The organism is Bacillus sp. NPDC094064 (genome assembly GCF_050279585.1).
GTDB lineage: Bacteria > Bacillota > Bacilli > Bacillales > Bacillaceae_G > Bacillus_A.
The window spans coordinates 57,672-173,014 of the sequence record NZ_JBNNUI010000010.1; the positions used below are offsets into that span (position 1 = coordinate 57,672).

Genomic DNA, 115,343 nt, shown 5'->3' on the forward strand with positions numbered 1-115,343 from the left:
TAACTTGTCCGATTTCATCACAATTACGTTTAAAAAATCGGATTGAAGAAAACAGTATGAAAGATATTTAAATTTTCTTGTTTGAACAGGCAGAATTATAAATTTTGAAAAGAGGTTAAAATTATGCACTTAAAAGAAAAAATCGCAACTATTATTCAAGGTCAACGCACTGGTGTATTATCTACAGTACGAAATGATAAACCTCATAGCGCATTTATGATGTTTTTCCATGAAGATTTTGTACTGTATGTTGCAACAGATCGACAATCAAAAAAGATAACAGATATTGAAAACAATCCAAATGTACATGTACTACTTGGGCGTGAAGGAAAAAAATTAGATGAAGATTATATTGAAGTTGAAGGCTTAGCCTCCATCGAGGAAGACTCCACATTAAAAAACAAGTTTTGGAATAATAGCTTAAAGCGTTGGTTACTCGGTCCTGAAGACCCTAATTATGTACTAATTAAAATCAATCCCGACACAATTTATTACATCGATGGTGCTGGTACGACGGAGCCCGAGTTTTTACGACTATAAAATAAAAACAAGCCCCCTTAGGTGGGCTTGTTTTGTCGAAAAGTTCTTCTGAAAAAAAACAATAAAATAGGTGGAACTTTCTAAAGATTCTGTTATATAATAGCAGTAACTTAAATAAACTGTATTAAAACAGATTGAGAGGGGAAATAAAATTGATGAAAAGAGAAGAACGAAAAAACATGATTGAGTTTATCGAAAAGAAAAAAGGGATTGAACGTGACAAATTGTTATTTATGACGGATGATGAAGTAGAACATATTTATAATGTAACGTACTTTTTATATGAGGAAATTGCAGAGTAGTATAATAATCCCCACCTTATTAAAAAAATAAGGTGGGGATTATTTCGTTACTAATACATAAGAATGGTTTTCATGTATGATAATGTAAGATTGGAGGAAATTTACTATGAATTCTTGGCTCTTATTCGCACTATTATCAGCAATTACTGCTGCCCTTGTATCTATTTTTGGAAAGATTGGTTTAGATGGAATCGATGCCAATGTCGCGACGACGGTTCGTTCTATTATTATGGCCTTATTTATGGTCGGCGTTATTATTATACAAGGTAAATTTCAAAATATCGGCGATGTTCTCTTAAATAAAAAAGCACTGCTATTTATCACATTAAGTGGGGTTGCAGGTGCTTCGTCATGGTTATTTTATTTTCTCGCCTTAAAAACAGGAAAGGTTTCTCAAGTAGCTCCTGTCGATAAATTAAGTGTAGTGTTTTCTATTGTTCTCGCGATGGTTATACTCGGTGAAAAGTTAAACTTTATGACCGGTATTGGTGTAATCTTCATTACAGCCGGTGTACTATTTATTGCTTTCAGCTAAAAAACCGCTATTAGCGGTTTTTCTTTTTCTTTATGTAAAACCATACAATACATGTAACAACTGCTGAAATGATTAAAATCCATATTCCATAATGATGTAAACTATACTCAACGAAACGCCACTTCTCTCCAAGCTTCCAACCAAGTCCGATAAAAACACTTATCCAAATGAGTGCACCACCGTAAGCATACAAACAAAAACGCCAAAGTGTTAAATTCGAAACCCCAGCAAAATATGCTGTTAAATGACGGACTCCTGGTATAAAATAACCAATCATTAAAAGAAATGGGCCGTATTTTTCAAATAAAACATGTGTTTTTTCAATGTGATGTTCTTTAATTCTAATTTTTGGGCCGTATTTTTTTAAAACAGGAAGGCCCAGTTTTAAACCTAGTATGTAGCTTAATGTAATCCCTAACATTGCACCAGCCATCCCACTTAAAAAAGCAGCGGTTCCTGACATAACTCCTTTTGAAACATTATAACCAACAAAGGTCAATAAAAATTCGTCTGGTATCGGTAATCCGACAATCCCACCAGCCAAAGCTATAATAATTCCAAAATACCCATAATGTGCGATTAGCTCGCCAATATGTTGTTCCATTCGGAAGACACATCCTATGCACGATCGTTATTCCACATTGTGCCCTTTCTATCTTTAAGACAAACATGGTATACATATTCACTATACATTGTTTTTATAATCAACTCTACTTCTATTCACCCCTTTAGGTAAGGTAAAGTAAAACTTTAAACAGTGGGAGTTTTCTTCATCCCAAACGGATTATTCTCCCGCACCAATCAAGCTTTTACGGACAGCCCAATTCCCACTTTACTTCCTTGTATTCATCCAATTTTGAGATGAGATTCTTAAGACCCGCAAACAGCAGGATTAAAAAATAAAAATTCATATGCTTGTTTTTTTGTTACAATAAAGGAAAGTTACTTTTCGCAACGGTTTAACTCTCAGGAAAAATGATATACCTAGCAAAAACATAGTTTGGTCTATATAATGCAACTTCTACCTATAAAAAACATGCGCCCTTTAACATACAACATCATTTTTCTAAATTATACAGGGGGAACGAACATGACCATTGAAAATCAATTTATCCAAAAGGTTTACTATAAAACATTTTTAACTGAAGAAACTTCTACTCCAGTATCGGAAGTACTCGGTGAAGCATATATAAATGAATCCCAAAATGAATTCTCAAACATTTCTAATGTCCGCTTTGCTCAAGGTGAACTTTATTACCAAAATAAAGACTTTGAAGCAGCTATATTTAAATGGGACAAAGTAAATAACGACCTGGCACTTTGGGCAACCAAAAATATTGCAGACGCTTATTTTGAACTAGGCTTCTTACCAAAAGCAGAAGAAATTTATCAAGCTATTCAAACAGAAGATACAACTCTTACGATGGAAGTTTCCCTACAACTCCTTTCTCTTTACATCGAACAAGATCGTTTAGGACTAGCATTTAAAACCATTAGTGAAGCTGTTGCATTTCAACCTGACTATCCAAATATTACTGCCATCGCTCGCTCTTTCTATGAAAAACAAGAAGATTGGAATAATGCTATAGAACTTGCTGTTCAAGAAGGAATTCGAACAAACTCATTACACTGGTTCGATACTTTAATCAATTATGTGAATCAAGGATTTACGAAACAAATTAAACCAGAATATTTCTATGAGTCTTTAAAAGCTTTATATGCCATTGATCAAGTACAATTTAAAGAACTTGTTATTGCTCTTTGGAATAGCTATCAAGATGACACGTTGTATTTACCATGGATTCAAACGATAAATCACTTATTCTTACATATTGAAACAGATAATAATGATGATTGGTCTGAAATCTCTTCTCGCTACCAAGAGACTTACTTTGCATTAATTACTGGTGAGCATTTTATGCATGAATTGCAAGGACTTGTACCAGATCTATTAACAAATTGGTTTAGTTTAATGAAAGCAAAAGATTCTCTAATTGTTTCTGCTGCAGTGTTAGCATGGAATGAGGTTTCACCTACAACTTTAGAATCACTACTCGTAAAAAGTGCTGGCGCTTTACTTTCTAATTCATCAACTGAAGCAAATGTAAACGTGGAAACTGTTTCTCATTTATTCGAAACAATTGCTGTGTGGGCCGAGAAAAATGATGTGGATTTAAGCCATCAATTTACACTACTCGTCCATGAGCTATGCGATTTAAATGTTACACAATTACTAATAGCAGGCACTAGTGATTATGATAAAGCGTCATTCGTCAATTCCATATTAGGAGAGAATATCTTAACTGAGACTTTAACAACTCCTGTTTTATTTAAAGACGATAGCCAAACTGAAATAACAGAATTCAATGAGTTAGATGTACGAAATATACCGAACTTTGATGAATTCCATCAAATAATGGCTACATCTTCCCAGTTAGAACTTGAGAAAAAATGTATAGAAGTTAAGCTACCAAGTAGATTTTTAAGAAAAAATAAGTTTGCATTTCTTGTTACACCATCTATTCAGGGACAATTGGATAAAAATAGCCCCTATTTTGAATACTTACAAGCAGCAGACAGCCTCCTTTACGTATTAAATTCCGCTTCCCCATTACATGGTGAAGAACTTGATACATTACTTTATTTACGTGAACAGGTGCCAAACTTAAAAATTCATTTCGTATTACACACAAATAATGCGACTACTAATGAAAAACTAATTAGTAAACTTAAAGTTCATTTCCCAAATGCACAATTTTTCCCATACTCTCCTTCACAAGAGAGTAGCCAGCAACTTGGGGATGTAACAGAGTCCGTTCTCTCTAATCTCGCAGAACGCAACATGGAGCAAGAACGTATAGAAAAACTAATATGGTTTACTCAAAAAACAATCGCATACCTTGTGAATGAGCGTGTGGAATTAGAAAATACATTAGTAAAATCAGTGCGCTGGAATAAACATATCTCAGTAAAACTTAATGGATTTATTAACAATCTTACTGCTCTTGAAAAAGACAAAATTCGTTCGATTACAGACTCTTATCTATTAACGAAAGAAGAAATTACACGAGATATACATTCTCAAATCCCTGAATTATTACAGAGTTGCTCTGACCTTGTTCAAGAAGATAGTGATTTTAAGTTAGTTCATGAAGAATTAAATACTGCAATGAACGAACGAATTCAAAAACATGTGCAACAAGTGCTTCTTCCTAAATTTACTGGGTCTATTCAAGAGTGGATTGAAACAGCTCATAATGAATTTATTCAAGCACAAGCTTATTTAGATGAAATGAGCGAAACTTTCAATAAACTCTATAAAGAAGAACGTATGAAACTTCCTTGTGATTTCAAATTGTTAGATGATTGGAATCGAGATGTTGTACGAATGACGAATCGAATTACAGTAACAAACATCAATATTTTATTACGCTTTACACCGACACAATTTTTCTTAAAGAGTGCCGGAAAACTATTTGGTAATATGCAGAAAAACCAATCTATGCTCGCAAACAAATATAAACAATATATTGAAACAGAAGACTATACAGAAATTGCTCAAGCAATCTCAAAACAATTCTTCCTTCAATTTGAAGTATTTGAAGGGGCATTAGAACGCGATATCATGATGTTCTTTAAAGATCCACTTAGTATATTGAAACAAAATGTAGAAACAGCTCAACTTGAGATTCAGGAAGACGAACAAACATTGGCAACGCTGAGAAGTAATCCAGAAACGTATCATGATCCTTTAGCGTTATTCAAACTACAATTGCTACAACATAAATTCATTTTAAGTACTACGAAGAAACAGGAAGACATCTTTGTATCTAATGAATCTCCTACTGTTTAACAAAAAAACCAAGCAAACTACAATTTGCTTGGTTTTTTTTAATTCATCATTTTCATATGTTCAAATGGATAATAAATCGCGGCTAACTTCCCTAATACATCTTCTCTATTAATAAGCCCTAAACCATTTCTGCTATCTTTACTTATTAAACGATTATCTCCCATAACAAAAATCTTATTTTTAGGAACTGTAATCGGTCCAAAGTCCTCTGTTAAATTCATAAGTTTTTTTTCAGCTTGTTTTTTATTACTATACAAATACTCTTCATCTTTCACTTCATAATTCACATATAATTGATCATTTCTCATCTCAATTACATCTCCCGGCAATCCAATTACTCTTTTTACATAAAAATTATCTGTCTTCACAACAATAATGTCTTCTCTTTCATAGCTTTCAAAGTGTTTAGCCAACTTATTAACAATCACCTTATCACCATTTTGTAACGTTGGCCTCATAGATGCTCCTTTTACAGTTGTAGGAAAAAACACGAAAATTTTCGCCAAAAACACCAATAAACATGCAATCACAATTGTTCCAAAGAATTCACGCAAACGTTTTTTCTTTTGCATTATTCCACCATCTCATCATCTTTTTACTTTTATTATAAATAATTCAACCGATAAATTTCTATAAAATTCCGAATTATATAATCACAATATTACAAACTTAAAATAATAATATTCAAAAATGTATTATTCTGATATACTATAGCTTGCATTTATTCTATTTTTATGTACCTAGGAGGACTTTTTCTATGAAAGTTATGCTTAAAAATGAAAATACCGGCCAAATTAAACAAGCAAAAATTGGTTTTAGTTGGACTGTATTTTTCTTTGGTTTTTTCCCTGCTATATTCCGCGGAGACTGGAAATGGTTTCTAATTATTTTAGTCGCTGGCATGTTTACATTCGGATTCTCTAACCTAGTGTTCTGCTTCATTTACAACAAACTATATATAAATGATTTATTAGCTAAAGGTTATAAAGCAGCTGATGAGTATAGCCTTTCTGCTCTACAACAAAAAAATATAGTAGCATAGTAATAAAAAAGATACTCTCAAAATAGTTAATCTACTATTTTTGAGAGTATCTTTTTTTATAATCCTACATATACAATACACATTTGAGCCGCGACATATGTAAACCAAATCCAAAGTGGTTCATATTTCAGTTTGCGTCCACCAATATCTGTCACACCAATAATGAAATCTGAAATCACAAACAATAAACCACCAAACGCTGGTGCCCACCATATGCCTGAATTCTCGTAATATAAGGCGAATGCAAAGCAAGCCATTCCTCCAACCCATAATCCGTAAACGAGAGCTCCTATCGTAAACAGCTTATCCTGCTTTTCATTTCGGATAAAAAAGAACCAGCCTATAATTAGAAAGAGTCCGTATACGAGTAAACCAATCCAAAAGCCATCCCACGAAATTCCTGTTTGTAAAAATGCTTTTACATAAAAACAATGAGCAAGAGCAAAAGTAACCATTCCTCCAATTAATCTATGACCAATTGGAATCAATCCTGCCATAAACAAATCTCCTACAGTCGATAAAGTCATACCAAGCGCAACCCACGTACTATATTCTGCCGAAGGGTCTTGTAACCATATAAAAATCGCACTGCCTGTTAAAGAAAAACTAAGAATAAGACGAATTGCTAAAGGCAACGGCATATTTTCCTTCGTTCTTTTTGTCTGCCGTATTGCGTAAATCGCCCCCATGAAAAAAAGAATGATCTGTCCGATTAACACCATGTAAAGTACGTTCATAACATTTTCTCCTCAATAAATTCTTTTTGTATCTTTTTTCGTTATACCCAGCCTATTATCCTTTTTCTACAAAAAAAAGAAGAACAATACTGTTCTTCCATTTTAATCGCTTTTCTATTCTCTACGCTACTTGTTTTTCTTCCTGCTTAGCTGGAGTACGGTTTACTACAATAATTCCCGCCGCAACACATGCTAAACCGAATAATACAAATGAGTGAATTGTTTCTCCTAAAATCATGCTCGATAATAATACACCAAATACAGGTATAAAGAACATATACATTGATACTTGTCCAACCTTATTGTACTTCATAATTGTATTCCAGATACAAAAACCAGCTGCAGATAAGAAAGATAAATAGATTAGCATAAGGGTTGCATGTAAACTAAATGTAAATGGTATTGCGCCTACTTGAAATCCGCCTATACATAACAATCCTATTGAACCAAAAATCATTTGATATGCTGTCATATATCCAACATCTAACGTTTTGCTACCTTCTTTCGCCAATATGTTCCCATATGAATACAGCATTGCTGCACTAAGAAGTAACAAGCTACCGATTCCGAAATGGAATGATAAACTACCATCACTTGGTACATTTACTAAAATAACACCGCAAAAACCGATAGAAACCCCGATTATTTTTCTCATATTGAGAGCATCATCTTTATATAAAAAGTGCGCAAGTAAAATTTGAAAGAACGATGATGTGCCCGAAATAATAGCTCCTTCAATTCCTGAACTATAACTCAGTCCAATATAAAAACATATATATTGAAGAAATGTTTGAAATAAACCAATTTGTATTAACTGTTTCCCCGTTCCTTTTTTGAAGTTCATATCTTTTCCTAACACTTTAAAAAAGCATAAGAGCATGACTCCAGATAAGAAGAAACGATAACCAGCAAATAATATTTGCTCCCCAACTTCTTGTGGCTGAATTCCAAGTTCAGCATAACTTAGCTTAATAAAAGGGAATGCACTCCCCCATAAAAAGGTTGCTACTATTGCAGCAATAAACACGCCAAGCGGATGGGTAAAAATTTTCTCTGTCTTCACTTGTTGTCTTCCTTTCCGATCTTTTTACGAACAATATTCATATATACCAAAGGAACTGTGAAAACACAAGTTTTCAGTTTATACTTAAAACAAAAACATACCATCTCTCAAAAACATATGTTATACTATAGAATAATTACAACATAATAATTACTAAAATTATTTTTAACAGAAATGCTGCTGTCCATTAATGGATGGCAGCTTTCGTCGTTTTATAGGGGTTTCGATTTTGATTCTTCTTCTCAATAAGAATTTGAAAGGGGCGAGTAATAATGAACTCGGAAGTAAAAACATTACCATCAAAACAAAACGTACCTACTCCATCTTGGATTCAAACATTAAAAAAGCACTATGAACTTATATTTGCAATCGCATCTGGTATTTTTATTTTAGTTGGCTGGTTATTCACAAAGAACGATGCAATACATGTGGGTATTACTTGCTATATCCTTGCTTATATAGTTGGTGGGTATGCAAAAGCGAAAGAAGGTATTGAAGATACCATTGAAGAAAAAGAGCTAAATGTCGAAATGCTCATGCTCTTTGCTGCCATTGGGGCTGCAGTAATTGGCTACTGGGCAGAAGGTGCTATTTTAATCTTCATCTTTGCACTAAGCGGTGCAATGGAATCTTATACGTTAAGTAAAAGTCAAAAAGAAATTTCAGCGCTTCTTGATTTACAACCTGAAGAAGCATTACGTATATCAAATGGAATTGAGAAACGCGTTCCTGTTGGACAATTACAAATTAACGATATTATTTTAATTAAGCCCGGTGAGCGTGTTCCTGCTGATGGCACAATTCATAATGGTGAAACAAATATCGATGAAGCAGCTATCACTGGGGAGCCTATTCCAAATGAAAAAAAACATGGTGATGAAGTATTTGCCGGAACTGTAAATTTACGTGGTGCTATCGAAGTTATAATTACGAAGCCGAGCGATCAAACACTATTTCAAAAGATTATTCGTCTCGTTCAAAGTGCACAAAGCGAAAAATCACCATCACAACTATTCATCGAAAAGTTTGAAGGAACATATGTAAAAGGAGTACTAATCGTTGTCGCGCTTATGATGTTCGTTCCACATTTCTTACTGGATTGGAGTTGGAATGAAACGTTTTATCGCGCTATGATTTTACTTGTAGTCGCTTCTCCTTGTGCATTAGTTGCAGCGATTACGCCAGCAACTTTATCAGCAATTTCAAACGGAGCGAGAAACGGTATTCTCTTTAAAGGCGGTATTCATTTAGAACGACTAGCTTCAGTAAAGGCGATTGCCTTTGATAAAACAGGAACATTAACACAAGGAAAACCTACCGTAACAGATATATATGTTCGAGAAAATATAACAGAAAAAGAAGTGCTTTCTATTACAGCATCAATTGAAAGTCACTCTACACATCCTTTAGCTACAGCCATTGTGAACTATGCACAGCATACGTATGACATTACATTAATAAAACCAGAAAATGTTGAAGATGTAACTGGTTTTGGGCTAAAAGGAATATTCGAAAACAAAGCTTATAAAATAGGGAAAGCTAATTTTATCGGTGAAGAAGCAAAGACATTTCATGATGGTATTGCTGCCTCGCTTGAAAAAGAAGGTAAAACTGTCGTTTATATTAGTGATGAAGAGGGCATTCTTGGACTTATCGCTTTAAAAGATACGCTTCGCCAAGAAACAATAGCTGCCATTCATGATTTACAAAGTATTGGTGTTGAAGCTATTATGATTACCGGTGATAATGAGGAAACAGCAAAAGCAATTGCCTCTGAAAGTAATATAAAGGAATATTACGCATCATGCTTGCCTGAAACAAAAGTTGAAACGATTAAAAAGTTAAAAGAGAAATACGGTACAGTAGCAATGGTAGGAGACGGTATAAATGATGCTCCTGCACTCGCTACCGCTAGCATTGGTGTGGCAATGGGTGAAGGAACAGACGTAGCATTAGAGACTGCAGACGTTGTTCTTATGAAGAACGAATTATCTCGACTCTCCCAAGCAATCCGTTTATCAAAACGGATGAACCGTATCGTGAAACAAAATGTAATTTTTTCGCTAGCTGTAATTGCAATGCTTATTTGTTCCAATTTCTTGCAATTTTTAGCTCTTCCATTCGGTGTTATTGGGCATGAAGGAAGTACGATTCTTGTCATTTTAAATGGCTTACGATTATTAAAAGGAAACAAATAAAAACGGGTCCTCATAGAGGACCCGTTTTTTCTAATGGTAGCTATTATGCCCGTTCGCACTACTACTCGTTTTATGCTTTGGATGCGAACTGCTCTTTTGTTTATTGTTATTTTTATTGTTGTGGTTCTTTTTATTATTACTCATGAAATATCCCCCCTGTTCCCTTTTATTATGGAACAAGAGATCATTTTTAATTACGGGAATTATTGTCACCCGTTCTATAATGATAGAGTAAACCATTAATTTCACCGCCAAGTAAAATTACCCATCCAGTTAAGTAAAACCATAACATTAAAATAATAATACCACCGAGCCCACCATATGTATTGGCGTAATTCGCAAACTTATCTACATAATAAGCAAATGAGTACGATACCACAATCCATCCTACAGTAGCAAATGTTGCTCCTGAAATGACTTCTCTTCTTTTTAACTTTCGATCTGGTACAAATGTATATAAAAAACTAAACAACGCAAATAGTACGAAGAAACTCGCTACTAATCGTGTAATACTCCACACATAAGAAAAACTATCCGATAAACCAATTGCTTTAAATACCGCTGCCCCAATCACTTGTCCGAAAACTGGAACAATGAGTGCAAACACAATCATAAAAATAATCGCTAATGTAAACACAATTGATAACACTCTCGTTTTAATAAAAGAACGTGTTTCTGTTACATCATACGCATGGTTGAAAGCATTCATAATAGCATTCACTCCGTTTGAAGCAAACCATAGCATCGATAGTAAACCAAATGATAATAAACCACCATTTTGCTCATTTACAACTTTATCTACGTTTACTTCAATTAAGTACATTGCTTCTTCCGGTACGTACGGTTCTAATAAATTGAGCACACTTTCTGTTTGAAGGTCAATGAATCCAAGAAGCGTAATTAAGAAAACAAGCCCAGGAAAAATCGCAAGCAAGAAGAAATAAGCGAGCTGTGCTGCCAAGCCCGCTACATCATCGCGCATCGTCCGGTCATACAAATCTTTACCAAACGAATAAGTACGATGTCTTCTCACCTTTTCTAAGATGTTTTTCATATATGTTTAAACGCTTTTCTTCTCTTCTTTATCTTGCTTTAACTCAATGTACGCTTCTGTTTTTTTTCCCTCTACATTTGAGTCTTTCATAAATAATTCACGCGCTTCTTTCATACCACCATCTTCAGCTACTACTGGCTCTTCTTCTGCTTTTAGCTCATCTACCTTCGAAGATACAGCTTGAATTTCAATTGTTTCTGGCTTCTCTGCTGGCTCAACCTTTTTCTTACTAAAAATTTCTTTCGTTTCTTTTAACGTTTCTACAACAGACGGCGTCAATTTTTTGATTTCTGCTACTTTCGCTTTCACTACATTGAAATCAGCAAGTTCGCGTCCTTTATCTGTAACAGTTTGCACTTTTTCTTTGATCTTTGCATTTTCGCCAATTTCAATCATCTTTGTTTTTGCTTTTTCTGCTGTATTTTTTACTTTTTCACGGTTTTCTTTCTTTAACATAGATACAGCTACACCTGCAGCTACACCAATCGCAATGTTTCGAGCAATATTATTTTTCTTTGCCATATTCCTTCACCCTTTCATTTCTTATGTTAGAAAGTATTTCTTTCTAAGCTTCCTCATATTCCTTGTTCATTTCGAATGAAAGCTAATAGCTTTGCACACCCTTCTGTTACAAGGTCATATACTTCTTGGAAATTCCCTGTATAGTAAGGGTCAGGAACGTCTGTCCAGCCACCGTCTGGAACAAAATCGGACAGCCTACCAATATAGCCTCCAGTTTTACCTAAACTTTTTAAATCTGCTATATTCTTGTTGTCCATGGCAATAATATAATCAAACTTTGTTAAGTCTTCTTTTTCTACTTGCCTTGCTTTAATTCCTTCAAAAGTGACTGCATTTTCTTTTAAAATTTTTTGTGTTCCTTTATGTGGCGGATGACCAATATGCCAATCTCCAGTTCCTGCAGAATCAATGACAATTTTCTCTTCGAGTCCCTCTTTTACGACAAGATTTCGAAAAATCGCTTCTGCCATCGGAGAACGGCAAATGTTCCCAAGACAAACAAACAATACTTGAACCATCTTTTTGTTTCTTCCCTTCTTGGTGCATTTCTATATATATTTATAGTATAAACAACCAATTATTAATTATAAAGGAAATCCCTACTAATTTAATAGGATTGAAAAGATTCATTAACGAAAATGATAAAAAATGTTAAGATAACCTTATGTTATTTTAAAGGGGGACACTTCGGTGGATTTATCCGTAAAATCAGAAGAAAATGTTGAATATATGGTCGAAGCTATTAAAGAAAAATTACGTATGGTTAATGCTGGTGCGATGAGAGCTGCTAGCTTTAATGAAGAAATGTACGAAGACTTACGTGACATTTATGAGCATGTTATGAAACGTGAAACATTCAGCATTAGTGAAATGCAAGCTATTACAGAAGAATTGGGTACATTAATTAAAAAGTAAAAGAAGCCTCTCTTATATGAGGCTTCTTTTTATTTCCAACAAATTCATGACAACTCTTCTCTTTCCCTCAACTAACTCTAAAATACTGTACAATGGAAGTAGAACCTCACCTTAGATTTTTTCTCCATACATACTACTCACAAATAATAGCAACACTACCATTGCTAACTGTTTTTACTGGAGGTGCTTACTTATGAGCAATTGGTACAGTAAGACGAAAGATCAAATATTGACAGATTTTAAAACAAATGAACAAAGCGGTTTAACAGCTGACGGCGTAAATGAGCGTTTAAAGCAGTTTGGCCCAAATGAATTAACAGCAAAACAAAAGCGAACTTTATGGCAGCGGATTTTTGCTCAAATTAATGATGTGCTTGTGTATGTCCTTCTTATCGCTGCCCTTATTTCTGCCTTTGTAGGAGAATGGGCCGATGCAAGCATTATCGCGCTCGTTGTCATATTAAATGCAGTTATCGGTGTTATCCAAGAGTCCAAGGCTGAGCACGCTTTAGAAGCACTAAAGAAAATGGCAACGCCTAAAGCTATCGTAAGACGTGGTGGTGAACTACAAGAAATTCCATCTGAACAAGTCGTTCCAGGTGATATTGTTATGCTCGATGCAGGACGTTATATCCCATGTGATTTACGACTAATCGAAACGGCAAACTTAAAAGTTGAAGAATCTGCTCTCACTGGTGAATCTGTCCCTGTTGATAAGGATGCACTTTATCATCCTTCTATGCAAACCGATGAACAAGTACCACTCGGCGATCAAAAAAACATGGCCTTTATGTCAACACTAGTAACATATGGAAGAGGCGTTGGTGTTGCTGTTGAAACTGGAATGAACTCACAAATTGGTAAGATTGCTACCCTTTTACATGAAGCGGACGATGATATGACACCACTTCAAAAAAGTTTAGCGCAAGTAGGAAAATATTTAGGGTTTGTCGCTGTAGCTATTTGTATCATTATGTTTCTCATCGGTTTTTTACAAGGACGAGATACGTTAGAAATGTTTATGACTGCTATTAGTTTAGCTGTTGCAGCTATTCCAGAAGGCTTGCCAGCTATCGTTTCCATCGTTCTTGCAATTGGTGTGCAGCGTATGATTAAACAAAACGTTATCGTTCGGAAACTACCAGCTGTAGAAGCTCTCGGTTCTGTCACAATTATTTGTTCAGATAAAACAGGTACGTTAACGCAAAATAAAATGACCGTTACTCACTTTTATAGTGATAACACATACGACAACTTAGAACATTTAAATGTGAATAATGATGCACAACGTCTGTTGTTAGAAAATATGGTGCTATGTAACGATGCGTCTTATAGTAGCGAATCCCAAACGGGGGACCCTACTGAAATTGCCCTTCTCGTTGCTGGAAGCACTTTTAACATGCAAAAAGAGGATTTAGAAAAGAAACACGAACGTATTAATGAGGTACCTTTCGATTCCGATCGTAAAATGATGTCAACAGTTCATACATACAATGAAAGCTACTATAGCATGACGAAAGGCGCTATTGATAAACTTTTACCTCATTGTACCCATATTTTTAAAAACGGCAAAATTGAGGTTTTAACTGATTCTGATACAAATCAAATATTAGACGCTGCCGGGTCAATGTCTCAAGAAGCTTTGAGAGTACTTTCATTCGCATTTAAACAATACACTTCAAACGATATCGATATAAATCATCTTGAAGAAAACCTCATCTTTATCGGTCTTGTCGGTATGATTGATCCACCGCGTACAGAAGTAAAAGATTCTATTACAGAATGTAAAAAAGCTGGCATTCGTACAGTCATGATTACAGGTGATCATAAAGACACCGCATTTGCAATCGCAAAAGAACTTGGGATTGCTGAAGAAAAATCTGAAATTATGATTGGAACTGAATTAGATACCATTTCGGATACAGAACTAGCAAGTAAAATTAATCATTTAAATGTCTTTGCGAGGGTCTCTCCCGAACATAAAGTGAAGATTGTAAAAGCATTACGCGACAAAGGTAACATCGTTTCCATGACTGGTGACGGCGTAAATGATGCTCCATCTTTAAAGCAAGCAGATGTTGGAGTAGCTATGGGCATTACAGGAACAGATGTAGCAAAAGGCGCCGCAGATGTGGTTTTAACAGATGATAACTTCTCATCTATCGTTAAAGCGGTTGAAGAAGGAAGAAACATTTATCTTAATATTAAAAAGTCGATTCTCTTCCTACTTTCTTGTAACTTCGGAGAGATTATAGCTCTCTTTTTAGCCATTTTACTTGGCTGGGCAACACCGTTACGCCCAATCCACATTTTGTGGGTCAATTTAATTACTGACACACTTCCTGCACTATCACTCGGTGTTGATCCTGAAGATTCAGATGTGATGAAAGAAAAGCCACGACGTGCGAAAGAAAGCCTATTTAGCGGTAGCATTCCTTTTCTCATTTTCAATGGGGTTCTCATTGGACTCTTAACGCTAGCAGCCTTTATCGTCGGGGCAAAACTCTATACTGGAGATACAAACTTATTTCCTCTTTTCCCAGAGAAAATCGATGAAGACGCTCTATTACATGCTCAAACGATGGCATTTGTCGTTCTTAGTTTTTCTCAGCTCGTTCATTCATTTAACTTGCGTTCAAGAACAAAATCCATCTTTTCAATTGGGATATTTACAAATAAATATTTAGTCTTCTCACTTCTTATCGGGGTTCTTATGCAAGTTTGTATCATCTCTATCCCACCTCTTGCAAATATATTTGGTGTACACGCATTAACAATGCGAGATTGGGGATTTGTTCTCTTATTAAGTATCGTTCCGCTCGTTGTGAATGAAATCATTAAATTAGTTAAGAGAAACTAAAAGGCAATGAGGACTCGTCCTCATTGCCTTTTCATTTATCCCACTATTTGCCGGGCAGTAAAACTCCCACCTCAAAATTCAGCTTGAGCAAAGAAGTTAGGTGGTAGATTAACTGCCCATAAATGTCCGATTGGTGTGGGCTAATAATCAGTGGGGATGAACAAAACCCCACTGATTAAAGTTTCACTTTATCCTTGTAATTCTTTTTTGATGTTCTCTGTTAATGTAGCCATACGCTTGCGACTTTCTTCACGCTCACGTTTGTTTTGCTCTTCAATTTGTTGTGTTTCTTGCATACCTCTTGAAATAATATTCCAAGTTTCCTCAAGTGTTTCCATCTTAATACTAGAAGAACCTGATAATCTCGCTACTTCCACACTTTGCGTTGCAATATTTTGTGCATTTTTCTTAAGTAACTCATTTGTACGGCGATCCAGTTCAGCCATAGAATCTGCAACAAGCTTTTGACGCTTCGCATTCACCGCTTGAATGATACCATTTTTAAAGATAGGAATCGTTGTAATAAATGCTGTATTGATCTTACCAATTAATTTATTATTACCACGTTGAACCATACGAATTTGTGGTGCTGTAAGCAGCGCAACCATACGTGCTTTTTCTAAATCATCAATACGTTGTTCTAAAATTTCAACAGAGTTTTTAAGCGATTCTAATTCAATACCAGCTAATTGGTCATTATTACGTACGCGCTCTTCATACATCGGCACTAACTCTGTATTTAAACGCTCTAATAACATTTCCCCTGCTACTACGTATTTTTCTAAATCTAAATAATACTTTAAGTTTTGCTCATACAGGCCATCTAACGTACCAATTGATTTTTTCATTTCATCTTGATACTTCGTAATTTCCACGTATACTTTATCCATTTCACGGCCCATCGTTTGATATTTACTAAAGATTTGTTCAATCATTTTATCTGCTTTTTTGAACATACGTGAGAAGAAACCACTTTTCTCTTCCGCAAAGTCTTTGCTATCAAATCTGTCCATAATTTTACCAAGCTGTTTTAATAATTCACCAGAGTCTTCTATTTTTGATAAAGACATTGTATGTAAAATTTGATCAGCGAAACGTGAAATTTCCATAGATGGTTCTTTTCCAAGTTCGATTAATTCTAATTGATCTTTAATATCTACCGCATTATAAATACGTTGCACTTCCGCATCTTGTCTAAGTTGTAAACGCACATCTTGTGCCGTTTGCTCATTTAATTCTGTTTTCGGATCTAGTATGACTGGGTTATTCATATGGTATTCTCCCTTTCCTTATAAAAATGGACGAAATAGTCCTTTTATTGTTTGTGATAAATTTTTATAGGCTGATGAACCATGAAACTCAAGATCGAAATTAACTTCTTCAAGCCAATGTGAATCAAATGCTCCTGCTTCAATATACGGTTCAATATCGTTTCTTCCCGTTGGATTAAATTGGAATACATCTACTCCAATTTGATTTAAAAATAATAATAAAACAGCATCCGAACGAGTTAATTCTCCGCTCTTCTCATTATTAAATATAACAATTTTTGGTACCTCTTGTGAATAATCAAATTTCTCAAGTTGTTCTAAAATATTAGGTGGTATTTGAGAGAGCTGTGCGAAAACATATAGTGCTACCTCTTGTTTCGTCTCTTTCCCAATTGGTTTACATATTTCACTTTCACACGTATGAATGATTGCCTCTGCAATACCATGCTGCAATCCTTCAGGCAATCGCTTATGTGGCCACCAATGACTATTCATAATTAAATCAGGGTGTAATTTCCCAGCTCGATCTAACGCATCTCGATAATGGTATTGAAAATTCGCTTTTTGTTCTTTCGTAAACGGAAATGTATTAATTAATAAACTATTATCAAATGATGTAACAGCTTTTAATCGCTGAAAATATTCTTTATCATTTTTTGACACACCTGATATTTTTGCAAATAAAGACGGGATATAAATATGTTTATTTTCAACATAAAACGTTGGACGTACAAATGCCTTTTCTTTCGTAATTAAAAAGAGTTCATCATATGTCGTTTTTAGCGTACGCGCTACAGGTGTATACGAACGGAATTGCCACGGTTTATATAATAGTGAATTATCATGGTGGAGTACTTGCTCAATTTCCTTTGAAGCTTGATACGCTACCGTTGCGACGCGTTCACGACGACGATCGGGGAATGGTTCCAATGAAATACTGCTTTGGTGAGATACAACAAAAGTCCTGCCGTCCTCATCCACATTCTCAAATCCATCTTTTCCTTCTGGATGATAATAAAGCACGTCACAACCGAGCATAATAAGAAAATATAAAAAGTATATACGACTTTCCTGTGCATCACCATACCAAACGATACGTGGCATTTGTTTCTTATAATTAATCGTAGAGAACCACTTTGCTACGTAGTTTTCGCTTAATTTAATCATGTCGATTAAGAAACGACGGAAGCCCTCTGTCTTTAAAGATTGATTATGTTGTTTCTCATATAATTTCAATACAGAAATAAACGTTGTATGTATATGATGCTGTAAATCAGGGTTATCTACTTTCGGTAAAAGTTGTTTCCCAGATAAGTGTGCCACTAGCCTATTTACTGTCAGACCATTTGGTGCTTCTTGATGTAATCCAAACACTTCTTGAATATGACGAAGCTTTTCCGAATCAATCACTTTATTTAAATTTTGTTCGTGTAAAACTTCGATTCCTTTCGCTTCACTATAATCAAACAGTTCATTAAAATATTCATCTACATCATTAGGAACACCAAGGATTCGACTTGCTATATAACTAAATTTCATCTCATTCTCTGTCAGCTCATATTGTGGGCGTTTTTCTAAAAGTGTTTCAAATTGCTTTAAATCTGATTCATCTTTTAATGCATATGGTTGAAGTGTAAAACGTGAAAACACAACAGTTCACCTCCAAAAACATTTACGTTTTTTCTAAGTCCTTCTTCTATTATAAACTATTTTTGGTTATAAAAAATGGGCGCTCGTAAAACGAGCAAACCCATTTCAATTATTTATGATTATTTTTAGTAGCTGCAACTTCTTCCTTAGCTTGTCCAGAATTCTTCATGTAGTGAAGTATAAATGTTGCTCCAAATGCTACAACTAAAATAATAAAGAACATTGTATGACTCATTTCAATATGAATAACAGACAGTAGCATTTTTGCTGCAATAATTAAGATTAAAATATATGCTGTCGTTTCAAGTTCTGGAATACGTTCTAACAATTTTAAGAATACGCCCGCAATACCACGCATCATTAAAATACCAAGCATTCCACCTAATAGTAAAATCCAAACTTCATTTGATACACCAAATGCAGCAAGTACGCTATCTACAGAGAATGCGATATCCATTAATTCAACCATCGCAACTGTTCCCCAGAAGACACCGAACATTCTAAAGAGAATACTATTTTGGTTCATACCATGAGCTTCCTCGTCTTCTGCATTACCTTTTCTTTTATCAATGAAGTATTTAATTGAAAGCCAAGCTAAGTAAAGTGCACCTAACACTTTTACCCATGCTAATTTAATTAAGTACATTCCAATTCCAATCGCGATAAATCGGAATACATACGCTCCAATAAGTCCATAGAATAATGCTTTTTTACGTTTCTCTTCTGGAAGATGTTTTACCATTACCGCTAATACAAGTGCGTTATCAGCAGATAATAACCCTTCAAGTACAACAAGTGTACCGATTAAGCCCCAAGATACTGGATCCTGCAACACTTTAATCCACATGTCCAAGTCGAAAAACTGAGCATACGTATCAAGGATTCCTTGCAAAATACTCATCTTACCTTTATCCCCTATTCTTTGCTAGATTTATAGAAAGGTCAAAAAAAGGAAACGAATATCGTTTCCCTTCTATGCATCCAGGCCATACGCTCTTACAAGCGCACCTAATCCACCTTGGAATCCGCTTCCTACTGCATTAAACTTCCACTGTCCATTATGACGGTATAATTCACAAAAGACAACTGCTGTTTCAATGGAGAAATCTTCCCCTAAATCAAAACGAAGAACTTCTTCATTCGTTTCTTCATTTGCTAAACGAACGAATGCATTTCCGACTTGCCCAAAGTTTTGATTACGGCCTTCTCCATCATAAATTGTAACTGTGATTGCAATTTTGTGCACATCTGCTGGAACCTTTTTCAAATCTACAACAAGTTGCTCATCATCTCCGTCACCTGCACCTGTACGGTTATCTCCTGTATGTAAAACTGATTCACAAGGAGATTGTAAATTATTATAGAAAATAAAATCAGTTTCCTTCGTGCATTTACCGTTCGCATCTAATAAAAAGGCAGATGCATCTAAATCAAAATCAGATCCACCATCATAAGATTTAATATCCCAGCCAAGACCAATTACCGCTTTGGATAAACCAGGGCTTGTTTTACCTAAATCAATTTTCTGACCTTTTTGCAATTGAATAACCATATATTTTCACCTCTATAATTTAATTTTAAAAAATATATCCATCAGTAAATATATATTTACTGATGGATATATTAATCTATTACTCTACATCTAATCCAAAGTTATTACATAGAGAACCTAATCCACCTTGGAACCCACTTCCAATTGCATTAAATTTCCATTCACCTGCATGACGGTATAATTCACCTACTACTACCGCTGTTTCAATAGAGAAATCTTCTCCTAAATCGTAACGAATTAATTCCGCATTCTTTTCTTCATCTAGAATACGTACGAAAGAGTTAGAAACTTGTCCAAAGTTTTGGCTACGACCTTCTCCATCATAAATTGTAATTGTGAAGCAAATACGTTCGATATGTGCAGGTACATTTTTTAAATCTACTTTAATCGTTTCGTCATCGCCTTCACCGTCACCAGTTCGGTTATCTCCTAAATGCTCTACAGCGCCATTCGCACCTTTTGGATTATTGTAGAAGACGAAATCCTCCGCACCTGAAACTTTCCCATTCGCACCTACTAAGAAGATACTAACATCTAAATCAAAATCGTTTTGTCCATCATAACGATTCGTATCCCAACCAAGTCCTACAAGAACTTTCGAAAGACCTGGATTTGTTTTTGTTAAGTCTACCTTTTGTCCTTTTTTCAATGAAATTGATGCCATATTCAATTCCTCCTCGGTTTATTTTATTGATAACGTGATACAATCTCACTTAAGTTTTTATCTTGTGTGCCTTCTCCAACTGCTGAAAACTTCCATTCGTTTCCGTCTCGATACATTTCCCCTGCAATTAGAGTCATTTTGCCAGCGTAATTATCTGACAAGTTATAGCGTGCCAATTCTTCACCAGTTTGCGGGTTTTGAATACGAATATATGCATTACGAATCATCCCGAAATCTTGACGACGATTTACACAGTCATAAATATTTACAACGAATACTAAACGATTAATACGGCTCGGAACTTTATGTAATTCTACGAAAATTGTTTCGTCATCACCAGCGCCTTCACCTGTTAAATTATCTCCTGAATGAATAATACTACCACAAGTAGAAAGTTTGTTTCCGAAGTAAACTAAATCATTTTTGTTTAAAAAACGATCCCCTTCTAACATAACAACAGATGCATCACAATCTACATTTGGTTTACTTCCAAATAATGAAGACAGAAATCCACCTGATTGCCCAATTGGATCCCAGCCTAAGCCAACCTGTAGTTTTGCTACTTTTGGTTGTCCTTTCGTTAAATCGATCTTTTGACCTTTTTCTAAAATAATAGGCATGAAGTTTCTCCCTTTCTACAAAGCATTTTCCGAATCGGAAAATATTGTATTCTTCTTTTATATTGTAGCATTATTTACCTAGTGAGAAAAAGGATAAATTCTCAGTTATATGAAAACATTCATATAACTTATTTATGCCAATGTAAGAAGTGGTAAATAGCACCAATCATTCCTGCACAATTACCGTTTTGTGCAAGTTCAATCTCACAATTATTATAAGTCTCTTGATTTAAGTATTTCCTGACCTCTTCTTTTACTTCTTTTAAGAACTGATTTCCTCTACCAGTAATCCCCCCACCTATAACAATCATTTCTGGATTAAAAATATAAGCAAGGTTACTAATTCCAATCGCTAAATGTTTAAAGAAAACCTCAACTGCTTGCGTAACTTCTCTATCTCCTTTATCATACAATTCGAAAATCGTTTTTCCATCCCAATCACTTTCACCTTTATATTTCCGTACAAGACGAATTAACCCCGAAATCGAAGCGACCTCTTCAAACGCCTTCCCTTCTATCAACATATTTCCCCATTCGCCAGCACTAAACGAATGCCCTCTGTATAACTCTCCATCTATAAAAATCGCTCCTCCAATACCAGTTCCAAGGGTGAGCATAATAAAGTTTCTTTTATCTCTTCCAACACCGTTCCACTTTTCTCCGAACGCTGCACAATTCACATCATTGTCAATGGATACAGGAACTTTTAATATTTCTTTCAATCTATCAATAATAGGAATAGTAGCGTAGTTCGGAATATGCTCTGTCCCTCCCGTTACAATCCCTTTATAAATATTAACAATCCCCGCAGTACTAATACCAATTCCCGCAATCGGATGTTCATTCATTAATTTTTTTGATAAAAGAATGAGTTTTTGAATAATTTGTTCCCCGCCCAAATGAATTTCTGTTGGAACTGTTTTATGCTTTAGTACTGTTCCTGTTCCTGAAACAATTCCATATTTAATTTGTGTACCGCCAATATCAAATGCAATATATTCTTTCATCTGCTGTCACTTCCTCTACTGTAATGAGTGTAGAATTCCACCACTCTACTATTTATAAATTGAAACTTTAATCAGTGGGGTTTTGTTCATCCCACTGATTATTAGCCTTCACCAATCGGACTTTTACGGGCAGCCCATTAATACGAGGTAAAGAATTTACACTAACTCTTTTCTCTCTTTAGAAATACACCACCTTTTTCTATATATAGTTTTTTTTGCATAAAACTCTTTTTCCAATGAAATATTACAAAGGGATGTATTTTAGATGGAATATGAATTTTTCAGGAGGAAATCAATGACGAAAATCTTCATTTTAGCATCAACACTTTCTTTATCTTTTTTTAGTGGTTTGAATATCGGTAATGCAGCAACAGAAAACTTCTCTCCAGTAACAAACGCGATTGTACAAAATAACGTTAATTTAGCAGAAGGCAACTCAAAGGATAATAATAAACCTCCAGGAAACAACGGTTCTCAAGATGATAGTGGTTCTGGCGGCAATGATTCCGATGGCAACAGTTCTGGTGGTAGCGGTTCTGGTGGCAATGGCCCTGGCGACAATGGTTCTGGTGGTAGCGGTTCTGGTGGCAATGGCTCTGGCGGCAGTGGCTCTGATGGCAACGGCTCTGGCGGCAGTGGTTCTGGTGGTAGCGGCTCTGGCGGCAACGGTTCTGGTGATAGCGACTCTGGTGGTAGCGGTTCTGGTGGCAACGGCTCTGACGGCAGTGGCTCTGATGGCAACGGTTCTGGTGGTAGCGGCTCTGGTGACAGTGGCTCTGGTGGCAACGGTTCTGGTGGCAACGGCTCTGGTGGTAGCAGCTCTGATGGCAACGGTTCTGGTGGCAACGGTTCTGGTGATAGCGGCTCTGGTGGCAATGGTTCTGGTGGCAATGGTTCTGGTGGCAGTGGCTCTAGTGGCAGTGGCTCTAGTGGCAGTGACTCTAGTGGCAGTGACTCTAGTGGCAGTGGCTCTCAAGGCGGCAACCGTGTTAAAGGCGATAGCAGTTCCCAAGGTAGCAATGACTCTCAGGGCGGCAGCCGTGTTAAAGGCGATAGTAGTTCCCAAGGCGGGAATGTAAAAGATAACACGAAAAAACAAGGAGATACGTTACCTAATACTGCAACACATTATCCTGCCTCTATTTTAATGGGACTTTCAACATTCCTAATTGGTATGTCATTGTTTATTCGCCGTAAAAATGCAAAATAAAAACACATCCTTCCATCTAAAAAATACATAAAACGAATTATAATAATGAAAAGGACTTTGAAATGCATTTTATTATGCACTCAAAGTCCTTTTTATCCTCTATCAAAAAGCATATTAATACGCTTTTCCCCAATACACCATTTGCTTAGCATCTTTACCACAACAAATACATTCATCAGCTAAATAATCTTGTTCAAAAGGCATACAGCGTGAAGATACTCCAACTTCTTCTTTTAATTTTTCTTCACAAGCTAGGTCTCCGCACCACATTGCCTTAATAAAGCCTTGCTTTTCGTCAGCTACTTTTTTCATCTCTTCGAAATTTGTCACACTATATGTGTTCTCATCGCGAAATACTTTTGCTTTATTAAATAAAGAATGATGAATTTCCTCAAGTAGTGCTGGAATACGTTTCTCTAATTGATCCATTGATATAAATTCTTTTTCCTTCGTATCTCTTCTTACAAGTACGACTTGATTCTTTTCTATATCCTTTGGACCAACTTCTAAGCGAATTGGAATTCCCTTCATTTCATACTCATTGAATTTCCAACCAGGTGTTTTATTGCTAGCATCTACTTTCACACGTGCAACGTTTTGAATGCGCCCTTGTAACTCTGTCGCCTTTTCTAACACACCTTCTTTATGCTGCGCAATCGGTACGATAACAACTTGTACTGGAGCAACTTTTGGTGGCATTACAAGCCCATTGTTATCACTATGAACCATAATCAATCCACCTATCATCCTTGTTGATACACCCCAAGAAGTTTGATGTACATATTGCCACTTACCGTTACGATCTAAAAACTTAATATCAAATGCTTCTGAGAAGTTTGTTCCAAAGTTATGAGATGTTCCTGTTTGAAGTGCTTTCCCATCATGCATTAAGCTTTCAATTGTATAAGTTGCCTTCGCTCCGGCAAACTTTTCTTTTTCTGTTTTTTGTCCCTTAATGACTGGAATGGCTAGGTAATCTTCACAAAAAGCAGCATACAGATTTAAAATATTTAATGTTTCATTTTGAGATTCCTCTGCTGTTTCATGAATCGTATGACCCTCTTGCCATAAAAATTCAGTCGTACGAAGGAATGGTCTCGTTGTCTTCTCCCAGCGAACTACTGAACACCACTGATTATATAACTTTGGCAAATCATTATATGATTGCACAATCTTTGAAAAATGCTCACAGAATAAAGTTTCAGATGTAGGGCGTACACAAAGTCGTTCCGCCAACTTTTCATCCCCGCCATGTGTCACCCATGCTACTTCAGGAGCAAATCCTTCTACATGATCCTTCTCTTTTTGCAACAAACTCTCTGGGATAAACATTGGCATATACACATTTTCATGACCAGATGCTTTTAACTTTTCATCCATCACTTTTTGCATATTTTCCCATAAGGCATAGCCATACGGACGTAGAATCATACATCCTTTTACACTCGAATAATCAACAAGTTCTGCTTTTTTCACAATATCTGTGTACCACTGCGCAAAGTCCTCTTCCATCTTCGTAATCGCTTGTACTTGTTCTTTTGCCATTGTCAGTCTTCCTCCTTCTAGAAAATACAAAAAAGCCCGTGCCCCTAAATAGGGACCGAGCTTTGCCGGCGTTACCACCCTGATTCATGCACAAAAATTGCGCATGCTCTCTTTTTGATAACGGGAAATTCCCGCTGCATATGCAGAACGCAAAGGTAGGTTCCATATCGCCTTTTTAAGAATCTTTCAGCCTGACGGATTCTCTCTCTGCTAAAAAGGTTGAACATGTACTAGTCCTTTTTCATCGTTATAACGAAATAAATTTGTTGATTATCATAATATAGATTTCACCCTAAAACAAGAGTGAATTTTCTTATTTTTATATATTCTTTTCATTTTTTACAGTTTTATACGTAGCTTTTCCGCGTAATTTTCACAAGTTGATGTGCAATCATACCGATAAGTGTGCCAAGTAGAACGAAGAAACCAATAAATCCATATCCCATTCCTTCCCATCCACCAATAACCATCATTGTAACGGGAAAGGACGCTAAGCAAAGAAGTATTAAACTAAGTGCAAATATAATGTCGAACTGTTTGTCTGGAAACCGTTTCTTTAGTAAATACGAAATAGCAAATACAAGAATAATTGTGATGCCACCAATGATGTAAAAGATACCAAATCCATCTAGTAAATCCACAGTATTCCCTCCTCTCATTCATTCCCTTATACTTAATTATATGTTTAACTTTTCTGAAAATAAACAGTAAATTTTATTCAAAAACATATTTTTATTACTAGATATTAATAGTAATATATAATAATAGGTTTCATATAATTAGGAGGATTACTTTATGGATAAAGCATTAACTAATCGTGTCATTATTTTATCATTCGACTGTTTATCAGCTTTAGATTTTCCTATACTACAAAAATTACCTCATTTCCAATCTCTAATAAAAAAGGGAGCAATTGTGGAAAAGGTAGAGCCCATCTATCCTTCTGTAACCTATCCAAGTCACTCAACAATCGTAACTGGTAATTACCCTAATAAGCATGGTGTTGTTAGCAATACGTTACTTCAACCTGGACGTGAATCACCAGACTGGCATTGGTACCGAAAATCAATCCAAGGAACAACATTATATGATCAAGCACATAAAGCAAATTTAACGACGGCTGCCCTTCTATGGCCTGTTACTGGAAGAGCAAATATTGATTACAATTTACCAGAAATCTTTCCAAATAGACCGTGGCAAAATCAAGTTTTAGTTTCATTATTTAGCGGTAGCCCACTATATCAATTAGATTTAAATCGTCGTTTCGGTCATATACGAAATGGACTGTCACAACCTGAACTTGATGATTTCGTACTTGCTTCTGCTGTGCATACAATCCAGACGAAAAAGCCTAATGTCATGTTTGTACATTTCACCGATTTAGACACCCAAAGACACTATCACGGCTTTGAATCAAAAGAAACAATAGCCGCAATTCATAGACATGATGAGCGACTAGGGAAAATTATTCAAGCTTTAAAAGATAGTGGACTATACGAAGAGAGCACTATTATCGCTCTTGGTGATCATAGCGCTTTAAGTGAAAACAAATCTATTCAATTAAATGTACTATTTCATCAAAAAGGGCTTATCTCCGTAAATTCAAAAGGAAAATTAGTAGACTGGAATGCTTATTGCCAAAGTTGCGATGGGTCCGCCTATGTATATGTGAAAGACAAAAACGATACAGATACGATTCGAGAAGTACAACTACTCCTTGAAGAACTGCTTCAAAATAAACAAAACGGAATTGAATTTATACTTCATGATGAAGATGCGAAAGAATGCGGTGCAGACGGCAATTGTTTATTCATGTTAGAAGCACAAGAAGGGTATTATTTCACTGAAAACTATACAGGGGATTTTATAAAAGAAATTACTGAAAAAGATGTTACTCCTAGTAAAAAATATACATTTGGAACTCACGGATACTCGCCGACAAAACCTAACTATGAAACAATTTTTATCGTTGCTGGGAAAGGTATTCAAAGCGGCGTTACCATCCCGTATATGAGACTAATTGATGAAGGCCCAACTATTGCTAGACTACTCGGTTTACACTTAGGTGAAACAGACGGATCAATTGTAGAGGATTTACTTCAATTGTAAAGAACTGTTTATATATGTAAAAGTTATGTAAAAATCATCACTGTTTCTCTTTTTACAATTTTTATTTTTGTACACTGTTAGTAGAACAAATTAAAGGGGGAACATTATATGAAAAAAATGTCCAGACAAGAAAAAAGCTGGATATTATACGATTGGGCGAACTCCGTATATTCGCTCGTCATTACAACTGCATTATTCCCAATTTACTTTAAAGCAGCTGCAAAAGAAGCTGGACTGTCCGGTGCCACTTCCACAGCTTATTGGGGATATGCAAACTCGTTCGCTACACTTTTAATTTCTATACTTGCTCCTATTCTCGGCACAGTTGCTGATTATAAAGGGTTTAAAAAACGATTTTTCACATTTTTCTTTGGACTCGGTATTGTCTTTACAAGTATGCTAGCAGTTGTTCCAACCTCTCAGTGGTACTTATTATTAGGATGCTATATGCTCGCATTAGTCGGTTTTGCTGGAGCAAATATTTTTTATGATGCATTCTTAGTAGATGTTACTTCTAAAGATAGAATGGACCGAATTTCTACGAGAGGCTTCGCCTTAGGATATATTGGAAGTACAATTCCTTTTATCGGTTGTATTGCGCTTATCATTCTTGCTCAAAAAGGAACTATCCCTCTATCAATCGGTATTGCTAGCCAAATTTCATTTGCAATAACAGCGCTTTGGTGGGGGTTATTTACAATTCCAATGCTAAAAAATGTTGAGCAAACACACTATATTGAACGTCATCCAAAACCTATTAGAATGAGCTTCAAACGCCTTGCTGATACTTTTAAAAATATTAAAGAATATAAAACGGTCTTTATGTTCCTAATCGCTTACTTTTTCTACATTGATGGAGTCGACACAATTATTACTATGTCTACAGCTTATGGAACTGATCTTGGGATTAGTGCAACTAATCTATTAATCATATTATTTGTCACACAAATTGTAGCTTGTCCATTCGCTTTATTATATGGAAAACTATCAGAAACATTTACCGGTAAGAAAATGCTATATGTCGGTATTATTATTTATATCATTATTTGCACATATGCTTATTTCTTAAAAACGACACTTGATTTTTGGATTTTAGCAATGCTCGTTGCCACATCTCAAGGTGGTATTCAAGCACTTAGTCGTTCCTATTTTGCCAAACTAGTACCAAAAGAATCTGCTAATGAATTCTTCGGATTCTATAATATTTTTGGCAAATTCGCAGCCATTATGGGGCCAGTATTAGTTGGTGTTACGACTCAATTAACTGGCAAAACAAACGCTGGCGTACTTAGTATTATTGTACTGTTCGTTATCGGTGGATTCTTATTAACTAGAGTGCCTGAAAATGATACATCTATTACACCACCTAATCCAAAAGCTAAAACACTATAAGAAAAAATCCCCTTCACATAAGAAGGGGATTTTTTTCTTTATTTTTATCGATAACGTCTTGCAATTAAAGACCCTACAGCTTATAAGAAAATAGTTTATCAACAGTTGTTCCTAATACTTCCGCTAAACGAAATGCTAATGCAGTACCAATTAGCATACCTCCCATAAACAGCGTTAAAATTATTCCGTTTACTCTTCCAACTATACTTTCTGGTACAAGTTGAATCCTAAGCGTACCGACAATGAGATTTAATCAAACGTTTGTTTAACTGATTGTATGCATCTGTAAGCCAACTAATCAAACGTTTGTTTAAAAAAGAAATACGCCTATATAAGGCGTATTCTTATCAATCACCACCGCCGCAGCTCCCTCCACTATCTCCGCCAGAAGACCCTCCACAATCATGTGAACCACCATCATGTGAGCTATCATCAGATCCAGCGAAGAAAAATAATGGTGATGAGCTGTTAGACGAATTATGCATATTACTCTGTTTCATCAAATTAACTTTCCTTTTGTTTGATCGAACAGCTGTTACAATGATTCCAATTACAACAAATAATAGTATGACAATAATAAATTCCATATAAAAACCTCCCTTAACCTTCTAATAATTGAATGGTTCTTTCTAAATTTTCAAGTGAAATGAAGCGTGATTCACGAAGGATTTCTTTTCCATTATAAAATAATAAAACTGTTGGCCCTGTAAATACGGCATATCGCCCGGCAACCTCTTGCATGTCTTGTAGCAATATCTCTATTTTCTCTACGTAATCATAATTCTCTAATACGTAATTTACTTTCCTTAGCATGACATCACAAACACCACAATTTTCTGTTTTAATGAACAGAAGTACTACTTGTTTCTCATCAATATATGTCGCTAATTCTTCTATCGTTTCAAATGTATTCATATTATCCCTCTTAGCGTAATTTACGAAATACTTTATCTTGATACATACGAAATGCTGAATTCTCTTTAATCTTTCTCTTTTCCATTACTTGCTGAAAACGCAGCTTTTTTGCTGTTAATTCTTCTTGTAACTTTTTTCTCTCTGCTTCATCATAACAGCAAGCGATTAAATCCTCTATTTTTAATATATCTTTTTGTAGTTCCATTTCTGGTGGAATCATTCCCGCGTTTTTTAAAATTTTATAACTCATTCTAAGTTCTGGAGGTACCATGGAAAGGTCTTCTAATTGTAGTGGTTTTCCTTTTCCCGGTATATGATCGAGATCACCGTTCCGTATGGCTTGTCGAATTTTTTCTTCGGCAATATTCAAAAACACATCCACATTACTCCCTCCCTTACATATTTTTACTATTATTTTACATGAAATTTCATTATCTTGCTACACCGTTCAAGATTGACTCCATACTGTTTTTTAAACGCTATATAAAATTACTATTGTATAAAAAAGGGTGATATTCCTTCTGATAAACCCATATAATCAAGGACGAAGTCAGAGGAATCTCAGTAAATATTACAATAACCTATTATAATTATATTCGATTTATAATATGAAGTTTACGTGAAGTTCATCTGAAGTTTACATGAATTTCCTTTAAGCTCTATTGTCTTCCTATACTAATCACATTATCCTTTACATATAGGAATTATTTTCATTCCATTTTAAACTATCTATATATATAAAGAAAGATAGTAGCCTATTAGGGAAGGGCATCTAGTATTATTATAAATATAAACATAACAAAAGAAAAAGCACGCTTATAAGCGCACCATAAGGGTGTTTCTTCATACACTTCTCATGTAAAAGTTCTCGAAAATCATGTTAATCATAAAGAAAAGGCATTAGCTTTTATAAACTAATGCCTTTTCTTTATTCATATCGTTCAGCATTCCATTCTTCTATATTCCATATTTTCGTTATCCACGATTCATAGAAAGAAGGATCATGTGAGACAATTAAGACCGTTCCTTTATATCGTTGTAACGCTTCCTGCAAACCCTTCTTAGTTTCTACGTCCAAATGATTAGTCGGTTCATCTAAAATTAAAACATTACTTTTCGTTACGATAAGTTCACAAAGTCGTACCTTTGTTTGTTCTCCTCCACTTAATAAACAAAGCGGCTTTAATACATGCTCTTCTTTCAATCCACACTTCGCTAATGCTTGACGTACTTCTTTCTTTGTCATATCTGGTCGTTCTTCCCAAACTTTCTCTAATGGCGTTATTTCTGAAGCAAATTCTTCCTGTGCAAAATAAGCAGGATTTACCCGCTCTCCAATAGAAACTAAACCGCTTAATGGCTTTATTTGCCCTAATAGCGTTTTTAACATTGTCGTTTTTCCGATGCCATTATGACCAACAATCGCTATTTTCTCCCCTTTTTTCACTTGAAAATCCAATTCTGGAAATAACGGTTCACTATAACCTATTCTTAGTTTCTCGGCCTGTAATATACGACTCACTGGCTCAGCATAAACATTAAAATCAAAACGGGCACGAGGTACATTGTTAACCTTTTCAACCCTTTGCATTTTCTCCAATACTTTCTCACGACTTTTTGCTTGTTTCGCTTTTCGAATTTTATTTTTTTGAATAAATGTTTCTAACTGTGTAATTTCTTTTTGCTGTTTCGTATATGCTGCTTGTAATTGTTTCTTTTGCAGTTCATAATTACGCACAAAACTATTATAATCACCCACATAGCGTTTGATTGCCCGCTCCTCTAGATGATAAATAACATTTGTAATCTTGTTCAAAAATACTTCGTCATGTGAAATGATAATATAAGCTTTTTCATACATTTGTAAATAGGATTGCAACCATTCTATATGTGCTGTATCTAAATAATTCGTTGGCTCATCTAGCAATAAAACATCAGCTTTTTCTAAAAGGAGTTTCCCAAGTAACAGCTTTGTCCGCTGACCACCACTTAACTTTGAAACATCCTTCTTCATCCCTACTTCAAACAACCCTAAACCCGTTGCTACTTCTTCAATTTCTGTATGAATTTGATAAAAGTTGGAGCCTTCCAATATAGTTTGTAATTCTCCATACCTTACTAACAGTTTTTCTACGTCTTCTGCTTCAGCCATTTCTTCTGTAATTTTTAACATTTCGCATTCAATCGCATACAAATTAGAAAATGCACTTTGCAAGTATTCTTCAATTGTTATCCCTTCTTGTAAATCTGTATGTTGCTGTAAAAATCCTACCTTCACCTGCGGAAACCATTCAATTTTCCCTTCATCATGTATAAGTTCTCCTGTTAACAGACGTAACAGCGTTGATTTTCCAATTCCATTTTTCCCTACTAACCCAACATGTTCTCCCTTTAATAATCGAAAACATGCCTTATATAATATGGTTTTCTCACCATACGAATGACTTACATTTTCTACTGTTAATATACTCATTTTTTTCTCTCCTTTACTTATGATTCATAAGCTAAATAGAGAGAACAACAGTATAAAGCCTTATTTAATTGTGCATATAAAAATGGGTAAGGTGAATACACCTTACCCATTACATATTATCGTAAGAAAGGATTAAGGTTCTTTACCTGCTGTCTTCAATTTAGCTTAATCGTTAAAAATAGGCAGACTTCTCCCGTCTTAAGCTAAAACCATTTGAAGAACAGTTGATAAAGTCATTTTATCCTTTCACCCCTTTAACATTTATTATATTAAGAGTATAAACTACTCTGTTATATTCTATTCTCTATTTTTTCTTTTGTTCCTTCTTCAAAATCATCTGGCGTTAATGAATCCACTATTTTCTCTATAGATTTCATCTTTCTCCTCCTATAAAAAAAGCCTCTTAACAGCAATTGTACCAAGAACTGTTAAAAGACTTTTTTCTATTTTTTCATATAAGGAGCTAATACTCTTAAAATCTCTTCCTTATCCTTCTTTAACTCAAGTGATGTTAACATATCCATCGTTCGCGGCCTAGGTAATTTGACTTGTACTTCGCCAACTATTGATGCGGGTCTTTGAGATAAAATAAATACGCGATCAGAAAGCAAGATTGCTTCATCTAAGTCATGGGTAACCATAACAATTGTTTGTTTTTCCTGGTGCCAAGAATTCAAAAGCCAACTGTGTACTTCCATTTTTGTAAATGCATCCAATTTTCCAAAAGGCTCATCAAGGAGCATAATCGGTTTTTCACATAAATATGTGCGAAGAAAGCTAATTCTTTGGCGCATACCACCAGACAATGCATCTGGATAATGATTTGCATATTCATCTAACTCAAACTGTTTTAACGCTTCCATTCCTTCTGTTAATCTTTGTTTTTTAGGTTTCCCTTCAATCTCCAATGGAAGGACAATATTTTGCAAAGCAGATCGCCACGGCAGCAATAAATCTTGTTGTGGCATATAACTTACAACATCTTGTTTTCTTACATGTTCCTCGTTATAAAATACCTCTCCACTCGTTGGTTCTTCCACACTCGCAATCATATTTAACAATGTGCTTTTCCCACAACCACTTGGACCTACAAAAGAGACAAACTCTCCCTCCTGTATAGAGGCACTAATATCCGCTAATACATTCTTTCCATCGAAAGATTTCACAATATCTTTTATTTGTAATCCGCTCATTTTTCACTTGGAAGGAATTCATTTGTAAAGGCATCTTTTACATCGATTTTCTTTTTAATAACTTTGTTGTCATATAAGAAATTCATGTAATTCGTCCAAACTTCTTCCTTCTGTACTCCCCACGCTTTAGCATCATCTTGATACTTTGTACTTAACCATTTTTGACTTTCTTGTACTAACTCTTTATTTATATCTGGAACAGCTTTAATTAAAATATCCGCCGCTTCTTTCGGTTCTTTAATTGCAAAATTATAACCTTCTGTCGTTGCGGTCATAAACTTTTTCACAAAATCTTTGTCTTGCTTCGTATGTTTTTCACTCGTAATAATAACCGGACTATAGAAATCAAGCGCTGGATCTAAATCTTTTACCATAATCGTATTTAACTCTTTTCCTTGACGCTTCGCTTCAATTCCATCCCATCCGTAATAAATCCATTCGAAATCTGCATCTCGGCCAATTGATCTAAAGAAATCAGTTTGCCCTAAAATGATTTTTTCAACTTTATTAAAATCAGCTTGATGCTTATCCATAATTGTTTTTAACGTCGCTTCTTCCGCTGGTCCTCCCCAGCCTCCGTAACGTTTACCTTCAAAATCCTTCGGTGACGTCATATTATCTTTTTTTAGCGATGCAAAAGCAGACGTGTTATGCTGAATAATCGCTCCTACAGACACAACAGGAATCCCTTCCACACGAGCTAATGTGACATTTTCTTGTGCACTTATTGCGAAATCAGCTTTTCCTGAAGCTATCATTTGCTCCGCTGTCACATTATCACCTGGCTGGATAATTTCTACATCTAACCCTTGTTTTTTGTAATAATCCTTCGCTTTCGCTACATATAAACCGGTATGATTCGTATTTGGAAACCAATCTAATACTACTTTTACTTTTTGATCTTTACTTGCACTTTCTTCTTTCTTCGCCGGATTACATCCAGCCACCCCTACTGCTAATAAAGCAGCTAACATCACTTTTAAACCCTTTTTCATTTCCTACCGTCCTTTCTATATATCCATGGTGCTATTATTCTTGCCATAAACTCCACGATAAAATACAGACATAGTGTCACCATGACGATAATCGCTGCAACACCAAATACTCGGGCAGTTAAAAAGGATTTTGTTGCTCTCGTAAGCATAACCCCTAACCCTTCACTTGCACCGAGCCATTCTCCGATAATTGCCCCCATTACGCTATATGTAACTGCAATTTTTAAGCCTGAAAAAAAGTATGGGAGCACTGCTGGAAACTTTACTTTTTGGTAAACTTGCCATTTCGTTGCTTTCATCGTTTGCAACAATTTCAACATGTTTTTATCTACTGTTTGAAAACCTTCTAAAATGCTAAGCGCAATTGGGAAGAAACAAACGAGTATGACTACCATTACTTTCGGCAACATCCCATATCCAAACCAAATAATAAATAAGGGCGCAAGTACAACGATTGGAATTGTTTGCGAAATAACGAGTAACGGATTTATTAAAATACGAAGTAAAGGGATAACGTCCATAAGAATTGCAATGCTCGTCCCGAGTAAAATCGCAAAAAACAGTCCGATTATAACTTCCTGCAGCGTTTGCATCGTATTTGGTAATAGTAAATCTTTCATCCCAATTAATTCTTGAACAATGGCAGAAGGCTTTGGCAAAATCCACGGTTCAATTTTAAATAATGAAACAGATCCTTCCCATATTGCAATGAGAAGGATAAGCCAAATAGTTGTAATTAGTTTAGATTGCTTCTGGTTTTGCATATTCATCACGGTACTTCCAAACCTTTTCATCTATCGTTACACCAGTGCTTGGACGATAATGGATTTTAATCGAAGTAATCACTTCTTCTGCTCCAGCATCGACGCATGCTTGCTGTGCACGTTTCACGACATCAAGAAGTACATCTAATTCTCCTTCCAGCGTTGTTTCCATTGCTCCTACTTCATAACGAACTCCCGATTGTTGCACAACTTCAATTGCTTTATCAACAACAGAATATACATCTTTGTTCTTCGCTTGCGGTACTACTGAAAATGACATTGTAACTTGTTGTGACATAATAAATTCCTCCTTAAATATAACTTTTCCAAAAAAAGAAAAGGCTTTCCTACCATGTAGGAAAGCCTTGTATACAAGTTATTCTATAATAACTTATGCTACATCACTTTAAAGTAACTCCCTACGCTGGCATTATCCAGATCAGGTTGAGGGTCGATGTATACTTACATCCTCTCAGCCAATTGGCTCCCCGGTTCTTAATTCGTTTTCATTGTAGCATGATTTATTTTATTGAACAAACAAAAGCGTGCATAATCATTTCATTTAACTTTTAAATTCCCCAATTAATTCTTGTAACTCCTGTGAAAGCCAGCTTAAAGAAGTAGCTAATTCGGCAATATCTTGTACAGACATTTCCTGTTCTTTCATACTCTCTTCAATATTACTACTATTCGCATACGTATTTGCGATATGTGATAGTTCATTTACAACACGAACAATATTTTGGCTATTTTGCAGTATATCACTTGAATTGCTAGAAACAGTTCTAACTTGATTTGTAACAGATTGTGCTGATTTTGAAATTTTTTCAAAGAAGGAGCCACTACTTTGAACGAGCGTAATTCCAGACTCTACCTCTTTTGAACCTTTTTGCATTGAAACAACAGCTTCTTCCGTTTCAGCTTGTGTTTCCCCTATTAATTTTGCTATATCTTTTGCTGATGCTTCCGTTTGTTCTGCTAATTTACGCACTTCATCGGCAACAACAGCAAACCCTCTTCCAGCCGCTCCAGCACGTGAAGCTTCAATAGAAGCATTTAAAGCTAATAAATTTGTTTGATTTGAAATGCCAGTAATTACAGTTACAATATCACTAATTTCTTTTGATCTTGTTTCCAACGAATAAATAATTGAAGATAAATCTTGTACTGCATTTTGTATTATGCCCATTTGATTAATCGCCTGTTCAATAACACCATTTCCTTCTACTGAATGATGCTCCATACCTTCAGATGCTATCGCCATTTGTTTTGCAGCATTCGTTATCTCTTCCATCTTATCTTCCATTTCATATACAATACCTAAATACTGTTGTACTGAAGTTTCTTGAGACTGAGCGCCAGCTCTTAACCCAACCATAGAACTTACGATTTCTTGAACTGCCATACTATTCTCTTTCGTACTCGCTGACAATTCTTGTGAAGATGAGGAAACCTGTTCTGCTGTCTGCTTCACTTTATCTACAATTCCTTTAAACTTCTCGATGGTATTATTAAAATACGCATTAATAATACCAATATCATCTGGTCTTTCCTCTAATTTAACACTTAAATCACCTTCACCGACTTTGCGCAATCCTTCACGCAAATCTCGCAATGGAGCAAGTGCATTACGTACAATTAAGAATTGAATAACAGTTGCAATTAAAACAGAAATACAAATAAACATTAAACCTTGTATAATGAATTTTCCCTTTGTACTAGGAACAATAGAGGCATCTACATCCGCTGCAACAATCGCCACAATATTATCGTCTCCATCTTTAATTGGCTCTAATATCGTTACCCATGATCCTAATGCGTCTTCATATACTACTGTCATGTTTGCTTTTTTCGTGCTCATTACCTTATCATATGCTTTCATCCAAAGATCTGGTTGTTTATAATAGTCTCCCGGCTTTACTTCAACAACATTTGCTAAGCCTGTAGACAAGCCAACGATTTGTAACTCGCCTTTTTCATTTTCTTTTGCTCCCACAATATACGTTTGTCCAACACTGTTCAATTCTTCCGTTGATTCATCTAATTTCTCTGTTAACTTCTCTCTCTTTTCTCTTTCTGCCGCTGGGTCTTTTGCAACATCTCTCACTATCTCTTCGTCTAATTTATGTAATACCGTATCTCCTGTTTCAAAAGAATGCCTTTCAAATATAGACATCATACTATTTTGAAACATGTTAAAACTTAACGCTCCCATAGTACCAACAAGCGTCAAAATAACTAACACCGTTAACAATACATTTTTTTGAAGAAAAGATAACTTATGCCAATATTTTTTCATTAACATCACCTTTCTTAATTAACTTAATATCAAGTAAAACTATCAAAATATAAACACTTAATAACTGATAACATTTCTCAATTGTTTACAAATAAAAAAAAGACCAATGAAAAACGCATTGGTCAAGACCAACCCTATCCGTCCGGTAACTGGCTAGCATAGCCTTTCGACCTTAGCCCCTGTAGTTTTGCGTCCTCATGTTTCCATAAGTTTGCCTTTCTCGCTGAACGAGTTGAACGATATGGGAGTTCTATGAGAATTAAATTATTCTCTTTCAAAGATTACAACATACAGATTAAAATGTCTACTTATTTAGAGATATAAATGTAGGGTTCTAATGTATTATTTTTTCGAAATAATTTCAAAAAATGCATGAATGTTACTTTTTTTGTGTTATATAATAAAAAATGTAGAAAAATCGAGAGTTTTTCGGATATTCATTTAATTTTCTTTCAAATTAAACTATTCGAATATATCTTAACTTATGGACTTCGGAGGTAGTTTATCATGTTTTGGCTACAATTTCTTACCTTATTACTCTGTATTTTTATTGGTGCACGTCTAGGCGGAGTTGGTTTAGGAGTAATGGGTGGCGTTGGTATGGCAATACTTGTTTTTGTCTTCCACTTACAACCAACCGCTCCTCCTATCGATGTAATGCTTATGATTTTAGCAGTAATTACCGCTGCCGGTGCTTTGCAAGCTGCTGGAGGAATGGACTATCTTGTTCATCTAGCTGAAAAAGCATTACGAAAAAATCCAAAGCGTATTACTTTTTTTGCTCCAATTGTTACTTATTTATTCACACTATGTGCTGGCACTGGTCATGTTGCCTATTCTGTACTTCCTGTTATCGCAGAAGTCTCTCGTGAATCAGGAATTAGACCCGAGCGACCAATGTCAATTGCCGTAATCGCTTCTCAACAAGCCATTACAGCTAGTCCCATTTCAGCTGCCACAGTTGCTCTTTTAGCAATGTTAGCTGACTATAAAATCACTTTATTAGATATTTTAAAAGTAAGTATCCCTTCTACTTTCATCGCTTGTATGGTAGCTGCATTCGTTGCTAGTAAAATGGGGAAAGAACTAAATGAAGACCCTGAATACTTAAAACGATTAAAAGAAGGCATGATTTCTAAACTAGAGGAGAAAAAAGAATTTGTCGGTGTACAAGGTGCTAAATTATCCGTTATCCTTTTCCTAGTAGGAACTTTCCTTGTTGTACTTCTTGGTTCCTTTGAAGCACTTCGTCCGGGATGGATGGTTGACGGGAAGTTAGTTCGCCTTTCTATGCCAAACACAATTGAAATGGTTATGTTAACTATCGCAGCTCTTATTATTATTTTCTGTAAACCAAATGTAGAAAGCATTGTGTCTGGTAACGTCTTTAAAGCGGGGGCAACAGCAGTTGTTGCTATTTTCGGTATCGCTTGGATGGGAGATACTTTCTTTAACGGAAACTTAAATATGATTCAAGGATCTATTCAGCATTTAGTAACAAGTGCACCATGGCTATTTGCTATCGCATTATTCATTTTATCTATTTTACTGTATAGCCAAGCAGCAACAGTTCGTGCTTTAATGCCACTTGGACTATCTCTTGGTATTCCACCAGCATTACTAATTGCAATGTTCCCTGCAGTAAATGGATACTTCTTCATTCCAAACTACGGAACAATCGTTGCTGCCATTAACTTTGACCGTACTGGTACAACAGGCATCGGGAAATATGTACTAAATCATAGTTTTATGATTCCTGGCCTAATCGCAACCTTTACTTCTATCGGAATTGGAATGCTCTTAATTTCCATTATGTTTTAAATAAAAAGCACAAACCTATATTTAAAAAGGTTTGTGCTTATTTAATCAAACGTTTGTTTAAATAAACGAAACAACTCGCTTTGCAACTCTACAAACTCTTCCTTACTTCCTTTACTAGCTCCTTCGTACTTTCATAAGGAGATTCCGCTAAGCTAATCGCAGAAATAATAGAGACACCATCCGCACCTGCTTCTATAACAGAAGCAGTATTTTCAATCGTAATCCCACCAATACCGACAATCGGTATCATAATTCCTTGTTCTCTAAAATGAGCTAATCCTTTCGTTCCTTGAACAGCTTTCGTGTCTTTTTTTGTACTCGTTGGGAAAATAGGTCCAACGCCTAAATAGTCAGCTCCATTTTCAATTGCCCAGCGTGCTTCTTCAATTGTATGTGTAGATACACCGATAATTTTATCACCCATTTTTTCACGAACAGAAGTAATTCCTTCATCATCCTGTCCAACGTGAACACCATCTGCATCTAGTTCAATGGCTAATTCAACATCGTCATTTACAATAAACGGTACACCATACTCCTTGCAAAGTGCTTGCACCTCTTTGGCAAACTGTAAACGTTTCTCGCCCGTTAAAGCTCCTTCTCCCTTTTCACGAAACTGGAAAAGTGTCACTCCGCCATCTAACGCTTCTTTCAATACAGCTAACGGATCTTTTATGCAGTTATTACTTCCCATAATAAAATACACTTGCAATAGCTTTGACATTTTATCTATTTCAATGCGTGCCATTTCTTTCACTCCCTCTTACTCTAGTTCCTCAATCTTTCCATATTTCTCAATATCATCAGAAGTTGTATTTGCTAACTGATTTAAAAATTCAATTTGGAAACTACCAGGTCCTTTTTCTACTGTTTTAGCAGCTGCTAGTTCCGCTGCTACTCCATAAAATGTTAATGCTGCCGCGGCTGCCTTTACATAATCTTTTTCTACCGCTGTAAAAGCTCCTATTACAGAAGTTAGTAAACACCCTGTTCCCGTAACTTTCGTTAAGATGGGATGGCCATTTCGAATAAGAACAGTTTTCTCTCCATCTGTAACAACATCTTCTTTTCCAGTAATAATCGCCACTGTATTCAATTCGTCTGCTGCCTGCTTTGCAATACTTACAACATTGCCATTTCCAGTACCAGCGTCGACCCCTTTAATTTCCCATCTCTCATTAATAACGTTAGCTATTTCAGCTGCATTTCCGCGGATAACAGCTAAATCGATTTCAGCTGGAATATGTCTCGCAACTTCTGTTCGATACGACGTTGCTCCTGCGCCAACTGGATCAAACAGTACTGGTACATTGTTCACATTTGCTGATTTACCCGCAAGTAACATCGCTTCTACTTCTTCAGGACGAAGTGTTCCCATATTTAAAACAAGAGCTCCAGCAATACTAGCCATTTCTGCTACTTCTTCTTTTGCATACGCCATTACAGGCGATGCCCCTAACGCTAACAAACCGTTCGCCGTAAAATTTGTGACAACAACATTTGTAATATTATGAACGAGCGGATTAGACTCTCTTACTAAATCCACTACTTTACTAATTTCTTGTACATTCATTTTTTTCATCTCCTAACTATAATGGTGGGAGATACACAAAAAGACACTTTGCGTACGCAAAGTGTCTGAATATGTGCTTTTACACTCTCCCTACGCTGGCATTATCCAACAGGTTCAAATGGTCAATGACGGATTAATAGTCATACTCTCAGTTTGCATCCACAAACTCCCATGTGTTTATTATTCATCTATTTCAAAGTCTACTCTTATTCTAATAAAATAACAAGTTCTTTACCTTTCCATATTTGTTAATTTAAATTGTATACAATAAAAAAGAATTGCCCATCAAAACTTTAGAAGGACAATTCTTTTTATTTAATCAAATTTTAATTTCTTTAATGCTTCTGCGAATGGGTTATTTAATGGTTCTTCTTCTTTATTCTGTTGTTTCATATATTTTTGAACGTCACGCTTATCAGCCTTGTTACCTGATTCTTTTTTACGTCGCTCTTGGAATGTTGATAATTTCTCACGATAGCCACATTTACATGCGAAAATTTGGCCTGCACCTTCACCACGTAATTCTAATTTCTTTTTACATTGCGGGCAGCGCGCGTTTGTAGTACGGGATACATTTTTACGGTGACCACATTCACGATCTTGGCATACGAGCATTTTGCCTTTTTTACCGTTTACTTCTAGCATCGGTTTACCGCAGTCTGGACAAGACTTCGTTGAAATGTTGTCATGTTTATATTTTTTATCACTCGATTTAATTTCAGAAACAATTTCTTTCGTATAGTTCTTCATTTCAGAAATGAATACTTCTTTTTTCAATTTACCTTTTGCGATAGCCTCAAGCTTTTGTTCCCATTCACCAGTTAATGTAGGAGATTTTAATTCTTCTGGTACTAAATCAAGTAACTGACGACCTTTTGAAGTAATATGAATATCTTTACCACGTTTTTCAATTAAGAATGAATTGAATAGCTTGTCGATAATATCTGCACGTGTCGCTACAGTACCTAATCCGCCAGTCGATTTTAATGTATCAGCAAGTTGTTTATTGTGCGTATCCATATATTTTGTAGGATTCTCCATCGCTGAAAGTAAAGTCGCTTCGTTAAATCGTGCAGGTGGCTTTGTTTGACCTGATGTTTGCATAAGTAGCTTTACACTTAATGTATCGCCCTTTTCAATGTGAGGTAGAAGCTGCTCTTTTACGTCATCCGTTACATCATCTTCTTCAAAGCGATTTTCATATACTTCTTTCCAACCGGCATGTAGAATTGTTTTTCCTCGTGCAATGAACGTTTCATTACTAACTTTTGTGCGTAACGTTAGTTGCTCATATTCGAATGCTGGGAATAACACTGCTAGGAAACGTTTTACAACTAAATCATAAATTTTACGTTCTTTATCTGTGAAGGCTGAGAAGTTAACATATCCTTCTGTCGGAATAATTGCGTGATGATCGCTTACTTTACTATCATCAACATATGATTTATTAGGCTTGATAGGCTTTTGTAGTACTTTATGTGCTAAAGAACGGTATTCTCCGACGCCACATGCTTTTAAACGTTCTGGAAGTGTTCCGACGATATCGGATGAAATGTAACGTGAATCTGTACGAGGATATGTTAGCACTTTATGTTGTTCATATAACTTCTGCATAATGTTTAACGTTTCTTTAGCAGAGTAACCAAACTTTTTATTTGCATCACGTTGTAATTCAGTTAAATCGTAAAGACCAGGAGAGAATGACTTCTTCGGCTTTTTATCGATTTCCGTAACAATAGCATGTTGTTTATCTAGATTCTTTACAATACCATCAATTTTTTCTTTATTAAAACTACGGCTATTACCGTTTGCATCTTGCCAAGTTAGTTTTAATTGATTCGTTGTTTGCGCTTCGATGCCGTAGTAAGTTTGAGCTTTGAAGTTCTTAATTTCATCTTCACGACTAGCGATCATAGCGACAGTAGGTGTTTGTACACGACCACAATTCAGCTGAGCATTAAAGCGAGTTGTTAAAGCACGAGTCGCGTTAAGACCGATATACCAGTCAGCTTCGGAACGTGCGACAGCTGAAGCGTATAAATTCTCATATGCTTTACCTGGTTTTAAATTGTTAAAACCGTCCTTAATTGCTTTGTCTGTTACAGAAGAAATCCATAAACGCTTAATTGGTTTATTTATTCTTGCTTTTTCAATTATCCAACGTGCTACTAATTCACCCTCTCTTCCTGCATCAGTAGCCACAATCACCTCATTAACATCATTTCGGCTAAGTTGATGTTTTACAGCATTAAACTGTTTTCCCGTTTGTTTTATAACAACTAATTTCATACGTTCTGGAAGCATTGGAAGATCTTCAAGATTCCATGTTTTATACTTATTATCATAAGTCTCAGGATCTGCAAGCGTCACTAAATGCCCAAGAGCCCAAGTCACAATGTATTTGTCACCTTCTAAAAATCCATTACCTTTTTTTGTACACTTTAATACTTTTGCTATATCACGTGCAACTGATGGTTTCTCAGCAATTACTACACTCTTTGCCATTTATTCAAACTCCTTTACTAACTATATACCGTTTAATATACCACAGTTTTCAGGAAGAAAAGTAAAGAAGCCCTTCTATTTGGCATAGCTTGTTTAAGAATCCCTACTTCTTGTTTCAATTTCTCATTCTCTCTATAAACCTCATTAAACTGTTTTGGAGTAACTACCACTTGCTGTTTTGAATAACACTTAATCCATTTATAAATAATATTTTATATTCAATGCTTCAATCCGCGACTGTCTTAAACCGCTTCTTAACCGGAGTCGATACATCAAACATCCAAGCATGATTAGAGAAAACATTAGATGAAATCATCATTCTTTTCTCACAGTCAATCCGTTATTTTCCTTATAGTTTTTCAATCCACTTAAATCCGATTGACGGTAAATATGATACGCTGGATAATGTGTATCCACATATAATTCTAATCCTATGGCCATGGCACGTATGCAAAAATGCCGATCTTCTCCCCAAAATGATACATTAGGAATTTCTTTGAAACACACTCCAGTTTGTATTGCTTTTTGGCTAATTAAAGTGCACGCTCCAAGTCCACCTACTTTATATATTCCTGGCTGTCTTAACATATTCAAAAATTCTTCGTTTTTTGCTATTTCTTCTTCTGGAGTTAATGTTGTTTTCCCCTCGTTTTTATAAAAAGTGTATACATCCGTCATCCACACTTGCGGCATTTCTATACCATTAGCTACCCATTTAGTCCAAAAAATATTTGAAATAATGTCCTTTTTTGATTCAATCAATTGTTGTAAAGTGTTTGGATGAAGAACCAAATCAGAATCGACTAAAAATAAATAATCATACTGATTTTCTTTTGCATAATCAATGATTTTATCCTTCATTTCAGCTACTTTCCAAACTTGATTTACGGGCCAATAATGAGTATTTTCATCCTTATAATAAGATTCTGGGGGGAGATTTTGGTCTCGTAAAATAGTAACGTCTGTATTATTTCTATAAAATTGATCCAATAGGTTTTTGGAAGCTTGGTCCTCGTTGTCATCAAAAAAGATATAATGCACAACAAAATTTTCCGTATTTAATTTTGTTAATGAAAAGAGAAATTCATCCAAAATAAAAGGGGATTGATGAATGGGGCTTCCAATTATTATTCTTTTTTTCATTGTAATCCTCCTTGTTATCACAATAAATCATTGTTTTTTATAATGTATATGGTTCTGATGCAGAAAATAACCTATAAATTAGGTTACAGCTAACAATATCCTTCAAAGAAATGAGTACATTCAAAACAGAGAACAATCATTTATAATCGGATGGATTAGATCACGAATCGTATCACTACCTCACTTAAAATGGGCGTTTCACAATTCAATATTTTTAAAGAAAAAGTATTCTGTCGAAAAATGATACATTCCAGCAAATTCTAGATATGAACAAATATAATGTCATTGCTTTTTAGCAGTTTATATATATTTGTTAAAGACCTGGAAGGCATATTAATATGACCTTTTGAAAAAAAGACTTTAGTTAACATTCCGAACCACATACATATTATAGGTGTAAGTAACCTTGGAATATCTATACTAATCGTAGAAAAACATAGATAAATATGCTACAGCTTATTAAGTCCTTTGAACAGTAACAGAAGAAATATGAACTAAAACGGAAAGAGGAGATTCAAGTGATTACAAAACCTAGACTTCTTCTAAGTATGGTGGTTAAAAATGAAGAAAATCGTTATCTGCAGAGAGCATTAGAACATCACTTGCCATTTGTAGACCATGTGGTGATTATTGACGATGCAAGTACAGATGGAACAGTAGAATTATGTAAAAAACTATTAAAAAATACTCCCTATACACTTATAGAAAATAAAAATTCTCTGTTTACAAATGAGGTACAGCTTCGTCAAAAACAATGGGAAGAAGCTGTAAAATTGAAACCTGAATGGATTTTAAATTTAGATGCAGACGAAATTTTCGAACCTAATTTCGAACAAGAAATAGGAAATATCTTAACTCATAGTCACTATGATGCGGTTTACTTTCGACTATATGATATGTGGTCAGAGACCCACTATAGAGATGACGATTACTGGAAAGCTCATCATTATTATCGTCCATTTTTAATAAGATATCGTGATGAATTAACGTATAGTTGGAACAATATCCCTTTACATTGCGGAAGATTTCCCAATACCATTTCGCATTTTCCTTATATATGTCATTCATCCAGAATAAAACATTATGGATGGGCTCAAGAAAATGACCGCAAAAAGAAATATAATCGCTATAAAAAGCTAGATCCTGATGCCATATATGGATGGAAGGAACAATATGACTCTATATTAGATCCTAATCCCAATCTAGTGAAATGGGAAGACTAATGGTTCTGGTGCCAAAAATATAACACATGTACAATGAACCTTTACATCTTGAACACAATGATACTATCACCCTACAGGAGATGTGCGATCAGTATGAAAAAGGAAATCTTGTTTAGACCGCAGCACTATCAACCTCCTATTACTTTGAGGTGTCACAGTAAATCTGAAGCACAGTATAGAGAGAAATTATTTTATATAAGAGATGTTCACCAATAAAAAGAAGAAGAACCAATAAATAACTTAAAATTTGAGTAAACGAAAAGGATCCTACCACTCTCGGTAGGATCCTTTTATTTTTAATGAATAATTTTACTTCCTTTTGCGTTCTCAACAAACTTTTCACTTGATTTGTTAATTGGCTTTTTCAGTACTAATGCCGCCACAACTATAATAACTACAAAAGCAGTTAGCACGAGTAAATCTCTAGTTACTATATCCCAAAGCATTCCACCTACAGTTTCACGAATTGCGCTAATTGCGTACGTGAATGGCAAGAATGGATAAATCATTTGGAAGAACGGTGGTGTCATTTCAATTGGGAACGTACCACCCGATCCTGCTACTTGCAGTACAAGTAAAATAATTGCCATCGATTTCCCAACGTTTCCGAAAATAGAAACAAGTGAGTACACGATACAAACAAATACTCCTCCAATAAATAAACTAAATAACACAAACCAGAATTTATCGACTACGTACGTACCGAGTAGGAATATATCCCCCATCGATACGATAAATGCCTGTGAAAGACCTATCGTTAAGAATGTTAGTAAACGTCCGAAGTATATTTCATGGCTCTTATAATTTGCACCCTCTTCATGTACTTCTACCGTTAATAATGAAACCATTAACAACGCGCCTACCCATAATGCAAGCACCGTATAGAATGGTGACATCGCTGAACCGTAGTTCGGCATTGCAAATAATTTATTCTCTTTTAAATTTACTGGATTCGCAAAGTAATCACTTTGCTTTTCAACATCATTTTTCAATAAGCGTATGATGTCTTTTATATCCTCTTCTGATTCAAAATCACGAATTTTATCTGCTAATTCTTTAATCTTTTTCTCAGTAGCTGGCATTTCAGCTTTAATATCTGCTAATTTCTTTCTACCGTCTACTAAGCCTTTTGATGAATCTTCTAGTAACTTCTTCACATCTGGAAGCTTTTTGTCTGCATCATTTAAAATTTGAGTTGTATTTTTCGACATCTCTTTTGTACGAGCGATAGCTGTATTGAAGCCTGGTACAATTTCTGAATCATACGTCGATAATACATCTGTTAATTGAGCTGACCCGTCTTTCGCAGCGTTATTAATACTTTCAATTACATCTTTTGTAGGCTTCTGTCCATTGTTAATAAGGGTAATTCCCTTATTCGTTGCGTCTACACCTTTTTGTAAACTACTTTTCGCTTTATTTAACTTTGCAATTCCATTATTAAGGTTTTTGTCACTATTCACATCTGCTAAAACCTTATTTGTACTTTCTAGAACTGGAATCATATCGTTAATTAAGCCGATGCCAGATTGGAATTGACCATTTAAGCTGTTTAAAGCTACTTTTGTTGAATCTAAACCGTTAATACCTTTGTTTTCTATATCTTCTTTTGCCTTTTGTAAATCTGCTTTTGCACCTTCAAGGCCATTTTTCGCTTTATCGTAATCTGCTTTCGCATTATCATATGCTGCATTCGCATCTACTTTAGCTTGATCTACTGTACTAACTGCTTTTTGATAATCTGCTACAAATGTTTCATTGTAATCTTTTTCAGCTTGATCAATTAATGCATTTGCTGCATCTAATTTTTGATTTGCTACATCTATTACATCTTTCTTTACTTCTTGTCCTGTACCGATAGCATTTACAACATCTTTAATTCCGTTATTCGCATTTTCCATACCATCTTTAAGCTTAGTTAAGTGATCCACTCGTCCTTGGAAAAAGTTTTTACCAAAATCAGTCGTCACGGATTTCTGAAGTTCAGTAAAGAAATTAATAAGATACGCAATGCCATCTGTGCGAGCTTGTAATTGATCTGATACAGCATTTAAATCTTTCTTTGCTTGTTCTGGATCAAATTTTCCATTTTGCAATCCATTTACAACACTTTTCCCATACGCTGTTCCTGCACGGGCTGAACTTAAAACATTATTGACTGTTTGATTAATATTTTGCGCTATGCTCTTATAACCATCACTGTTCAACTTAGAGAGATCTGGTCTTGCAGGGAATTCAGGTAATCCATTCATTCCAGACAAATCTGGAATACTTAAGTCTACACCTGGATTCATTAAAAAGTCAGTAAATGCAGCTGCACTATCCATAACGCCTTTTGCTACTACTAAATCATTTCTTATCGTTCCTGGAGCGTTTTTCAACGTTTGATCTTGGTTCGCAAAGAACTTATCTAAATTTGCCAACGCTTCTTGCCCATCATTTATTACACTCTCTACAACAGGTAAATCTTTTTGTGCTATTTTTACAATATCTTCGGCTTGAGTCGCATCATCTAACGCCTTATCCATAAGTGTATTCATTTCTGGGAACTGAGCTTCTAATTTAAATACAAGATCTTTTACTTTCTCGATACTCGGTAAGTTAGTTTCTAAATCGATTCCAAGTTCATTGAAGATTTTAAAAATCTCACCGTTTGCTGTTTTAACAAAGTTTTTACTAATCTCTTCTGTAAGACCCGATGCACCTTTAGCTGTAATCTTCGGTGCAATGGCATTCACCTTTTCATTTACGTAATAATCAATTTCCGGTTTCTCTGGATTTTCATTCAAGACTGTTGCAATCTTTTCCGAAAAATCTTTTGGGATAGTAATACTTGCAGAATAATCTCCATGCTCTACTCCATAAATTGCTTGCTTTTCATCAACAAACTTCCACCCAAAATTTTTGTCTTTCTTAAGTGAATCTACAATTTCTTCCCCAATGTTAATATCTTTTCCTCTTAAATTTGTCCCAGCATCTTGGTTAGAAACTGCAATCTGAATTCCTTTCGTATTTCCGTAAGGATCCCAAGAAGCTTTAATGTTAAACCATGCATATAACGATGGTAGAACCATCAAACCTAATACAATAACAATTGCAGCCCAATGTTTGGCCACATTCCGTAAATCTGTTTTGTAAATACGCCAAATTTGTTTCATATAAGTTATCACCTAATTATATATTTTTCCTTCTTTAGAAAATGATGCACACATTTTGCAATTATATCACTTTCTACATCGTGGATTAAACGAAAATGCACTATTTTCCATATTAAATATTTCACTTACTTTATTATATAACGAAGTAAGTAAAAACATGAATACAAAATGACCGAATCGGTTTTACATTCAGTAACAACAAATATATAGGAAATGTCATAAAAAATACAAGTATTTTCTCTTGGAAATACTTGTATTTCTAAAAAAATCCTCACAGATTTTTATTATCTGTGAGGATTTCTTCTATTATATATCTAATTGAACTTCTACACCGAAATGATCTGAAATTACGTTTCGGTTTGTAGCATTAAAAATAACTTTTGAAGAACGAACAGTTTTATTTTGGTTACACAGTATTAAATCGATTCGCAAATTATGTTTATTTTCATCCCAACCAGCAATTTCGCCTTGGACAGTTGTTCCTTCATCCTTCTCTATTGCTAGTTCATATGTGTCATACAAACCTTTTTGCATCATATACTCATAACCCTCGCCTTCCAAACGAGCATTGTTATTAAAATCACCCATTAAAAAGGAAAGTTCATTGCTATTTACCCGCTCCATCAAACGATCAACTTGACCTTTAAATGACTCTTCTTCATCATTCCACCAACCGAGATGGCAAGAGTAAAACGTTATATTCTTACCATTATAAGCAATTGTTGCACTTACAATTTTGCGTGTTTTCCAATACGTTGTATCTTTGTTTTCTGATACAAAGAACGTATCTTCTTTTATAATAGTATGCTTTGTTATAATCGCTAATCCTTCTTCGTACACATCATAACCAATATGAGAGAAATCCCAAGTAATATTGTAATCTTTTACATATAACGCTTTTAACTCTTCTAATAGTAAAAGTCCAAAATTATCTTCTTTCTTGTTACCGCATACATTTCCAGCCTGTATCGACTGACTTACTTCTTGCAATGCGATGACATCATACTCTTCTTCTTGAATGACTTTAGCAAGATATTTTATCTTTTCCATTTGATTCTCTTCTTGCCAAGAGTGACAATTTAAAGTTAGCAATTTCATATTATTACGCACCTAACATATCTTGAATGTCTGACTTTAATACGTCAGCTTTCGGGCCATATACTGCTTGTACCCCTTTATCTTTTACAATAAGTCCTAAAGCACCATTTTGTTTCCACTGTGCTTCTGGCGCAACAACATCTAAATCTTTTACTGTTACACGTAAACGTGTCATACAAGCATCTACGTCAGCAATATTATCTTTTCCACCTAATAAATCAATAACTTTTGTTGCTAATGAACCATCTTGTACATTTCCTGTTCCTTCTGATGACTCGTCTTCATTATCAATATAGTTACCTGCACGTCCTGGTGTTGGTAAATTGAATTTTTTAATTAAGAAATTGAATAATGTAAAGTTAAGACCGAAGAACACCAATGAAACAATAACAAAGTTGATTAAGTCTCTTGTTAAACCTGCGTTAACCATCATTGGTGTACGAGTAATTAACTCAATAAATCCGAATGCATGAACACGTAAATGAATTACATCTGCTAATGCGAATGCAAGACCTGTTGTAATTGCGTATACAACATATAATACTGGTGCAATAAACATAAACATGAATTCAATCGGTTCTGTAACACCTGTTAAGAATACTGCTAATGCAGCTGATAAGAACATTGGTTTATATTTTGCACGCTTATCTTTATCTACGTTACGGAACATCGCGAATGCGATACCCATTAAAGCTGCTGATGAACCAATAACTTGTCCGGCTTTGAAACGAGCTGGTACAACGTTATTTAATAAGTCGTTATATGCTTTCGTATCTCCACTTGCTAATAAGTTATTTAAGTCTGTAATCCATGCAAGCCATAATGGATCTTGTCCTGCTACAACTTGTCCAACTTTTGAGCCAGTTAACATTGTATATGTTCCACCTAGCTCTGTGTAGTTCATCGGAATCGTTAACATATGATGTAATCCAAATGGTAATAATAAACGCTCTAACGTTCCGTATACAAATGGTGCAACAACTGGCGCACTATCCTTTGAAGCTGCAATCCAGCGACCAAATTCATTTAATCCACTTTGGATGAATGGCCATAAAAGTGATAATACAATTGCAGTGACTGTAGACCAAACAATTACAACGAATGGTACGAATCGTTTTCCGTTAAAGAATGCTAATGCCTGTGGCAGTTTGTTATAGTTATAATATTTGTTATATAAAGTAGCTCCTAAGAAACCTGTGATAATCCCTACAAAAACTCCCATGTTTAATGCTGGTGCACCAAGTACAGAAGTGAAGTAATCTTTTACAAGTAAATCTCCTGCTAATACTGAAGACACTGTCGCTTTTGAATCCGCTAACATTTCAGTATTTACGCCAAATATAGCTCCTGTAATTCTGTTTGTTAAGACGAATGCTAATAGTGCTGCAAATGCACCACCTGCGCGATCTTTCGCCCAAGATCCCCCAATCGCTACTGCGAATAAGATGTGTAGATTCGTAATGATTGCCCAACCGATGTCTTCCATTACGCGAGCAATTGTATGAACTGCGTTAATATCCCCAGCAGACATCCCAATTAACTTACCGATAGAAATCATTAAACCAGCTGCTGGCATTACAGCTACAACAACTAATAATGCTTTCCCGAACTTTTGCCAAAAATCAAAAGACGTAATTTTCATCTGTTCTTCCTCCCCTTTATTTATAACAACATAACGATTTAAATTATAATTTCTGTTTCTTTTGTGAAAACGATTCCTTACAGAACTTTATTTTCATCTCTTTACGCAACCGTTTTCATAAATCTATTTTAATAAAAGCGTTTTCACTTTGCAATAGAAATTTATTTTTTTTCATAAAAAAAGATGCTCCAGGAGCACCCTTTTTTATTATGAAATGCGATAAACCCTTGTTTCATAAGGTTTTAACGTGATTGAAGTTACTTGTTCATGTTCCGCAACTTCATAGTTATTTAAGAGCAAACGTTTGCGTTCTAGTGCGAATGAACTCTCATTATACACAGCTTCCTCTTTTGAGATATTACTAATTACAACGATTTTTTCATCGTTTAATGTACGAGTATATGCATAAATTTGCGTATCATCTTCTAAAAGTAAATCGTACGTACCGTAGTTCAATACATCGTGCTCTTTTTTCAAGGCAATCATTTTTTTATAGAAATTGAAAATAGAGTTTTCTTCATTCTTTTGCTTCTCAACATTAATTTCTTTGTAGTTCGGATTCATACCAAACCAAGGTGCACCTATTGTAAAGCCTGCATTCATCTCATCGTTCCACTGCATAGGTGTACGTGAATTATCACGGCAAGAAGCCCATATAATTTCCATCATATCTTGATGTGATACTCCTTCTGCAATTTTCTCACGATATAAGTTTTTAATTGCCACATCATCATAATCTTCAATATTTGGGAATTGAACATTTGTCATACCAATTTCTTGTCCTTGATAAATAAACGGTGTACCATGCATAAAGAAATACATCGCTCCTAGAGCTGTTGCACTTTCACGCCAAAATTGTTTATCATCTCCCCACGTTGAAACGATACGTGGCTTATCGTGATTCTCGATGTATAAAGCATTCCACCCTTTATTTTCTAACCCTTTTTGCCATTTCGTTAATACCTTTTTCAATCCTACAACATCAAGATCTTTCTTCTTTTCTGCATCCCATAAGCTTAAATGTTCAAACTGGAATACCATATTGAATTTACCTTGCTCTTCTCCAACCCAAAGCTCAGCATCTTCAATCTTAACGCCATTTGCTTCACCAACAGTCATAATGTCGTACTTAGAAAATGTATTTTCTTTTAACTCTTCTAATAAAGGTTGAATACCATCCACATTCATATGCTTATCAAAAGATGGTACATATTTTAATTCTTTTGGATTTGGCATATCCTTGAAGCCATCTTCTTTTTTAATATGGCTGATCGCATCAACACGGAAACCATCAATTCCTTTATCCAGCCACCAATTAACCGTATCATATAATACTTCGCGAACTTCTTTATTCTCCCAGTTCAAATCTGGTTGTTTACGCGAGAATAAATGTAAATAATATTGTCCTGTTACTTCATCATATTCCCATGCCGAACCATTAAAAATACTTTCCCAGTTGTTTGGTTCTACGCCATCTTTACCATCCTGCCAAATATACCAATCACGCTTCGGATTGTCTTTAGATGAACGAGATTCAATAAACCATGGATGTTCATCACTCGTATGATTAATAACTAAATCAATAATAAGCTTCATATCACGCTTATGAACTTCATCTAGTAAAGCATCAAAATCTGCCATTGTACCAAACTCATCCATAATATCTTGATAATCACTAATATCATAACCATTATCATCATTAGGTGACTTATACATTGGGCAAATCCAAATTACATCTATACCTAGATCTTTTAAATAATCCAGTTTTGCGATAATACCTTGTAAATCTCCAATACCATCACCATTTGAATCCATAAAGCTACGTGGATAAATTTGATAAGCAACCGCTTCTTTCCACCATGTCTTATTCATAATAATTCTCTCCTTTTGCATCCCATCGGAAAATTTATGCAAACGTTTTCGTAACACTATCATAACAAAATATGAATAGTTTGCAACTGTTTTCATTGAACTCTATGTAGATTCCTTATTCTTATGCTTTATTTATTTCTCACTAAAGCAAATCTCATTCTGTACCTCCTCTTGTCCACGCACGTTACATACACTTTTCATACATTAATACAAAGCTCTGATTTTTTAGAAAGGAGTGTTAAATTGAAACAAGTAAAATTAACAGGTCGTATCGTTGTGCCCTCAGATCCTAACTATGACGTAGCCCGAATGAATTTAAATTTAAGTATTCCAAAACTCCCTTGTATTATTGTTTTTTGCCAAAATAAAAATGATGTGTGTAACGCCTTAAAATGGGCACGCGAACATCATGTACCATTTCGCTTAAGAAGCGGACGTCATAGCTATGAAAATTTTTCTCTTTTAAATAGAGGACTTATTATTGACGTGAGTGAAATGCATCGTATTACTGTTAATACGGATAAATTAACAGCAACAATTGAAGCTGGTGCAAACCTTGGCACTGTTTATAAAGAGCTCTGGAAGTATGGTGTGACAATACCAGCTGGTACAAGTGCAAGCGTTGGAATTGTTGGATTAACACTTGGCGGTGGCATCGGTATGCTTTCACGCTTATTTGGATTAACATGTGATCAATTAGTAGAAGTTGAAATGGTACAAGCGTGTGGTAAATTTGGAGCAAAAATCATTCGTGCAAACGAACATGAAAACCATAACTTATTTTGGGCGTGCCGCGGTGGTGGTGGTGGAAACTTCGGAATTATTACTTCTTTAACTTTTCGAGTACACCCTATAAAAAATGTATCAATCTTCTCACTTACGTGGGAATGGAAAGATTTTATCGCTGCATTTCAAGCTTGGCAAAACTGGGCGCCTTATATAGACGAACGTCTCACTTCATCAATTGAATTATTCACAAAGCAACAAAACAAAATTGAAGCACAAGGTGAGTTTGTTGGCTCTCCCTCTGAACTCCATTCCTTATTATCTCCTCTTCTTGAAACTGGTACCCCCTCTCCCTTTATAGATGAAGTTCCTTATATAAAGGCTGTTGAATTTTTCAACAGTGGTAACATCCCTGAAAACTTCAAGCGCTCCGGTTCCTACGTATATAAACCTATTCCTCTTAAAGGAATTCAAATCATGCAACATTTTCTTTCTCATGCACCAAATAAAGATGCGAGTATTTGGCACCAATCACTCGTAGGTGCTGTTGAAAATATTCCGCCTACTGAAACAGCTTATTTCCATCGCAAAGCAATTATTGCTCAAGAATACATTACCTCTTGGAAATGTGATGATGAAGAAAATCGAAATATACGCTGGGTTAAAGATTTACGAGAGAGCTTAGATCCTTATACACTAGGTGACTATGTCAATTGGCCCGATATCGATATTAAAAATTGGCAAACTAGTTATTATGGTCCTAACTTTCAAAGGTTGCGTAAAGTGAAAACCATATATGACCCTTGCAATGTTTTTCGTTTTCAACAAAGTATCCCACCCTTTCATACGTAAAAAAGAGATAACATAAAAAATCATCCAATACGCCGTTGCCTCGCAGCATGTTGGATGATTCAAGTTGATTTTCTATACCGTGTCAAATTATTGCTCCTACTCATGAACTTTCAATTATAGATTAATTGTACTGCTCATTATTTTCATGCAATGAATATAATTTAATATTTGGTACTTTATCTTTTTCAATACCACTACTATAAACAGCAGGAATTTGAAATTCGAATTGCTTTGTCTCATGTTTTTGTAAATAGACTGGTTTCGGTACCGGATAACTTTTTGAATTCTCGTTTCCATTATCATATAAAACAACTTTTAATGCTTGTGAATGATTATGATAATTTTTTAAAACAACAGTGCACTTTTGTTCGATATCCTCTCCATTTTTCTCCATTCTACACTGGCTATCTTCTTTTTTATATTCTATTGCTTCTACCCCTGTTTTTCCTGCGTAGTACCATGTTTTATTCAATGTCTGGAGGATGTTATTTAAAATAAACGGCATCATTAAAATCAAAATACTAATGCCTACTACTTTTATCTTATTCATTTTTCTAAATGTACTAGATTCTTTTTTCCCTAGCCATTTTACAAATAATATAAATGCGATTACATGTAGTACGAAAGAAAGAATTAATATATTTGAAACTTTATAATCCATATAAATATATGTATGTACCGGAACCTTATAGACATTAAATAATTTTTCTCCAATTAATTCATTATCATTTGGAAGCTTTAATAATAACAAAACCCCTATGCTGTAACAAATAGCTACTAATCGATCGTACTCGATTCGGACCATTCTTTCTCCCCTTTCCTTTTCTTTTTTATTATCGATTTTAGCTATTATTACCATATAATACAACCTGTTTATAGAGGATGACGTAAAAAAATCCCTTATAAATATATAAAGGACCTTATTAATATACACTGTATATTAGAAAATCAATATTTAGTTTTCACATAGAAATTTCCTCAAAATATGTTGGATTATGTATTGTAATTTTTTTATCCAAAATAGTAACTATACTGTCATTTTTTAATTGTTTTAATACGCCACTCACTGTCTCTCGAGACGTACCAGATATTTTCGATATTTCAATGGTTGTAAGTGGACATGAAATGACAACCGTTTCACCACTCTTTTCTCCTAAATCCTGCATTAAATAATTTAATGTTTGAATAACCCGATCTTGTGCATTAGGAATTGTAATATTTTGCACTCGATTTTCGTTCAGTTTTAATATCGATGATAATTGCTGAACAACGTGCATTAATTGCGTTCTACTAGATTTCACCATATCTTCGAAAATTACTGTCGGAATATAATATACCTCTACATCTGTCATCGCTTCTGCTGTATAATTATATCCTCTGTCTGCAAACATACCGCTATACGGAAAAATAGAATACCGCTTTACATAGTCATCATATAATAAATTCCCACTTTGATTCACCCGCTCTAACTTTACAAAACCATCTAACATGAAGTAAATTCTTTCTCTTGAATCCCCTTCTAAAAATAAAAATTGACCCTTTTTATAAGTTCGCCAATAGACAAACTCCGTCAAACCTTTCAATTTTTTTTCTGTTAAATGAGCAAATAATTCAAACTGCTTTAAATCTTTAACTACGTTCCGTCTATTCATAGGACTCCCTCTCTCTTGCTGTATGTTGGAGCGAAAAACCGAGAAAGCGTATTCAAATTAAATTTTATCATAGTTAACTTGCATATTTGAATTTTATCATGAAAACTTTATGAACAATGCTTACAAAAATATTAATAAATAAAAAGAATGAAGTTAGTACTCCATTCTTTTTTTACTAGATAAGTAGCGTACATAATTATTTAAACATACATGCATACATTCTGTTTAGAAATAATAGTACCAGCCCTTTCTTCTAGTGCTTCATATACTTTTTCTAAAGACGTAATAATTGTTTTTCTTTTTGGATCTGTATTAACAAAATTAATAGCAGCTTCAATTTTTGGAAGCATACTTCCCGCAGCAAATTGTTTTTCTTCAATGTATTCTTCTAATTGATTCACTGTGACATGCTCTAATTTCTTTTGATTCAGTTGATTATAATTTACATACACATGATCAACTGCAGTTAAAATTACGAGCGTATCAGCATCTACTAATTCAGCTAATTTCTGCGCAGCGAAATCTTTATCGATAACGGCTTCAGTTCCTTTTAAGCCTTCTTCGGAATCAATTACTGGAATTCCACCACCGCCAACAGCTATCACTATATTTCCCTCTTCGACCAAAGAATTAATCACTTTATGTTCATGAATACATACAGGCTTCGGTGATGGAACAACACGTCTCCATCCTCTACCAGCATCCTCTTTAAACACTGCTTTTGTTTCTTTCATTAATCTTCTTGCTTCTTCTTCTGTATAAAAAGGACCAATTGGTTTAGTCGGATTTTTAAATGCTTCATCTTTTTCATCTACAACAACACGTGTTATAACCGTTGCTACGTCTTTTTTTATATTCCGTTTTTTCAATGCCTTTTCAATCGCATTTTCCATCCAATACCCAATCATCCCTTGGCTCATTGCACCACAAGTATCTAATGGCATTGCAGGTGTCTTTTCCGTTTCTGCAGCTTTTTGCTGCAATAAAATATTCCCCACTTGTGGGCCGTTTCCATGCGCAATTACTATATCCACATCATTTTCCATTATTTTCACGAGTTGTTCTGCTGTTTTTTCCAGCGCTTCTTGCTGTGCTCCCGCAGTAGCTTTTCCAGACTGTATCGCATTTCCCCCTAGTGCAACTACAATTTTTCTTCGTGTCATATTTCAGCCCTCCAGTTTATTTCGTCTTCACAGCACTTATAAAGCAATACTGCCTGTAATTAAACCATAAATCGCAAAAAATGCTAAAGCACCAATTGCTACCGATGATGCTAATTCCACTCGAGTAAATATTTTCTTCGAACTCTTTTGCTTTTGAACATTGTAAAAAATATAAATACCTGGCGCATATAAAATCATTGTTAATAATAAATAATCTAAACCGGCTGCATAAACTAACCACACACCATAAATACTTGCTATCAAGCCAATTATTATATTTTTATTTCGATCTGCTTCTTCAGATTTTAAACTATGCTTCAATTGATAAAATGCTGAAAAAGCATATGGGATTAAAATAGCTGAAGATGCTAAAGAGAATGCAAAGTTATACGCCTGAGCAGAAACGACGAATGTTAATAAGAACGTTTGAATTAAGCCATTTGTTATCCATAATGAATTTACTGGAGCCTTATTTTTATTTTCTTTTGCGAACCATTTTGGAAATACTCCATCTTTAGCTGCTAAATATGGAATTTCAGAAGCAAGCAACGTCCAACCTAACCAAGCACCTAATACTGAGATAACTAAACCTAGATTAATAAATATAGCACCCCATTTTCCAACAACACTTTCAAATAAATAAGCCATAGACGGATTTTTCAAATTAGCAATATCTGCTTGCTGCATAAGCCCAAGAGACAGTAATGTAATTAATATGTAAATAATGAGTGTACCAATTAAGCCAATAACTGTTGCTTTCCCTACATCACTTCTATTTTTTGCTCGACTAGATAGAACAACAGCTCCTTCTACTCCAATGAACACCCATAAAGTTACAAGCATTGTACTTTTAACTTGGCTGCCAACCGCTCCCCATGAAAAGGAACCAGTTTGCCCCCAAAATCCATCTAAGAACGTATCCATATGAAACGCTAAGATTCCTACAACAATAAATACAAATACAGGTACTAATTTTGCAATTGTAGTTACTAAATTCACAAGTGCCGCTGATTGAACTCCACGTAAAATTAACATGTGGACACACCATAATAATATGCTTGCACCAATAATGGATGCTACATTTTGACCGCCTTCAAAAATCGGGAAGAAATACCCTAATGAAGAAAACAATAATGTACCGTAAGCTACATTACCAAGCCAAGCAGATAGCCAATATCCCCACGCACTATTAAAACCCATGAAATTACCAAATCCTGCTTTTGCGTAACTAAAAATACCACCATCTAAATCTGGCCGCTTTACAGTTAAATTTTGAAATGATAATCCCAGCGCGATCATCCCAATTCCTGTTATAACCCAACCTATAATAATGGCTCCGGCACCAGCACCTTTTGCCATATCACTTGCTAAATTAAATGCTCCACCACCGATCATCGAACCGACTACAAGAGCCGTTAAAGTAAACAATCCTAATTTCTTATCTTCACCCATTCCACTCACCTCTCTTTAATTGCAATAACAATTCGAAAACAATAGTGAATGATAGTGTCTAACGGAGGAGAAAGAAGAAAGGAGAACTCCCTTTCTTCTTTACTCCATGTTTCCTAAAGTCGCTGCCATAACCGCTTTAATTGTATGCATTCTATTTTCAGCCTGATCAAATACTTTTGAATGTTTACTGCGGAATACTTCGTCAGTTACCTCCATTTCTTTCAACCCATATTTCTCATAAACTTCCTCACCATACATCGTTTCAACATCATGAAATGCAGGTAAACAATGTAAGAAAATCACGTTTTCATTACCTGTTTCTTTAATCATTTTCATATTTACTTGATAAGGTTTCAATAACTCGACACGTTCAGCAAATTTTTCTTCTTCTCCCATAGACACCCATACATCTGTATAGATTACATCTGCATTCGCAACAGCTTCTTCCACATTACTTGTTACCATTACCTGTTCATTATATTTTTTTGCTAAGTCAATTACCTCTTGCTCTGGCCATAAAGATTCTGGTGTACAAATACGTACATCCATTCCCATGATTGCTCCGCCAACTAGTAAGCTATTAGCAACATTATTTCGTCCATCTCCAACGTAAACGAGTTTCACATTTTCTAATTTACCTACATGTTCCCTAATAGTTAATAAATCTGCCAGTGTCTGTGTTGGATGCCACATATCTGTTAATCCATTCCACACAGGCACACCAGAATTTTGTGCCAAACATTCTACAGTTGCATGATTAAATCCACGAAATTCAATTCCGTCAAACATGCGCCCTAACACTTTTGCTGTATCCTCTACGGATTCTTTTTTCCCAAGCTGAATATCACCTTTTCCTAAATATTCAGGGTTCGCACCTAAATCTGTACACGCTACTGTAAATGCACATCGCGTACGAGTAGAGGTTTTTTCAAATAAGAGTGCTACATTTTTATCTTCTAAGTAATGATGTGGGACACCATTTTTCTTTTTCTCTTTTAATTCTGCTGCTAAATCTAGAAAATATAATAATTCTTCTTGTGTAAAATCTTTTTCTGCTAGAAAGCTTCTTCCTTTTAAATTTGGTTTAGTCATTAACATACTTCATCCCTACTCTCTCCGTTATTTATACTAAATATCTTTACGAACAATCGGCATACTCATGCAACGTGGACCCCCACGACCACGAGATAATTCCGAACTTAGCACCTCAATGACTTCTATACCATGTTCCCGTAATAACGTATTGGATACATAGTTGCGATCATATGTAACAACTACACCTGGCGCAATTGCTAATGTATTAGAACCGTCATTCCATTGTTCACGAGCGGAAGCAATTACATCTCCTCCTCCACAAGGAATAAGAACTAATTCACTTAAACCTAATACCTCTTTTAATGCTTCCATTAAAGAAGTACGATGTGTAATTTTAAGAGTTTCCTCATCTGTACCTTTTTCTAAAATATAAATATTCATATTTCCTTTTGGCCCTTGAATGGCTGGATGAATTGTAAACTTGTCATAATCGACCATTGTAAATACTGTATCTAGATGCATAAATGCTCGGCATTTTGGAATTTCTATTGCTAACACTTTCTTAATTTTATTTTGTCGGCTAAAGAGATTTTTAGCTAAACGTTCAATTGCTTTAGCTGAAGTACGAGCAGACACTCCAATCGCAATTGTTTCTTCATTTAAAATTAGCTCGTCGCCACCTTCAATTGGAAACTTATAATCACGATCTAGCCAAATTGGCACATTGTGACTTGAAAATCTTGGATGATATTTAATGATATACTCCATGAATAATGATTCACGTCTACGCGCCGGTTCTCTCATCTTATTTATCGTTAAGCCGTCACCCACGCTAGCTGCTGGATCACGAGTAAAATATAAATTAGGCATTGGATCTAAGTAAAACGGATAATGATCTTCCATTAACTCGTATAAATGTGTTTTCTTACTTGTTTCAATTTCGTTTTTCCGTACACCACCCATAATTTTTTGAATTAATTCTTCATTTGAAAAGGAAAGTAAATATTCTTTTAAAGTTTGATGTGCAACATTTACGTCAGCCTGTCCTTCTTTTAAAATACGATCAACAAATTCTTCTCGAAGTTTTTTATCTACTAACGCCTCAGCAGCTAGTTTTTCTAAATAAAGAACTTCAACACCCCGATTGCGTAGCGTTTGTGCAAAATAATCATGCTCTTTTTGAATAATTGGTAAATATGGAATATCGTCAAATAATAACTGCTGCAAATAATCTGGTGTTAAGTTTTCCACTTCTTTACCAGGTCGTTTTAATAACACCGTTTGTAATTCCCCAATTTCTGAAGTAACATGTATCGGATGCTTCATTTGTTGTACCTCCTTTTAAATATGTTTGATGTCTTACAAGTACATAATAAATGCTAAGCGCTTTCACATTTGTGAAAGTATTCACATTATCATTGTGAAATATTAAACACGTTATTTTTTAAAGTCATATGAATTTGTATTTTTATAACAATCCACCCTACTTTTTTAATGAAAAGCACATATATTATGCATATAGGTTGAATATTTAACTTCCGTATTCAAATAAAAATCCTGTTTTTAATTTTTATTAAAAACAGGATTTTACATCTAAATAATTAAATTTAACCTTTCCTCCAAAATCTCTCTATCTGATTTCGATTGTGAAATTATAAGACATGTATCATTTCCACATATACATCCTATTTTTTCTTTCCAATCTAACTCATCAAATAAAACACCAATAACATGTGCATTACCAGGTAATGTTTTAATAACCATTAATTGATCTACACAATCAATTTTCACAACAACCTCTCGTAATTTTTTCTTTAACTTTATATCAGTTTGTAACTGCTCATCTGAGAAAACCTTATATATCATTAATCCTTCTTTAGAAGGCACCTTCGTTAAGTTTAACTCACGAATATCTCGAGAAACCGTAGCTTGTGTTACTAATACATCTTTTCTTGCTAACAATTCTACTAATCTTTCTTGCTTCTCTATTTCATACTCCTTTACAAATTGTTTAATTAATCGTTGTCTTTTTTCTTTTTTCATAAAAGACACCCCTTTTAATATTATAGCTCGCTATAATTTTCATCCGAAAGGGACAGAAAGGAATGTTGCGGAAACGTTCATAGTTTATACTTTTTAACTGTAGATATTAAATAGCTAAATAAAAAGAGAGAAGAACAGCATCCTGTTCTTCTCTCTTACATTGAAAATCGTTCAATTGTCTGTTTTAAATCGACTGATTGCTTCTCTAAATCCTTTAATAATTGATCGATTGCCATCATATTTTCGGATTGTTGTACCGTCAGACGTGCCACTTCTTGTGAACTAGCTGATGTTTCCTCAGCAATTAATGCGACTTCTTTTGTTTGTTCACCCGTTTGATGAATACACTCTACTTGTTCGTTCATATAACTACTAATTTGCTTCGTAGCATTTGCTACTTCCATTTTTCATTCCTCCTCATAAGTAATATACTATCCATTATTATCCATATTTTCTTTATAGAAAGATATACAGATTTTCTTTTTTTGTTTACGTAATTATTACATTGTTTTTTCTATATATAAGTAAAAATGATGTATAGTTTTATTCGGATGCAAGTGACTTCATAACTATATTCAACTACACAATTTAAGGTCAGGTGATTCTATGTTGAAATTATCAAATCGTTTAAATGTTATAAACAGATTAACTCTGTTAGTAACAGTACCAATTCTCTCTATTTTAACGAATTTACCGAAAGAATTCTCCTTCCTCCAGCCTATTAAATGGCTAGAATCAATCGAAGGCAATATGTATAAAGAGTTTAGTTACGTAAAAGAACTCATTATTACTGAAGATGAGAATCGCCGTACTACAATTTTAAATAAATTAAATGATACAAATAAAGAAACTGAAAAGTTACAAGCTCAATACGGAAATACATATATAAACAAGCGAAGAAAAAACTACTCAATCAATATAAAGAAAAACTTACAAACTATAACCTATATTTCTGAACAAAACAAATTTATTATCTTTAAACGCGCAAGTGAGAAACCACCTAAATTAGGTGGTTTCTCTATTTAAATTATACATTAAGATTTCCTTATGTAATAACTGAATCCCGAAAAAAATAAAGGATTCTGACAATTTATGACTAATAACAGAAATAAGGGGCAACATTTGTAAAATATATTTTTGACTGGGGGTTTTGTATGATTCAAGTTCGAAATCTAATAAAATCATTTGGCTCACTTAACGTTTTAAAAGGCATTGATTTAGAAGTACAAGAAAAAGAAGTTGTTGTTTTAATTGGTGCCAGTGGTTCCGGAAAAAGTACATTACTTCGCTGTCTTAACTTTTTAGAAATGTACGATGAAGGTGAAATTCACTTACAAGGTGAACGAATTGATCCAAAGCGTTCAAATTTAAACAAAGTACGTGAAAATGTCGGTATGGTTTTTCAGCACTTTAACCTCTTTCCTCATATGACCTCACTAGAAAACATCATAGAAGCACCTATTCACGTGAAAAAATTGGAAGCAGAAAATGCAAAGGATATTGGAAATCAGCTTTTGCAAAAGGTCGGCCTACAAGATAAGGCGGATGTAACTCCTCACCTCCTTTCAGGTGGCCAAAAACAGCGTATTGCGATTGCAAGGGCTCTTGCTATGAATCCTAAAATTATGCTATTTGATGAACCTACCTCAGCTTTAGACCCTGAACTTGTTGGAGAAGTATTGCAAGTTATGAAAGAACTTGCCGAAGAAGGAATGACGATGATTATTGTTACGCATGAAATGAATTTTGCAAGAGATGTAGCTGATCGCGTCATCTTTATGGATGATGGAAAAATTGTAGAGGATGCTCCGCCTGAGCAATTCTTCTCAGCTCCGTCGCATGAACGAGCAAAACAATTTTTACGTAACGTTCTATAATGTAACTTCTAATTCAAACGTAAAAAAATACATTCATACGGCGTACAAATAGTTGTCCAAATTAAATATCTCAATAACATGCTTAAAACCATCCGTATGATTACTATTTAGGAGGGGTTTTATGAAAAGAAAATTATTAACCATTGTTGCGAGCATTACATTATGTACATCCTTCATACTAGGCGCCTGTAGTAAGGACAGCGCTACCACTTCATCAAGTGGTGAAAAAGAATTCCGTTATGCAATGAGTGGCTTATACAAACCTTTTAATTATAAAGAAAATGATGGGAAACTTGTCGGATTTGATGTGGAAATAGGTGCGGCGCTTGCTAAAAAAATGAATATGAAACCGACCCCTATTACAAATCCGTGGGAAACATTAATTCAAGGCCTCCAAGCGAAAAAATATGATGTAATACTAGGCAGTATGGCAATTACAGAAGACCGCTTAAAAGCTGTTAATTTCTCAAACCCTTATTATCGCTCTGGTGCCCAAATTTTTGTATCTAAAAAGAATACATCCATCTCTTCGCCGGAAGACTTAAAAGGTAAAAAAATTGGTGTTGTAAAAGCTAGTACCTTTAAAGATCTTGTCGCAAAATATACAGATCAAATTACAGAATACGACAGTGATATTACTGCTCTTATGGACTTAGAACCTGGGCGTGTTGATGCAGTAATTACCGATCAAATGGTTGGCCTACGTATGATAAAAGAAGGGAAATCAAATATAAAAGAAGCTGGAAAACCATTAAATCTTGATGAAATGGGAATTGCTATTCGCAAAGATGATAAGGAAATGGTTGAAAAAGTAAATAAAGCTTTAGATGAAATCATTAAAGATGGTACGTATGAAAAAATCAGTAAAAAATGGTTCGGTCGTAACATTCTTGGAGAAGAGGCAAAAACGAAGTAGGCTAGCTCTTCAAAAGTTTCACAAATCATGCCCCACTTTGTATGTGGGGCATTTCATTCCCAACTAAAATCCATACAATACGAGGTGATACACATGTATGAAATTTTTATCTCTACCTATCCCACACTCTTAAAGGCTACTATTGTAACATTACAATTAACATTAACCTCCCTAGTACTCGGTTCATTAATTGGATTACTATTCGCTTTCTTTCGAATCTCTAACAATAAAGTGCTAAATAGCATTGCTCATGTATATATCGCTATTATTCGTGGTACACCTTTAATTGTTCAAATCGCAATTCTCTATTTCGGTATTACATCTGTTATTGTTTTCACCCCTTTTTGGGCAGGAGCAATTGCTTTAGCAATCCATAACGGTGCATATATTACTGAAATTTTCCGCGGATCCATTCAATCCGTTGACCGAGGACAATTGGAAGCTGCTCGCTCTTTAGGTATGCCGTATCCATTAGCTATGCGCCGGATTATATTACCACAAGCGTTTCGCCTATCCCTCCCTCCTCTAGGGAATCAATTCATCATTGGATTGAAAGATTCTTCCCTTGTTGCTTACGTCGGACTATCCGAATTATGGGGATCTGGTTTATCAATTGCCGCTGGTAACTTCCAACAATTAGATACATATGTAATCGTTGGTCTATACTATCTCGTACTTGTTCTTCTATTTACTTACTTTGTTAACCTTTTAGAGAAACGACTACAAAGAAAAGAAACAAATTCAGTTCAAGTTAGGACAAAGAATAAAAAAGAAGTTTCTTTATAAGAAAAAGCAAGCCTGAGATGGCTTGCTTTTTCACTGCACAAATATATCAACTTTTATTGATTTACTTTTTTAATACTCTCTTTTTCTTCTATATGTTCCTCACGATATGAAATATTATGAGGGTCTAGTCCATTTCCTAAAGAACCATAGAAATGCTCTCTATGCGGATCCACCAATTCACTTCCTTGATAATACACACGTGGTGTATTCCATAATGCCCCCAAAGCTTTTGTCATTGGCATTTCGTGATAGCGTTCCGGCCACATTTCTTTAATTTTCTCTTTTACTAACGGATAGTACTTAGAGCTCATAGCAGGGAACAGATGATGTTCTGTATGATATGAGAAATTGAAATGTAAAACATCTACCCAGCGCGGCACTGTTACCGATAAACAGTTTGCTAACGGATCATTTACTGGAACAATTGGATTTAAGCGGTGATTCGTTGCAATATATGCCATTACAATAAAGTTAGCAATTAACAGTGGAATCACATATGCAAATAACCATTTTGCCGGTCCCATAATAAACAATAAACTAATCCAAACAGTCCAAGGCAAAAGAAGTTGAAGCCATACAGATTTTTGATTGGATGACTTAAATTCCTTTATAAAATGAAAGAACATTCGAGTCGAATGCAATGTAAATTGAATTGTTAGTGACAGAAAACTAAAGAATGAACGTACATGTAGAGGCATACGATATACCCAACTCAAAAACTTACTCTTCTTAAGTTTCTCAAGAGTTGGCCATGCATCAGGATCGTTCTCTTCATGCTGTGTATGAACATGATGTGTTGCATTATGCCACTTTCTCCAAAGTTTTGGTCCAGTTGATAACGGCATAAATGCAATCGCACCTAAGAAATCACGAAGCCATGCCTTTCTTACAACTGTTCCATGTAAAATTTCATGCCCTAAAAATCCAAGTGAAGCAAAACATAATCCGAGAACAATCGCAATTCCTAGATTTGCCCACACATTCAATTCAAATACACCAATCGTTATTAATCCCGACAATGCCACAAGTAAATAAGCCAGTCCACCAAATAAACGAGTAGGAACTGGTTTAAATGCTTTTTTCGGCAAATGTGGTGATACACGCGCTGCATACCACCCAAACGTATGAAGCTCCTTCATCCTTTTGCCCCTTTCTGTTGCCGCGCCTTGCGCAACTTACATATATCAATTCTTGCTTCCAGATTGATTTTACTAGATGATCAAAAAAGCATTTATCATAAGGAAAATATACTCACTCTATCGTCACTTATTGTTCGCTTTTATTATCAATGAAAAACATTTCTCTTTTTACTCTCTATCAACCTTTCCACATGATGAATCATAACAATAGAATTTCTATATTGTCAACAACTTTTATGACCTAGTAATAAAAGTTGATTATACTTTTATAAGTATACTTTATTCCAATAAAGAAAAAGCATAGATTTTATAAGGTTTTATCAAATATATATCCAAATACATTTTAGCAACAAAGACTCTATCTTATTCAATACTTCACTGTATAGTTAACAACTAATATCCTCTGAATTTAGTTTTCCATAAATTCCTCCCCGTCATACCAACACCAAAAATAATTATATTGAAATAATTTTATCTTTTTTGTTAATAAAATAGAATCCTACTAAAACAACACACATGAATTCCATATAATATGGAAATATTAAAAGGAAAATTGTTCTAAATCAGGAGGTTTCCATAATGACAAGTGATACATTCCCACAATTGCCGTTATCTTATTGGATTGAATCTACTCAGTTTCCTACTTTCCCCCATTTATCTGAAAATGTAAAAACGAAAGTTGCTGTTATCGGTGCAGGCATTACAGGTATAACCACTGCCTATTTACTCGCGAAAGAAGGCATCGACGTTACGCTAATTGATTCTGGTCTTATTTTAAATGGGACGACTGGACATACAACGGCGAAAGTAACAGCGCAACATGATCTAATTTATGATGAATTAATAGATCATTTCGGTCTGGAAAAGGCCAGACTTTACTATGAATCAAATAGTCACGCTCTACAATTCATACGTGAAACTGTACAAACATATAAAATCGACTGTAATTTCTCAAATGAAGATTCATATTTATATACAACTACTGATAATGGATTAAGAAATTTATCGAAAGAATATGAAGCCTATCAAAAACTAAATATCCCTTGTGACTATATTCAATCTTTGTCGATCCCGATTCCAGTACAATCTGCACTTGTAATGAAAAATCAGGCGCAATTCCATCCCCTCCTTTATTTGAAAATACTTTTAGAAAGGTTTGTGGAGATGGGCGGCAAAGTTTATGAACAAACAACAGCTATAGATGTGGAGAAAGGAGATTCTCCACAAGTCATTACAAAGGCTGGTCATCGTATTACTTGCGAATACGTTGTCTCTTGTTCACATTTTCCTTTTTATGATGCTAGTAGCTTTTTCTTTACCCGAATGTATGCAGAACGCTCCTATGCTCTTGCAATAAAAGCAAAAACGGATTATCCAGGTGGCATGTATTTAAGCATCGATGATCCAAAACGCTCCTTACGCTATATAACAAGCAATGGAGAAAAATTAATTTTGATTGGTGGAGAGAGTCATAAAACAGGACAAGGAATAAATACAATGCTTCATTACGAAGCACTCTATTCTTTTGCTGAAGCAACTTTTGGAGTAGATGAAGTTCCCTATAGATGGTCAGCACAAGATTTGATTACTCTAGATAAGCTCCCTTACATCGGACATATTAACGAACGGAATCCAAATATATTTGTTGCAACCGGGTATCGGAAATGGGGAATGACAACTGGAACTGCTGCCGCTCATTTACTCAAGGACTCCATTCTAAAAGTCGACAGTCCATATAAAGAGCTGTTTGCACCATCACGCTTTCATGCAACCCCAGATATAAACACATTTCTCTCTCAGAACATGGATGTTGCTAAACATTTAATTGAAGGAAAAATTGAAACAGCATTACGTACACCAGAAGATCTTGAAGTCGGCGAGGGCTCTGTTGTACATGTTAACGGTAAACGAGCAGGTGCCTATAAAGATAAAGAAGGAAAATTGCATATCGTCGATACGACTTGTACACATCTCGGCTGTGAAGTTGAATGGAATAACGGAGATTGTACTTGGGACTGTCCTTGCCATGGTTCCCGTTTTTCAATTGACGGGGATGTTATGGAAGGTCCAGCAGATCAACCATTAAAACGAGTTGATAACGAATAAAACATACAATAAGATTTATTCGTTATCATTTGTAGACCTTATCGTAGCTATATGTATTTTCTTTATTCCTCCAAACAAAAAAAGGAGCACAAACTTACTTGTGCTCTTTTTTGTATCCTTCAAACAACATCTCGCGAAATAATGTATTCAAAATTTCAATATCGATCCCTAATCCCTTTTCAATTCCTTTTACATATTGCTGATAGTAATGAATTTGTTCGTCTAAAAATTGATTCAGCAACTTAATTTTCAATCCAACATCTAATTCAGTACCTGCTTTTTTCTTTACTAACAACTTCTCAATCTCATTCAATACACTACGTTCTATAGATAGTTCTGTAATTAATCGGTCAAATTCTACTGGAGGCAATGTTCCTATCTCTTCTAGCCACTTACAAGCTAAAATTGGACGTAATACATAAAAGTACTTCTTCAACTTTACCTTCTCACCTTGCAAAAATTCACGATGATTTTTCGATGCCATATGTAAGTAATGATATATCGTTGCTTTTGGGTCAAAATTCTTCTCACTCATTTGCTGCAGCTTCTCTGGAAAATTAGAGTTTTTCGAGTAAAAAATGGGTGATCGGATCCACTCGAGTAAAGCTGGATTTGATTTTGCAAATAGTTGCAACGCCTTTTTAATATCCCAACCACTTATATCTAAATCATCACTAATCGGATATTCAATTACATCACGTTTATCATGAATCGATAAATACCATTCTACAGGGTGTATATAAACAAACCTAACATCATAATCGCTATCTTTCGATGGAAATCCCCAAGCACGGCTTCCTGATTCCACGGCAAATAAGATTTTTACATCATTTTCTTTTTCAATTCTTTCTAATTCCAATTCTATTTTCTCTCTCATTTCATATCCTCCCCATTTTTTGATCATTTCCCTGGAAATTCGACAAGTATACGGCCATTTTACTACATACTAAAATAGCTGTCAGAAACTTTCTGACAGCTTAACAAAACACTTATTGTTTCTTTTCAATTACAATAGCCGCAATACGCTCAAACTCTTTTTGAATCTCCTCTTTATATGCATCGACTTTTGAAAAATCCATAGCAGCAATATAAATTCGTTCTAACTTATCACGAACTGATTTTGCTTTCGCTAAGAAAGACATTGCTTCATTCATTTTTGTTTTATACTGAATGGACACGTCACGAATTTCTGTCGCATATTTCTCATCCGTCCCTGGAGTAACAATGAGATCATACATATCAATAATCTCATCACCTTCGCGACTTGGAAAATATTCATGCGGTGCAGTACTATCAAAAATTGCAAATCCTAATTCTCTTACGATAACCATATCAAGACTATTTGGATCAAATCCGCAATGGTACACTTCAACATCAAACCCTTTTTCCTCTGCTACCTTCGCTAACTTTTTGAGCATTGTTGATTTTCCAGAGCCAGGGCGTCCTTTTATAAAATAACGATGTGGTAATCCTTCTGTTAAATTAGGAACAAAATCAACTGCTCCTTTTGGTGTTGCAGCTCCTAAAAAACGATGCTTCACAATCGATTGTTTCCCACTTTTATTTGTAAATAATTTCTGAATCAGCTCATCTGTTAGTTCATTTGCTTTATTAAAGTCAATATTATTAATATATATTTTCTCCCACTCATCATGTATAACTAACGCTTCTTTAAAACATGCGTAAGCAGATTGAAAAGCTTTACTTGCTTCTGAAACAAATCGTTCAATTTCCAGTTTCTGCTTTCTTAATTTATCTGAGTCCCAAGCCACTCCTAAATTTATATATTCTTCGACAACTCCTGGCATTTTCGGCTCAATAACATGCGGCGATGTCCCATCAACAATTCCTACTTTTAACTGTGGGATAATCACACCATCAACTGACTTATTATCAGAGGAACAATGTAAAAATTCAATATCATATCCTTTTTCAACCCATTCACGACCTATTGCCTTTATTAAAGAAGATTTCCCCGTGCCTGGTCCACCCTTTAAAATAAATAACCTATCTAGCCCTTTTAAATTCTCTTCGTATAAATTATGAAATCCTCTAGCTGTATTTCCACCAGCATAATAATTCAATACATTCCCTGTCACTGCACTCACTCCTTCGCAGCATTCTATTTACATAAGCTACAATATGCGAGCAACTTTATTTGGGTGAGTACCTAATTTGTATTGCACAAAAAAAGCAAAGATCATTATTGACCTTTGCTTCTATATTTTTTATTTAAATTAAGAAGTAATTGTTCTACACGAGGACGTACCCAAGCTAAATAATCTTTCTCTTTCTTCTTTGTACATGCTATCTCTTCTCCATCTACCATTCCAACAAGTTCTAGCTCTAACAGTTGCCTCGTAAATGCTAACATATTTACTTCTTCGTCCGGATACTCTTCTTTTAATTTCTCCTCAATTTCCCCCAATAAAAAACCGTCACGCATCATTGCCAGTGCATCAATCCAAAGTGGCGGCATTTCATATTTTTCTCCTGTCATTATATCTTTTACAATATAATTCTTTTGCTCTTTTCGAAATTGAATCGTGTGTAAACATACAGTCGAATTTAATGTTAATTCCATCATACCACCCCTTTCATAATATCTGCATAGAAAAAAGGATGCGCGTGCACCCCTTCTTACCTTTTCATAACACTACTAAACCGTTACATGAGCAATCCATCTCATGTCGATATTTTCCTCCATTATAAACGAAGTATTTTATAAAAAAAACCCTTCTTGAAACATTTTATAAAATGTTTATATTTACACAACAAGAACACTTTTCTGAAAAGTGTTTTCTCCTAACATATTAAACTGTCGGCAAAGAAATTTCTACTTTCGTTCCTACTCCCATACTACTTTGAATCGCGATACTCCCTTGATGTTCCTTAATAATTTTATATGTAATCATTAGTCCCAGTCCTGTACCATTCTCCTTTGTTGTGTAAAAAGCTTTACCGATTTTCTCTAACTTCTCGTTCTCTATACCAAATCCTTGATCTTCGACAGAAATACACAAATATCCTTTCGTTTTTTGATATACACGGATATGAATGTCTCCACCTTCTGGCATTGATTCTATCCCATTTTTAATGATATTTAATAACACTTGTTTTAATTGTTTATCATCACCGTTTATAACCGGTAAATTCCCCTCTACTTGCAAATGAAATTTCACTTTATATTGCGTTGCATAACTTTCCATTAACTGCACAACATATAGAAGAATTTCTCGTATATTACACCATTCATAATTTGTTGGTTTCGGTTTTCCTAATAGCATCAATTCACTAACAAATCCGTTAATCCTTTCAATCTCTTGTAACATAATGTCGTAGCTCATCGTATCTGCCGGGTTTCTTTCTTTTTGCATTTGCGTAAACCCTTTTAAAGCTGTTAATGGATTTCGAATTTCATGCGCAATTGTTGTAGACATCGTCCCAATTACAGCTAAATTTTCCGTCTCCTTCATATTGTTCATCATTTCAACCACTGTTCTTACATAAGATTGAAATCGTTTTAATAAAGAATGTGAAATAATAAAAAAGAATATACATAAAACAAGCGGAATCACCACTTTAATATCTTGTAATACCAAGATAAAAAATACATATTTTCCAATTACACTAAAAGACACTACATAAAAATATTTTCTATTCACAAATATTGGTGCAAATAAAACCAAAAATATTTCAACCATATTTCCATTTTCAAACACACGATCACTGTTTAAATAAATCATTAAATTATTAATAAGGTCAATGAACATATACCCAATTAAGAACAAATATTTTATGAAATATACATAACCTTTTTTTTGAAGATATATCGAAATAGGGAATAGAGATACTACTAATATATACACACCGATTCCCATACCACCTTCTGGCCATCCTATCCTTGCTTCGTTAATGTTCATAGCCGGATACACAAAATAATAAATAACGTCATATAAAAAAAATATAATATAGAATAATAATAAAAATACTTTTAAAGCTTCTCTTTCTTCATAAATCAAGCTTTTAAATTTGTTCATATGAATACTCCTCGTGATCAATACAAAAATAACATTCTACATGTTATCTCCTCAAATTATACGTATGAAATTGCTTTCAGAGCAATATGTAACCTTATAATACTAAAAAGGAAGGAGATTTCCTCCTTCCTTTTTAGTATTATAACTTATATCCATCTTACCCTATCATGTAGCAGTCCATCCGTAAAATTATTATGCCCTATTCTGAAATCCTTCATATATAAATTTAAATATTCACCGTACTTACTTTCTGTATTTAATAATAACTCCTCGACATAATAAGCACCTTGTTCAAAGTGATCTAAAAGTAAGCTGCACAAGCCTGCATAAATTCCGCATCCTACTTGAAAGTAAGTTGCATTCGTTTTATATTTATGAAAAACTTGGCTGCTATTCATCACGTTATACATATATGTCTCGCTATTTTCATAAACGAGTAACACACCGACTAGATCCTCTCCCGCAACCTCTTCTTCTGCTGGATTAAATACTTTACGATTCCAGTTCCATAAATCTTCTACTTTATCTAAGTTCTGTCTAATTACATTTGTTGTATACTCATTAATTCGGTACAGAAAGCCCACTTCCATGTTGAAATTTTTCCCTAAAATTAATACTTCTTCATGTGGCATTAAACAACCATAGAATTCCTTTTCTCCTAACTTCACTTTATACTCTGAAGCATACACATCCTCATAAAAATAAAGAGGACGATGATGACTCATATACATCGGATAGCTCCAAATCGCTTCGTCTAGAAATCGCTCTACCGCCCATGAAGCATAGAGTGTATGCGGCTTTATAAGTGCTGTATCATTCAAAAACGAAGTATCATGTTCTACAATATAGCATGCACGCGGCTTTTCATTTGGCCGTTCCTTCATGAGTTCAACAACCATCCATTGCACAACACCTGGATTCATACCTGATCCTATAATCGCTTTTGTATTTGTAAATTTTTCTTTCTCCTTCTCAAACCTCGTATATCTTTCTGTAAGCTGAAATCCAAGCAAACTATCGTCCTGATCTACTGCCTCATTTTCCAAAGCTGAATTTATATAAAAGATTCCAAGTTCATTACAACAGCTTAATACCCTAATCGTATCTGCACCTGAAACATCAATAACAACACCCGTTCTTTTTTCTTTTAAATGTTGTTTAAATTTCACTACATCCTGAAGGTCTATTTCGTATAAAAACAATTGATTTTTCAAATTCGGAAACAATTCATCATAATAAGTCCTATCTTTTTGTTTTATATCAACCAAATGAAATGTAACCTTTTTTATCGCTTCATAAACTGGATCTTTTTCATTTACTATCGCTTGATTTAAAATGGATAAAACTGCCTTTGCTGCTCCACCAGCACTACCAAGCAATGTAATATTTGGAAACTGCTCCACAAACAAAACCCCTTTAGTAAATTAGTTGAGCAGTTCTTCCTCAAAAAATAAATTGAATACGTCAAAAGGTATCTCGTACATAATTTTTATGATGTAGCACAAGATTTCCTCTTTAAAAATCACACTAACATATTTATATTCAATTCATTTTTCCCCTCGTATTCAAATCTAACTAAACAAATAGGCTCGACCTTTTCTTCTGCATATAAAAGAAAAAGCCAGCCCTTTCAACTAGCCTACGGACAATGGACAGATTTTACATGTTGCATATTTACATATAGTTTTGCATCGCGTGCTTTTAATATTTCAATATGCCCTTCATCAATTTTCGCCATTTTTCCAATTTTATTGGATTCCTCACCTAAATCGAATACCATAATTTTCCCAGTCATTTTTATAAGTTGTTCTTCAAAAGTTCGAGCTAACGTAATATTTAACGGATTTACAGGGAGTTCATTTTTATTGAGAGAATAAGGCACTTGGTTTTCTTTATACGGAATTAACCATTTTAAGTGCTTTAAAGATATATATACAGTTTTATAAACTGGACTATAAAAAACAATATAATCGTTCATTACACTTGTTACATACCCATGTATTGGAGCATTTCCTGCTACATAAACTTCTGTAAAAATCCCTTTAGAGGTGCTTAATACTTTTCTCAAAGAAATTGAAGGAGATTCCCTCTTAATTACAGAATCCACATCAGGCTTTAATATTTCTTCATTGTGTCCTCTTAAAAATTTATAATATTGGACATGGTATAAAGATATATATACATAGTCTTGTCCATTGTAAAGAACAACGATATCATTTCCTACATCAATTAATACGCCTTTAAATCTCTGTTCACCGATTAATTTAACATATATATTTTCTCCAATACTTTTGTTTAACTCATTCATCTATATCCTCCTTCCTATGAATTTCTATTTTCCTGTTTTTCAATTCAAAAAAATAATCAGGGGCAATGTTCTGTCTTAATAGTAAGGAATTCCTTTTCACACTATCTGAAATAAGAAATCGTTCTTCACTTTCAACCATAATGCCCCTCTTATTTATTAAACATTATTCTTCTTCATTCTTTTTGTTCTTAACTATTTGACTCACACTCTTCACGTGGGAATGAATTACATAAATAACCTCATGACCGTTTACTAGTGTAATATTTCCATCATGTATATCACTTAATAAACCTTCCACACACTCTGGACCGCCACGATTAATCTTTACCCACTTATATTTCAATTCGCGTAATACATCAATAAAAGTATCCTCATCCGAGCAGAAGTATGAGCTGTAGCAATCGCTACTTTTACTTTCTTTTACCTTCTTAACTAGACTCTTTACATGTTTCAGCTGATAGTATACTAATTCCCCATGAGGTAATTGTAGTGTAAGGTAATTTTCTCCTAACGATACGAGCACGCCTACTCTACTTTCTGGCCCGCGGAGATTTACTTTTACATTCTCACCAACTAAATGTTTAATTTGGTCACAGCATAATACACTCTCCAAGTTCGTACCCTCCCTTCGTATTATCTTCTTGATTGTCTTTGTGCACGAGCACGACCTGAATTATTGCTGTTTTCATTACTTTTCTCATTGCTACTCTCATCGCTACTCTCATCACTCTCTCCACTTACTGGTGCATTATAATTAACACTCTTAATATGAGATAGTGCAATTAATACAACTTCTTCTTTAATAATCAATGTTACATAACCGCCAGAAACATCTTGTAAAATACCTTCAATTTTCTCTGGCCCACCACGGTTAATTTTCACCCAGCGGTATTTGAAGCTTTGAAGTAACGTTTCAAAGTCTTCTGCAATGTCTTCTTCCGCCCATTCAAAATCACCTATTCCGCCATCTTTCGTATTTTGGGTAATGCTTTTCAGATGGCGAAGTTGATAGTAATGGCTCTCTCCTTTTTCATTCTCTAATCCGAAGTAGTCCGCACCTAATGATACTATTGTTCCTTTTTGAGATTCTGGTCCACCTCTGTTTACTCTTACATAAGATCCAATTAAGTCTTTCAAAAAATCCCAATGAAATAAACTCACGAGAAAACCCCTTCCATTAATTTATAAGCTTTTGCACTGATAGTATATGTATCTGTACAGGTTACGTTCTCTATGTTTGTCCTAGCTAGAAAAAAATATGCTTTTAACCTGGTAGACTACTACCTATCAAAATTTCATGGAACGCCGAGGGCTCTTTGGGCTTTTGATAGCTTTAGACAAAAAAATCCCGTATGAAGGTACATTTCTGTATACTTCATACGGGATTTCCCAACGTTTAGTCCTCGTCTTTAACATCCATATCTTCTGGAATTGGTTCGTTTAATATTTCTTCCACTAATTGTTTATATTTCTCCATTTGTTCCAAATGTGTATTGAATTGTTCTTTATTTAATAAATATTGTTCTCCATCGAATAGCGCACGAACTTTTTTTTGCTGAATTAACTCCTCAATATACGATTTTGGTAAATTCAAATACTCCGCAGCCTCTTCTACCGTTATATACAATGCGTTCATTCCTTTATTATTTTTTCATATATACTGTATCTTACTTTACCTTATTTTTGTAAACAAATAAAAAAGATTTTGTAAATACACTTTAAAAAGCAGGTAGATGCATTCCATATATTGTATAATAACAATAGTAAGAATTTTTTAAAATATAGAATGGTATTACCCATTTACACAAAGGAGAGTTAACATATGGCTACTCGTCACATCATTACAATGTTAGAAAAAACATTACAAGTTGAAACAGAAAACACAATTTCTCATTTAACTACATCTTTATCTGATCGTATTCTTTCTCAAAGCACAGCAATACATGAAAACAATTGTTACCGTACAATTAGTGAATGGTACAAAAATCATTTCTTATTCCAACAAGATGATTTCCTTTGGGCTAAATACGCTTTCTATGACGCATATTGTGAGGCTATAAAAAAACAAGGACATCTTACAAAACGCGTTCGTCAAATATTAGAATCATTAGCTCGAGTGCATGGAAAACAATACATCGCTTCTATACTAAATATGCCATTTCCTAATGAACAGGCAAAAGGGACTGCATAAAACAAACCCAGATTCATTGTTTTCTAGAGCGATTACAAATAAACTGTTCATATCACATGAACTGATGAAACCGGTGTTATTATAATGATTGAAAATATAGTTAACAGGAAAACCCCCACTTACATCTCTCGTCATTCGAATAGAGAAGTAAGTGGGGGTATCCTTGTTCCTTTATTATTTCATCATCTGCTTAATCAATTCACGATTTTTCTTCTTAAATACTTCATTATGAGAAGAAACCATTCCGTACTCGCTTGCATCTGGTTGAATAAATTGTTTCGCTTTATTCACGGCATTTCCAGCATCTTGGAATGCTCCTGCAATTAGATGTAATTTTCCGTCATGCTTTAAAATATCTCCAGCAGCATATAATCCATCTACTGAGGACTCACTATTTGCATTCCCTGCAATATAAAAGTTATCTATAATCGCAACATCTAACTCACTATTTTCTAATAATGTAATGTCACGTTCATATCCATGATTAATAATAACTTCATCAATAGGTAAGTGAGAAACGTCACCTGTCTCATGATTCGTTAACTCTACATATTCAATCGCTTCATGGTTATCACCCGCAATTAATTTTGTAATCGATGTATTAAAGAAACACTCCGCTGAACTGTTCATTAGTTGTTTTACTTGTGCTTCATGACCAGATAATTCTTCTTTTCTATATGTTACATACACTTTTTTCGCGATTGGCTCTAATTCATTTGCCCAATCAACAGCTGAATTTCCTCCACCGGAAATAATAATCGTTTTATCTTTGAAACGTTTTAAAGATTTAACTGTATAATTTAAATTTGATACTTCAAATCGCTCAGCACCCTCAATTGATAACTTTTGCGGTTTCAATATACCACTGCCAGTTGCAACAATAACTGTTTTTGAAAAATGTTCTTCTCCAGTGCTTGCTTTTAGCGTAAAAGTACCATCTTCATTACGAATAATCGATTCTACTTTTGTATTTAAAACAACTTCTGGTTTAAATGTTAGCCCTTGCTGTACAAGTTGTTCAATTAATTTATCACCTGTAACTGGCAATAGCCCTCCTACATCCCAAATCATCTTCTCTGGATAAACATGTATTTTTCCACCTAACTGTGGTTGAAATTCTATTATTTTCGTTTTCATTTCTCTGAGTCCACTATAAAAAGCTGAATAAAGCCCTGCAGGTCCCCCGCCTATCACGGTTACATCAAACAATTCTTCTCTATTCATTCACCTTCACTCCTCAGCTACTAGTTGTTGATTATCATTCTCAATAAAATATAACCTGTTTCCGCAAAATTTACAATCAAAATTACTATTGACAATACACCCATATAAAATTATATTATTTAAAGAATCAATATTGATAATCATTATCATTTTGTTAATAATTAGAAAATTTAAGATTACATCTTCTTTTATTAACATGGTTAATACTATATTGTAGAATCTCATATTCAAGATTTTTAACAAGCAATGTGCATTACCACTACTCTTTCAAAAAGATTACAGTTAAACAAATTATTGCATACACATATCATCTATGTTAAAGGAGAAAGACGATGAAAAAGTTATTTATTTCACTAACAGTTCTTTTCGTTCTTGTTATGAGTGCTTGTAGCAATGGCTCTACAGACAAAAAGAACGATGCAAAAGGTAGTAAATCAGAAACAATTACATACCAATCTGAAAGTGGTAAAGTAGAAGTTCCTGCAAATCCAAAACGCGTTGTTGTTTTATCATCATTTGCTGGTAACGTAATGTCATTAGGTGTAAATCTTGTTGGGGTAGATTCATGGTCTAAACAAAACCCACGTTTTGATAGTAAACTTAAAGATGTTGCTGAAGTATCAGATGAAAATATTGAAAAAATTGCTGAACTAAATCCAGATTTAATCATTGGTTTATCCAATGTTAAAAATATCGATAAGTTAAAGAAAATCGCTCCTACTGTAACATACACTTACGGAAAAGTTGATTACTTAACACAACATATTGAAATTGGTAAATTATTAAACAAAGAAAAAGAAGCAAAAACTTGGGTAGATGATTTCAAGAAACGTGCAGATGCAGCTGGTAAAGAAATTAAAGCAAAAATCGGTGAAGATGCAACAGTTTCTGTTGTAGAAAACTTCAACAAACAGCTTTATGTATACGGCGATAACTGGGGTCGTGGAACAGAAATTCTGTACCAAGAAATGAAATTAAAAATGCCTGAAAAAGTAAAAGAAAAAGCATTAAAAGAAGGTTACTACGCATTATCTACTGAGGTATTACCTGAGTTTGCTGGTGATTACTTAATCGTAAGTAAAAACAAAGATACTGATAACTCATTCCAAGAAACAGAATCATATAAAAACATTCCAGCAGTAAAAAATAATCGTGTATATGAAGCAAACATGATGGAATTCTATTTCAATGATCCACTTACATTAGATTTCCAACTAGACTTCTTCAAGAAGAGCTTTCTTGGTCAATAATACAAACATGAGGAATTCTTAATTTAAGAATTCCTCTTCCTTTATTCTATAAACAGAAAAGATGTGAAACGAATGACAAAAGATCACGGCACTCCACATTCCATGGCTTTTACATACAAACTCATTTTAAGCATAATTGCATTCTTCCTTATTTTTATGGTTGCAATGGTATTAGGTGCTGCAGATACTTCTATAAAAGATGTATGGTTAGCACTTACTTCCTCCGCTAAAGGAGACAAAGTATCTATTATTCGTGAAATACGTTTACCACGTGAAGTTGCTGCCATATTTGTCGGAGCTGGACTCGCTGTTTCTGGTGCAATTATGCAAGGATTAACGCGAAATCCTCTTGCTGATCCTGGATTACTCGGCTTAACTGGTGGCGCAAATGCTGCACTTGCACTAACACTTGCTTTCAACCCTTCCATCAGCTATCTGTACTTAACGTTAGCTTGCTTTATCGGTGCTGCAATTGGCGCTATTATGGTATTCGGGGTTGGCATGGTGAAAAAAGGTGGGCTTTCTCCCCTTCGAATTGTATTAGCTGGTGCTGCTGTTTCAGCATTTCTACTCGCAATTTCAGAAGGAGTCGGCATTTACTTCAAAATTTCACAAGAGGTATCACTTTGGACTGCCGGGGGAGTAATTGGAACGACTTGGAGCCAATTAAAAATTATTATCCCCGTTATTTCAATCAGTATATTTATCGCTATCTTACTTGCAAAAAAGTTGACAGTCCTTAGTTTCAGTGAAGAAGTTGCTATTGGACTTGGTCAAAAAATTATCGTCATTAAAACAATTTTATTTATCATTATTATCTTACTTGCTGGTGCGTCTGTAGCGCTTGTCGGAAACATGGCATTTATCGGATTAATGGTGCCTCATATGGTACGTCCTATTGTCGGTCCCGATTACCGCTTTGTTATACCGATGTCAGCAATTGCTGGTGCATCCTTTATGTTACTTGCCGATACAATCGGGCGTACCATTAACGCTCCGTACGAAACACCAGTTGCGGCAATTGTCGCTATTGTAGGATTACCATTCTTCCTATTCATCGTACGTAAAGGAGGAAGAACTTTCTCATGATGCAATCTATTCTAAGAAAACAACGTATTATCATACTCGCTTTACTTATACTGACCATTACAACCATTGTAGTTGGAATGGGGCTCGGTTCAGCATCTTTATCTTATGATCGATTACTCCCAACACTAATGGGACAAGGTACATTTAAAGAGGAGTTTGTTTTATATTCTTTACGACTACCTAGAATTGTCATTACATTATTAGCTGGTATGGCGCTCGCTTTATCTGGTGCTATCCTGCAAGGTATTACACGTAACGATTTAGCTGAACCTGGTATTCTTGGAATCAACGCTGGAGCTGGTGTTGCAGTTTCCATCTTCTTTTTATATTTTCCAATTGACGTAGGTTCATTTCTTTACTTACTACCAGTCGTTGGGTTTATCGGTGCTTTCCTTACTGCTGTTCTAATTTACGTATTTTCATATAGTAAATCAACAGGGCTTCAACCAATACGATTAACATTAACCGGTATCGGGTTTTCATTTGCACTATCTGGAGCGATGATCGTCCTTATTTCATCTGCTGATCGTATGAAGGTAGACTTTATTTCAAAATGGATAGCTGGGAATATTTGGGGAGATGACTGGATCTTCGTTTTCGCAATGCTCCCATGGTTAATCGTATTAATTCCGTTTGTTTTCTATAAAGCAAATCGATTAAACATTCTAGCATTAAACGAACCAGTCGCAATCGGCGTTGGAATTGAAATTGAAAAAGAACGCAGATACTTATTAATTGCAGCCGTTGCGCTAGCAGCTGCAGCAGTTTCCGTAACAGGAGGAATTAGCTTTATCGGACTAATGGCTCCGCACATCGCAAAATCTTTAGTAGGTCCAAGACATCAAATCTTCATGCCAATCGCCGTATTAATAGGTGGATGGCTATTACTATTGGCAGACACAATTGGTCGAAACATCGTTGAACCTAATGGTATTCCAGCAGGTATTGTCGTCGCTTTAATTGGTGCACCTTACTTTATGTATTTGTTGCTTAAGAAAGCGTAAAGAAACACCCTCAAGATCTTTTCTTGAGGGTGTTTTTATGCTACTGCTGTCCATACCCTTCAAACTTCTTCGCCAAATTCTCCATCTCATCTTCTGGCAAAAGCTTCGGTTCTCCGATGCTTTTCGTTTGATAATAAATTTGCGCACAGAACTCAATCTCTTCTGCAACAGTAAACGCCATTTTTATATTATTTGCACCAGCAATTAAACCGTGATTGGCAAGCAACACGGCACGACGATCGATCATACCTTCAAAGGCAGCCTCTGCTAATTGCTTCGTACCAAATGTTTCATATGGCGCACAGCGGACATTCGGGCCTGCAAAAGCAATTAAATATGACACAGCAGGAAGTTCCCATCCCAATGATGCAATCGTCTTCGCATAAGGTGAGTGTGTATGCACAAGCGCATTTATGTCTTCACGATTTCTATAATAAATAAGATGCATATCTAATTCACTTGACGGTTTTCTCTCCCCTTCTATCACTTCACCATCTAAATTTAATACAACTACATCTTCTGGTGTTGTTTCATAATACTCTAAACCACTCGGGCTAATTGCAACAAGACCTTGTTCACGATTGAAAATACTAATGTTACCGCCTGTCCCCTTTGTTAAACCGCTAGAAATCATTTTCTTTCCGTACGCTACAATTTCTTCTCTTTCTTTTTGTAATAACATATACATCCCCCTAAGTATGAAGCTTATGATGACTGACTTTAGATTTATCTACTTATTGAAATAGCTTTTTTAAGTTCTCCGTAAACGGTGCTTTTACAATTCCTTTTTCCGTAATAATCGCTGTTACATTTTCATATGGCGTAACATCAAATGCCGGATTATATACTTTACTTTCTTTCGGAGCCGAATATTGTCCGAAACGATTAATCACTTCAGAAGCATCTCTTTCTTCAATTGGAATTTCTTTTCCTGTCGGTGTTTGTAAATCAATTGTTGGTGTTGGTGCTGCTACATAAAATGGAATGTTGTAGTATTTAGCTAAAATAGATACGCCTAATGTTCCAATTTTATTTGCTACATCACCGTTTGCTGCTACACGATCACATCCAACGATTACCGCATCAATTTTCCCTTGTGACATGACCATAGCTGCCATATTATCCGTAATGATAGTGACATCGATTCCCGCTCGCTGCAGTTCTAATGCTGTTAACGTTGAACCTTGTAATCTAGGGCGTGTTTCATCCGAAAAGATTTTTAAGTCCCATCCTTTTTCTTTCGCTAAGTACATTGGGGCTGTCGCCGTACCATACTTAGTCGTCGCTAAAGCACCTGCATTACAATGTGTTAATACTCCCATGCCATCATGGAATAATGTTAATGCGTGTTCTCCAATTTGACGGTTAATTTCTTCATCTTCTCTATGAATCTCTTTCGCCTCTTCTACTAATCTATCTTTCAGCTGCGAGATTGATAAGTGAGCATTTTTTTTCGCTACACTTTCCATTCTTTCAAGTGCCCAAAATAAATTTACCGCCGTCGGTCTTGATGTCGCTAAATATGCACATACCTTTTTTACTTCTTCTATAAACTCTTCCACTGTACTTGTAGTAATTTCCTTTACCCCTAAGTACACACCGTAAGCTGCTGAAACACCTATTGCTGGTGCTCCTCTTACTTTCATTACTTGAATTGCATCCCACACACCCTCAGCCGTTTTAAAAGATTCATAAACTACTTCGTTCGGTAATACTGTTTGATCTAATAACACTAAAGCATCATCTTTCCACTGAATGGGTATTAATTGCTCTGCCATCATCTTCTCCCCTTACTTCGCACTATGCATTTGTTGTTTTAGCGTTTCTACAAAACTACTACCTGTTTTATATTGATTCGCTTGTAAAATAAATTTCTTCGCGCTCTGAAGACAAATTCGCTCCGCTCTAGCACGTGCTTCATCATTCTCAATACAAGTAATATCCTTTACTTTCGCTAATCCAACAATACGACGAATTAACTCAAGACCTGTCACTGCAGCTGTATCCTCTAATACAGATTGCAAATAAACTTCGTTAAAACCTTCTTCCTTCGCCATAATCTCTGTCACATGAATATCCCAAGCGTCTAAAAACTTCTTCTTAAATAAATCAATTACCTCTATCATTGTAGTTTGTAGCCAATCCATATACGTATCTTTCTCAGCACCAGGCGACATCGTTGCATCTGCGTTCACCCAAGCGAACATTAAATTCGCCATTACATTCCCAACGTCATATCCCATAGGTCCATAAAAAGCAAACTCAGGATCAATCACCTTTGTAGAATCACTTTTCACAAAAACAGAACCGGTATGCAAATCACCGTGAATAAGCGACTGCGCATTCGTCATAAAAGAAAATTTAAGTTTCGCAACTTCCATACGAAGCTCTTTATCACTATAAATATGCTCTCTAATCCATCCATCATTTAACGGAAATAACTCATTACGTTTATTATGGTTTGTAAATGGCTCTGAATATACGAGATCCTCTGTAATTTCACATAACTCAGGATTTATATAACTCTTCACAAGTTCCTTCTTCTCTTTATGATTCATTACAACATCCGATGTTAATAGAAGCGTATGTACCATAAAAGTAGTTAAATCGTCAGCAAGCCTCGGAAATATTTGATGATTTATAAGTGCTGTACGTAATATTGTATGATCCGATAAATCTTCCATCGCGCAGCAATTCATCACACTATCAAATAAATACACCCTTGGAACAAGTCCAGACGCTAACTCTTCCTCTAACTGTAAAACATCTGATTCTATACGAATACGATTCGTCGATAACTTAAACTCATCTGAAATACGTGCTGTATCCCCAGCCTGCTTTACAATGACGGAAATATTCTCCTTTTCATCCCAAACACGGAACACATAATTTAAATTGCCATCACCTATTTCTTTACACTGTAACCCCTTTGCATGTTCAAAATTAGACAATTTCTCCTGCACATATACAATCACATCTTTAGCTTCCATTAAAAAATACTTCGTGAACTTAGACATGGTTTCCCCTCCACACTAGTTGTAAGCGTTTTCTAAAAGCTATAAAAAATAATAGATGAAATGTTTTATCCTATAATATATATTCTTCTTTTTGAAAGGTATATCTGGGTTTTATTATATCTTGTTAGTACCTTGAGTCAATGCTTCTAATTATCATTGCAATATACTTCTTAATTATATATTTGAGGTAACAAAAATTGTTCACAAAGATTCCAATTCATTTTATTTTATTTATCGCTCAATTCTTTGTAAAATAGAAGTAAGCAGTTGCTTTTCAATTCCACAACTTCTAAGAAATATTCCCTGCCTAAGAATTTATACTTACACTATATCTCTAAACTACACACTAATCTTTCACCTACTATCTTACAATGAATACTCTAAAAATTACCTTTCCATTCCCTACTAGCTTTAATTGAGAATAAATATTAATTAAATTGGTATAAAGTTGGTTTATTCTCTTGACAAAATAACCACTTCTATATGATAATTAATATCGAATTAGAATTATTATAGTTAATTAAAAAATATATTTTATGAGCAAACTATTTTTTGATGCTCAAAACCAACATTTAGGAGGAATTTTAATATGTTATTAATCGGCACAGAAGTAAAACCGTTTAAAGCTAATGCTTACCATAATGGAGAATTTATCCAAGTTACTGACGAAAGTTTAAAAGGAAAATGGAGTGTAGTTTGTTTCTATCCAGCTGACTTCACATTCGTTTGTCCAACTGAACTTGAAGACTTACAAAACCAATATGCAACTCTTAAAGAGTTAGGCGTTGAAGTATACTCTGTATCTACAGACACTCACTTCACTCACAAAGCATGGCATGATAGCTCAGAAACTATCGGCAAAATCGAGTACATCATGATTGGTGACCCAACTCGCACAATCACTACAAACTTCAACGTTTTAATGGAAGAAGAAGGTCTTGCTGCTCGTGGTACTTTCATCATCGATCCAGACGGCGTTATCCAATCTATGGAAATCAATGCTGACGGTATCGGCCGTGACGCAAGCATTCTTGTTAACAAAATTAAAGCAGCTCAATACGTACGTAACAACCCAGGTGAAGTTTGCCCAGCTAAATGGCAAGAGGGTTCTGCTACACTTAAACCAAGCCTTGACCTTGTAGGCAAAATCTAAGGAGTTCGATCAAAATGATACTAGATGCAGATATAAAAACACAACTATCCCAATACCTTCAGTTAATGGAGAACGATATTTTACTTAAAGTAAGCGCAGGAGACGATAACGTATCTAAAGATATGTTAGCTCTAGTAGATGAATTAGCTACTATGTCATCTAAGATCACAGTAGAAAAAGTTGAACTAGAGAGAACACCAAGCTTTAGCGTAAATCGCCCTGGCGAAGACACTGGTGTCGTATTCGCTGGTATTCCATTAGGACACGAATTTACTTCATTAGTGTTAGCTTTACTACAAGTTAGCGGACGTGCTCCAAAAGTTGAACAAAAATTAATCGATCAAATCAAAAACATTCAAGGCGAATATCATTTTGAATCTTATATCAGCCTAAGTTGTCATAACTGTCCTGATGTTGTACAAGCTCTTAACGTAATGAGCGTTCTAAACTCTAGTATTACACATACTATGATTGATGGCGCGGCATTCAAAGAGGAAGTAGAAAGTAAAGACATCATGGCGGTACCAACTGTTTACCTAAACGGCGAATCTTTCGGAAGCGGTCGTATGACACTTGAAGAAATTTTAGCTAAAATGGGTAACGGTCCAGATGCATCAGAGCTTTCTGATAAAGATCCATACGATGTTCTTGTTGTTGGTGGCGGCCCTGCTGGTGCAAGTGCAGCAATTTATGCAGCACGTAAAGGCATCCGTACTGGTATCGTTGCTGAGCGCTTCGGTGGTCAAGTAATGGATACTATGGGCATTGAGAACTTCATCAGCGTAAAACGCACTGAAGGTCCTAAGCTAGTAGCAAGTCTTGAAGAGCACGTAAAAGAATACGACATCGATGTAATGAATCTACAACGTGCGAAACGTTTAGAGAAAAAAGAACTTATTGAAGTGGAACTTGAAAACGGCGCTATTCTGAAAAGTAAGAGCGTAATCGTTTCAACAGGTGCTCGCTGGCGTAACGTTGGCGTACCAGGTGAAGCTGAGTTCAAAAATAAAGGTGTAGCATACTGCCCACACTGTGACGGTCCATTATTCACTGGAAAAGACGTAGCAGTTATCGGCGGCGGTAACTCTGGTATCGAAGCAGCTATCGACTTAGCGGGTATCGTTAAGCACGTAACTGTTCTTGAGTTCATGCCAGAATTAAAAGCTGATGCTGTATTACAAGAGCGTCTTAACAGCTTACCAAACGTAACTGTTCTGAAAAACGTTCAAACGAAAGAAATTACTGGTACTGACAAAGTAAACGGTATTTCTTACATCGATCGTGAAACTGAAGAAGTTCATCACGTTGAATTACAAGGTGTATTCGTACAAATCGGTCTTGTGCCAAACACAGACTGGTTAGGCGAAACAGTTGAACGCGCTCGCGGTGAAATCGTAACAGACAAGCACGGCGCTACAAACGTACCAGGAGTGTTTGCTGCAGGTGACTGTACAAATAATCCGTACAAACAAATCATCATCTCTATGGGCTCAGGTGCAAATGCTGCTTTAGGCGCGTTTGATTACTTAATCCGTAACTAATTATATAGACGTGAGTTTAAAAAAGCAGGTGCATTGGCACCTGCTTTTTTATAACCTTAATGTATAAACTAAAAACCGCTCATTCCCATTCTTCTCATAAGCACCCGGCAACCTTACTTCCTTCTTCAACTCAAACGCAGTCTGATTTTCTAAGAAGAAAATATAATCTTCAGAAGGGTAATATAGAATGATATCCACTTCTCTCTCCGCTTCTTCTACCGAAAGCAAAATGTTATTTACTACGTTCATAAACACTTGTACAGAAAATGGATTGAAGAAATAAAATCGGTTATCACATGGATCAATTTCATATTCCTGTGCTAAACAGCACTGGAATTGAATTTTATATTTACTGTTTCGTACCTTTCGTGCATACCGATCACGATTAGCCATCGCTTCGTTATAAAACTCTTCATTCATTTCAATTCCAACTGCTGAAGCACCACACTTATGGTGCATGTAAAAGTTTAATCGTCCTTTCCCGCACCCAAAATCTACAATTCGGTCGCTACTTTTTATTTCGTATTGATTCAATAACTCATCTAATCCGCTATACGGTGTCGGTTCATAACGGTGATAGTGCATAGACTTATTAAATCCTTTTTGCTCTCCGACAGTTTTTATATGTAGTACAGCATCGTAATATTGTTCGTTCATTGGTTTTCTCCTATTAAGAAATGGTACTTATTATTATACACCATGTACTGGAGAAGAATTTTTCAGTGAATTAATTAGTACGTGAAATTATATCGACGATTTTCTCAATATATCGACTTAACGACAAATTCCTACAAAAAAAACAGGAGCTCTCTAGCCCCTGTCCTCTAACACTTTCAATACAGTTTGTTTCAATATTTCTACGCCATCCATAATACAACTATGATCGAACTTCATATACGGATGGTGTAATCCAGGTTGTAAGTTTGCCCCTAGTCCAAGCATAACTGCTTTTAAATGCGGTCTTTTCACTGTGTAGTAATGGAAATCATCGCTTCCTGTCGTATAGAGCGGTCCTGTACATCTCTCTTCTCCATACACAGCGAGAATACCTTTGCGCATATAACGCTCTGCTTCTTCTGACACTTCTGCTCCTGGAGCAAGATCAATCCATTCATATGAAGTTTTTGATCCCATCGATGCAGCTGATTCTATTACACACTCTATCTTTTTCTTTAATTCTTGTAATAGTGTATTACTCTCTGCTCTTACATCTAAACTGAAATGACCGTTACCTGGAATGATATTTAGATTATCACCACCAGCTTGGCACCTCGTCATTTTCACCGAATATGAACTTTGCGGTGGCAACCATATATTTTTCAAACCGATATTAATCATGGAAATGACATCAATCGCATTCACACCTTGGTGGGGTCTTGCACCATGTGCGTCTTCCCCATGAATCGTTCCCTCTAAAAATCCTGCTGCTCCGTGACGAATAGATGGGGCAGCTTGTTTCAAAGGCAGTTCTTCAATCGGCCTTAAATGAACACCAAATAAGAAATCAGCATCATCCACAGCGCCCTTCTCTACCATCTTTAAAGAGCCATTTCCTTTTTCCTCTGCCGGCTGAAAAATAAATCTAACCGTACCACTTTCCCATCTCATATTCTTTAATTGCAAAATAAGCCCCATTACAATCGTCATATGAGCATCATGACCGCATGAATGGTTCGCTTTAAACTCTCCATCTACTTCTTGCCATAGTGCATCCATATCAGCGCGAATCGCGATAACTGGATTCCCACTTCCGATTTCAGCAATCACGCCTGGGCAATCATCAAATATTTTATATGAAATTCCTTCTTCTTTTAAAAAGTTAGTAATGTACGCTGTCGTTTCATACTCTTTCCAACTGACTTCAGGGTTTTCGTGTAAATGCTGAAAAATTTCCGTTAAACGCTCTTGTAGTTCTAATGTTTTCAACGTTTCATTCTCCTTCCCAAATTACAAACCACTTAGGTTAATTATACTTATGAAAAACAGATGTTTTTATGAACATATTGAATTTTAAGAAAAAAGTCAATTACTTATTTTTAAACACTTAAAAACCTTACTCCGTATCTATATTACAAACTAAATAAACAACTAGAAGATTCCTTATTTTCTGTTTTTTGTTGACGCTTACATATGTTTTTAGTTATTATAACCTAATAAACGTCTATTTTGCGACAATTCTAAAAATACAAACATACATAATGAGGAGGCAGTTTATGAAAAAAGAAATACCTTTTGGCGTAGCAATGATCCCTATTATCATTACAGTTGCAGTTATGATGGTTACAATTGTTATATTAGAACAAAGCCCTCACGTCCCACTTATTATCGGTACAACCGTTGCTTCTATCGTCGCTTGGCGTTACGGTTACAAATGGAACGACATTGAAGAAGCAATGTATAAAGGAATTCGCCTCGCATTACCCGCTATCGTTATTATCATTCTTGTTGGTTTAACGATCGGTGCTTGGATTGGCGGTGGAATCGTCGCAACAATGATTTATTACGGTTTAAACCTTTTAACTCCATCACTATTTTTAGTTTCAATTACTGTGATTTGTTCTATCGTTGCGTTAGCGATCGGTAGCTCCTGGTCTACAATGGGAACAATCGGCGTTGCTGGAATGGGTATTGGCCTAAGTATGGGAATCCCGGCTCCAATGGTTGCTGGTGCCATTATTTCAGGCTCTTATTTCGGCGATAAAATGTCACCGCTTTCAGACACAACAAACTTAGCCGCAGGATTAACAAATACAGATTTATTCGTGCATATCCGTCATATGTTATTTACTACAATCCCAGGTTTAATTATTACTCTTATCGTCTATGCGTTCTTAGGAAGAAGCTTCGGCGCTAACAATATTGATGCCAAAAGCATCGATCAAACGTTACAAGTATTGCAACAAAACTTTGTTATCTCACCTTTCCTATTAATTATACCTGTAATCGTTATGGTATTGGTCGCTAAAAAAGTTCCTGCTATACCAGCTATTCTCGTCGGTATTATTTTAGGATTTCTATCACAAGTCTTTATTCAAGGTGGTTCTGTCTCATCAGCTGTCGGTGCACTCCAAGCTGGATTTGTCATAGACACTGGAAACAAACTAGTAGACGAACTATTTAACCGCGGTGGCTTAGATTCGATGATGAATACAGTTTCTATGACAATTGTCGCTATGACTTTCGGAGGCGTACTAGAACATACCGGAATTCTTCGCTCAATTGTAAATCAAATTTTAAAATTGGCGACATCAGCAAAGGGACTTATCGCTTCTACTATCGCATCTTGCTTTGCAACGAACCTTACTTGCTCTGAACAATATATTTCGATTGTTGTTCCTTCCAGAATGTACGCAAATGCATACACTGAAAAAGGACTACATTCCAAAAATTTATCCAGAGCATTAGAAGATGGTGGAACATTAACTTCTGTTTTCGTTCCTTGGAATACGTGCGGTGTATTTATTCTCGCAACACTTGGAGTAAGCGCATTCGAATACGCTCCTTATGCCATATTGAATTTCATCGTACCTATCATCTCAATTATTTACGGTATAACTGGTCTCACAATTACGAAACTATCAGACATTGAAAAAGCAGAACTAATAAAGAAACAAAAAGCTCAACTAGAAGCTTAAAAATAATGGTAAATTCAGTTCATATATTGCGCGAGGACGCCCTTGTTGATAAGGCATTTCCTCGCCGCAAATATGAGCATACCCGTAATCAACTAATTTCTTTAACAACCTTTCTGTTGATCGCCGCGTCACTTGTAAGTACTCAGAAAGATCTGCCGCTGTAAATTTCAATGACGGGTGTGATTGACTAAACTGAATAATTTTTGACAAGTTTGCTGGACTAAGCTTCGTTTCCTTTGCTATTTTCATTAACTCTGGATTAGCATTTTTCAAACTTTGTACTCTCTGTTCTTTCGGAAACGGACCAAATAGTTCTTTATCACTTGTTAGTATATAGAAACAATGCTCTATTGGATTATTCTTCGCGAAACCTTGAGCAATTTTAGCATTTTGCTCCGCTTCTTTCACAGTTTTCCCGTAACCAAACCCAATAGCTATCCTACCTTCTATACTCATAAATACGTTATCTATCACATTTGTTTTTATACTCGATTCAATATCACCGCGAGTCGTATACAAAATAAATGTCATTTCATCAACTTGTTTAAATGAACCACGTAATTCTTTTGAAACTATATGTAATTGTTCAAACGAGCTTTCTTGTATCTGCATAAAGGATATAATACAGGCACCAACAGTAGCTGAATGGCTTTTTGCTAACTCGGCTTTTATTTTTGCATCTTTTAACCCATGTATAATGGATTGCGTCGGATCTATCATACGCTCTGAAGGAATACCTATTTTTTGAAGTTCATCGTAAACAGCGTGAATACTCGTTAAAGCTAAATCCGAATCTCCTGATTGATACTTAGCTACATGGAAATCGACGACTCTATTTATTTCATCTTTACTCCACAACATATTTTCATAATCCATCACTTGCGGTGTTTCTTTCAAACCAATATCGTGGAACACATTTGTAATAAACGAACGATCTACTAAATCAATTGAAATTTTTTGAGGTTGAATACTTTGATGATATATTATAGAAAGGAGTGAAGATGCAACCGTTGTCTCGTCTTGCTGTAAGTACGTACTTGGAATTCGTAATTGTTCTCTTATTTCTTTTGCCATATAATAAGGTAGGGCACCCGAGAAAAAGATAACATCACAAGGCTTTAAACGCTTTAATATTTCAGAAGATTCAGCCGGATGAAGGTAAATATATGGATCAATTTCTATCTCTTTTAATTTATGAGCAATAGGTAAAAGATTCTCCATAAACTCCTTTGAACCGACAACTGCAATTTTTATTATCATTTTCTCTAACTCCTTATTATTAATTAACGACTATTTAACGTCAACTATATCAAATGTACAAAACTATTGTAAATAGGAAGGGGTCTTTATTCAATGAAAATTACAGCTATTCATCTTTACGCAATTCGTTTACCACTTCGCAATCCGTTTGTTATTAGTTATGGTTCTTATTCTGATATGCCTTCTATTATCGTCAAAATGGAAACTGACGAAGGCATTATTGGTTACGGTGAAGGCGTTGCTGATGATCACGTTACAGGTGAATCGTGGGAAAGTACTTTCCACACTTTAAAACATACGCTAGCTCCTGCTCTTATCGGGAAAAATCCAATGAATATCGAAAAAATACACGATATGATGGACAATACAATTTACGGTGTTCCAACAGCAAAAGCGGCGATTGATATTGCTTGTTTTGATATAATGGGCAAAAAATTAAATCAACCTGTATATCAATTAATTGGCGGGCGCTACCATGATGAGTTCCCCGTTACTCACGTCTTAAGCATCGCGGATCCAGAAGATATGGCTGAAGAAGCTGCTTCTATGATTCAAAAAGGTTACCAATCTTTCAAAATGAAAGTCGGTACAAACGTAAAAGAAGATGTAAAACGAATTGAAGCTGTACGTGAACGTGTAGGAAATGATATCGCTATTCGTGTTGATGTAAACCAAGGGTGGAAAAATAGCGCAAACACATTAACAGCCCTTCGTTCATTAGGACATTTAAACATTGACTGGATTGAGCAACCCGTTGTCGCCGACGATATTGATGCAATGGCTCATATTCGTTCTAAAACAGACCTTCCGCTTATGATTGATGAAGGATTAAAAAGTTCTCGTGAAATGCGCCAAATCATTAACTTAGATGCGGCTGATAAAGTAAATATAAAACTAATGAAATGCGGTGGCATATATCCGGCCGTAAAACTTGCTCATCAAGCTGAAATGGCCGGCATTGAATGCCAAGTGGGCTCAATGGTCGAATCATCCGTTGCCTCTTCCGCAGGATTCCATGTCGCTTTCTCAAAGAAAATCATTACGAGCGTTGAGCTAACAGGACCATTAAAATTCACGAAAGACATTGGTAACTTACATTACGACGTACCATTTATTCGCTTAAACGAAAAACCAGGACTCGGCATTGAAATAAATGAAGATACCCTGCAAGAACTAACCGTCTTTCAAGACGTTGTACGCTAAAGGAGGGCTCATACATGACAGTTCTATATGAAGGTACATTAAAACAAAATAACGAGTCGTTTCACGTTACATTACTATCCGGAGAGCACATCGAGCAAATTTTATCCCTACAAAACGTTGTAGTTGAAGCGTTAGAAGATAAAGGTCGTTTACAACCGCTCTCACAAGAAGAATTTCAATACATTCTAGAAGGAAACGGCATGATGATCGGTGCCTTTATCGAAAACGAACTCATCGCATTCCGTGCCCTACTCGTCCCTCCTATCGATGACGAGCATTTAGGACTTGATATCGGCCTATCAGAAAGCGAACTACATCGCGTCATCTATCAAGAAATCTCAAACGTTCATCCAAACTGCCGGGGAAATGGGATGCAAAAAACATTAGCGACAGTCATCATGGATGAACTACAAAAAGAAGATGGAAAGTACGACTATGTTTGCTGCACCGTTGCACCTTTTAACATTCCGAGTTTGAAGGATAAGTTTGCGCAAGGGATGGGAATTGCTGCACTGAAAGAGAAGTATAGTGGTAGTATGCGGTATGTTTTTGTGAAGGAATTGCGCGATACCAAAAGGGATTGGACAGATGTTAAGAACGTTCCGATGAGTGATGCTAGTGGACAGCAGGTATTGCTTTCGAAGGGGTATCGTGGGTATGAGATGGAGAAAATAGACGATACTTTCATTGTGAAATTTGGACGATGATTTACATGCAAGAAAAGGAAGGGATATCCCTTCCTTTTTATTTTCTCCTCGCTGAACAGTTCCGTGATACATGAAATTATATTAACGATTTTTAGAATATATCTATCATAACTTACAATATATCAACGATTTTTCAAATATATCTATCGTAACTCAAAATATATCAGCGATTCGACAAGGAATATCGGTTTACCGACAAAAATCGATATTCCTTACTAAACCGTCATTTTCCAACTCGATAACGCTAACCAGTTCTCCATTTCCTTATAATCAGGCATTATCTTTCCGACAAGACGCCAAAAAGAACGATCATGATTTAAATGGACCATATGGCACATCTCATGAACAACTACATAGTCAATTACTCGCTGTGGTGCCATCGCTAACTTCCAATTGAATGTTAACTGTAGATTTGAATCACAAGTACCCCACGTACGACTACTGTCTGTAATACGAATAGAACGCGGTTTTGTTTTGAAGTTACTTTGATGTGCTTTAATGCTCTTCTCTACTAATGCCTTGCACTGCTTATAGTAAAATCGTTTTAAAGCCTGCTGTATTTTCTCATCCTTCAGCTCTTTCACATAAATATGTAACTTCTCTGCTTTAAACACCGCTTTATCTTGCTCTATACTTGCATCTTGAGAAATTTGTATCGGATACGTACTTCCTAAATACAGAAAGCCCTCTCCTTGATCATAATCCTTTTCCTGTGGTCCAAGCGCTCGCTCCTGCATTTCTTTACGTGTTGTCTGAATCCAATCCCACTTCTCCTCTAGCAACTGAACTAAGTATTCAACAGGTGTTCCCTTCGGAGCTTGCACCTCAACATTTCCGTACGAATCTACAAAAAGACGCACCGACTTTTTCTTCTTATAAGTTACATGAAAATTAATTGTCTCACCTAAATAAGTATGTACCATTTCATCACCTAACGTATTATTTTACAAATAAAAAAGAGTAGGATACAAACACCTACTCTACCTATTATATCATTTACTCCTTTAACGAACTCATTACCCTCTATACTTTACACCTAATCCCTTAATGAAATTCCTTGCGTATCTATCGCCGCACTCTTTGTAATTTTTATGGCCTTTTTTTCTTAATAGGGCGCCTAACTCTCCTTTTGTTACCGTAACGCCTACGCTATCTAATATATCAAGTACATCCTCACTCGTTAAAGATAGTGCGATTTTCATTTTCTTTAGAAGAAGGTTATTAGCACTCTCTTTGCTTTGTACAGGTGCTGGTTGTCCTGGTTTTGGATCTTGCTTCCCTCTTTTTAAAGTAATAAATCCATTGAAAAATGACTCTAACATCATCATGTCGCATGTTAGTACGTACTCTTCTTCGATTACATCATCATTTTCAGCTTCATGTTGCGGCGCTCTCTTTATTTTTGTAAGCATATCAACTACGTCTTCTTTCGTTACTTCCATCCCGCCAAGTTTAAAGATTTCTACCATATCTATATCTTTTATATCTAAAGCGTATCTTACTCTTTTTAATATATCGTTGTTGCTCATTGCCATTGTTTTTCCTCCTGAAATTTCAAATATAATAATGCTTTTAGCATGTGTAAATGAATGTCGTTAAGTTACTACTTTAACATTTTAGAGGTAGGTTTTGTAGTCTTAGGTGGATTAATGATTTTTGGAGGTGATTTTAAAACAGCAACGCCCCTTCCTTTGACGATGATATTAATAAAGCAAAAAAGGATGGGCAGTGACTATTAATTAACACACTTGAAAATGGACTAACCTGATATAGATTAGTCCATTTTTGTGCAACTCTACTTAGTGGGCCACTCAGACATGAATATTACGTAAAATTCAAGTGAAATATATGGATTATGTTTACTTTTCATTTGTAATACGGTTCACCGTAACTAATCTAAATCAGGTTATTTCTCATTATTTTCATAATTAAATTTAACTAAAAAGGTAGTGCCTTCCGATCCTGTTTGAATTTCTATTTTTGCATTATGACGGGCAGCAATGGCATAACATACACCTAACCCCAATCCAGTTCCATTATCTTTGGTCGTATAAAATGGAGTACCCAGCTTCTCTAATACTTCAGGCCTGATACCTTTTCCTTGATCCCGCACTGCAAGCACCACACAATTTTGCACTTCCTTGTAGGTGCTAATGGTTAAAATTTTCCCTGTGTCCATCGCTTCTAACCCATTACGACATAGGTTTATTAATAATTGCCGTATCTCATTACGATTTAAAAGTAATTCCGGAGTGTCATTTGTATCGACTTGAATATATTTATTTTGATTATACGTATCAATCTTTATTAAAGGCATAATATCGCGGATAATTGCATTTAAATCTAACATTTGCAAATCCGATTTCCTTGTATTACCCATTGAGAGAAATTCAGTAATAATAGAATTGGCACGGTCAAGTTCTTCAATCATTAAACTAAAGTACGTATTATGTTGCTTATAGGTGCGCTCTTCTTTTAATAACTGCAAAAATCCTCTTACTGTTGTCATTGGATTTCTAATCTCATGGCTGATACCTGCTGCCATTTGCCCTATTAAATCTATGTTGGATAACCTTTTCAATTCCTGCTCATATTGCTTTTTTTCCGTTATGTTTTTAAAAACACAACAAATACCATCATCATACGGGTATGCAATAACTTCGTGCCAATATTCATCAGAGGTAGAAAGAAATTCGAAATGAACTGTAGTTCGCTCTGACATTGCACGATGAAATTCGTTATACATAACTGTGTCAAAGCTATCTAGGAAAACATCCCATATATTCTTACCTAATACATCTTTTGCTGTTTTTCTTTGTGGAAAATATTGATGCTTATTTACGTACGTAAATTCCCATTTATTATTCAAAGTAAAGAATCCATCCGTAATACTTTCAATCACACTTGTAACTTTTTCATTAGCAGCAGCTAGTTCTCTCGTTCGCTCTTCCACCATGCTTTCCAATTGATCCATATATAACAAGTTTGATAACGTAGGAGCTGTGGCATCAACGATAGATTTTGCCAGTTGAATTTGGGAATTATCGTAATTGTGAGCTTTACCAACGACGATTACCCCTAATACCTCCCCCATTGAGACCAATGGAATCATCAGTAAACTCTTACTATCTATATTTTTTGTTTGAACAACCTCTTGGATTTTGGCCTCATAGCTTTTCTCCAGCCAATCCGCTTCTGTCCAATCACAGTCCTTGCTTAACTTCGTTGTTTTAATCGTTGTTTTATCTTGCGGGTCTAAAAGGTGTGCAGCCATGTTTTTACTCTCTAAAATCTGTCCTAAGTAAAAAAAACATTTATCAAAACTCTCCTGTATCGAGGAACACATTGATAAATCACGGTTCACATTGAGTAACAGCTGCTTCTCTGCAATAAGGTTTTCCTTTTGTGTTAAATTATTTGCGTTTTGAATGGCGACCGCAGCCATATTTACATAAGCTTCAACACTTTGAATTTCTGAATCTGTTAAGTTCATTGGAACTCCATAATCAAATAAAAAAACGAGACCAAATAACTCTTGCCCATATGAGATAGGCAGAGCTAATAAGGACTTAATTTTGAACGCATCAACTGGTCTCGGATCCGGCCGATGATCCTTTGAGGTATCAGGGATATAGATGGTTTTTTTTGTTTCAATAACTTCTTTTGCCAGTAAGTCTACTTCAGGATCAATTACCTGAGTATCGAGCGTTACGCCATTTATGGTCTCTGGTTTTCCTGCAAACCCTCTAAATGTTCCATTTTCCTGGGGTAAATAAATTCCAACAGAGTTGCACCTAACAATCTCCTCTGATATCGCCATTGTTACACGCTGCAATACTTCACGTAGTTCTAATTTTGTATTTATTATTTTTGTTATATTCGCGAGCCTAGAATATCTCGCCTGATCACTTAACATTCACATGGCCTCCAATTATAGACATGATAATACCCGTGAAAATCAAGACCAACCTGCCATTTTCAATTTTCTCCTGTATTCTTTCCTTCCCCTTGTTTTACATAGAATACCTCACTTACTTATGGTACGGTTCACCTTAATTAAAATGAAACAAACACTCATAAAATCGCTACACTCCATCCCCTCTACCTTTCAAAAGTTACACTGTTTCACTATCTCCATTCTTATCAACACTAGCTTCGAACTTATCAAGCAACGCGCGCACTTCATCAGTTGATTTCGTGCTCATCAATTGATTTCTAAGTTCAGCAGCTCCAGGGAAGCCTTTTACATAAATTTTGAAGAAGCGGTGAAGTCCTGTGATTGAACGTGGTAGCACTTCTGCATATTGATCTTGAAGATCAAGTTGTAATCTTAAAAGATCTAAATGTTCTTTACTGCTATGTTCTCTTGGCTCTTTTTCAAACGCAAATGGATTCTTGAAAATGCCTCTTCCGATCATTACGCCATCAATGCCGTATTTTTCAGCAAGTTCCAGCCCGGTTTTACGGTCAGGGATGTCTCCGTTGATTGTTATTAACGTATTTGGCGCAATACGGTCACGTAATTTTTTGATTTCTGGAATTAGTTCCCAATGTGCGTCTACTTGGCTCATTTCTTCTCTTGTGCGTAAATGAATAGAAAGGTTTGCAATATCTTGTTTGAAAATATGTGTTAACCAATCTTCCCACTCACTTAACTCTTTAAAGCCAAGTCGCGTTTTTACGCTGACAGGTAGTCCGCCCGCTTTTGCTGCTTGGATTAGTTCTGCCGCAACGTCTGGACGTAGAATAAGACCACTACCTTTTCCTCTCGATGCTACATTCGGTACAGGGCAACCCATGTTAATATCGATGCCTTTAAATCCTAGCTCTGCCATGCCAATACTCATTTGACGGAAATATTCAGGGTTATCTCCCCAAATATGCGCCACTATCGGCTGTTCATCTTCTGTAAAAATTAAACGACCACGTACACTTTTCATACCTTCTGGATGACAATAGCTATCCGAGTTTGTAAACTCTGTGAAGAATACGTCTGGGCGACCAGCTTCACTTACTACGTGACGAAAAACAACATCCGTCACATCTTCCATTGGTGCAAGTACGAAAAACGGTCGTGGTAAATCATTCCAAAAATTATCTATCATTTCAAATTCAAATCCTCTCAATATGAATACAATTTCAAACTCTCAATAAACCAAAAAGCAGATGGTATAGATTGTTTCTATATCAACTGCTTCTTTATCACACATTAACGGACAGTAAGACCCCCAAACTCAAAATTCAGCGAAAGCAAAGAAGTTAGGTGGGGGTCGGGTTGCCCGTAAAAGTCCGATTGATGAAGGCTCATAATCAGTGGGGGTGAAGAAAACCCACTGATTAAAGTTTCACTTTATTATACCAACTTAAGCCAAGCTACACACTCTACATGTGTCGTATGCGGGAACATATCAACAGGCTGTACTTCCTGCGTTTTATATCCGCCTTCTTCTAATACTTTTAAGTCACGTGCTAATGTTGCTGGGTTACATGATACGTATACGACGCGTTTTGGCTTCATGTCGATGATTGTGTTTAGTAGTGCTTCGTCACAGCCTTTACGCGGTGGATCTACGACCATTGTGTCGGCAATTACGCCTTCTTTGTACCATTTTGGAATGACTACTTCTGCTTCTCCTACGCCAAATTCAGCATTTGTCATGTTGTTTAATGCTGCGTTTCGGTTTGCGTCTTCGATTGCTTCTGGAACAATTTCAACGCCGTACACTTTTTTCGCTTTTTGCGCTAGGAATAAGGAGATTGATCCGATTCCGCAATAGGCATCGATTACTGTTTCGTTACCGTCTAACTTTGCGTATTCTAACGTTTTATCGTATAGCACTTTCGTTTGTTCTGGGTTTACTTGGTAGAATGAACGTGCTGAAATCGCAAATTTAATGTCACCGATAAAGTCATAAATATATTCCGATCCGTACAATACTGTCGTTTTGTCTCCGAAGATTACGTTTGTACGCTTCGGGTTTACGTTTTGAACAATCGATTTTACTTCTGGGAATTTCGCTGCGATTTCTTCAATGATCGCTTGTTTGTTTGGCAATTCTGCAGTACGCGTAATGAAGACAAGCATAATTTCCCCTGTTACTTGTCCGTAGCGAGCCATTACGTGGCGAAGCGTTCCTTTATTGCGCTCTTCGTTGTACGCCGTAATACCGTGCTTTTCACAAATACGTTTTACTTCTTGAATTAATGTATCATTTTCTTCCGCCTGAATTAAACATGATTCCATATTAATAATGTCATGTGTTCCTTGGCGATAGAAACCTGCTACAAGTCCGCCTTCACGTTCTCCGATTGGTACCTGTGCTTTATTACGATATACCCACGGGTTTTTCATGCCAAGTACAGGATGAACAGGAACATCACTTAATCCGCCGATGCGCTGCATCACGTCGCGTACTTGTTTTTCCTTCGCTTGTAGTTGTCCTTCATATGTTAAATGCTGAAGCTGACAACCGCCGCACTGGTTATATACTGGGCACTCTGCATCTTTACGATATGGGCTTTCTGTATGAAGCTTCATTAAACGACCAAATGCGAAGTTTTTCTTCACTTTAATAATTTTAATTTGTGCTTCTTCACCTGGTAATCCGTTTTTAACGAAAATAGGATAACCTTTTACTTTCGCAACACCGGCACCATCGTGTGTTAAATCTTCAAATACTACATCTATAAACTCGTTTTTCTCAACTGGTGGCGTCATTTTATTACTCATTTTCCGACCTCTCTTTTTCATAACACTGCGTTACATTTTATCATACTTATATGGTCTTTTTCTATTGGAAGAAAAAAAGCTATTGACGATAGTTCTCTAGTAATGTTACGCTACTACTAATTTAATACGGACGATGTTACCTCATATATACTTGATAATATGGATCGAGAGTTTCTACCCGGCAACCTTAAATTGCTGGACTATGGGGAAAACTAATGAATATTAGCCTATGTGCAAAAAAGGACTCATATTGATTAGCTTTCTCTCATAGAAGAAAGTGAATCCATATGGGTCTTTTTTTATTTTTATTTTTCTAAAAGGTCAGACATCTTACGTATGACATAAAACCTTTCCGCTTTATTTTTAGTAATATAACGAGTGTTTTATGTACAAACTTTATACGAACTTCTGAAAGGGGCAACTACATGCAATATGTAATGAGCATTATCGGTATTCTTGTCGTTTTAGGTTTATGTTTTGCTTTGTCAAACAACAAAAGTAAAATCAACTTCCGTGCAATTGCTATTATGATTGGTTTCCAAATTTTAATTGGTTGGTTTATGTTTAGCACAAAGATTGGTCAACAAATCATTATTTTCATTAGTAAAGTTTTCAACAAACTAATTAAACTTGGTACGACAGGCGTCGATTTTCTCTTTAATGGAATTCAAAGAGATTTTGTCTTTTTCTTAAATGTATTATTAATTATCGTATTTTTCTCAGCACTACTTTCAATCTTTAGTTATTTAGGTGTTTTACCATTCATCGTTCGCATTGTCGGCGGTGCGATTTCAAAAATTACTGGTTTACCACGCGTCGAATCATTCCACGCAGTAAACTCTGTATTCTTCGGTTCAAGTGAAGCATTGATCGTTATTAAAAACGATTTACAGCATTTTAATAAAAACCGTATGTTCATCATTTGTTGTTCCGCGATGAGCTCAGTTTCTGCTTCTGTTACAGCATCATACGTAATGATGCTAGATGCAAAATACGTACTAGCCGCTCTTCCGCTAAACTTATTCTCAAGCTTAATCGTTTGTTCGTTATTAACACCAGTTGATACGAAAAAAGAAGACGAAGTGATTCAAAAATTTGATAGAACTCTATTCGGAGACAGCTTTATCGGTGCAATGATTAACGGTGCGCTTGATGGTTTAAAAGTAGCTGGTATCGTTGCGGCGTTAATGATCGCCTTCATCGGTGTGATGGAAGTTGTAAACTACGTAATTAGCGCAGCTTCAGGTGCAATGGGACACGCTGTTACATTACAACAAATCTTCGGTTATATCCTTTCTCCATTCGCATTCTTAATGGGTATTCCAGCTCAAGATATTATCCCAGCTGGTGGTATTATGGGTACGAAGATTGTATTAAACGAGTTTGTAGCAATCCTTGACTTAAAAGGAGCAGCTGCAACATTAGCTCCACGTACAGTTGGAATCGTTACAGTATTCTTAATTAGCTTCGCAAGTATTAGCCAAATTGGTGCGATTGTTGGTACGATCCGTGCCCTTTCTGAAAAACAAGGAAGCGTCGTATCTAAATTCGGTTGGAAAATGCTATTTGCATCAACACTTGCTTCTATTTTATCTGCGACAATCGCTGGATTGTTTATTTAATAAAGAAAATCACCTTCGCTTACACAGCAAGGTGATTTTTTATTATCATCATTTAAGAAACTGAAGAAAACTCTAATGCTTCTTCCTTATTAATAATTTCCCCCTTATATTTCCCTTTCACCGAAATATCAATAATTGATTTATTTCCTGTTTCCATTTTCCCTAAAGAAAACATATATATTAAGTCATCTTTTTTTAACATCCATTGTTTTCCGTGCCAAGGACCAGTTAACTTCTGTTCTGGCGATGCCAGTATTTCTCCAAAATATTCACATTCTCCTAGAGGTGTTGTTACTGTATTCTTCTCTGTATCAATAACTATATATTTAAGTAGCTTTATACTTTCGCTTGAAAAAATCTCTACTTCATGATCACTTTTTTTCTTAAATTTCAGCTTTCCATCCTTTGTATTAACCAATTTACTTTGATCAATTGCATTTAGTACAAACTCATACTCTTCTTTTGTAACACCGAAATTAGGATGATATGGCATACTTTTTTTCTCTGCATGCTCTTCTACGTATTTTAAATACCATTCCATATTATTCGCTAGATGCTCTCTCATTCTTTGACCAATATTCCCTACCTTTTTAAGAGTATCTGGATCCATCTCTAACGTCATAATATCCGCCGTAACTTCCGCGTTCATAAGATGTGCTGGAATATACTCTTCCACACTATTCGCCTTACTCACTTCACTTTGACAACCAACTACAAATAGCGATATGAGAAGAATATATACTATTTTTTTATATTTCATTTCTGTTCTCCATTCCGTACACCATTCTTACTTACATTTATAGCAGTTCTTATTATAATCTAAAATCCCTATATTTTAATAAAACTAGCGTCTATATGCAAAATTGCATATTAACAAGCCCTTCTTTTACTTTAAAATTAGCTTAAAACATTTACAAAAATATACAAATCACAAAGTTTAAATGTTATAATTTGTAAAAATATATTGGAGGACCTTATGAAAATTCACGCCCTTTTCGATTTTTTACACTTACTAGTCTTGAGCATGAAAAGCTATTATGTATGGGGAATGCCTATCTATGTCTTCATTATTCCTCTTATTTTTGTAGTCGGTTATATTATTATCAATTCGAATAAAAAAAGAAAGAATACATCTATTCAAAGCCACTAATCTATCACCCTAATAACTCCCCTAAAAATCATATTCCCCTCATTTTTTTCAAATGATATGATGAACAAGGGTATATCCCCATCACTCTTACAGCGGTGGGGATTTTAATGTAAATATGTAGCATAATACACAATAGAAGGTGATTTTATGAGAAAATACGCAGCAATTGCTTTATGTACATCTGCCATTCTAGCAGGTTGTAATACTAGCAATGTAAGTCAAGAACCTAAAAAAGAGAAAAGGGTTCAAGAAGTTAAGAAGCAAGAAGGGACTATGCAGGAACAAGGGGAAATTTCTTATAACCCGATTACACACGAATCTACAAACACAAGTATTCATATTACCGACATAAAAGATTCTTTAACCGAAGTACAATATAAAATTTGGCGCACTGCTGATGGAAAGGAACATACTAAATCTTTTTCTTCTAAAGAAAAGGAAAAACAATTTACACTTCCTTTTGATATAAAAGAATTTGAAGGAAAACGCGGTGAGTTCCAAATTGAAGCAGTAGGAATAAAAGAAGATGGGAAAGCCATCCCGCTCACAAAATCTACTATTACTTTCGAGCAAAAAGTTCCTGTTCTCATGTACCATGCAATTGATGATTATCATGGGCAAGGCATTAAAGATCTATTCGTATCACCAGCTAACTTTGAAGCCCAAATGAAGTATTTAAAGGACAATGGTTATACATTACTAACTTTTGAACACTGGGGCGATATAAATAAAGTAAATAAACCCATTTTCGTTACATTTGACGATGGTATGAAAAATAATATGAATGCATTTCGCATTTTACAAAAGCTAAAAGATGATACTTTTAAACCAACAGCAACAGAATATATGATTGTTGATAACGTTGATGCAGAAAGCTCTCTTTCTACATCTGAAATAAAAGAAATGGTTGATTCCGGTATTTTCTCCGTGCAATCCCACACAGCAACGCATGCTGATTTACCGAAAATTACAAACTATGAAGAAGAATTAAAAGGTTCGAAAGAAAAGCTAGAAAAAGTAACAGGTAAGCCAGTTATTGCGATTGCTTATCCGTTCGGCCATGTAGATGATAAAGTTGTCGAAGAAACGAAGAAATATTATCAATTTGCAACAACAACGAAGCCTGGACAATTCATTACGAAGGGTGAACCTGATGAATTGCTAAAGATGAAACGCGTCCGTATACACCATGCAACTACTGTGGAGCAATTTGCCTCTTCCCTTAAATAAGTGTGAGAGCTCAATACATTTTGAGCTCTCTTTTTAGTTTATATTTATATATATTTTTAGAATTTTCTTGTATTATATATAGTAAGAAATCTTTCAAACTAAAGGAGATTATACATATGTCATTTGAACAAACGTTAGAGAAATATGCTGCTCTTGCAGTTAATGTTGGTGTTAATATTCAGCCAGGACAAACTTTATCAATTAGCGCACCTCTTGAAGCTGTACAATTTGTACGCCTCGTTACAGAAAAAGCATATAAATCTGGTGCCAAACACGTATATGTGGATTGGAATGATGAGACGTTAACACGCTTAAAGTTCGATCTAGCTCCTGAAGAAGCTTTCTCTGAGTTCCCATCTTGGAAAGCACATGCGCGTGAAGAATTAGCAAAAGAAGGCGCTGCATTTATGTCTATTTATGCAGAAAACCCTGATTTATTAAAAGGTGTAGAACCAACACGTATCGCAACTGCTCATAAAGTAGCTGGAGAAGCGATGAAAGTATACCGTGATTACGTACAAGCAGATAAAGTAAGCTGGTGTGTCATTTCTGTTCCTACGAAAGAATGGGCTGCGAAGGTATTCCCTGATGTAGCGCCAGAAGAACAAGAAGCAAAACTATGGGATGCTATTTTCAAAGCTACTCGTGCTGATTTAGAAAACCCTGTAGAAGCATGGAAAGAACATGATGAAACACTACATACAAAAGTTGACTACTTAAACGAAAAGCATTATACAGCTCTTCACTATACAGGTCCTGGAACAGACTTAACGATTGAACTTCCAGAAAAACATGTATGGGCTGGTGCTGGTAGCTTAAATGAAAAGAACGTACCATTTATGGCTAACATTCCAACTGAAGAAGTATTTACAATGCCACTTAAAACAGGTGTAAACGGTCAAGTGTCTAGTACAAAACCGTTAGCATTTGCAGGTAATATTATTGATAACTTCACGTTAACATTTGAAAATGGACGTATCGTAGACTATAAAGCTGAAGCTGGTGAAGAAGCTTTAAAACATTTAGTAGAAACAGATGAAGGTTCTCACTTCCTAGGAGAAGTAGCTTTAGTACCTCATGACTCACCAATTTCAAACACAAATATTTTATTCTACAATACGCTATTTGACGAAAACGCATCTTGCCACCTTGCAATCGGAAATGCTTATGCATTTAACTTAGATGGTGGTAAAACAATGTCTAAAGAAGAACTTGCTGAAAATGGTGCAAACGCTAGTATTACACATGAAGACTTCATGATTGGATCAGCTGAACTTGATATCGATGGTATTACTGCTGATGGCAGACATGAGCCTATCTTCCGTAAAGGTAACTGGGCGTTTTAATACAAACAAAGGCTATCTTCCTCACCGGAAGATAGCCTTTTATGATGCAGATGAAACCTTAAGTCCGACTACTCCTAAAACAATAAAGAGAATACAAAATGCTTGAAATAAGCTAATGTGCTCTTTAAAAAAATACACACTAATAATTGTAATCAGTAATGTTCCCACACCAGACCAAATAGCATAAGCAATACTTAAATGAATCTTTTTCACAACGATAGCAAATACGCTAAAACAAATTCCATAAAATACGAAAATAAGTACACTTGGAACGAGCTTTGTTAAACCATTCGATAGTTTCATCGCAATCGTCCCAGCCACTTCAAAAATAATTGTAACAAGTAATAATAGCCAATATACCATACTAGAATCCCCTTCTCTGTCACCTTATAGAGATTCTAGTATACTACTTATAGTCCTAATGAAATATATTTAATCTCTAAATATTCTTCGATACCGAAATGTCCGCCTTCACGACCAATACCACTTTCTTTAAAGCCACCAAATGGTGCTTGTGCAACTGATGGAAGACCGTCATTTAAACCGATAATACCGTATTCTAACGCTTCGCTAATTTGGAATGCTTGACTAATATCTTTCGTGAAAATATACGCTGCCAAGCCGTATGGTGTATTATTTGCTCGCTCGATTACTTCTTCAACTGTTTTAAATTTCGCAACCGGCGCAACTGGTCCAAATGTTTCTTCAGTCATACAAAGCATCGTATCATTTGCCAACCCAATTACAGTCGGTTGCATGAAATGTCCATCTAGCTCTGCAATCTGTTGACCTCCATATAAGAGTTCTCCACCTTTTTGAACTGCATCTTCGATATGTTCTTGTACTTTCGAAACTGCATTCTCATCAATAAGTGGACCTACAGTCGTTCCGTCACCGAAGCCGTCTCCTACTTTCAGCTGCCCTACTGCCTTTTGGAACTTCCCTACAAATACTTCGTATACGTCTTCTTGAACGAATACTCGGTTTGTACATATACACGTTTGTCCTGCGTTACGGAATTTCGAACCAATCACTGCTTCTACCGCTTTATCTAAATCCGCATCATTCATTACGATAAATGGAGCATGACCACCTAACTCAAGTGAAACTTTTTTCATCGTTTGTGCAGCACTAGCCATTAATTCTTTCCCGATTTCCGTTGATCCTGTAAAGGACACTTTTCGAACGCGTCCATCTTCCATCCACGTATCAGCAATTGCTTTCGCACTACCTGTTACAATATTTATGACACCTTTTGGAATGTCTGCTTCATGAGCTAATTCAGCTAATTTCAATGCCGTTAACGGTGTTTGACTTGCAGGCTTCACAATTGCCGTACATCCTGCCGCAAGTGCTGGAGCTACCTTTCTCGTAATCATAGCAGCTGGGAAGTTCCACGGTGTAATAGCTGCCATAACGCCAACTGGCTGCTTCATAACTAAAATACGTTTATTCGGATGAGAAGCAGGAATCATTTCACCATATACGCGCTTTCCTTCTTCTGCATACCATTCAACAAAACTATTTGCATAATTCACTTCACCAAGTGCTTCTGCAAATGGCTTTCCTTGCTCCTTCGTCATAATCGCTGCGATTTCTTCTTTATTTTCATCAATAAGTGTGAACCATTTTTTTAATTTCACCGCTCGATCTGCTGCTGTTAATTTTGACCATGATTTAAAGGCCTCGTGCGCAGCATCAACAGCTTGCTTCGCCTCTGTTACTCCGCCTCTTGGTACAGTTGCAAATATTTCCTTCGTCGCTGGATTATTTACTTCGATTTGTTCTTGCAATGTAATCCACTCACCATTTATATACATCGCCTTTTTTTCTATGTTTACAAACGTCGCTTTTTTATCCAATGTTTTCTTCCTCCTCTATATTATCGTTCTCTTTAGGGTCTCTCTTATACTTATTAAATAGCATTCTCATAAAAAAATATCCAACTAATAACGTCCAGCATAATACCTGTCGCTACAATAAATACTGTAAATATACTTTAAAATAAAGCAGCTGTTTTCACACCAAAATAGTTAATGATTGTAATAATGAATGCTCCACCCATTCCAATCATCGCCTACGTCAAGTATACATCCCAACCACCTATTGTTCACAAATAAATGCTCTGATAGTCTGGCAATATATAATCAACTACTGTTGGTAACGCCACAGCCTCAAAAGTAACAACCGATACATATCCAAGCACTATTGCCCACGATGCGATGAATGCTGAATTTTCCCCAAATTCCTTTTTTCATATAGTAAACCACCTATAATAAAAGCGATAACCGCACCTAAAGAACTAGCCGATGTAACCCAATCCCCTGAGGGTACACAACTATCGTAAGGAAAAGAACATCAAAACATGATAGCACCTTCTTAAGTTCCTTCTTCTCCTCTAACTACATAATCCTCCTCTATAAAACGTTTAATTTTCCTAGTAGCGGCAGACTGGCTTATTTTCAAGAATTCTGCGACTTTATAGCTTGATCCATATGTTTTATATGCTTTTAAAATAATGTTTCGTTCCACTTCTTCCAACATTTTATAGAGACTTTGACCTGACTGTTCAACTGTTGATTCCTGCATTGCTATTGGTAAATCTTCTATTGTAACGATATTGTCAGCAGTTATAACAATTCGTTCAATTACATTTTCAATCTCTCTATTATTTCCTTCCCAAGGGTACCCAACAAACATTTGCAATGTGCTAGGTGCTAATTTGACATTCCGCCCATATTTCTCATTAAAGTGCTGTAAATAATGATAAACGAGTGGCAAAATGTCTTCTGTTCTTTCCCGAAGTGGCGGAATTGAAATTGGAATGACATTCAGACGATAGTATAAATCTTTCCTAAATGTTCCTTGTTTCACCATCCCACTTAAATCTCTATTTGTTGCCGCTACAATTCTAACGTCCACCTTTTTTAATTCTCTTCCGCCTATAGGACGAAACGTTTTTTCTTGCAATACCTGCAGAAGTTTCGCCTGAATTTCAAGCGGCATTTCACCGATTTCATCTAAGAAAAGAGTTCCTTTATTTGCTGATTCTAATAGCCCCTTTTTCCCTTCACGATTTGCCCCTGTAAACGATCCACCTGAATATCCGAAAAGCTCTGATTCAATTAAATTTGTTGGCAATGCCGCACAATTAATTTCATAGAAACTTTCATTTTTCCGATTACTCACTTCATGTAAATGACGTACTAATCGGCTTTTTCCAACTCCTGTCTCACCTAAAACGAGAACAGTACTATCTACCATGGATACTTTTTTGATTGTTTCGACTATTTTTTGCATAGCAATGCTTTTAAAAATAAGTCCTTCATGTTCATATGTTTCTCTTAATTCTTTTTTATATGTTTTTAATTGATTATCCATTTCCTCGACCTTTTGACGTAATCGATAGAGTTCAGTAAGGTCTCGAGAATAACTAATCACTCTTCTTAAATTTCCTTCATCATCAAAAACAGGCCTTGTACGAACGTGTAAATACTCTCCTGATTTTGTCGTTTGAACAAGTTCAATTGGTCTCTTTTTTTCAATTACTTCTAATGTTGCCGACGGATAAAAGATCTCATCTTTTTGCAATTCTTTCACATGCTTACCTACTAACTCTTTAGCAGCTAGTTGATAGTGTCTTTCACATGTACTATTTACACGTACAACGATCCCCTTCTCATCAGTAACAAAAATTTCGTCAAACGCATATTCAAATACATCTTGTAAATCCATTAACACTCGTTCCTTTTCTGCAACCATCCTAGCCACCCCTAACTTCAAATCCAGCAATTCACTTTACTACCTTTATTATAAAGTGAATTTTCTGCGTTTTATATAGAGTCAGCTAGAATGTTTGCTATTTATTATTCAGCTTTTAAACACGAGCGATATTTGCTTGCTCATAACAAGTTTGTAATGATTCTTCAATAATCGTTAAACCTTCTTCAAGTTGCTCATCTGTAATAACTAATGGCATTAACACACGAATAACATTGCCATATGTTCCTGCTGATAATAAAAGTAATCCACGTTTATTTGCTTCTGCACATAAATTAGCTGTTAACGTTTTGTCAGGTGCCTTTGTCTTACGATCCTGAACGAGCTCGAATGCACACATTGCACCTAAACCGCGCACATCACCGATACAATTGTATTTATTTTTCATCTCTTCGAATCGGTTCATTACGACTTTCCCTAATTCTATCGCTCTATCATTTAATTTCTCTTTTTCTATTACATCAAGTACAGCTAATGCAGCCGCACATCCTAGTGGACTTCCTGCATACGTTCCGCCAAGCTCTCCCGGTGCAGACTCATTCATAATTTCTTTACGCCCAATCACACCACTTATCGGTACACCAGCACCTAATGATTTAGATACCGTAATTAAATCTGGAACGACATCATAATGCTCAATTGCAAAGTATTTTCCTGTACGACTAAAGCCTGTTTGAATTTCATCCGCTACAAATAAGATACCGTGCTCTGAACAGATGCTTCGTACTTCTTGAACAAACTTCTTACTTGGCACGATGAATCCGCCTTCTCCTTGAACGGGTTCCATTACTACGGCTGCAATTGTTTCTGGTGCTACTTCTGATATAAAGAAGTTCTTAAACTCTTCAATGATGAAATCATCATACTGCTCTTCCGTTAGCCCTTCTGGACGACGGTATTCATATGGAAATGGTGCTTTATATACTTCTGGAGCAAATGGACCAAATCCGAATTTATATGGTTTTACTTTACTTGTCATCGTCATTGTCATTAACGTACGCCCATGGAAACCTTTAGAAAATGCGATAATACCTGGTCTCTTCGTATATTTACGAGCAATTTTCACTGCGTTTTCAACCGCTTCTGCACCACTGTTTAAAAATAGTACTTGCTTATCAAAATTCCCTGGTGCTAATGCAGCAAGCTTTTCTGCTAATTCAATATATGGCTCATACATCATGACATTAAAGCCAGTGTGAATATATTGATCGACTTGTTTATGAAGTGCTTCTTTAACGACCGGGTGACAATGCCCTACGTTAATTGTCCCTATTGCTCCTGCGAAATCAATGTACTGATTGCCATCGACATCTGTTACAAGAGCCCCATTTGCAGACTGTACAAATGTCGGGATGCCGTTACTTACTCCTTTTGGTACTATATTTTGACGGCGCTCTAATAAAGACGCTGCTTTTGGTCCCGGAATTTGTTCATTCACTTTAGCATATTTTTTTGTGTTCATTGTATACCCCATCCTTTTCTTTACATTGTTTTCTCTTTTTATTGCAAAATATATGCCAACTTTCTTTTCAAGTATTCATCCTATATTCTTTGTATCCAGGCATAAAAAATAAGTCTATAAAGACTCATAGAGAGTCTTTATAGACTTATTTTTCTTACACATTAGACTTTTCTTGCTCCAAAATAAACTCACCTGCATGGGAAATCAAATCCTCAACAGATTGTACTACTAAATCCGCAAGTGGTTCTAATGTTTGGCGATCCCCTGTACCAGATAGCACTCCGATTCCGTAGCAATCGCCACCGTTTTTAGCTAAATGTAAATCAGTTGGCGTATCTCCAACGACTGCCACTTCACACGACTCTAAACGAAACTTTTCACAAAAAGATTCTATAATTCTTTTATCCGGCTTTTGTGCTGGAAATGTATCTGAAGCTACAACATAATCAAAAAAAGACTCTATTTGATACTGTTTCAAAAATAATTCTGTCGGTGCGAAATCATCAGCTGTCACAACACCTAAAATAAATCCTCTATCCTTTAAACTTTGTAAAATTATCGGTAAATCCGCCGTCATTTTCATATAGGAACGGTGCTCATACATAAGGGAAAATAATTTTTCACTTACCCACTCATGCATATCCTCTTCCCTACATGACGTAATATACTTACACAGCCCTTTTGCTACATCAAGGCTTGTTCCAGCCGCTAATGCGCTACTTGGATGAACAAATGTCCCCTCCACACCGATCTCCTTTAGTAAACCTTGCTGCATTGACTCTGGGAGTTGATATAATTTTATACAGTCCGCTACAAGTTCTTCAGCTACTTTTATCCAAATTGAATGAAAATCCATTAATGTCCCATCTTTATCAAATAGTATTGCTTTTACCTTCTCCATAGCATCCTACCTCTCGTTTCTTATCTCCTCCAGTGTACCAATAAAATATGTATATAAAATAAACGAATTGTAAAAATACCATAAAAATCAAACTAACTCCCAATTTACAATTCCTCTATACAAAGAAAAAGGATGCCTTTACAGGACATCCTCTTTATGTTCGGGAACAAATAGTTCCAGACAATGATATATGTTTTCAAATTCCATTGGGGCATCCCCACCATATTCACCATCTAAATTAATCATTAGTTTATCTGGTGAATGCACTTTAATGCGATTTGCTTGTGTGTATAGCACTTTTGGATTGTTAATATGTTCACCACGCTGCGCTTGTGTTGCTGCTTTAATTAAATCAGCGATAGAACCTTTTTTCAGCACTAATAAATCAAATAACCCATCGTTAATAGAGGCATACGGTGCTACCTTTTCGAATCCACCAACTGAACGAGTATTTGTAATTAAAAACATCGTAATTTCTTCTTGTAGTAACTTCCCATCATACTCGATTTCAACATATGTTGGGTGTAATGACGGTAACATTTCGATTCCTTTTAAATAGTAAGCAAGCTGGCCTAATACCGTTTTTAACTTACTTGGTACTTCATATGTTAATTCAGTGATACGACCGCCACCAGCAATATTAATGAAATATGTATCATTCGCTCTACCAAGATCTAAAGGAACTGTTTTTCCTTCACAAATAATATCCGCAGCCTCTTCAATAACACGAGGTACACCGATCGCACGTGCAAAGTCATTTGTCGTTCCAACTGGAATAATTCCAAACTTTGGACGATGCACATGTCCTACTAAACCATTTACCACTTCATTTAACGTACCGTCGCCACCAGCTGCGATAACAACATCAAACTTACGATCCGCAGCTTGCCTTGCTGCCACAGTCGCATCTCCAGGACCAGTTGTTGCATGACAAGATGCTTCATAACCAGCTTGTTCTAATTTTTGTAATACTTCTGGTAAGCTCTTCTTAAATAGCTCACGCCCAGAAGTAGGATTATAAATAATTCTTGCTCGCTTCATCATTTATTAGCACAGGGAATTTCCTTCTTCATTGAAAAAGAACATACTGAAGTTCTATTCAGTATTCCTATGCCTACCTCCTCTCATCTTCCTATCCTTTTTTTATCCCGCTCAAACAGGCAGTAAGAACCCGATTCGTGTAGTCCATCAAAAGCAAATATTCATTTCAATGGTTTTGTTTTATTTGACAAAAAAATTTATGTCCATCTATTTTCCTCATAACAATTTACATATAAAGAATAATAACTATCTATTACTTCATGAGATGAAAAAAACCTCTATGTTTAGATTTATCATTATTCCCACCTTTTTGCAACTATCATACCATAGTTGCTATACAAACATTTTTCCACTTTTGACAGTTAATCAAACGTTTGTTTAAACGATTTTTTCTCATTTAAACAAACGTTTGATTAACCTAGAAAAACACCCATGTATGGGTGTTTTTCTGCTTAATCTTTACAATTCACTACTATTTTATCGCTTATTAATCTCTTCAAGTAAGATTTTATTAACAAGCGGTGGATTTGCTTGTCCTTTTGTAGCTTTCATAATTTGACCAACTAAGAAACCAATTGCACGGTCTTTACCGTTTTTAAAGTCTTCGATAGATTGCTCATTATTATCAAGAATTTCTGTTACAACTTTACGAAGTGTACCCTCGTCAGAAATTTGAACAAGACCTTTCGCTTTAACGATTTCTTCTGGGTCTCCACCTTTTTCAATTAATTCGTTAAATACTTTCTTCGCGATTTTAGAAGAAATTGTACCTTTTTCAATTAATTGAACCATTTTAGATAAACCAGCAGGCGTTAATGCAACGTCTTTTAATTCTTTTTGTTGCTTGTTTAAGTATGCAAGCACTTCACCCATTAACCAGTTTGATGTTAATTTCGCATCAGCACCGTCTGCAACAGTTGCTTCGAAGAAATCAGACATCTCTTTCGTTAATGTTAATACGTGTGCATCATAAGCTGGTAAGCCAATTTCTGCAACGTAGCGAGCTTTACGTGCATCTGGAAGTTCTGGAATAGAAGCACGAACTGCTTCTTTCCACTCATCGTCGATGTAAAGTTCAACTAAATCTGGCTCTGGGAAGTAACGATAATCGTCAGATCCTTCTTTCACACGCATTAAGATTGTTTTCTTCGTTGCTTCGTCATAACGGCGTGTTTCTTGTTGAATAATACCACCAGATAATAATTCTTTCTCTTGGCGTACTTGCTCATGCTCAAGACCTTTTTGTACGTAAGTGAATGAGTTTAAGTTTTTCAGTTCCGCTTTTGTACCGAACTTCTCTTGTCCAACTGGACGAAGGGAAATATTCGCATCACAACGCAAGGAACCTTCTTCCATCTTACAATCAGATACGCCAGTGTATTGAATGATTGATTTTA

The 115,343-nt window shown here is 35.5% G+C and carries 101 protein-coding genes, 2 pseudogenes, 4 riboswitches and 1 other annotated feature (1 of these 108 only partly in view); of the genes and pseudogenes, 31 read left to right on the forward strand and 72 right to left on the reverse strand.

Annotation, left to right across the window (positions count from 1 at the left end; translation table 11 throughout):
• The first annotated feature begins 123 nt into the window (after positions 1-123).
• The 3 genes from ACQKNI_RS20990 (at position 124) to ACQKNI_RS21000 (ending at position 1,377) form a co-directional block, all read left to right on the forward strand.
• Complete coding sequence (locus ACQKNI_RS20990) at positions 124-540, forward strand: pyridoxamine 5'-phosphate oxidase family protein (protein WP_000550210.1); 417 nt, start codon at positions 124-126, stop codon at positions 538-540.
• Between the two features lie 155 nt (positions 541-695).
• Complete coding sequence (locus tag ACQKNI_RS20995; protein ID WP_427282680.1) at positions 696-842, forward strand: BH0509 family protein; 147 nt, start codon at positions 696-698, stop codon at positions 840-842.
• Positions 843-948: 106 nt separating this feature from the next.
• A complete protein-coding gene (locus tag ACQKNI_RS21000; RefSeq protein ID WP_088231739.1) occupies positions 949-1,377 on the forward strand; it encodes an EamA family transporter in 429 nt (142 codons plus the stop codon).
• Positions 1,378-1,387: 10 nt separating this feature from the next.
• Here ACQKNI_RS21000 and ACQKNI_RS21005 read toward each other — a convergent pair whose 3' ends face one another.
• Positions 1,388-1,981, reverse strand: coding sequence for a DedA family protein (locus tag ACQKNI_RS21005; RefSeq protein ID WP_088231740.1), 594 nt, complete (start codon positions 1,979-1,981; stop codon positions 1,388-1,390).
• 486 nt (positions 1,982-2,467) lie between these two features.
• Here ACQKNI_RS21005 and ACQKNI_RS21010 point away from each other — a divergent pair, with 486 nt between their 5' ends.
• Positions 2,468-5,230, forward strand: coding sequence for a tetratricopeptide repeat protein (locus ACQKNI_RS21010; protein WP_088231741.1), 2,763 nt, complete (start codon positions 2,468-2,470; stop codon positions 5,228-5,230).
• Positions 5,231-5,268: 38 nt separating this feature from the next.
• On the opposite strand, the gene lepB is transcribed toward ACQKNI_RS21010, so the two are convergent.
• Complete coding sequence (gene lepB, locus ACQKNI_RS21015; RefSeq protein WP_088231742.1) at positions 5,269-5,805, reverse strand: signal peptidase I; 537 nt, start codon at positions 5,803-5,805, stop codon at positions 5,269-5,271.
• 182 nt (positions 5,806-5,987) lie between these two features.
• Here lepB and ACQKNI_RS21020 point away from each other — a divergent pair, with 182 nt between their 5' ends.
• Positions 5,988-6,272 carry a hypothetical protein gene (locus ACQKNI_RS21020; RefSeq protein ID WP_088231743.1) on the forward strand — a complete coding sequence of 95 codons (285 nt, stop codon included), beginning with the start codon at positions 5,988-5,990 and terminating at the stop codon, positions 6,270-6,272.
• Positions 6,273-6,328: 56 nt separating this feature from the next.
• Here the strand turns inward: ACQKNI_RS21020 and ACQKNI_RS21025 are convergent, their stop codons facing one another.
• Both ACQKNI_RS21025 and ACQKNI_RS21030 read right to left on the reverse strand, forming a co-directional pair.
• Positions 6,329-7,009, reverse strand: a complete 681-nt coding sequence (locus ACQKNI_RS21025) for a lysoplasmalogenase (protein WP_088231744.1) — start codon at positions 7,007-7,009, stop codon at positions 6,329-6,331.
• A gap of 121 nt (positions 7,010-7,130) precedes the next feature.
• A complete protein-coding gene (locus tag ACQKNI_RS21030; RefSeq protein WP_088231745.1) occupies positions 7,131-8,072 on the reverse strand; it encodes a DMT family transporter in 942 nt (313 codons plus the stop codon).
• Positions 8,073-8,344: 272 nt separating this feature from the next.
• Between ACQKNI_RS21030 and ACQKNI_RS21035 the strand changes: the two genes are divergently transcribed.
• Positions 8,345-10,270 carry a heavy metal translocating P-type ATPase gene (locus ACQKNI_RS21035; RefSeq protein ID WP_098252941.1) on the forward strand — a complete coding sequence of 642 codons (1,926 nt, stop codon included), beginning with the start codon at positions 8,345-8,347 and terminating at the stop codon, positions 10,268-10,270.
• 190 nt (positions 10,271-10,460) lie between these two features.
• Here the strand turns inward: ACQKNI_RS21035 and ACQKNI_RS21040 are convergent, their stop codons facing one another.
• From ACQKNI_RS21040 to ACQKNI_RS21050, 3 genes are read right to left on the reverse strand one after another with little or no spacing between them, the layout of a single operon-like run.
• On the reverse strand, positions 10,461-11,324 hold the full coding sequence (locus ACQKNI_RS21040; RefSeq protein ID WP_088231748.1) for a YihY/virulence factor BrkB family protein: 864 nt from the start codon (positions 11,322-11,324) through the stop codon (positions 10,461-10,463).
• 6 nt (positions 11,325-11,330) lie between these two features.
• A complete protein-coding gene (locus tag ACQKNI_RS21045; protein WP_001085385.1) occupies positions 11,331-11,846 on the reverse strand; it encodes a DUF4075 domain-containing protein in 516 nt (171 codons plus the stop codon).
• A gap of 53 nt (positions 11,847-11,899) precedes the next feature.
• Positions 11,900-12,364, reverse strand: coding sequence for a low molecular weight protein-tyrosine-phosphatase (locus ACQKNI_RS21050; RefSeq protein WP_088231750.1), 465 nt, complete (start codon positions 12,362-12,364; stop codon positions 11,900-11,902).
• A gap of 172 nt (positions 12,365-12,536) precedes the next feature.
• On the opposite strand from ACQKNI_RS21050, the gene ACQKNI_RS21055 reads away from it, so the two are divergent.
• A complete protein-coding gene (locus ACQKNI_RS21055) occupies positions 12,537-12,761 on the forward strand; it encodes a DUF1128 domain-containing protein (protein WP_000366197.1) in 225 nt (74 codons plus the stop codon).
• A gap of 193 nt (positions 12,762-12,954) precedes the next feature.
• Positions 12,955-15,621, forward strand: a complete 2,667-nt coding sequence (locus tag ACQKNI_RS21060) for a cation-translocating P-type ATPase (RefSeq protein ID WP_088231751.1) — start codon at positions 12,955-12,957, stop codon at positions 15,619-15,621.
• A 188-nt stretch (positions 15,622-15,809) separates the two neighbouring features.
• On the opposite strand, the gene ACQKNI_RS21065 is transcribed toward ACQKNI_RS21060, so the two are convergent.
• From ACQKNI_RS21065 to ACQKNI_RS21095, 7 genes are all read right to left on the reverse strand, one after another.
• The gene (locus ACQKNI_RS21065; protein ID WP_088231752.1) at positions 15,810-16,892 is read right to left on the reverse strand and encodes a toxic anion resistance protein; all 1,083 of its coding nucleotides are present in this window, start codon (positions 16,890-16,892) and stop codon (positions 15,810-15,812) included.
• A gap of 18 nt (positions 16,893-16,910) precedes the next feature.
• On the reverse strand, positions 16,911-18,542 hold the full coding sequence (locus ACQKNI_RS21070; RefSeq protein ID WP_427282674.1) for a YceG family protein: 1,632 nt from the start codon (positions 18,540-18,542) through the stop codon (positions 16,911-16,913).
• A gap of 109 nt (positions 18,543-18,651) precedes the next feature.
• Entirely contained in the window at positions 18,652-19,443 is a 792-nt protein-coding gene (locus tag ACQKNI_RS21075; RefSeq protein ID WP_088231754.1) for a TerC family protein, read from the reverse strand.
• Positions 19,444-19,515: 72 nt separating this feature from the next.
• Positions 19,516-20,094, reverse strand: a complete 579-nt coding sequence (locus tag ACQKNI_RS21080; RefSeq protein WP_088231755.1) for a TerD family protein — start codon at positions 20,092-20,094, stop codon at positions 19,516-19,518.
• Between the two features lie 79 nt (positions 20,095-20,173).
• The gene (locus ACQKNI_RS21085; RefSeq protein WP_140417425.1) at positions 20,174-20,758 is read right to left on the reverse strand and encodes a TerD family protein; all 585 of its coding nucleotides are present in this window, start codon (positions 20,756-20,758) and stop codon (positions 20,174-20,176) included.
• A gap of 23 nt (positions 20,759-20,781) precedes the next feature.
• Complete coding sequence (locus ACQKNI_RS21090; RefSeq protein WP_088231757.1) at positions 20,782-21,378, reverse strand: TerD family protein; 597 nt, start codon at positions 21,376-21,378, stop codon at positions 20,782-20,784.
• 128 nt (positions 21,379-21,506) lie between these two features.
• Positions 21,507-22,385, reverse strand: coding sequence for an ROK family protein (locus tag ACQKNI_RS21095; RefSeq protein WP_098882493.1), 879 nt, complete (start codon positions 22,383-22,385; stop codon positions 21,507-21,509).
• 295 nt (positions 22,386-22,680) lie between these two features.
• Here ACQKNI_RS21095 and ACQKNI_RS21100 point away from each other — a divergent pair, with 295 nt between their 5' ends.
• Positions 22,681-23,595, forward strand: coding sequence for an LPXTG cell wall anchor domain-containing protein (locus tag ACQKNI_RS21100; RefSeq protein ID WP_098882492.1), 915 nt, complete (start codon positions 22,681-22,683; stop codon positions 23,593-23,595).
• 114 nt (positions 23,596-23,709) lie between these two features.
• Here ACQKNI_RS21100 and proS read toward each other — a convergent pair whose 3' ends face one another.
• Both proS and ACQKNI_RS21110 read right to left on the reverse strand, forming a co-directional pair.
• Positions 23,710-25,140: a proline--tRNA ligase gene (proS, locus tag ACQKNI_RS21105; RefSeq protein ID WP_098882491.1), complete on the reverse strand. Its 1,431-nt coding sequence runs from the start codon at positions 25,138-25,140 to the stop codon at positions 23,710-23,712.
• 47 nt (positions 25,141-25,187) lie between these two features.
• Positions 25,188-25,394: a binding site (T-box leader), on the reverse strand.
• Positions 25,395-25,487: 93 nt separating this feature from the next.
• Positions 25,488-25,781 carry a YesK-like family protein gene (locus ACQKNI_RS21110; protein WP_060629394.1) on the reverse strand — a complete coding sequence of 98 codons (294 nt, stop codon included), beginning with the start codon at positions 25,779-25,781 and terminating at the stop codon, positions 25,488-25,490.
• 154 nt (positions 25,782-25,935) lie between these two features.
• Here ACQKNI_RS21110 and ACQKNI_RS21115 point away from each other — a divergent pair, with 154 nt between their 5' ends.
• Positions 25,936-27,249, forward strand: coding sequence for an ectonucleotide pyrophosphatase/phosphodiesterase (locus ACQKNI_RS21115; protein WP_427282675.1), 1,314 nt, complete (start codon positions 25,936-25,938; stop codon positions 27,247-27,249).
• Positions 27,250-27,357: 108 nt separating this feature from the next.
• On the forward strand, positions 27,358-28,641 hold the full coding sequence (locus ACQKNI_RS21120) for an MFS transporter (RefSeq protein WP_098357427.1): 1,284 nt from the start codon (positions 27,358-27,360) through the stop codon (positions 28,639-28,641).
• 115 nt (positions 28,642-28,756) lie between these two features.
• On the opposite strand, the pseudogene ACQKNI_RS21125 reads toward ACQKNI_RS21120, so the two are convergent.
• The 10 genes and pseudogenes from ACQKNI_RS21125 to ACQKNI_RS21170 all read right to left on the reverse strand — a co-directional run.
• Positions 28,757-28,894: pseudogene (locus tag ACQKNI_RS21125) on the reverse strand (MFS transporter); the annotation flags it as partial.
• Positions 28,895-28,988: 94 nt separating this feature from the next.
• Positions 28,989-29,228: a hypothetical protein gene (locus ACQKNI_RS21130; RefSeq protein WP_088231764.1), complete on the reverse strand. Its 240-nt coding sequence runs from the start codon at positions 29,226-29,228 to the stop codon at positions 28,989-28,991.
• A gap of 13 nt (positions 29,229-29,241) precedes the next feature.
• Complete coding sequence (locus ACQKNI_RS21135; protein WP_098841157.1) at positions 29,242-29,556, reverse strand: thioredoxin family protein; 315 nt, start codon at positions 29,554-29,556, stop codon at positions 29,242-29,244.
• Between the two features lie 10 nt (positions 29,557-29,566).
• Positions 29,567-29,938: a DnaJ family domain-containing protein gene (locus tag ACQKNI_RS21140; RefSeq protein WP_098841158.1), complete on the reverse strand. Its 372-nt coding sequence runs from the start codon at positions 29,936-29,938 to the stop codon at positions 29,567-29,569.
• 546 nt (positions 29,939-30,484) lie between these two features.
• Complete coding sequence (locus ACQKNI_RS21145; RefSeq protein ID WP_098841159.1) at positions 30,485-32,029, reverse strand: ABC-F family ATP-binding cassette domain-containing protein; 1,545 nt, start codon at positions 32,027-32,029, stop codon at positions 30,485-30,487.
• A gap of 443 nt (positions 32,030-32,472) precedes the next feature.
• The gene (locus tag ACQKNI_RS21150) at positions 32,473-33,222 is read right to left on the reverse strand and encodes an ABC transporter ATP-binding protein (protein WP_088231768.1); all 750 of its coding nucleotides are present in this window, start codon (positions 33,220-33,222) and stop codon (positions 32,473-32,475) included.
• Entirely contained in the window at positions 33,219-34,217 is a 999-nt protein-coding gene (locus ACQKNI_RS21155) for an ABC transporter substrate-binding protein (protein WP_427282676.1), read from the reverse strand. Before ACQKNI_RS21155 ends, ACQKNI_RS21150 begins: the two co-directional genes overlap by 4 nt.
• Positions 34,214-34,987 carry an ABC transporter permease gene (locus tag ACQKNI_RS21160; RefSeq protein ID WP_140417426.1) on the reverse strand — a complete coding sequence of 258 codons (774 nt, stop codon included), beginning with the start codon at positions 34,985-34,987 and terminating at the stop codon, positions 34,214-34,216. The genes ACQKNI_RS21155 and ACQKNI_RS21160 overlap by 4 nt, the downstream gene beginning before the upstream one ends.
• Positions 34,959-35,279, reverse strand: a complete 321-nt coding sequence (locus ACQKNI_RS21165) for an MTH1187 family thiamine-binding protein (RefSeq protein ID WP_088231771.1) — start codon at positions 35,277-35,279, stop codon at positions 34,959-34,961. Before ACQKNI_RS21165 ends, ACQKNI_RS21160 begins: the two co-directional genes overlap by 29 nt.
• 101 nt (positions 35,280-35,380) lie before the next feature.
• Positions 35,381-35,482, reverse strand: a riboswitch (TPP riboswitch).
• A gap of 61 nt (positions 35,483-35,543) precedes the next feature.
• Entirely contained in the window at positions 35,544-37,280 is a 1,737-nt protein-coding gene (locus ACQKNI_RS21170; RefSeq protein ID WP_088231772.1) for a methyl-accepting chemotaxis protein, read from the reverse strand.
• Positions 37,281-37,421: 141 nt separating this feature from the next.
• Positions 37,422-37,506: riboswitch (cyclic di-GMP riboswitch) on the reverse strand.
• A 281-nt stretch (positions 37,507-37,787) separates the two neighbouring features.
• Here ACQKNI_RS21170 and ACQKNI_RS21175 point away from each other — a divergent pair.
• Positions 37,788-39,101, forward strand: a complete 1,314-nt coding sequence (locus ACQKNI_RS21175; RefSeq protein WP_098841160.1) for an anaerobic C4-dicarboxylate transporter family protein — start codon at positions 37,788-37,790, stop codon at positions 39,099-39,101.
• 88 nt (positions 39,102-39,189) lie between these two features.
• On the opposite strand, the gene thiE is transcribed toward ACQKNI_RS21175, so the two are convergent.
• The 4 genes from thiE to ACQKNI_RS21195 all read right to left on the reverse strand — a co-directional run bounded on the left by thiE (position 39,190) and on the right by ACQKNI_RS21195 (position 44,322).
• Positions 39,190-39,849 (reverse strand): thiamine phosphate synthase, encoded by a 660-nt coding sequence (gene thiE / locus ACQKNI_RS21180; RefSeq protein WP_088231774.1) that lies wholly within the window; start codon positions 39,847-39,849, stop codon positions 39,190-39,192.
• Between the two features lie 15 nt (positions 39,850-39,864).
• A complete protein-coding gene (gene thiM / locus ACQKNI_RS21185) occupies positions 39,865-40,674 on the reverse strand; it encodes a hydroxyethylthiazole kinase (RefSeq protein ID WP_088231775.1) in 810 nt (269 codons plus the stop codon).
• 70 nt (positions 40,675-40,744) lie between these two features.
• Positions 40,745-40,857: riboswitch (TPP riboswitch) on the reverse strand.
• Positions 40,858-40,989: 132 nt separating this feature from the next.
• Positions 40,990-43,179, reverse strand: coding sequence for a DNA topoisomerase III (topB, locus tag ACQKNI_RS21190; protein WP_088231776.1), 2,190 nt, complete (start codon positions 43,177-43,179; stop codon positions 40,990-40,992).
• A gap of 315 nt (positions 43,180-43,494) precedes the next feature.
• Positions 43,495-44,322 carry a glycosyltransferase family A protein gene (locus ACQKNI_RS21195; protein ID WP_098357424.1) on the reverse strand — a complete coding sequence of 276 codons (828 nt, stop codon included), beginning with the start codon at positions 44,320-44,322 and terminating at the stop codon, positions 43,495-43,497.
• A 518-nt stretch (positions 44,323-44,840) separates the two neighbouring features.
• Between ACQKNI_RS21195 and ACQKNI_RS21200 the strand changes: the two genes are divergently transcribed.
• Positions 44,841-45,545 carry a glycosyltransferase family 2 protein gene (locus ACQKNI_RS21200; protein ID WP_240522867.1) on the forward strand — a complete coding sequence of 235 codons (705 nt, stop codon included), beginning with the start codon at positions 44,841-44,843 and terminating at the stop codon, positions 45,543-45,545.
• 296 nt (positions 45,546-45,841) lie between these two features.
• Here the strand turns inward: ACQKNI_RS21200 and ACQKNI_RS21205 are convergent, their stop codons facing one another.
• The 4 genes from ACQKNI_RS21205 to ACQKNI_RS21220 form a co-directional block, all read right to left on the reverse strand.
• Positions 45,842-48,703, reverse strand: a complete 2,862-nt coding sequence (locus ACQKNI_RS21205) for a YhgE/Pip domain-containing protein (protein WP_098841161.1) — start codon at positions 48,701-48,703, stop codon at positions 45,842-45,844.
• A 306-nt stretch (positions 48,704-49,009) separates the two neighbouring features.
• A complete protein-coding gene (locus tag ACQKNI_RS21210) occupies positions 49,010-49,801 on the reverse strand; it encodes an endonuclease/exonuclease/phosphatase family protein (RefSeq protein WP_088231779.1) in 792 nt (263 codons plus the stop codon).
• A gap of 4 nt (positions 49,802-49,805) precedes the next feature.
• Positions 49,806-51,443 carry a PTS transporter subunit IIBC gene (locus tag ACQKNI_RS21215; RefSeq protein ID WP_088231780.1) on the reverse strand — a complete coding sequence of 546 codons (1,638 nt, stop codon included), beginning with the start codon at positions 51,441-51,443 and terminating at the stop codon, positions 49,806-49,808.
• Positions 51,444-51,650: 207 nt separating this feature from the next.
• Positions 51,651-53,315 carry a glycoside hydrolase family 13 protein gene (locus ACQKNI_RS21220; RefSeq protein WP_088231781.1) on the reverse strand — a complete coding sequence of 555 codons (1,665 nt, stop codon included), beginning with the start codon at positions 53,313-53,315 and terminating at the stop codon, positions 51,651-51,653.
• Positions 53,316-53,558: 243 nt separating this feature from the next.
• On the opposite strand from ACQKNI_RS21220, the gene ACQKNI_RS21225 reads away from it, so the two are divergent.
• A complete protein-coding gene (locus ACQKNI_RS21225; RefSeq protein ID WP_098253124.1) occupies positions 53,559-54,893 on the forward strand; it encodes an FAD-binding oxidoreductase in 1,335 nt (444 codons plus the stop codon).
• Positions 54,894-55,014: 121 nt separating this feature from the next.
• Here ACQKNI_RS21225 and ACQKNI_RS21230 read toward each other — a convergent pair whose 3' ends face one another.
• The 8 genes and pseudogenes from ACQKNI_RS21230 to ACQKNI_RS21265 all read right to left on the reverse strand — a co-directional run.
• Positions 55,015-55,698, reverse strand: a complete 684-nt coding sequence (locus ACQKNI_RS21230) for an ABC transporter permease (protein WP_098253123.1) — start codon at positions 55,696-55,698, stop codon at positions 55,015-55,017.
• 157 nt (positions 55,699-55,855) lie between these two features.
• Positions 55,856-56,545 carry a Crp/Fnr family transcriptional regulator gene (locus ACQKNI_RS21235; RefSeq protein ID WP_088231784.1) on the reverse strand — a complete coding sequence of 230 codons (690 nt, stop codon included), beginning with the start codon at positions 56,543-56,545 and terminating at the stop codon, positions 55,856-55,858.
• 200 nt (positions 56,546-56,745) lie between these two features.
• Positions 56,746-57,708 carry a carbamate kinase gene (gene arcC / locus ACQKNI_RS21240; RefSeq protein ID WP_088231785.1) on the reverse strand — a complete coding sequence of 321 codons (963 nt, stop codon included), beginning with the start codon at positions 57,706-57,708 and terminating at the stop codon, positions 56,746-56,748.
• 36 nt (positions 57,709-57,744) lie between these two features.
• Positions 57,745-59,160 (reverse strand): arginine-ornithine antiporter, encoded by a 1,416-nt coding sequence (gene arcD, locus ACQKNI_RS21245; protein ID WP_088231786.1) that lies wholly within the window; start codon positions 59,158-59,160, stop codon positions 57,745-57,747.
• A gap of 99 nt (positions 59,161-59,259) precedes the next feature.
• The gene (gene argF, locus ACQKNI_RS21250; RefSeq protein ID WP_088231787.1) at positions 59,260-60,258 is read right to left on the reverse strand and encodes an ornithine carbamoyltransferase; all 999 of its coding nucleotides are present in this window, start codon (positions 60,256-60,258) and stop codon (positions 59,260-59,262) included.
• Positions 60,259-60,288: 30 nt separating this feature from the next.
• Positions 60,289-61,521, reverse strand: a complete 1,233-nt coding sequence (gene arcA / locus ACQKNI_RS21255) for an arginine deiminase (protein ID WP_088231788.1) — start codon at positions 61,519-61,521, stop codon at positions 60,289-60,291.
• A gap of 267 nt (positions 61,522-61,788) precedes the next feature.
• Complete coding sequence (gene argR, locus ACQKNI_RS21260) at positions 61,789-62,238, reverse strand: arginine repressor (RefSeq protein WP_088231789.1); 450 nt, start codon at positions 62,236-62,238, stop codon at positions 61,789-61,791.
• Between the two features lie 155 nt (positions 62,239-62,393).
• Positions 62,394-62,642, reverse strand: a pseudogene (locus ACQKNI_RS21265) (methyl-accepting chemotaxis protein); the annotation flags it as partial.
• Positions 62,643-62,847: 205 nt separating this feature from the next.
• On the opposite strand from ACQKNI_RS21265, the gene ACQKNI_RS21270 reads away from it, so the two are divergent.
• From ACQKNI_RS21270 to ACQKNI_RS21285, 4 genes are all read left to right on the forward strand, one after another.
• Positions 62,848-63,264 (forward strand): MCP four helix bundle domain-containing protein, encoded by a 417-nt coding sequence (locus ACQKNI_RS21270; protein ID WP_170933775.1) that lies wholly within the window; start codon positions 62,848-62,850, stop codon positions 63,262-63,264.
• A 128-nt stretch (positions 63,265-63,392) separates the two neighbouring features.
• Positions 63,393-64,115, forward strand: coding sequence for an amino acid ABC transporter ATP-binding protein (locus ACQKNI_RS21275; RefSeq protein ID WP_088231791.1), 723 nt, complete (start codon positions 63,393-63,395; stop codon positions 64,113-64,115).
• 121 nt (positions 64,116-64,236) lie between these two features.
• Positions 64,237-65,031 (forward strand): ABC transporter substrate-binding protein, encoded by a 795-nt coding sequence (locus ACQKNI_RS21280; RefSeq protein WP_088231792.1) that lies wholly within the window; start codon positions 64,237-64,239, stop codon positions 65,029-65,031.
• Between the two features lie 93 nt (positions 65,032-65,124).
• Positions 65,125-65,817, forward strand: coding sequence for an amino acid ABC transporter permease (locus ACQKNI_RS21285; protein ID WP_088231793.1), 693 nt, complete (start codon positions 65,125-65,127; stop codon positions 65,815-65,817).
• 53 nt (positions 65,818-65,870) lie between these two features.
• Here ACQKNI_RS21285 and ACQKNI_RS21290 read toward each other — a convergent pair whose 3' ends face one another.
• The gene (locus tag ACQKNI_RS21290; RefSeq protein WP_088231794.1) at positions 65,871-66,956 is read right to left on the reverse strand and encodes a fatty acid desaturase family protein; all 1,086 of its coding nucleotides are present in this window, start codon (positions 66,954-66,956) and stop codon (positions 65,871-65,873) included.
• A gap of 579 nt (positions 66,957-67,535) precedes the next feature.
• On the opposite strand from ACQKNI_RS21290, the gene ACQKNI_RS21295 reads away from it, so the two are divergent.
• Positions 67,536-69,062, forward strand: a complete 1,527-nt coding sequence (locus ACQKNI_RS21295) for an FAD-dependent oxidoreductase (RefSeq protein ID WP_088231795.1) — start codon at positions 67,536-67,538, stop codon at positions 69,060-69,062.
• Positions 69,063-69,156: 94 nt separating this feature from the next.
• Here ACQKNI_RS21295 and ACQKNI_RS21300 read toward each other — a convergent pair whose 3' ends face one another.
• The 9 genes from ACQKNI_RS21300 to ACQKNI_RS21340 all read right to left on the reverse strand — a co-directional run bounded on the left by ACQKNI_RS21300 (position 69,157) and on the right by ACQKNI_RS21340 (position 77,046).
• Complete coding sequence (locus ACQKNI_RS21300) at positions 69,157-69,939, reverse strand: nucleotidyltransferase domain-containing protein (protein WP_098357420.1); 783 nt, start codon at positions 69,937-69,939, stop codon at positions 69,157-69,159.
• A gap of 112 nt (positions 69,940-70,051) precedes the next feature.
• A complete protein-coding gene (locus tag ACQKNI_RS21305; RefSeq protein WP_088231797.1) occupies positions 70,052-71,161 on the reverse strand; it encodes a PRK06851 family protein in 1,110 nt (369 codons plus the stop codon).
• Positions 71,162-71,265: 104 nt separating this feature from the next.
• Entirely contained in the window at positions 71,266-71,646 is a 381-nt protein-coding gene (locus tag ACQKNI_RS21310) for a hypothetical protein (protein WP_088231798.1), read from the reverse strand.
• Positions 71,647-71,875: 229 nt separating this feature from the next.
• The gene (locus ACQKNI_RS21315) at positions 71,876-73,102 is read right to left on the reverse strand and encodes an ATP-binding protein (RefSeq protein ID WP_088231799.1); all 1,227 of its coding nucleotides are present in this window, start codon (positions 73,100-73,102) and stop codon (positions 71,876-71,878) included.
• 146 nt (positions 73,103-73,248) lie between these two features.
• Positions 73,249-74,505 (reverse strand): S-adenosylmethionine decarboxylase related protein, encoded by a 1,257-nt coding sequence (locus ACQKNI_RS21320; RefSeq protein ID WP_088231800.1) that lies wholly within the window; start codon positions 74,503-74,505, stop codon positions 73,249-73,251.
• 236 nt (positions 74,506-74,741) lie between these two features.
• Positions 74,742-75,410, reverse strand: coding sequence for a DUF2642 domain-containing protein (locus ACQKNI_RS21325; RefSeq protein ID WP_088231801.1), 669 nt, complete (start codon positions 75,408-75,410; stop codon positions 74,742-74,744).
• 163 nt (positions 75,411-75,573) lie between these two features.
• Entirely contained in the window at positions 75,574-76,023 is a 450-nt protein-coding gene (locus ACQKNI_RS21330; protein ID WP_088231802.1) for a spore coat protein, read from the reverse strand.
• A gap of 20 nt (positions 76,024-76,043) precedes the next feature.
• Entirely contained in the window at positions 76,044-76,571 is a 528-nt protein-coding gene (locus ACQKNI_RS21335; RefSeq protein WP_088231803.1) for a spore coat protein, read from the reverse strand.
• Positions 76,572-76,806: 235 nt separating this feature from the next.
• The gene (locus ACQKNI_RS21340; protein ID WP_000993177.1) at positions 76,807-77,046 is read right to left on the reverse strand and encodes a helix-turn-helix domain-containing protein; all 240 of its coding nucleotides are present in this window, start codon (positions 77,044-77,046) and stop codon (positions 76,807-76,809) included.
• A gap of 186 nt (positions 77,047-77,232) precedes the next feature.
• Between ACQKNI_RS21340 and ACQKNI_RS21345 the strand changes: the two genes are divergently transcribed.
• On the forward strand, positions 77,233-77,601 hold the full coding sequence (locus ACQKNI_RS21345) for a hypothetical protein (protein ID WP_088231804.1): 369 nt from the start codon (positions 77,233-77,235) through the stop codon (positions 77,599-77,601).
• 174 nt (positions 77,602-77,775) lie between these two features.
• Here ACQKNI_RS21345 and ACQKNI_RS21350 read toward each other — a convergent pair whose 3' ends face one another.
• The gene (locus ACQKNI_RS21350; protein ID WP_088231805.1) at positions 77,776-78,825 is read right to left on the reverse strand and encodes an NAD(P)/FAD-dependent oxidoreductase; all 1,050 of its coding nucleotides are present in this window, start codon (positions 78,823-78,825) and stop codon (positions 77,776-77,778) included.
• 332 nt (positions 78,826-79,157) lie between these two features.
• Here ACQKNI_RS21350 and ACQKNI_RS21355 point away from each other — a divergent pair, with 332 nt between their 5' ends.
• The 3 genes from ACQKNI_RS21355 to ACQKNI_RS21365 are packed head-to-tail and all read left to right on the forward strand — an operon-like array spanning position 79,158 to position 82,168.
• Entirely contained in the window at positions 79,158-80,075 is a 918-nt protein-coding gene (locus ACQKNI_RS21355) for an iron-hydroxamate ABC transporter substrate-binding protein (RefSeq protein ID WP_088231806.1), read from the forward strand.
• Between the two features lie 48 nt (positions 80,076-80,123).
• Positions 80,124-81,164 carry a FecCD family ABC transporter permease gene (locus ACQKNI_RS21360; RefSeq protein ID WP_140417429.1) on the forward strand — a complete coding sequence of 347 codons (1,041 nt, stop codon included), beginning with the start codon at positions 80,124-80,126 and terminating at the stop codon, positions 81,162-81,164.
• On the forward strand, positions 81,161-82,168 hold the full coding sequence (locus tag ACQKNI_RS21365; RefSeq protein ID WP_088231808.1) for a FecCD family ABC transporter permease: 1,008 nt from the start codon (positions 81,161-81,163) through the stop codon (positions 82,166-82,168). Before ACQKNI_RS21360 ends, ACQKNI_RS21365 begins: the two co-directional genes overlap by 4 nt.
• Before the next feature lie 40 nt (positions 82,169-82,208).
• On the opposite strand, the gene ACQKNI_RS21370 is transcribed toward ACQKNI_RS21365, so the two are convergent.
• From ACQKNI_RS21370 to mtnK, 3 genes are read right to left on the reverse strand one after another with little or no spacing between them, the layout of a single operon-like run.
• Positions 82,209-82,850: an L-fuculose-phosphate aldolase gene (locus ACQKNI_RS21370; RefSeq protein WP_144559833.1), complete on the reverse strand. Its 642-nt coding sequence runs from the start codon at positions 82,848-82,850 to the stop codon at positions 82,209-82,211.
• A 52-nt stretch (positions 82,851-82,902) separates the two neighbouring features.
• Entirely contained in the window at positions 82,903-83,946 is a 1,044-nt protein-coding gene (gene mtnA, locus ACQKNI_RS21375) for an S-methyl-5-thioribose-1-phosphate isomerase (protein WP_141552083.1), read from the reverse strand.
• A gap of 12 nt (positions 83,947-83,958) precedes the next feature.
• The gene (gene mtnK, locus ACQKNI_RS21380) at positions 83,959-85,185 is read right to left on the reverse strand and encodes an S-methyl-5-thioribose kinase (protein ID WP_088231811.1); all 1,227 of its coding nucleotides are present in this window, start codon (positions 85,183-85,185) and stop codon (positions 83,959-83,961) included.
• A 589-nt stretch (positions 85,186-85,774) separates the two neighbouring features.
• On the opposite strand from mtnK, the gene ahpC reads away from it, so the two are divergent.
• Both ahpC and ahpF read left to right on the forward strand, forming a co-directional pair.
• Positions 85,775-86,338, forward strand: coding sequence for an alkyl hydroperoxide reductase subunit C (gene ahpC, locus ACQKNI_RS21385; RefSeq protein WP_000924422.1), 564 nt, complete (start codon positions 85,775-85,777; stop codon positions 86,336-86,338).
• A gap of 14 nt (positions 86,339-86,352) precedes the next feature.
• Positions 86,353-87,879 carry an alkyl hydroperoxide reductase subunit F gene (ahpF, locus tag ACQKNI_RS21390; protein ID WP_088231812.1) on the forward strand — a complete coding sequence of 509 codons (1,527 nt, stop codon included), beginning with the start codon at positions 86,353-86,355 and terminating at the stop codon, positions 87,877-87,879.
• Positions 87,880-87,927: 48 nt separating this feature from the next.
• On the opposite strand, the gene ACQKNI_RS21395 is transcribed toward ahpF, so the two are convergent.
• Positions 87,928-88,536, reverse strand: a complete 609-nt coding sequence (locus tag ACQKNI_RS21395) for a class I SAM-dependent methyltransferase (protein WP_088231813.1) — start codon at positions 88,534-88,536, stop codon at positions 87,928-87,930.
• A gap of 153 nt (positions 88,537-88,689) precedes the next feature.
• Positions 88,690-89,805, reverse strand: a complete 1,116-nt coding sequence (locus ACQKNI_RS21400; RefSeq protein ID WP_088231814.1) for a M20 peptidase aminoacylase family protein — start codon at positions 89,803-89,805, stop codon at positions 88,690-88,692.
• A gap of 287 nt (positions 89,806-90,092) precedes the next feature.
• On the opposite strand from ACQKNI_RS21400, the gene nhaC reads away from it, so the two are divergent.
• Positions 90,093-91,514: a Na+/H+ antiporter NhaC gene (gene nhaC, locus ACQKNI_RS21405; RefSeq protein WP_088231815.1), complete on the forward strand. Its 1,422-nt coding sequence runs from the start codon at positions 90,093-90,095 to the stop codon at positions 91,512-91,514.
• On the opposite strand, the gene ACQKNI_RS21410 is transcribed toward nhaC, so the two are convergent.
• Complete coding sequence (locus ACQKNI_RS21410; RefSeq protein ID WP_088231816.1) at positions 91,503-92,774, reverse strand: transcriptional regulator; 1,272 nt, start codon at positions 92,772-92,774, stop codon at positions 91,503-91,505. The two genes, nhaC and ACQKNI_RS21410, sit on opposite strands and share 12 nt — an antisense overlap.
• A 93-nt stretch (positions 92,775-92,867) precedes the next feature.
• On the opposite strand from ACQKNI_RS21410, the gene ACQKNI_RS21415 reads away from it, so the two are divergent.
• Positions 92,868-93,977, forward strand: coding sequence for a mandelate racemase/muconate lactonizing enzyme family protein (locus tag ACQKNI_RS21415; protein ID WP_088231817.1), 1,110 nt, complete (start codon positions 92,868-92,870; stop codon positions 93,975-93,977).
• A 14-nt stretch (positions 93,978-93,991) separates the two neighbouring features.
• Positions 93,992-94,684 (forward strand): N-acetyltransferase, encoded by a 693-nt coding sequence (locus tag ACQKNI_RS21420; protein ID WP_088231818.1) that lies wholly within the window; start codon positions 93,992-93,994, stop codon positions 94,682-94,684.
• Positions 94,685-94,899: 215 nt separating this feature from the next.
• Here the strand turns inward: ACQKNI_RS21420 and ACQKNI_RS21425 are convergent, their stop codons facing one another.
• The 5 genes from ACQKNI_RS21425 to rlmD form a co-directional block, all read right to left on the reverse strand.
• Positions 94,900-95,607, reverse strand: a complete 708-nt coding sequence (locus ACQKNI_RS21425) for a M48 family metallopeptidase (RefSeq protein WP_088231819.1) — start codon at positions 95,605-95,607, stop codon at positions 94,900-94,902.
• Between the two features lie 93 nt (positions 95,608-95,700).
• Complete coding sequence (locus ACQKNI_RS21430; RefSeq protein WP_088231820.1) at positions 95,701-96,219, reverse strand: DUF1456 family protein; 519 nt, start codon at positions 96,217-96,219, stop codon at positions 95,701-95,703.
• Between the two features lie 371 nt (positions 96,220-96,590).
• The gene (locus ACQKNI_RS21435) at positions 96,591-98,600 is read right to left on the reverse strand and encodes a GAF domain-containing sensor histidine kinase (protein WP_088231821.1); all 2,010 of its coding nucleotides are present in this window, start codon (positions 98,598-98,600) and stop codon (positions 96,591-96,593) included.
• 199 nt (positions 98,601-98,799) lie between these two features.
• A complete protein-coding gene (locus ACQKNI_RS21440) occupies positions 98,800-99,789 on the reverse strand; it encodes a tRNA dihydrouridine synthase (RefSeq protein ID WP_088231822.1) in 990 nt (329 codons plus the stop codon).
• A 248-nt stretch (positions 99,790-100,037) separates the two neighbouring features.
• Positions 100,038-101,414 (reverse strand): 23S rRNA (uracil(1939)-C(5))-methyltransferase RlmD, encoded by a 1,377-nt coding sequence (gene rlmD / locus ACQKNI_RS21445; RefSeq protein WP_088231823.1) that lies wholly within the window; start codon positions 101,412-101,414, stop codon positions 100,038-100,040.
• A gap of 121 nt (positions 101,415-101,535) precedes the next feature.
• Positions 101,536-101,637: riboswitch (purine riboswitch) on the forward strand.
• A gap of 202 nt (positions 101,638-101,839) precedes the next feature.
• Between rlmD and ACQKNI_RS21450 the strand changes: the two genes are divergently transcribed.
• The gene (locus ACQKNI_RS21450; protein WP_088231824.1) at positions 101,840-103,036 is read left to right on the forward strand and encodes a NupC/NupG family nucleoside CNT transporter; all 1,197 of its coding nucleotides are present in this window, start codon (positions 101,840-101,842) and stop codon (positions 103,034-103,036) included.
• A 52-nt stretch (positions 103,037-103,088) separates the two neighbouring features.
• Here ACQKNI_RS21450 and ACQKNI_RS21455 read toward each other — a convergent pair whose 3' ends face one another.
• Positions 103,089-103,796 carry a hypothetical protein gene (locus ACQKNI_RS21455; RefSeq protein WP_088231825.1) on the reverse strand — a complete coding sequence of 236 codons (708 nt, stop codon included), beginning with the start codon at positions 103,794-103,796 and terminating at the stop codon, positions 103,089-103,091.
• A 537-nt stretch (positions 103,797-104,333) separates the two neighbouring features.
• Here ACQKNI_RS21455 and ACQKNI_RS21460 point away from each other — a divergent pair.
• Positions 104,334-105,416: a polysaccharide deacetylase family protein gene (locus tag ACQKNI_RS21460; protein WP_088231826.1), complete on the forward strand. Its 1,083-nt coding sequence runs from the start codon at positions 104,334-104,336 to the stop codon at positions 105,414-105,416.
• Positions 105,417-105,532: 116 nt separating this feature from the next.
• Positions 105,533-106,762 (forward strand): aminopeptidase, encoded by a 1,230-nt coding sequence (locus tag ACQKNI_RS21465; RefSeq protein ID WP_088231827.1) that lies wholly within the window; start codon positions 105,533-105,535, stop codon positions 106,760-106,762.
• A gap of 39 nt (positions 106,763-106,801) precedes the next feature.
• Here ACQKNI_RS21465 and ACQKNI_RS21470 read toward each other — a convergent pair whose 3' ends face one another.
• The 7 genes from ACQKNI_RS21470 to gatB all read right to left on the reverse strand — a co-directional run.
• Complete coding sequence (locus ACQKNI_RS21470) at positions 106,802-107,125, reverse strand: DMT family transporter (protein WP_088231828.1); 324 nt, start codon at positions 107,123-107,125, stop codon at positions 106,802-106,804.
• Between the two features lie 47 nt (positions 107,126-107,172).
• Entirely contained in the window at positions 107,173-108,624 is a 1,452-nt protein-coding gene (gabD, locus tag ACQKNI_RS21475) for an NADP-dependent succinate-semialdehyde dehydrogenase (protein ID WP_098253362.1), read from the reverse strand.
• 517 nt (positions 108,625-109,141) lie between these two features.
• Positions 109,142-110,524 carry a sigma-54 interaction domain-containing protein gene (locus ACQKNI_RS21480; RefSeq protein ID WP_088231830.1) on the reverse strand — a complete coding sequence of 461 codons (1,383 nt, stop codon included), beginning with the start codon at positions 110,522-110,524 and terminating at the stop codon, positions 109,142-109,144.
• Between the two features lie 115 nt (positions 110,525-110,639).
• Positions 110,640-112,004, reverse strand: coding sequence for a 4-aminobutyrate--2-oxoglutarate transaminase (gene gabT, locus ACQKNI_RS21485; RefSeq protein ID WP_088231831.1), 1,365 nt, complete (start codon positions 112,002-112,004; stop codon positions 110,640-110,642).
• 154 nt (positions 112,005-112,158) lie between these two features.
• Positions 112,159-112,905 carry an HAD family hydrolase gene (locus tag ACQKNI_RS21490; RefSeq protein WP_088231832.1) on the reverse strand — a complete coding sequence of 249 codons (747 nt, stop codon included), beginning with the start codon at positions 112,903-112,905 and terminating at the stop codon, positions 112,159-112,161.
• 138 nt (positions 112,906-113,043) lie between these two features.
• Complete coding sequence (locus ACQKNI_RS21495; RefSeq protein WP_088231833.1) at positions 113,044-113,949, reverse strand: diacylglycerol kinase; 906 nt, start codon at positions 113,947-113,949, stop codon at positions 113,044-113,046.
• 474 nt (positions 113,950-114,423) lie between these two features.
• Positions 114,424-115,343, reverse strand: the 3' portion of a protein-coding gene (gatB, locus tag ACQKNI_RS21500; RefSeq protein ID WP_001047683.1) for an Asp-tRNA(Asn)/Glu-tRNA(Gln) amidotransferase subunit GatB. Its footprint extends 508 nt past the window's final position; 920 of the gene's 1,428 nt are visible here — the last part of the coding sequence; its start codon lies beyond the right edge, outside the window — the gene reads right to left on this strand; its stop codon occupies positions 114,424-114,426.

Excerpts from the sequence above, each read along its gene's own strand:
- ACQKNI_RS20990 (WP_000550210.1), top strand. The coding sequence starts at position 124 with ATGCACTTAAAAGAAAAAATCGCAACTATTATTCAAGGTCAACGCACT.
- ACQKNI_RS20995 (WP_427282680.1), top strand. The coding sequence starts at position 696 with ATGAAAAGAGAAGAACGAAAAAACATGATTGAGTTTATCGAAAAGAAA.
- ACQKNI_RS21000 (WP_088231739.1), top strand. The coding sequence starts at position 949 with ATGAATTCTTGGCTCTTATTCGCACTATTATCAGCAATTACTGCTGCC.
- ACQKNI_RS21005 (WP_088231740.1), bottom strand. The coding sequence starts at position 1,981 with ATGGAACAACATATTGGCGAGCTAATCGCACATTATGGGTATTTTGGA.
- ACQKNI_RS21010 (WP_088231741.1), top strand. The coding sequence starts at position 2,468 with ATGACCATTGAAAATCAATTTATCCAAAAGGTTTACTATAAAACATTT.
- ACQKNI_RS21020 (WP_088231743.1), top strand. The coding sequence starts at position 5,988 with ATGAAAGTTATGCTTAAAAATGAAAATACCGGCCAAATTAAACAAGCA.
- ACQKNI_RS21025 (WP_088231744.1), bottom strand. The coding sequence starts at position 7,009 with ATGAACGTACTTTACATGGTGTTAATCGGACAGATCATTCTTTTTTTC.
- ACQKNI_RS21035 (WP_098252941.1), top strand. The coding sequence starts at position 8,345 with ATGAACTCGGAAGTAAAAACATTACCATCAAAACAAAACGTACCTACT.
- ACQKNI_RS21040 (WP_088231748.1), bottom strand. The coding sequence starts at position 11,324 with ATGAAAAACATCTTAGAAAAGGTGAGAAGACATCGTACTTATTCGTTT.
- ACQKNI_RS21045 (WP_001085385.1), bottom strand. The coding sequence starts at position 11,846 with ATGGCAAAGAAAAATAATATTGCTCGAAACATTGCGATTGGTGTAGCT.
- ACQKNI_RS21050 (WP_088231750.1), bottom strand. The coding sequence starts at position 12,364 with ATGGTTCAAGTATTGTTTGTTTGTCTTGGGAACATTTGCCGTTCTCCG.
- ACQKNI_RS21060 (WP_088231751.1), top strand. The coding sequence starts at position 12,955 with ATGAGCAATTGGTACAGTAAGACGAAAGATCAAATATTGACAGATTTT.
- ACQKNI_RS21065 (WP_088231752.1), bottom strand. The coding sequence starts at position 16,892 with ATGAATAACCCAGTCATACTAGATCCGAAAACAGAATTAAATGAGCAA.
- ACQKNI_RS21075 (WP_088231754.1), bottom strand. The coding sequence starts at position 19,443 with ATGAGTATTTTGCAAGGAATCCTTGATACGTATGCTCAGTTTTTCGAC.
- ACQKNI_RS21080 (WP_088231755.1), bottom strand. The coding sequence starts at position 20,094 with ATGGTTATTCAATTGCAAAAAGGTCAGAAAATTGATTTAGGTAAAACA.
- ACQKNI_RS21085 (WP_140417425.1), bottom strand. The coding sequence starts at position 20,758 with ATGGCATCAATTTCATTGAAAAAAGGACAAAAGGTAGACTTAACAAAA.
- ACQKNI_RS21090 (WP_088231757.1), bottom strand. The coding sequence starts at position 21,378 with ATGCCTATTATTTTAGAAAAAGGTCAAAAGATCGATTTAACGAAAGGA.
- ACQKNI_RS21095 (WP_098882493.1), bottom strand. The coding sequence starts at position 22,385 with ATGAAAGAATATATTGCATTTGATATTGGCGGTACACAAATTAAATAT.
- ACQKNI_RS21100 (WP_098882492.1), top strand. The coding sequence starts at position 22,681 with ATGACGAAAATCTTCATTTTAGCATCAACACTTTCTTTATCTTTTTTT.
- proS (WP_098882491.1), bottom strand. The coding sequence starts at position 25,140 with ATGGCAAAAGAACAAGTACAAGCGATTACGAAGATGGAAGAGGACTTT.
- ACQKNI_RS21115 (WP_427282675.1), top strand. The coding sequence starts at position 25,936 with ATGGATAAAGCATTAACTAATCGTGTCATTATTTTATCATTCGACTGT.
- ACQKNI_RS21120 (WP_098357427.1), top strand. The coding sequence starts at position 27,358 with ATGAAAAAAATGTCCAGACAAGAAAAAAGCTGGATATTATACGATTGG.
- ACQKNI_RS21130 (WP_088231764.1), bottom strand. The coding sequence starts at position 29,228 with ATGGAATTTATTATTGTCATACTATTATTTGTTGTAATTGGAATCATT.
- ACQKNI_RS21135 (WP_098841157.1), bottom strand. The coding sequence starts at position 29,556 with ATGAATACATTTGAAACGATAGAAGAATTAGCGACATATATTGATGAG.
- ACQKNI_RS21145 (WP_098841159.1), bottom strand. The coding sequence starts at position 32,029 with ATGAGTATATTAACAGTAGAAAATGTAAGTCATTCGTATGGTGAGAAA.
- ACQKNI_RS21150 (WP_088231768.1), bottom strand. The coding sequence starts at position 33,222 with ATGAGCGGATTACAAATAAAAGATATTGTGAAATCTTTCGATGGAAAG.
- ACQKNI_RS21155 (WP_427282676.1), bottom strand. The coding sequence starts at position 34,217 with ATGAAAAAGGGTTTAAAAGTGATGTTAGCTGCTTTATTAGCAGTAGGG.
- ACQKNI_RS21160 (WP_140417426.1), bottom strand. The coding sequence starts at position 34,987 with ATGAATATGCAAAACCAGAAGCAATCTAAACTAATTACAACTATTTGG.
- ACQKNI_RS21165 (WP_088231771.1), bottom strand. The coding sequence starts at position 35,279 with ATGTCACAACAAGTTACAATGTCATTTTCAGTAGTACCGCAAGCGAAG.
- ACQKNI_RS21170 (WP_088231772.1), bottom strand. The coding sequence starts at position 37,280 with ATGAAAAAATATTGGCATAAGTTATCTTTTCTTCAAAAAAATGTATTG.
- ACQKNI_RS21175 (WP_098841160.1), top strand. The coding sequence starts at position 37,788 with ATGTTTTGGCTACAATTTCTTACCTTATTACTCTGTATTTTTATTGGT.
- thiE (WP_088231774.1), bottom strand. The coding sequence starts at position 39,849 with ATGGCACGCATTGAAATAGATAAAATGTCAAAGCTATTGCAAGTGTAT.
- thiM (WP_088231775.1), bottom strand. The coding sequence starts at position 40,674 with ATGAATGTACAAGAAATTAGTAAAGTAGTGGATTTAGTAAGAGAGTCT.
- topB (WP_088231776.1), bottom strand. The coding sequence starts at position 43,179 with ATGGCAAAGAGTGTAGTAATTGCTGAGAAACCATCAGTTGCACGTGAT.
- ACQKNI_RS21195 (WP_098357424.1), bottom strand. The coding sequence starts at position 44,322 with ATGAAAAAAAGAATAATAATTGGAAGCCCCATTCATCAATCCCCTTTT.
- ACQKNI_RS21205 (WP_098841161.1), bottom strand. The coding sequence starts at position 48,703 with ATGAAACAAATTTGGCGTATTTACAAAACAGATTTACGGAATGTGGCC.
- ACQKNI_RS21210 (WP_088231779.1), bottom strand. The coding sequence starts at position 49,801 with ATGAAATTGCTAACTTTAAATTGTCACTCTTGGCAAGAAGAGAATCAA.
- ACQKNI_RS21215 (WP_088231780.1), bottom strand. The coding sequence starts at position 51,443 with ATGAAAATTACGTCTTTTGATTTTTGGCAAAAGTTCGGGAAAGCATTA.
- ACQKNI_RS21220 (WP_088231781.1), bottom strand. The coding sequence starts at position 53,315 with ATGAATAAGACATGGTGGAAAGAAGCGGTTGCTTATCAAATTTATCCA.
- ACQKNI_RS21230 (WP_098253123.1), bottom strand. The coding sequence starts at position 55,698 with ATGGTCCGAATCGAGTACGATCGATTAGTAGCTATTTGTTACAGCATA.
- ACQKNI_RS21235 (WP_088231784.1), bottom strand. The coding sequence starts at position 56,545 with ATGAATAGACGGAACGTAGTTAAAGATTTAAAGCAGTTTGAATTATTT.
- arcC (WP_088231785.1), bottom strand. The coding sequence starts at position 57,708 with ATGACACGAAGAAAAATTGTAGTTGCACTAGGGGGAAATGCGATACAG.
- arcD (WP_088231786.1), bottom strand. The coding sequence starts at position 59,160 with ATGGGTGAAGATAAGAAATTAGGATTGTTTACTTTAACGGCTCTTGTA.
- argF (WP_088231787.1), bottom strand. The coding sequence starts at position 60,258 with ATGTTAATGACTAAACCAAATTTAAAAGGAAGAAGCTTTCTAGCAGAA.
- arcA (WP_088231788.1), bottom strand. The coding sequence starts at position 61,521 with ATGAAGCATCCGATACATGTTACTTCAGAAATTGGGGAATTACAAACG.
- argR (WP_088231789.1), bottom strand. The coding sequence starts at position 62,238 with ATGAAAAAAGAAAAAAGACAACGATTAATTAAACAATTTGTAAAGGAG.
- ACQKNI_RS21275 (WP_088231791.1), top strand. The coding sequence starts at position 63,393 with ATGATTCAAGTTCGAAATCTAATAAAATCATTTGGCTCACTTAACGTT.
- ACQKNI_RS21280 (WP_088231792.1), top strand. The coding sequence starts at position 64,237 with ATGAAAAGAAAATTATTAACCATTGTTGCGAGCATTACATTATGTACA.
- ACQKNI_RS21285 (WP_088231793.1), top strand. The coding sequence starts at position 65,125 with ATGTATGAAATTTTTATCTCTACCTATCCCACACTCTTAAAGGCTACT.
- ACQKNI_RS21290 (WP_088231794.1), bottom strand. The coding sequence starts at position 66,956 with ATGAAGGAGCTTCATACGTTTGGGTGGTATGCAGCGCGTGTATCACCA.
- ACQKNI_RS21295 (WP_088231795.1), top strand. The coding sequence starts at position 67,536 with ATGACAAGTGATACATTCCCACAATTGCCGTTATCTTATTGGATTGAA.
- ACQKNI_RS21300 (WP_098357420.1), bottom strand. The coding sequence starts at position 69,939 with ATGAGAGAGAAAATAGAATTGGAATTAGAAAGAATTGAAAAAGAAAAT.
- ACQKNI_RS21310 (WP_088231798.1), bottom strand. The coding sequence starts at position 71,646 with ATGGAATTAACATTAAATTCGACTGTATGTTTACACACGATTCAATTT.
- ACQKNI_RS21315 (WP_088231799.1), bottom strand. The coding sequence starts at position 73,102 with ATGAACAAATTTAAAAGCTTGATTTATGAAGAAAGAGAAGCTTTAAAA.
- ACQKNI_RS21325 (WP_088231801.1), bottom strand. The coding sequence starts at position 75,410 with ATGAATGAGTTAAACAAAAGTATTGGAGAAAATATATATGTTAAATTA.
- ACQKNI_RS21340 (WP_000993177.1), bottom strand. The coding sequence starts at position 77,046 with ATGAACGCATTGTATATAACGGTAGAAGAGGCTGCGGAGTATTTGAAT.
- ACQKNI_RS21345 (WP_088231804.1), top strand. The coding sequence starts at position 77,233 with ATGGCTACTCGTCACATCATTACAATGTTAGAAAAAACATTACAAGTT.
- ACQKNI_RS21350 (WP_088231805.1), bottom strand. The coding sequence starts at position 78,825 with ATGAATAGAGAAGAATTGTTTGATGTAACCGTGATAGGCGGGGGACCT.
- ACQKNI_RS21355 (WP_088231806.1), top strand. The coding sequence starts at position 79,158 with ATGAAAAAGTTATTTATTTCACTAACAGTTCTTTTCGTTCTTGTTATG.
- ACQKNI_RS21365 (WP_088231808.1), top strand. The coding sequence starts at position 81,161 with ATGATGCAATCTATTCTAAGAAAACAACGTATTATCATACTCGCTTTA.
- ACQKNI_RS21370 (WP_144559833.1), bottom strand. The coding sequence starts at position 82,850 with ATGTTATTACAAAAAGAAAGAGAAGAAATTGTAGCGTACGGAAAGAAA.
- mtnA (WP_141552083.1), bottom strand. The coding sequence starts at position 83,946 with ATGGCAGAGCAATTAATACCCATTCAGTGGAAAGATGATGCTTTAGTG.
- mtnK (WP_088231811.1), bottom strand. The coding sequence starts at position 85,185 with ATGTCTAAGTTCACGAAGTATTTTTTAATGGAAGCTAAAGATGTGATT.
- ahpC (WP_000924422.1), top strand. The coding sequence starts at position 85,775 with ATGTTATTAATCGGCACAGAAGTAAAACCGTTTAAAGCTAATGCTTAC.
- ahpF (WP_088231812.1), top strand. The coding sequence starts at position 86,353 with ATGATACTAGATGCAGATATAAAAACACAACTATCCCAATACCTTCAG.
- ACQKNI_RS21395 (WP_088231813.1), bottom strand. The coding sequence starts at position 88,536 with ATGAACGAACAATATTACGATGCTGTACTACATATAAAAACTGTCGGA.
- nhaC (WP_088231815.1), top strand. The coding sequence starts at position 90,093 with ATGAAAAAAGAAATACCTTTTGGCGTAGCAATGATCCCTATTATCATT.
- ACQKNI_RS21410 (WP_088231816.1), bottom strand. The coding sequence starts at position 92,774 with ATGATAATAAAAATTGCAGTTGTCGGTTCAAAGGAGTTTATGGAGAAT.
- ACQKNI_RS21415 (WP_088231817.1), top strand. The coding sequence starts at position 92,868 with ATGAAAATTACAGCTATTCATCTTTACGCAATTCGTTTACCACTTCGC.
- ACQKNI_RS21420 (WP_088231818.1), top strand. The coding sequence starts at position 93,992 with ATGACAGTTCTATATGAAGGTACATTAAAACAAAATAACGAGTCGTTT.
- ACQKNI_RS21425 (WP_088231819.1), bottom strand. The coding sequence starts at position 95,607 with ATGGTACATACTTATTTAGGTGAGACAATTAATTTTCATGTAACTTAT.
- ACQKNI_RS21430 (WP_088231820.1), bottom strand. The coding sequence starts at position 96,219 with ATGGCAATGAGCAACAACGATATATTAAAAAGAGTAAGATACGCTTTA.
- ACQKNI_RS21435 (WP_088231821.1), bottom strand. The coding sequence starts at position 98,600 with ATGTTAAGTGATCAGGCGAGATATTCTAGGCTCGCGAATATAACAAAA.
- ACQKNI_RS21440 (WP_088231822.1), bottom strand. The coding sequence starts at position 99,789 with ATGATAGATAATTTTTGGAATGATTTACCACGACCGTTTTTCGTACTT.
- rlmD (WP_088231823.1), bottom strand. The coding sequence starts at position 101,414 with ATGAGTAATAAAATGACGCCACCAGTTGAGAAAAACGAGTTTATAGAT.
- ACQKNI_RS21450 (WP_088231824.1), top strand. The coding sequence starts at position 101,840 with ATGCAATATGTAATGAGCATTATCGGTATTCTTGTCGTTTTAGGTTTA.
- ACQKNI_RS21455 (WP_088231825.1), bottom strand. The coding sequence starts at position 103,796 with ATGAAATATAAAAAAATAGTATATATTCTTCTCATATCGCTATTTGTA.
- ACQKNI_RS21460 (WP_088231826.1), top strand. The coding sequence starts at position 104,334 with ATGAGAAAATACGCAGCAATTGCTTTATGTACATCTGCCATTCTAGCA.
- ACQKNI_RS21465 (WP_088231827.1), top strand. The coding sequence starts at position 105,533 with ATGTCATTTGAACAAACGTTAGAGAAATATGCTGCTCTTGCAGTTAAT.
- ACQKNI_RS21470 (WP_088231828.1), bottom strand. The coding sequence starts at position 107,125 with ATGGTATATTGGCTATTATTACTTGTTACAATTATTTTTGAAGTGGCT.
- ACQKNI_RS21480 (WP_088231830.1), bottom strand. The coding sequence starts at position 110,524 with ATGGTTGCAGAAAAGGAACGAGTGTTAATGGATTTACAAGATGTATTT.
- gabT (WP_088231831.1), bottom strand. The coding sequence starts at position 112,004 with ATGAACACAAAAAAATATGCTAAAGTGAATGAACAAATTCCGGGACCA.
- ACQKNI_RS21490 (WP_088231832.1), bottom strand. The coding sequence starts at position 112,905 with ATGGAGAAGGTAAAAGCAATACTATTTGATAAAGATGGGACATTAATG.
- ACQKNI_RS21495 (WP_088231833.1), bottom strand. The coding sequence starts at position 113,949 with ATGATGAAGCGAGCAAGAATTATTTATAATCCTACTTCTGGGCGTGAG.